The 114,794-nt window shown below is 54.5% G+C and carries 108 protein-coding genes, 1 other RNA gene and 3 pseudogenes (1 of these 112 running past the window's edge); 71 read left to right on the top strand and 41 right to left on the bottom strand.

What is annotated here, in order from left to right:
- Together OOJ60_RS16020 and hemB are read right to left on the bottom strand one after the other, a co-directional pair.
- Positions 1-463 carry the start of a lysophospholipid acyltransferase family protein gene (locus OOJ60_RS16020; RefSeq protein ID WP_205612882.1) on the bottom strand. The gene continues 1,238 nt to the left of window position 1, outside the view, so 463 of the gene's 1,701 nt are visible here — the first part of the coding sequence; the start codon lies at positions 461-463; its stop codon lies off the left edge, out of view.
- A 120-nt stretch (positions 464-583) separates the two neighbouring features.
- A complete protein-coding gene (gene hemB, locus OOJ60_RS16015) occupies positions 584-1,558 on the bottom strand; it encodes a porphobilinogen synthase (RefSeq protein ID WP_060569091.1) in 975 nt (324 codons plus the stop codon).
- A gap of 512 nt (positions 1,559-2,070) precedes the next feature.
- Between hemB and ehaB the strand changes: the two genes are divergently transcribed.
- A complete protein-coding gene (gene ehaB, locus OOJ60_RS16010) occupies positions 2,071-4,992 on the top strand; it encodes an autotransporter adhesin EhaB (RefSeq protein ID WP_205612881.1) in 2,922 nt (973 codons plus the stop codon).
- Between the two features lie 91 nt (positions 4,993-5,083).
- Positions 5,084-5,710, top strand: a complete 627-nt coding sequence (gene iprA, locus OOJ60_RS16005) for a hydrogen peroxide resistance inhibitor IprA (RefSeq protein WP_060569088.1) — start codon at positions 5,084-5,086, stop codon at positions 5,708-5,710.
- Here the strand turns inward: iprA and ampH are convergent, their stop codons facing one another.
- On the bottom strand, positions 5,711-6,868 hold the full coding sequence (ampH, locus tag OOJ60_RS16000) for a D-alanyl-D-alanine-carboxypeptidase/endopeptidase AmpH (RefSeq protein WP_205612880.1): 1,158 nt from the start codon (positions 6,866-6,868) through the stop codon (positions 5,711-5,713). It abuts the gene before it with no gap.
- Between the two features lie 342 nt (positions 6,869-7,210).
- On the opposite strand from ampH, the gene sbmA reads away from it, so the two are divergent.
- Positions 7,211-8,431: a peptide antibiotic transporter SbmA gene (gene sbmA / locus OOJ60_RS15995; protein ID WP_042286065.1), complete on the top strand. Its 1,221-nt coding sequence runs from the start codon at positions 7,211-7,213 to the stop codon at positions 8,429-8,431.
- Positions 8,432-8,445: 14 nt separating this feature from the next.
- Positions 8,446-9,540: a DUF1615 domain-containing protein gene (locus OOJ60_RS15990; protein WP_181821889.1), complete on the top strand. Its 1,095-nt coding sequence runs from the start codon at positions 8,446-8,448 to the stop codon at positions 9,538-9,540.
- Between the two features lie 36 nt (positions 9,541-9,576).
- Here OOJ60_RS15990 and OOJ60_RS15985 read toward each other — a convergent pair whose 3' ends face one another.
- Positions 9,577-9,885 carry a YaiY family protein gene (locus OOJ60_RS15985; RefSeq protein ID WP_012904778.1) on the bottom strand — a complete coding sequence of 103 codons (309 nt, stop codon included), beginning with the start codon at positions 9,883-9,885 and terminating at the stop codon, positions 9,577-9,579.
- A 258-nt stretch (positions 9,886-10,143) separates the two neighbouring features.
- On the opposite strand from OOJ60_RS15985, the gene OOJ60_RS15980 reads away from it, so the two are divergent.
- Positions 10,144-10,362, top strand: a complete 219-nt coding sequence (locus OOJ60_RS15980) for a DUF2754 family protein (RefSeq protein ID WP_205612879.1) — start codon at positions 10,144-10,146, stop codon at positions 10,360-10,362.
- Positions 10,363-10,416: 54 nt separating this feature from the next.
- On the opposite strand, the gene ddlA is transcribed toward OOJ60_RS15980, so the two are convergent.
- Positions 10,417-11,511 (bottom strand): D-alanine--D-alanine ligase, encoded by a 1,095-nt coding sequence (gene ddlA, locus OOJ60_RS15975; RefSeq protein WP_205612878.1) that lies wholly within the window; start codon positions 11,509-11,511, stop codon positions 10,417-10,419.
- Between the two features lie 105 nt (positions 11,512-11,616).
- Between ddlA and OOJ60_RS15970 the strand changes: the two genes are divergently transcribed.
- The 5 genes from OOJ60_RS15970 (at position 11,617) to adrA (ending at position 16,361) form a co-directional block, all read left to right on the top strand.
- Positions 11,617-12,300 carry an extensin-like domain-containing protein gene (locus tag OOJ60_RS15970; RefSeq protein WP_205612877.1) on the top strand — a complete coding sequence of 228 codons (684 nt, stop codon included), beginning with the start codon at positions 11,617-11,619 and terminating at the stop codon, positions 12,298-12,300.
- A gap of 167 nt (positions 12,301-12,467) precedes the next feature.
- Entirely contained in the window at positions 12,468-13,673 is a 1,206-nt protein-coding gene (locus OOJ60_RS15965) for a multidrug efflux MFS transporter (RefSeq protein WP_205612876.1), read from the top strand.
- A 254-nt stretch (positions 13,674-13,927) separates the two neighbouring features.
- Positions 13,928-14,188, top strand: a complete 261-nt coding sequence (iraP, locus tag OOJ60_RS15960; RefSeq protein WP_042286052.1) for an anti-adapter protein IraP — start codon at positions 13,928-13,930, stop codon at positions 14,186-14,188.
- A 637-nt stretch (positions 14,189-14,825) separates the two neighbouring features.
- A complete protein-coding gene (gene psiF / locus OOJ60_RS15955; protein WP_060569081.1) occupies positions 14,826-15,146 on the top strand; it encodes a phosphate starvation-inducible protein PsiF in 321 nt (106 codons plus the stop codon).
- Positions 15,147-15,260: 114 nt separating this feature from the next.
- Complete coding sequence (gene adrA, locus OOJ60_RS15950) at positions 15,261-16,361, top strand: diguanylate cyclase AdrA (RefSeq protein ID WP_200033511.1); 1,101 nt, start codon at positions 15,261-15,263, stop codon at positions 16,359-16,361.
- Positions 16,362-16,376: 15 nt separating this feature from the next.
- Here adrA and proC read toward each other — a convergent pair whose 3' ends face one another.
- The gene (gene proC / locus OOJ60_RS15945; protein WP_042286044.1) at positions 16,377-17,186 is read right to left on the bottom strand and encodes a pyrroline-5-carboxylate reductase; all 810 of its coding nucleotides are present in this window, start codon (positions 17,184-17,186) and stop codon (positions 16,377-16,379) included.
- A gap of 147 nt (positions 17,187-17,333) precedes the next feature.
- Here proC and OOJ60_RS15940 point away from each other — a divergent pair, with 147 nt between their 5' ends.
- The 5 genes from OOJ60_RS15940 to ppnP all read left to right on the top strand — a co-directional run bounded on the left by OOJ60_RS15940 (position 17,334) and on the right by ppnP (position 20,032).
- Positions 17,334-17,783: a YaiI/YqxD family protein gene (locus OOJ60_RS15940; protein ID WP_042286041.1), complete on the top strand. Its 450-nt coding sequence runs from the start codon at positions 17,334-17,336 to the stop codon at positions 17,781-17,783.
- 192 nt (positions 17,784-17,975) lie between these two features.
- Positions 17,976-18,521, top strand: coding sequence for a shikimate kinase AroL (aroL, locus tag OOJ60_RS15935; protein WP_181821885.1), 546 nt, complete (start codon positions 17,976-17,978; stop codon positions 18,519-18,521).
- Positions 18,522-18,548: 27 nt separating this feature from the next.
- A complete protein-coding gene (yaiA, locus tag OOJ60_RS15930; protein ID WP_042286035.1) occupies positions 18,549-18,740 on the top strand; it encodes a protein YaiA in 192 nt (63 codons plus the stop codon).
- Positions 18,741-18,999: 259 nt separating this feature from the next.
- Positions 19,000-19,677 carry an AroM family protein gene (locus OOJ60_RS15925; protein WP_205612875.1) on the top strand — a complete coding sequence of 226 codons (678 nt, stop codon included), beginning with the start codon at positions 19,000-19,002 and terminating at the stop codon, positions 19,675-19,677.
- 70 nt (positions 19,678-19,747) lie between these two features.
- The gene (gene ppnP / locus OOJ60_RS15920; protein ID WP_042286027.1) at positions 19,748-20,032 is read left to right on the top strand and encodes a pyrimidine/purine nucleoside phosphorylase; all 285 of its coding nucleotides are present in this window, start codon (positions 19,748-19,750) and stop codon (positions 20,030-20,032) included.
- Between the two features lie 66 nt (positions 20,033-20,098).
- On the opposite strand, the gene rdgC is transcribed toward ppnP, so the two are convergent.
- Positions 20,099-21,010 (bottom strand): recombination-associated protein RdgC, encoded by a 912-nt coding sequence (gene rdgC, locus OOJ60_RS15915; RefSeq protein WP_042286024.1) that lies wholly within the window; start codon positions 21,008-21,010, stop codon positions 20,099-20,101.
- Positions 21,011-21,137: 127 nt separating this feature from the next.
- Between rdgC and mak the strand changes: the two genes are divergently transcribed.
- Positions 21,138-22,046: a fructokinase gene (mak, locus tag OOJ60_RS15910; RefSeq protein ID WP_205612874.1), complete on the top strand. Its 909-nt coding sequence runs from the start codon at positions 21,138-21,140 to the stop codon at positions 22,044-22,046.
- A gap of 36 nt (positions 22,047-22,082) precedes the next feature.
- Here mak and araJ read toward each other — a convergent pair whose 3' ends face one another.
- The 3 genes from araJ to sbcD form a co-directional block, all read right to left on the bottom strand.
- On the bottom strand, positions 22,083-23,261 hold the full coding sequence (araJ, locus tag OOJ60_RS15905) for an MFS transporter AraJ (protein ID WP_205612873.1): 1,179 nt from the start codon (positions 23,259-23,261) through the stop codon (positions 22,083-22,085).
- 207 nt (positions 23,262-23,468) lie between these two features.
- Positions 23,469-26,615, bottom strand: a complete 3,147-nt coding sequence (gene sbcC, locus OOJ60_RS15900; RefSeq protein WP_205612872.1) for an exonuclease subunit SbcC — start codon at positions 26,613-26,615, stop codon at positions 23,469-23,471.
- Positions 26,612-27,814: an exonuclease subunit SbcD gene (sbcD, locus tag OOJ60_RS15895; RefSeq protein WP_042286014.1), complete on the bottom strand. Its 1,203-nt coding sequence runs from the start codon at positions 27,812-27,814 to the stop codon at positions 26,612-26,614. Before sbcD ends, sbcC begins: the two co-directional genes overlap by 4 nt.
- A gap of 189 nt (positions 27,815-28,003) precedes the next feature.
- Between sbcD and phoB the strand changes: the two genes are divergently transcribed.
- The 10 genes from phoB (at position 28,004) to OOJ60_RS15845 (ending at position 42,725) form a co-directional block, all read left to right on the top strand.
- Positions 28,004-28,693, top strand: coding sequence for a phosphate response regulator transcription factor PhoB (gene phoB / locus OOJ60_RS15890; protein ID WP_042286011.1), 690 nt, complete (start codon positions 28,004-28,006; stop codon positions 28,691-28,693).
- Positions 28,694-28,744: 51 nt separating this feature from the next.
- Entirely contained in the window at positions 28,745-30,040 is a 1,296-nt protein-coding gene (phoR, locus tag OOJ60_RS15885; RefSeq protein WP_060569073.1) for a phosphate regulon sensor histidine kinase PhoR, read from the top strand.
- 408 nt (positions 30,041-30,448) lie between these two features.
- Positions 30,449-31,768 carry a branched-chain amino acid transporter carrier protein BrnQ gene (brnQ, locus tag OOJ60_RS15880; RefSeq protein WP_060569072.1) on the top strand — a complete coding sequence of 440 codons (1,320 nt, stop codon included), beginning with the start codon at positions 30,449-30,451 and terminating at the stop codon, positions 31,766-31,768.
- A gap of 81 nt (positions 31,769-31,849) precedes the next feature.
- On the top strand, positions 31,850-33,217 hold the full coding sequence (gene proY / locus OOJ60_RS15875; RefSeq protein ID WP_060569071.1) for a proline-specific permease ProY: 1,368 nt from the start codon (positions 31,850-31,852) through the stop codon (positions 33,215-33,217).
- 178 nt (positions 33,218-33,395) lie between these two features.
- Positions 33,396-35,213, top strand: a complete 1,818-nt coding sequence (malZ, locus tag OOJ60_RS15870; RefSeq protein WP_205612871.1) for a maltodextrin glucosidase — start codon at positions 33,396-33,398, stop codon at positions 35,211-35,213.
- Between the two features lie 190 nt (positions 35,214-35,403).
- Positions 35,404-36,045 (top strand): hydrolase, encoded by a 642-nt coding sequence (locus OOJ60_RS15865; RefSeq protein ID WP_042285998.1) that lies wholly within the window; start codon positions 35,404-35,406, stop codon positions 36,043-36,045.
- A gap of 48 nt (positions 36,046-36,093) precedes the next feature.
- The gene (locus tag OOJ60_RS15860; protein WP_205612870.1) at positions 36,094-36,639 is read left to right on the top strand and encodes an antibiotic biosynthesis monooxygenase; all 546 of its coding nucleotides are present in this window, start codon (positions 36,094-36,096) and stop codon (positions 36,637-36,639) included.
- Between the two features lie 21 nt (positions 36,640-36,660).
- Entirely contained in the window at positions 36,661-38,529 is a 1,869-nt protein-coding gene (locus tag OOJ60_RS15855; RefSeq protein WP_205612869.1) for an amidohydrolase, read from the top strand.
- A 159-nt stretch (positions 38,530-38,688) separates the two neighbouring features.
- Positions 38,689-41,334 carry a DUF2339 domain-containing protein gene (locus OOJ60_RS15850; protein ID WP_205612868.1) on the top strand — a complete coding sequence of 882 codons (2,646 nt, stop codon included), beginning with the start codon at positions 38,689-38,691 and terminating at the stop codon, positions 41,332-41,334.
- Positions 41,331-42,725: a DUF3999 family protein gene (locus OOJ60_RS15845; protein WP_205612867.1), complete on the top strand. Its 1,395-nt coding sequence runs from the start codon at positions 41,331-41,333 to the stop codon at positions 42,723-42,725. Before OOJ60_RS15850 ends, OOJ60_RS15845 begins: the two co-directional genes overlap by 4 nt.
- 50 nt (positions 42,726-42,775) lie before the next feature.
- On the opposite strand, the gene OOJ60_RS15840 is transcribed toward OOJ60_RS15845, so the two are convergent.
- Both OOJ60_RS15840 and acpH read right to left on the bottom strand, forming a co-directional pair.
- The gene (locus tag OOJ60_RS15840; protein WP_042285985.1) at positions 42,776-43,378 is read right to left on the bottom strand and encodes a peroxiredoxin; all 603 of its coding nucleotides are present in this window, start codon (positions 43,376-43,378) and stop codon (positions 42,776-42,778) included.
- A 126-nt stretch (positions 43,379-43,504) separates the two neighbouring features.
- A complete protein-coding gene (acpH, locus tag OOJ60_RS15835) occupies positions 43,505-44,086 on the bottom strand; it encodes an ACP phosphodiesterase (RefSeq protein WP_042285982.1) in 582 nt (193 codons plus the stop codon).
- Between the two features lie 92 nt (positions 44,087-44,178).
- Between acpH and queA the strand changes: the two genes are divergently transcribed.
- The 7 genes from queA (at position 44,179) to OOJ60_RS15800 (ending at position 50,911) form a co-directional block, all read left to right on the top strand.
- Positions 44,179-45,249: a tRNA preQ1(34) S-adenosylmethionine ribosyltransferase-isomerase QueA gene (gene queA, locus OOJ60_RS15830; RefSeq protein ID WP_042285980.1), complete on the top strand. Its 1,071-nt coding sequence runs from the start codon at positions 44,179-44,181 to the stop codon at positions 45,247-45,249.
- A gap of 52 nt (positions 45,250-45,301) precedes the next feature.
- Positions 45,302-46,429 (top strand): tRNA guanosine(34) transglycosylase Tgt, encoded by a 1,128-nt coding sequence (gene tgt / locus OOJ60_RS15825; RefSeq protein ID WP_042285978.1) that lies wholly within the window; start codon positions 45,302-45,304, stop codon positions 46,427-46,429.
- A gap of 22 nt (positions 46,430-46,451) precedes the next feature.
- Positions 46,452-46,784, top strand: coding sequence for a preprotein translocase subunit YajC (yajC, locus tag OOJ60_RS15820; protein ID WP_012904809.1), 333 nt, complete (start codon positions 46,452-46,454; stop codon positions 46,782-46,784).
- A 26-nt stretch (positions 46,785-46,810) separates the two neighbouring features.
- The gene (gene secD, locus OOJ60_RS15815) at positions 46,811-48,658 is read left to right on the top strand and encodes a protein translocase subunit SecD (protein WP_072197058.1); all 1,848 of its coding nucleotides are present in this window, start codon (positions 46,811-46,813) and stop codon (positions 48,656-48,658) included.
- A 10-nt stretch (positions 48,659-48,668) separates the two neighbouring features.
- Positions 48,669-49,640 (top strand): protein translocase subunit SecF, encoded by a 972-nt coding sequence (secF, locus tag OOJ60_RS15810; RefSeq protein ID WP_042285973.1) that lies wholly within the window; start codon positions 48,669-48,671, stop codon positions 49,638-49,640.
- Between the two features lie 152 nt (positions 49,641-49,792).
- On the top strand, positions 49,793-50,164 hold the full coding sequence (locus OOJ60_RS15805) for a VOC family protein (RefSeq protein ID WP_181821876.1): 372 nt from the start codon (positions 49,793-49,795) through the stop codon (positions 50,162-50,164).
- Between the two features lie 15 nt (positions 50,165-50,179).
- Positions 50,180-50,911, top strand: coding sequence for a helix-turn-helix transcriptional regulator (locus OOJ60_RS15800; protein WP_042285971.1), 732 nt, complete (start codon positions 50,180-50,182; stop codon positions 50,909-50,911).
- A 25-nt stretch (positions 50,912-50,936) separates the two neighbouring features.
- On the opposite strand, the gene OOJ60_RS15795 is transcribed toward OOJ60_RS15800, so the two are convergent.
- Positions 50,937-51,791: a nucleoside-specific channel-forming protein Tsx gene (locus OOJ60_RS15795; protein ID WP_042285970.1), complete on the bottom strand. Its 855-nt coding sequence runs from the start codon at positions 51,789-51,791 to the stop codon at positions 50,937-50,939.
- Between the two features lie 299 nt (positions 51,792-52,090).
- On the bottom strand, positions 52,091-52,630 hold the full coding sequence (locus OOJ60_RS15790; protein WP_205612866.1) for a DUF3251 domain-containing protein: 540 nt from the start codon (positions 52,628-52,630) through the stop codon (positions 52,091-52,093).
- A gap of 152 nt (positions 52,631-52,782) precedes the next feature.
- Between OOJ60_RS15790 and nrdR the strand changes: the two genes are divergently transcribed.
- From nrdR to pgpA, 6 genes are all read left to right on the top strand, one after another.
- A complete protein-coding gene (gene nrdR / locus OOJ60_RS15785) occupies positions 52,783-53,232 on the top strand; it encodes a transcriptional regulator NrdR (RefSeq protein ID WP_012904816.1) in 450 nt (149 codons plus the stop codon).
- Positions 53,233-53,235: 3 nt separating this feature from the next.
- Positions 53,236-54,339 (top strand): bifunctional diaminohydroxyphosphoribosylaminopyrimidine deaminase/5-amino-6-(5-phosphoribosylamino)uracil reductase RibD, encoded by a 1,104-nt coding sequence (gene ribD / locus OOJ60_RS15780; RefSeq protein WP_205612865.1) that lies wholly within the window; start codon positions 53,236-53,238, stop codon positions 54,337-54,339.
- An 89-nt stretch (positions 54,340-54,428) separates the two neighbouring features.
- A complete protein-coding gene (gene ribH / locus OOJ60_RS15775; protein WP_042285964.1) occupies positions 54,429-54,899 on the top strand; it encodes a 6,7-dimethyl-8-ribityllumazine synthase in 471 nt (156 codons plus the stop codon).
- A gap of 19 nt (positions 54,900-54,918) precedes the next feature.
- Positions 54,919-55,338 (top strand): transcription antitermination factor NusB, encoded by a 420-nt coding sequence (gene nusB / locus OOJ60_RS15770; protein ID WP_042285962.1) that lies wholly within the window; start codon positions 54,919-54,921, stop codon positions 55,336-55,338.
- Positions 55,339-55,415: 77 nt separating this feature from the next.
- The gene (thiL, locus tag OOJ60_RS15765; protein WP_205612864.1) at positions 55,416-56,393 is read left to right on the top strand and encodes a thiamine-phosphate kinase; all 978 of its coding nucleotides are present in this window, start codon (positions 55,416-55,418) and stop codon (positions 56,391-56,393) included.
- Positions 56,371-56,886, top strand: a complete 516-nt coding sequence (gene pgpA / locus OOJ60_RS15760; RefSeq protein WP_042285958.1) for a phosphatidylglycerophosphatase A — start codon at positions 56,371-56,373, stop codon at positions 56,884-56,886. The genes thiL and pgpA overlap by 23 nt, the downstream gene beginning before the upstream one ends.
- A gap of 56 nt (positions 56,887-56,942) precedes the next feature.
- Here the strand turns inward: pgpA and OOJ60_RS15755 are convergent, their stop codons facing one another.
- From OOJ60_RS15755 to xseB, 4 genes are read right to left on the bottom strand one after another with little or no spacing between them, the layout of a single operon-like run.
- Positions 56,943-57,917: an aldo/keto reductase gene (locus OOJ60_RS15755; protein ID WP_205612863.1), complete on the bottom strand. Its 975-nt coding sequence runs from the start codon at positions 57,915-57,917 to the stop codon at positions 56,943-56,945.
- Positions 57,918-57,973: 56 nt separating this feature from the next.
- Positions 57,974-59,836, bottom strand: a complete 1,863-nt coding sequence (dxs, locus tag OOJ60_RS15750) for a 1-deoxy-D-xylulose-5-phosphate synthase (RefSeq protein ID WP_205612862.1) — start codon at positions 59,834-59,836, stop codon at positions 57,974-57,976.
- Between the two features lie 23 nt (positions 59,837-59,859).
- On the bottom strand, positions 59,860-60,759 hold the full coding sequence (gene ispA, locus OOJ60_RS15745; RefSeq protein ID WP_042285951.1) for a (2E,6E)-farnesyl diphosphate synthase: 900 nt from the start codon (positions 60,757-60,759) through the stop codon (positions 59,860-59,862).
- Entirely contained in the window at positions 60,760-61,002 is a 243-nt protein-coding gene (gene xseB, locus OOJ60_RS15740; RefSeq protein WP_042285949.1) for an exodeoxyribonuclease VII small subunit, read from the bottom strand.
- 208 nt (positions 61,003-61,210) lie between these two features.
- On the opposite strand from xseB, the gene thiI reads away from it, so the two are divergent.
- A complete protein-coding gene (thiI, locus tag OOJ60_RS15735) occupies positions 61,211-62,659 on the top strand; it encodes a tRNA uracil 4-sulfurtransferase ThiI (protein WP_042285947.1) in 1,449 nt (482 codons plus the stop codon).
- 92 nt (positions 62,660-62,751) lie between these two features.
- Here the strand turns inward: thiI and yajL are convergent, their stop codons facing one another.
- Both yajL and panE read right to left on the bottom strand, forming a co-directional pair.
- The gene (gene yajL, locus OOJ60_RS15730; RefSeq protein WP_205612861.1) at positions 62,752-63,342 is read right to left on the bottom strand and encodes a protein deglycase YajL; all 591 of its coding nucleotides are present in this window, start codon (positions 63,340-63,342) and stop codon (positions 62,752-62,754) included.
- Entirely contained in the window at positions 63,305-64,216 is a 912-nt protein-coding gene (gene panE, locus OOJ60_RS15725) for a 2-dehydropantoate 2-reductase (protein WP_205612860.1), read from the bottom strand. The genes yajL and panE overlap by 38 nt, the downstream gene beginning before the upstream one ends.
- 124 nt (positions 64,217-64,340) lie before the next feature.
- Here panE and OOJ60_RS15720 point away from each other — a divergent pair, with 124 nt between their 5' ends.
- On the top strand, positions 64,341-64,832 hold the full coding sequence (locus OOJ60_RS15720) for a YajQ family cyclic di-GMP-binding protein (RefSeq protein ID WP_042285941.1): 492 nt from the start codon (positions 64,341-64,343) through the stop codon (positions 64,830-64,832).
- 46 nt (positions 64,833-64,878) lie between these two features.
- Here the strand turns inward: OOJ60_RS15720 and OOJ60_RS15715 are convergent, their stop codons facing one another.
- Positions 64,879-66,243, bottom strand: a complete 1,365-nt coding sequence (locus tag OOJ60_RS15715; RefSeq protein WP_205612859.1) for an MFS transporter — start codon at positions 66,241-66,243, stop codon at positions 64,879-64,881.
- Positions 66,244-66,421: 178 nt separating this feature from the next.
- Here OOJ60_RS15715 and OOJ60_RS15710 point away from each other — a divergent pair.
- The 3 genes and pseudogenes from OOJ60_RS15710 to OOJ60_RS15705 form a co-directional block, all read left to right on the top strand.
- A pseudogene (locus tag OOJ60_RS15710) lies at positions 66,422-66,714 on the top strand (Hcp family type VI secretion system effector); the annotation flags it as partial.
- A pseudogene (locus tag OOJ60_RS24865) lies at positions 66,705-66,878 on the top strand (STM2901 family protein); the annotation flags it as partial. The pseudogenes OOJ60_RS15710 and OOJ60_RS24865, both read left to right, overlap by 10 nt.
- Complete coding sequence (locus OOJ60_RS15705) at positions 66,878-67,201, top strand: DUF1493 family protein (protein ID WP_205612858.1); 324 nt, start codon at positions 66,878-66,880, stop codon at positions 67,199-67,201. The pseudogene OOJ60_RS24865 and the gene OOJ60_RS15705, both read left to right, overlap by 1 nt.
- Positions 67,202-67,295: 94 nt before the next feature.
- Here the strand turns inward: OOJ60_RS15705 and cyoE are convergent, their stop codons facing one another.
- From cyoE to OOJ60_RS15670, 7 genes are all read right to left on the bottom strand, one after another.
- Entirely contained in the window at positions 67,296-68,186 is an 891-nt protein-coding gene (gene cyoE, locus OOJ60_RS15700; RefSeq protein ID WP_082636756.1) for a heme o synthase, read from the bottom strand.
- Between the two features lie 11 nt (positions 68,187-68,197).
- Positions 68,198-68,527, bottom strand: a complete 330-nt coding sequence (locus OOJ60_RS15695; protein WP_012904838.1) for a cytochrome o ubiquinol oxidase subunit IV — start codon at positions 68,525-68,527, stop codon at positions 68,198-68,200.
- Positions 68,527-69,141 (bottom strand): cytochrome o ubiquinol oxidase subunit III, encoded by a 615-nt coding sequence (locus OOJ60_RS15690; protein WP_042285929.1) that lies wholly within the window; start codon positions 69,139-69,141, stop codon positions 68,527-68,529. Before OOJ60_RS15690 ends, OOJ60_RS15695 begins: the two co-directional genes overlap by 1 nt.
- Positions 69,131-71,122: a cytochrome o ubiquinol oxidase subunit I gene (gene cyoB / locus OOJ60_RS15685; RefSeq protein ID WP_042285926.1), complete on the bottom strand. Its 1,992-nt coding sequence runs from the start codon at positions 71,120-71,122 to the stop codon at positions 69,131-69,133. The genes OOJ60_RS15690 and cyoB overlap by 11 nt, the downstream gene beginning before the upstream one ends.
- Before the next feature lie 19 nt (positions 71,123-71,141).
- Entirely contained in the window at positions 71,142-72,089 is a 948-nt protein-coding gene (cyoA, locus tag OOJ60_RS15680; RefSeq protein ID WP_042285924.1) for a cytochrome o ubiquinol oxidase subunit II, read from the bottom strand.
- Positions 72,090-72,548: 459 nt separating this feature from the next.
- Positions 72,549-74,024, bottom strand: a complete 1,476-nt coding sequence (gene ampG, locus OOJ60_RS15675) for a muropeptide MFS transporter AmpG (RefSeq protein WP_181821868.1) — start codon at positions 74,022-74,024, stop codon at positions 72,549-72,551.
- Between the two features lie 47 nt (positions 74,025-74,071).
- Positions 74,072-74,650 carry a lipoprotein gene (locus tag OOJ60_RS15670; RefSeq protein WP_042285918.1) on the bottom strand — a complete coding sequence of 193 codons (579 nt, stop codon included), beginning with the start codon at positions 74,648-74,650 and terminating at the stop codon, positions 74,072-74,074.
- A gap of 305 nt (positions 74,651-74,955) precedes the next feature.
- Here OOJ60_RS15670 and bolA point away from each other — a divergent pair, with 305 nt between their 5' ends.
- The 9 genes from bolA (at position 74,956) to fadM (ending at position 85,360) form a co-directional block, all read left to right on the top strand.
- Positions 74,956-75,273 (top strand): transcriptional regulator BolA, encoded by a 318-nt coding sequence (bolA, locus tag OOJ60_RS15665; protein ID WP_042285914.1) that lies wholly within the window; start codon positions 74,956-74,958, stop codon positions 75,271-75,273.
- Between the two features lie 340 nt (positions 75,274-75,613).
- A complete protein-coding gene (gene tig / locus OOJ60_RS15660) occupies positions 75,614-76,912 on the top strand; it encodes a trigger factor (protein ID WP_042285910.1) in 1,299 nt (432 codons plus the stop codon).
- 245 nt (positions 76,913-77,157) lie between these two features.
- On the top strand, positions 77,158-77,781 hold the full coding sequence (gene clpP / locus OOJ60_RS15655; protein WP_003021624.1) for an ATP-dependent Clp endopeptidase proteolytic subunit ClpP: 624 nt from the start codon (positions 77,158-77,160) through the stop codon (positions 77,779-77,781).
- A 182-nt stretch (positions 77,782-77,963) separates the two neighbouring features.
- Positions 77,964-79,238 (top strand): ATP-dependent protease ATP-binding subunit ClpX, encoded by a 1,275-nt coding sequence (gene clpX / locus OOJ60_RS15650; protein WP_042285907.1) that lies wholly within the window; start codon positions 77,964-77,966, stop codon positions 79,236-79,238.
- 183 nt (positions 79,239-79,421) lie between these two features.
- Positions 79,422-81,776 carry an endopeptidase La gene (gene lon / locus OOJ60_RS15645; protein WP_205612857.1) on the top strand — a complete coding sequence of 785 codons (2,355 nt, stop codon included), beginning with the start codon at positions 79,422-79,424 and terminating at the stop codon, positions 81,774-81,776.
- A gap of 193 nt (positions 81,777-81,969) precedes the next feature.
- Positions 81,970-82,257 carry a nucleoid-associated protein HU-beta gene (hupB, locus tag OOJ60_RS15640; RefSeq protein ID WP_233459101.1) on the top strand — a complete coding sequence of 96 codons (288 nt, stop codon included), beginning with the start codon at positions 81,970-81,972 and terminating at the stop codon, positions 82,255-82,257.
- Positions 82,258-82,458: 201 nt separating this feature from the next.
- Entirely contained in the window at positions 82,459-84,333 is a 1,875-nt protein-coding gene (gene ppiD / locus OOJ60_RS15635; protein ID WP_205612856.1) for a peptidylprolyl isomerase, read from the top strand.
- A 149-nt stretch (positions 84,334-84,482) separates the two neighbouring features.
- On the top strand, positions 84,483-84,857 hold the full coding sequence (locus tag OOJ60_RS15630) for a helix-hairpin-helix domain-containing protein (protein WP_042285900.1): 375 nt from the start codon (positions 84,483-84,485) through the stop codon (positions 84,855-84,857).
- Between the two features lie 104 nt (positions 84,858-84,961).
- Complete coding sequence (gene fadM / locus OOJ60_RS15625; protein ID WP_042285898.1) at positions 84,962-85,360, top strand: long-chain acyl-CoA thioesterase FadM; 399 nt, start codon at positions 84,962-84,964, stop codon at positions 85,358-85,360.
- A 106-nt stretch (positions 85,361-85,466) separates the two neighbouring features.
- On the opposite strand, the gene queC is transcribed toward fadM, so the two are convergent.
- Positions 85,467-86,162: a 7-cyano-7-deazaguanine synthase QueC gene (gene queC / locus OOJ60_RS15620; protein ID WP_042285896.1), complete on the bottom strand. Its 696-nt coding sequence runs from the start codon at positions 86,160-86,162 to the stop codon at positions 85,467-85,469.
- A 64-nt stretch (positions 86,163-86,226) separates the two neighbouring features.
- Positions 86,227-87,927, bottom strand: a complete 1,701-nt coding sequence (locus OOJ60_RS15615) for an SgrR family transcriptional regulator (RefSeq protein WP_205612855.1) — start codon at positions 87,925-87,927, stop codon at positions 86,227-86,229.
- Positions 87,928-88,027: 100 nt separating this feature from the next.
- On the opposite strand from OOJ60_RS15615, the gene cof reads away from it, so the two are divergent.
- On the top strand, positions 88,028-88,846 hold the full coding sequence (gene cof / locus OOJ60_RS15610) for an HMP-PP phosphatase (RefSeq protein WP_205612854.1): 819 nt from the start codon (positions 88,028-88,030) through the stop codon (positions 88,844-88,846).
- Positions 88,847-88,889: 43 nt separating this feature from the next.
- Here cof and OOJ60_RS15605 read toward each other — a convergent pair whose 3' ends face one another.
- Positions 88,890-89,945 carry a PLP-dependent cysteine synthase family protein gene (locus tag OOJ60_RS15605; protein ID WP_084588982.1) on the bottom strand — a complete coding sequence of 352 codons (1,056 nt, stop codon included), beginning with the start codon at positions 89,943-89,945 and terminating at the stop codon, positions 88,890-88,892.
- Positions 89,946-90,057: 112 nt separating this feature from the next.
- Here OOJ60_RS15605 and decR point away from each other — a divergent pair, with 112 nt between their 5' ends.
- The 5 genes from decR to amtB all read left to right on the top strand — a co-directional run bounded on the left by decR (position 90,058) and on the right by amtB (position 95,982).
- Entirely contained in the window at positions 90,058-90,516 is a 459-nt protein-coding gene (gene decR, locus OOJ60_RS15600) for a DNA-binding transcriptional regulator DecR (RefSeq protein ID WP_042285884.1), read from the top strand.
- Between the two features lie 44 nt (positions 90,517-90,560).
- Positions 90,561-92,333 (top strand): SmdA family multidrug ABC transporter permease/ATP-binding protein, encoded by a 1,773-nt coding sequence (locus OOJ60_RS15595; protein WP_042285882.1) that lies wholly within the window; start codon positions 90,561-90,563, stop codon positions 92,331-92,333.
- A complete protein-coding gene (locus OOJ60_RS15590; protein WP_042285880.1) occupies positions 92,326-94,104 on the top strand; it encodes a SmdB family multidrug efflux ABC transporter permease/ATP-binding protein in 1,779 nt (592 codons plus the stop codon). The genes OOJ60_RS15595 and OOJ60_RS15590 overlap by 8 nt, the downstream gene beginning before the upstream one ends.
- Positions 94,105-94,325: 221 nt before the next feature.
- Positions 94,326-94,664 carry a P-II family nitrogen regulator gene (gene glnK / locus OOJ60_RS15585; protein WP_002891893.1) on the top strand — a complete coding sequence of 113 codons (339 nt, stop codon included), beginning with the start codon at positions 94,326-94,328 and terminating at the stop codon, positions 94,662-94,664.
- Between the two features lie 31 nt (positions 94,665-94,695).
- The gene (amtB, locus tag OOJ60_RS15580; RefSeq protein ID WP_205612853.1) at positions 94,696-95,982 is read left to right on the top strand and encodes an ammonium transporter AmtB; all 1,287 of its coding nucleotides are present in this window, start codon (positions 94,696-94,698) and stop codon (positions 95,980-95,982) included.
- A gap of 70 nt (positions 95,983-96,052) precedes the next feature.
- On the opposite strand, the gene tesB is transcribed toward amtB, so the two are convergent.
- A complete protein-coding gene (gene tesB / locus OOJ60_RS15575; protein WP_181821862.1) occupies positions 96,053-96,913 on the bottom strand; it encodes an acyl-CoA thioesterase II in 861 nt (286 codons plus the stop codon).
- A gap of 213 nt (positions 96,914-97,126) precedes the next feature.
- Between tesB and OOJ60_RS15570 the strand changes: the two genes are divergently transcribed.
- On the top strand, positions 97,127-97,696 hold the full coding sequence (locus tag OOJ60_RS15570; protein ID WP_042285875.1) for a YbaY family lipoprotein: 570 nt from the start codon (positions 97,127-97,129) through the stop codon (positions 97,694-97,696).
- Between the two features lie 31 nt (positions 97,697-97,727).
- Here OOJ60_RS15570 and OOJ60_RS15565 read toward each other — a convergent pair whose 3' ends face one another.
- Positions 97,728-98,039 carry an MGMT family protein gene (locus OOJ60_RS15565; protein WP_200033566.1) on the bottom strand — a complete coding sequence of 104 codons (312 nt, stop codon included), beginning with the start codon at positions 98,037-98,039 and terminating at the stop codon, positions 97,728-97,730.
- Between the two features lie 162 nt (positions 98,040-98,201).
- On the opposite strand from OOJ60_RS15565, the gene ffs reads away from it, so the two are divergent.
- The 3 genes from ffs to OOJ60_RS15550 all read left to right on the top strand — a co-directional run bounded on the left by ffs (position 98,202) and on the right by OOJ60_RS15550 (position 98,963).
- Positions 98,202-98,298, top strand: an RNA gene (gene ffs / locus OOJ60_RS15560) — signal recognition particle sRNA small type.
- A 198-nt stretch (positions 98,299-98,496) separates the two neighbouring features.
- Complete coding sequence (locus OOJ60_RS15555; RefSeq protein ID WP_042285870.1) at positions 98,497-98,748, top strand: hypothetical protein; 252 nt, start codon at positions 98,497-98,499, stop codon at positions 98,746-98,748.
- Complete coding sequence (locus OOJ60_RS15550) at positions 98,745-98,963, top strand: hypothetical protein (RefSeq protein ID WP_205612852.1); 219 nt, start codon at positions 98,745-98,747, stop codon at positions 98,961-98,963. Before OOJ60_RS15555 ends, OOJ60_RS15550 begins: the two co-directional genes overlap by 4 nt.
- On the opposite strand, the gene yczR is transcribed toward OOJ60_RS15550, so the two are convergent.
- A complete protein-coding gene (gene yczR / locus OOJ60_RS15545) occupies positions 98,960-100,387 on the bottom strand; it encodes a MocR-like transcription factor YczR (protein WP_042285864.1) in 1,428 nt (475 codons plus the stop codon). The genes OOJ60_RS15550 and yczR overlap by 4 nt on opposite strands.
- A gap of 83 nt (positions 100,388-100,470) precedes the next feature.
- On the opposite strand from yczR, the gene yczE reads away from it, so the two are divergent.
- The gene (gene yczE / locus OOJ60_RS15540) at positions 100,471-101,067 is read left to right on the top strand and encodes a membrane protein YczE (protein WP_199956500.1); all 597 of its coding nucleotides are present in this window, start codon (positions 100,471-100,473) and stop codon (positions 101,065-101,067) included.
- Positions 101,068-101,147: 80 nt separating this feature from the next.
- Positions 101,148-101,501 (top strand): DUF1428 domain-containing protein, encoded by a 354-nt coding sequence (locus OOJ60_RS15535; RefSeq protein WP_060569050.1) that lies wholly within the window; start codon positions 101,148-101,150, stop codon positions 101,499-101,501.
- Between the two features lie 39 nt (positions 101,502-101,540).
- Here the strand turns inward: OOJ60_RS15535 and OOJ60_RS15530 are convergent, their stop codons facing one another.
- Entirely contained in the window at positions 101,541-103,091 is a 1,551-nt protein-coding gene (locus tag OOJ60_RS15530) for an EAL domain-containing protein (protein WP_205612851.1), read from the bottom strand.
- Positions 103,092-103,269: 178 nt separating this feature from the next.
- Here OOJ60_RS15530 and OOJ60_RS15525 point away from each other — a divergent pair, with 178 nt between their 5' ends.
- Complete coding sequence (locus OOJ60_RS15525) at positions 103,270-103,530, top strand: type B 50S ribosomal protein L31 (RefSeq protein WP_042285853.1); 261 nt, start codon at positions 103,270-103,272, stop codon at positions 103,528-103,530.
- A gap of 2 nt (positions 103,531-103,532) precedes the next feature.
- The gene (gene ykgO, locus OOJ60_RS15520; RefSeq protein WP_016537667.1) at positions 103,533-103,673 is read left to right on the top strand and encodes a type B 50S ribosomal protein L36; all 141 of its coding nucleotides are present in this window, start codon (positions 103,533-103,535) and stop codon (positions 103,671-103,673) included.
- Positions 103,674-103,720: 47 nt separating this feature from the next.
- Here ykgO and OOJ60_RS15515 read toward each other — a convergent pair whose 3' ends face one another.
- The 6 genes from OOJ60_RS15515 to acrA form a co-directional block, all read right to left on the bottom strand.
- Positions 103,721-104,191, bottom strand: a complete 471-nt coding sequence (locus OOJ60_RS15515; RefSeq protein ID WP_042285848.1) for a YlaC family protein — start codon at positions 104,189-104,191, stop codon at positions 103,721-103,723.
- Between the two features lie 107 nt (positions 104,192-104,298).
- The gene (maa, locus tag OOJ60_RS15510; protein WP_042285845.1) at positions 104,299-104,856 is read right to left on the bottom strand and encodes a maltose O-acetyltransferase; all 558 of its coding nucleotides are present in this window, start codon (positions 104,854-104,856) and stop codon (positions 104,299-104,301) included.
- Between the two features lie 177 nt (positions 104,857-105,033).
- Entirely contained in the window at positions 105,034-105,252 is a 219-nt protein-coding gene (locus tag OOJ60_RS15505) for an HHA domain-containing protein (protein WP_001280991.1), read from the bottom strand.
- A gap of 27 nt (positions 105,253-105,279) precedes the next feature.
- A complete protein-coding gene (gene tomB / locus OOJ60_RS15500) occupies positions 105,280-105,654 on the bottom strand; it encodes an Hha toxicity modulator TomB (RefSeq protein WP_042285841.1) in 375 nt (124 codons plus the stop codon).
- Positions 105,655-106,148: 494 nt separating this feature from the next.
- Positions 106,149-109,298, bottom strand: coding sequence for an efflux RND transporter permease AcrB (gene acrB / locus OOJ60_RS15495; RefSeq protein ID WP_042285838.1), 3,150 nt, complete (start codon positions 109,296-109,298; stop codon positions 106,149-106,151).
- A 22-nt stretch (positions 109,299-109,320) separates the two neighbouring features.
- Positions 109,321-110,514, bottom strand: coding sequence for a multidrug efflux RND transporter periplasmic adaptor subunit AcrA (gene acrA, locus OOJ60_RS15490; protein WP_042285835.1), 1,194 nt, complete (start codon positions 110,512-110,514; stop codon positions 109,321-109,323).
- A gap of 141 nt (positions 110,515-110,655) precedes the next feature.
- Here acrA and acrR point away from each other — a divergent pair, with 141 nt between their 5' ends.
- The 4 genes and pseudogenes from acrR to OOJ60_RS15470 all read left to right on the top strand — a co-directional run.
- On the top strand, positions 110,656-111,309 hold the full coding sequence (gene acrR, locus OOJ60_RS15485) for a multidrug efflux transporter transcriptional repressor AcrR (protein WP_042285832.1): 654 nt from the start codon (positions 110,656-110,658) through the stop codon (positions 111,307-111,309).
- A gap of 119 nt (positions 111,310-111,428) precedes the next feature.
- Positions 111,429-112,469: pseudogene (locus OOJ60_RS15480) on the top strand (mechanosensitive channel MscK); the annotation flags it as partial.
- A 138-nt stretch (positions 112,470-112,607) separates the two neighbouring features.
- The gene (locus OOJ60_RS15475) at positions 112,608-113,870 is read left to right on the top strand and encodes an IS1380-like element ISEcp1 family transposase (RefSeq protein WP_000608644.1); all 1,263 of its coding nucleotides are present in this window, start codon (positions 112,608-112,610) and stop codon (positions 113,868-113,870) included.
- A 134-nt stretch (positions 113,871-114,004) separates the two neighbouring features.
- Positions 114,005-114,794: IS4-like element ISVsa5 family transposase (locus OOJ60_RS15470; RefSeq protein ID WP_205613295.1), on the top strand; the 790-nt coding region annotated here is incomplete at its 3' end.

The raw sequence follows: 114,794 nt of genomic DNA, 5'->3' as shown, positions 1-114,794 counted from the left end.
CGGGAAAGAACACCAGTGCGCCACCCGCCTGCAGATGCGCATCCATTTGCTGCAACGAGGATTTCGGCGTACGGCCATGAATATTGTCTACCGGGATGAACAACGAGCGGAGCGGGGTAAGGTGCGAAAGCAGTCGATTCGTCACGACTTTGATATCACGTCGGGCGCGGGAGAGGGCATAGATCAGCGCCAGTCCGTCCAGCGTGCCGGTGGGATGGTTGGCAATCACCACCAGGGGACCCGATTCGGGAATATTTTCAATGTGATGTTCGGGGATCTCGCAGCGAATCTCCAGATGTTCAAGGACCTGTTCGACCATATCCACCCCTTTGAGATGGGGATGGCGTGTCGCAAACTGCTGAAACTCTTTTTCATAGAGCAGACGCTGTAATAATGACTTCTGCCACGGCGTGGTCCTCGCCTCGGGCCAAAGGTCGTTGAGTACGTTCTCGAGACTAAACATAGCATCCCCTCCATCTGTCCTGAGCAGACAGTAGAAGGCGTAAGTGTCGCTTGTATGACGATCGGGTGACGTTTTGGGGAAAGGCCGGATGGGCACGCCATCCGGCAAAAAGCAGGAACCTTAGCGGAGGATGTTTTTCTCCGCCAGGTCCAGCGCGAAGTAGCTGAAGATCAGGTCCGCGCCCGCGCGTTTGATCGCGCCTAAGCTTTCCAGCACCACTTTTTCTTCATCGATCGCGCCCGCCATGGCGGCAAATTTGATCATCGCGTACTCGCCGCTGACCTGATACGCGCCGAGCGGTAATTCGGTGCGTTCACGGATATCGCGCAATACGTCAAGGTACGCGCCAGCGGGTTTCACCATCAGGCAGTCCGCGCCCTGGGCTTCGTCGAGCAGGGATTCACGGATCGCTTCTCGGCGGTTCATCGGGTTCATCTGATACGTTTTACGATCGCCTTTAAGCGCGGTACCTGCCGCTTCACGGAACGGGCCGTAGAACGATGACGCGAACTTGGTGGAGTAGGACATGATCGCGGTGTCCGTAAAACCCGCGGCGTCCAGCGCCTGGCGAATGGCCTGTACTTGTCCATCCATTGCCGCGGACGGCGCGATGAAGTCAGCGCCCGCGGCTGCGGCAACAACCGCCTGCTTGCCGAGGTTCGCCAGCGTCGCGTCGTTATCCACGCCGTGCTCACACAGTACGCCGCAGTGGCCGTGGGAGGTGTACTCGCAGAAGCAGGTGTCTGACATCACGATCATGTCAGGCACAGTCTGCTTGCAGATGCGTGACATGCGCGCCACCAGACCGTCTTCTTTCCATGCATCGCTGCCGGTGTCATCGGTATGGTGAGAGATACCAAAGGTCATGATGGAACGGATGCCCGCGTTCGCGATGCGTTCGATCTCGCGCGCCAGATGCTTTTCCGGAATGCGCATAACGCCGGGCATGGCCTCAATAGCCTTGTAGTCGTCGAGTTCTTCTTCAACAAAGATCGGCAACACCAGGTCGTTTAAGCTCAGTGTTGTCTCTTCAAACATGGCGCGCAGCGCAGCGGATTTGCGCAGGCGGCGAGGGCGGTGGATTAAGTCTGTCATGGGATGCCTGATGTTTGTGAAAACGAAGTCGCTAGTATACATGAATCTGGTCATCCGTGTTTTACGAAAGTTGGCGCTATGCGCGGCTTGTACGTCAATTTAAAGAAATATCTGAACAATAAATTGTTATGCATAGCTCATTATTCATATACGAGAATGAAATTAATTCTTGTGGCTGTATTTTGAATACTAATTGATTTTATTTTTTAGCGGTCTGAGGTGACTGCAGGATTATTCATTCAGTATCGTATTGATAATGCTGTATTGCATTTATTTTCTGTATGCCTTTAGAGTTGCTCATATTGTAATTGATTGTTTTTGTGATTCTTTTTATTTGGTGCTGTTAATGCATTTTTAATGTTATTATTAATGTCCGATTCCGGACGGAAAACAAAGTTTAATTGAACCTTTCCGTAAAGGCATCGCATAATCCTCCTCGCAAAACAAAATTGTTTTCTATGCATTAATAATTGATGGATCAACACTATTACGTCCCTGAGGAGGGATGACAAATGCACTCCTGGAAAAAGAAACTTGTAGTCTCACAATTAGCATTGGCTTGCACTCTGGCAATCACTTCTCAGGCGAATGCTTCAACGGATATCTCCGGCACAACGTATAATACGTTTGTGCATTATGATAATTCCTCTTACGCTGACGGCGTCTATTTTGAAGGTTATGTCGGCTGGAATAACTACGCTACGGACAGCGTATACAACGGAGATATTTACCCGGTAATCAAGAATGCAACCGTTAATGGCGTCATTTCAACGTATTACCTGGATGATGGTCTGAGCACCAACACCAATGACAACAGCCTGACGATCAAAAACAGTACCGTTCACGGTATGATCACCTCGGAATGCATGACCACCGATTGTGTGGGCCGTGACACCACGGGGTATGTTTACGACCGCCTGACGCTCACCGTTGATAACTCGACCATCGACGATAACTACGAACACTATACCTACAACGGCACCTATACCGACGGCACAGCGGATACCCATGTTGTCGACGTGTATAATATGGGCACCGCGATTACCCTGGATCAGGAAGTTGATCTGACTATCGCCAATAATTCTCACGTAGCGGGTATTACGCTGACTCAGGGATACGAGTGGCAAGATGTTGACGACAATACGGTCAGCACTGGCGTTAACAGCGGCGAAATTTTCAACAACACAATTACCGTTACCGATTCTACTGTGACCTCAGGGTCTCTCTCCGACGAAGGCACGTCAGGTTGGTTTGGCAACAATAACAATGCCAGCGATTACAGTGGCGAATACAGTGCGGATGACGTCGCCTTAGCCGTGGTTGCCACGCCGGCAGCCGATAATGCAATGCAAACCACTGCGTATCTGAGCAATTCCTCGCTGATGGGGGATGTGGTCTTCTCCAGCAACTTTGACGAGAACTTCTTCCCGAACGGTGCGGACAGCTATCGCGATACTGACGACCACGTGGACACTAACGGCTGGGATGGCACCGATCGCCTGGACCTGACGCTGGACAACGGCACTAAGTGGGTTGGCGCGGCGATGTCTGTTCATCAGACGGATACCGATGGCGACGGTATTTACGACAGCGTTGCTGCAGGTACTGACAAAACCTCTACGCTGATTGATATCGCCGCTAACAGCCTGTGGCCGTGGTCAACCTATGGCGTGGATAACAGCGACACTGCCTACGGTGAAGATGGTCACGTCATTGGCAACAACGTATATCAAAGCGGTTTATTCAACGTCACGCTGAATAATGGTTCTCAGTGGGATACGACGAAGTCCTCTCTGATCGATACCCTGAACATCAACAGCGGTTCTGTCGTGAATGTTGCAGATTCTTCACTGGTTTCTGACACCATCGCACTGACCGGCGGCGCGGCGCTGAATATCAATGAAGATGGTCATGTTGCGACCGATGCGCTGACCATCGACAACAGTACCGTGACCATTGCTGATGATGTTTCTGCGGGCTGGGGCACTAATGATGCGGCACTGTATGCCAACTCGATCACGGTGACCAACGACGGCGTACTGGACGTGGGCAATAGCACCGCGTATGCACTGCAAGCGGATACCCTGAACCTGACCAGTTATACCGACGCCAACGGCAACGTACACGCCGGTGTCTTTGATGTTCACAGCAACAGTTTTGTGCTGGACGCCGATCTGACTAACGATCGTACCTGGGACAACAGCCAGTCTAACTACGGCTACGGCGTTATCGCCATGAACTCTGATGGTCACCTGACCATTAACGGTAACGGCGATGCGTATAGCGCGGACCTGGCTGAAGTTGATAATGCGGGTGATGGCGTTGCGGCTGCAACCGGCAACTACAAAGTGCGTATCGACAACGCGACGGGCGAAGGCGCTGTTGCGGATTATCAGGGCAAAGAGCTGATCTACGTAAACGATAAGAACAGCACTGCCACCTTCTCCGCCGCTAACAAAGCGGATCTGGGTGCCTACACCTATCAGGCTCAGCAGGAAGGCAATACCGTTGTTCTGCGGCAGATGGAGCTGACAGACTATGCGAACATGGCGCTGAGCATCCCGTCTGCTAACAATAATATCTGGAATCTGGAGCAGGACACCGTAGGGACTCGCCTGACCAACGCGCGTCACGGTCTGGCCGATAACGGCGGCGCATGGGTGAGCTACTTCGGCGGCAGCTTCAGCGGCGACAACGGCACCATTAACTACGATCAGGATGTTAACGGCATCATGGTCGGTGTTGATACCAAAATTGATGGTAACAACGCGAAATGGATCGTCGGTGCCGCGGCAGGCTTCGGCAAAGGCGACATGAGCGACCATACCGGTCAGGTGGATCAGGACAGCCAGTCCGCGTACATCTACTCTTCCGCGCGTTTTGCAAACAACATCTTTGTTGATGGCAACATGAGCTACTCGCACTTCAACAACGATCTGTCCGCCAACATGAGTAATGGACAGTATGTTGATGGCAGCGCGTCTACGGATGCCTGGGGCTTCGGTCTGAAACTGGGTTATGACTGGAAACTGGGCGATGCGGGTTACCTGACGCCGTACGGCAGCGTGTCTGGCCTGTTCCAGTCTGGCGACGACTACCAGCTGAGCAACAATCTGCAGGTTGACGGTCAGTCTTACGACAGCATGCGTTATGAACTGGGTGTTGACGCAGGTTATACCTTCGCTTACAGCGAAGATCAGGCGCTGACGCCATACTTCAAACTGGTCTATGTCTATGACGATGCCAATAACGATGCTGACGTAAACGGTGACTCCATCGATAACGGCACTGAAGGTTCCGCCGTTCGCGTGGGCCTGGGTACACAGTTCAGCTTCACCAAAAACTTCAGCGCATACACCGATGCTAACTACCTCGGTGGCGGCGATGTCGACCAGGACTGGTCTGCTAACGTCGGCGTTAAATACACCTGGTAATCGTTCCCGAGTGGAACAGATGTAAGCGTATTTAAATTGGTAAACAATGCCCGTCAAGGATTTGTCGGGCATTAATGCAAGGAACGCTAATATGTTGCCTGTCAGTAAACCATTAACCGAATTCGCTCGGCTCGACGCATGTTTATCAAAATATGGAACGCGTTTTGAGTTTTCCCGTAATGAGAAACAGACTCTTTATTCCAGTGATGTGAATCGTGATAACACCGTAGTTATCCTTGATGGCATCATTTCATTAAGACGGCAGGAACACATTTTGGTCGGCATAGGGCAGGCGCCTTTTATCATGGGCCTTGCTAACGGCGTGATGGAAAACAACGTGCCGTATGAGCTGATCTCTGATGGAACCTGTTCCGGTTATTTTCTGCCTTCATCGCAAACCGTGACTCTTATCGAAGAGTGCCAGCTGTGGCGTGATGCATTTTGCTGGCTGGCGTGGCTGAACCGCATTCTTGAACTGCGCGATCTGCAACTGATCGGCAACAACTCCTATGAACAAATTCGTTCGACCCTGTTTTCAATGAATGAATGGGAGGAAGGATTACGCGCACGGGTGGGCGTCATGAATTATATACACCAGCGCACGCGTATATCCCGCTCGGTGGTAGCGGAAGTGTTGGCGGCATTACGTAAGGGCGGCTATATCGAAATGAATAAAGGCAAACTGGTGGGAATTAACCGTCTGCCTTCAGAATACTGATCAGGATGCCGGAACCACTAACGGTTTATTTTCGCTCAGTTCGACGACCAGATCGTTAATACCGTCACTCATATTTTTGAAACGCGTCAGCGGTGAGCGCGTCACGACCACAAACGCCCCGACGTTTTGCTGAGGAATCATCGCCATATAGGTAATGAATCCACCACCGCCGCCGGTTTTTTGAATAATGCCCGGACGGCCCTCTTTCGGCGCCATATATACCCAGCCTAAGCCAAGCGCATCTGCTTTACCCGGCACATCCATGCCCGTCACGCGGGTGAGTTGCGCACGCTGATAGATCAGCGTCTGCATCCTGTCGGCCTGACGACTGCGATGGTAAAAGTCAGAGGACAGATACTGCTGCATCCAGCGCATGATATCGCCCGGCGTTGAATAGACGCCGCCGCTGCCAATCGCTGCAAGGGTGTTATTGCAAGGACTGGCGCCTTTTTCCGCCACCATCAGACGCTTGCACTGGTCGGGGGACGGCGTATAGGTCGTGTCTTTCATGCCCAAAGGCCGGGTGATCTTTTCTTCAAAGAGTTGGGAGTAAGGCTTACCGGCGGCGGTAGCCAACGCATCCGCCAGCAGGTCATACGCCAGGTTGGAATATGACGCCTGCGAACCCGGCGCGGCTTTTAGCGTGGCGTTAGAAAGATAGTGCCAGCGCTGCTCACGCGTCGGCCAGACAAAAACCGGACGTTTCGCCGCGCCGCCAGGCTGTTCGCGAGGCAGGGCGCTGGTGTGCGTCGCCAGGTTCACCAGGGTGATCGGTTTGCCCTGATACGACGGAACATATGCGCCTGGAGGAGCGTATTTACTCAGCGGATCGTCCAGCCTGACTGTGCCCTGGTCGAGCAGCTTCACCAGCATTTCACTGGTCATTAGCTTGGTTATCGAGGCAATACGGATAACCGAGTCCAGCTGTGGGCGCACATTATTACCTGGGCGGGTTTCGCCGAAGCTGCGAAAGACCCGCTGGTTGCCGTCGATCACAACCAGCGCCATCCCCGTTGCGCCGCTGCCATAAAAAATATGATTGGCGTAACGTTCAACGATATCAGATGCGAAAACCGGTTCAGCGATAGGCTGCGCCGCCTGGACTGAGGTCAATGACGCCGCACACAGCGCGGCAGAAAAAAGCAGACTACGTTTCAACGGTGGTGTCCATGCATGAATAAAAGGAAGAAGACAGTTCGTATTTATACTACGGCGCGTTCTTTTTCAAAGCGCTAATTAAAGCAAGGATAGTTATAAAAACGTAACGACGAGTAAATCCACGTTTTTTGCGGCGAAAGAAAGTTCGCTTTTGTGATCCTGAGCGTATAGTAGCCGTCGTTTTTGTGCGGGAGGCTGTAATCCGTCGAAACAATATTTCAGCAATGGCAGGCGAACTAAGCGCCGCCGTTCTGGTCACAATGGCGGTTTCGCTGGTGTGACGTTTTTACTTTCTTCAGCACAGCCGTTGTCATAACGATAAGAAGTTAGCAGGAGAGCATTATGTTCAAGTCATTTTTCCCGAAGCCGGGACCCTTTTTTCTCTCGGCGTTTATTTGGGCAGTCGCTGCCGTCATTTTCTGGCAGGCGGGTGGGGGAGACTGGGTTGCGCATTTCACCGGCGCAACGGACGACGTGCCCATTAGCGCCGCGCGTTTCTGGTCTTTGAACTACCTGATCTTTTATGCTTATTACGTGCTTTGCGTGGGGGTATTTGCCCTGTTCTGGTTTATCTACAGCCCGCACCGCTGGCAGTACTGGTCGATTCTCGGCACGTCGCTGATTGTCTTTGTGACCTGGTTTCTGGTTGAAGTTGGGGTGGCCGTCAATGCCTGGTATGCGCCCTTTTACGATCTGATTCAGAAAGCGCTTAGCGCTCCTCATACTGTCACAATGGCGCAATTCTACAATGAGTTAGGTATCTTTCTGGGGATTGCGCTGATTGCCGTGGTGATAAGCGTGTTGAACAATTTTTTCGTCAGCCACTATGTGTTCCGTTGGCGTACGGCGATGAATGAATACTACATGGCGCAGTGGCAGCATTTGCGTCATATCGAAGGCGCCGCCCAGCGTGTGCAGGAAGATACCATGCGTTTTGCCTCCACGCTGGAAAGCATGGGCGTGAGCTTTATTAAGGCGATTATGACCTTAATCGCTTTTCTGCCGGTGCTGATTGCGCTTTCTCCACACGTACCGGAACTGCCGATTGTCGGCCATGTGCCTTACGGTCTGGTGATTGCCGCGATTATCTGGTCGCTGATGGGCACCGGTTTGCTGGCGGTGGTTGGGATCAAGCTGCCGGGGCTGGAGTTCAAAAATCAGCGCGTCGAAGCGGCTTATCGTAAAGAGCTGGTGTATGGCGAAGACGACGCCAACCGCGCCACGCCGCCAACGGTTCGTGAATTGTTCAACGCGGTGCGCCAGAACTATTTCCGTCTCTATTTCCACTACATGTATTTTAATATCGCCCGCATTTTGTACCTGCAGGTGGATAACGTTTTCGGCTTGTTCCTGCTGTTTCCGTCGATCGTTGCCGGTACGATTACGCTCGGCCTGATGACGCAAATCACCAATGTGTTTAGCCAGGTACGTGGGGCTTTTCAGTATCTGATAAACTCATGGACCACGCTGGTGGAGCTGATGTCTATCTACAAACGTCTGCGTAGCTTTGAGCGCGAACTGGACGACAACGATATTCAGGCTGTCACCCACACTCTTGGTTAATATAAGGAAGCATTATGTCGGCGGCGTCTCGTTTTTCCCCTTTGTCATTACTGGCCGGGCTGGTCCTTGTTGGATGCAGTACCCAGACGGCGCAGCCGCTAAAAAAAGGTGAGAAAGCCGTCGACGTCGCGAGCGTGGTGCGCCAGAAAATGCCAGCCAGCGTCAAAGACCGCGATAGCTGGGCCAAAGACCTGGCGAAAACCTTTGAGAGCCAGAAGATCGCCCCGACGGAGGAAAACGTCTGTTCGGTGCTGGCGGTCGCACAGCAGGAGTCTAACTATACAGCCGATCCCACCGTGCCGGGGCTGAGCAAAATCGCCTGGCAGGAGATTGACCGCCGCGCCGGGCGCATGCATATTCCGCTTTTTCTGGTGCATACCGCGCTTAAAATCAACTCCCCGAATGGCAAGAGCTACAGCGATCGCCTTGATACGGTAAAAACCGAAAAACAACTTAGCGCGATTTTTGATGATTTCATCAATATGGTGCCGATGGGGCAGACGCTGTTTGGCTCGCTGAATCCGGTTCATACGGGCGGTCCGATGCAGGTCAGCATCGCTTTCGCCGAGCAGCACGCCAACGGTTACCCGTGGACGATGGACGGAACGGTGCGTCAGGAAGTCTTCACCCGTCGCGGCGGACTGTGGTTTGGGACCTACCATCTGCTCAATTATCCGGCGAACTACAGCGCGCCAATTTTCCGCTTTGCCGACTTTAATGCCGGATGGTATGCCAGCCGCAATGCCGCTTTCCAGAATGCCGTCAGCAAAGCCAGCGGCGTAAAACTGGCGCTGGACGGCGATTTGATCGCGTATGGCAGCAAGGCGGCGGGCAAAACCGAGCTGGCGGTGCGTAAGCTGGCGAACAAACTGGATCTCAGTGAAAGCGCTATCCGTCGACAGCTGGAAAAAGGCGACAGCCTGGCGTTCGAAGAGACGGATCTGTACAAAGGGGTCTACGCTCTCGCCGAGAAGAAAACGGGTAAAGCATTACCGCGAGAGATGCTGCCGGGTATTCAACTGGAAAGTCCCAAGATTACCCGTAATCTGACGACGGCGTGGTTCGCAAAACGGGTAGACGATCGACGGGCGAGATGTATGAAGCTGTAGCGGGTCGGGTGAGGGAATCCCACCCGACAGGAAAGATCAGTGATGGCGATGCCGCCAGTGCAGGAAGGCGGCAATCACGCCGAAAATCAGACTGCCGACCAGAAACGGCACCAGGCCAAATATTGTACCGACGCCCAGCCCGATTTCGACGCGCGGACGTCCCGTCTCTTGAACCTGCATCAGATGCTCATATACACCCGGCGCGTGAACCAACAGGTTCAGGATCTGCGCGCCAGCCCAGAAACAAAACAGCACAAACACCGCATACGCGATGTTGCCAGGGGTAGAGGAGGTTTCTCGATGTTTCCCATTAAACAGGGATTTTGAGAGAGTGAAATCAGCCATAAATGACCTCCGCGGGAATTTCTGCTTTCTGCCTGACATCTGCCAGGAACGTAGTGTGAGTCTGACAGGTCATCGCGTTTGTCAATATCAGAATGATGGTAAATTAAGCCTGGGATGAGTCCTGGAATGCAGATTTTTGCCGCTTGTCACAAATACATTACCTTAATTTAAATTTTGCAACATTTAAGAAATTCCGCATACGGCACAGACGGGTTTCCAGTACTATGCCACTATGTTTTTTTTCGTGCGGGAGACGCTATGAATTTGCCTGTAAAAATCCGCCGCGACTGGCATTACTATGCCTTCGCCATCGGGCTTATTTTTATTCTTAACGGTGTCGTCGGGTTGCTGGGATTTGAAGCTAAAGGCTGGCAAACCTATGCCGTGGGCACAGTCACCTGGGTGATGAGCTTCTGGCTGGCGGGGCTGATCATTCGTCGTCGGGTGGAAGATGACGACGCTGCGTCAGTCAAATAATGCGCATTTGAGCGCCCGGTAAGCCTGACGCTACCGGGCAATCAAAAGTGCAGATTACATGGTCGTTTTCAGGGCATTATCCGCCACGTGACGCTCCAGCGCCAGCTCGATTAACCGGGTGATCAGGTCGGTGTAGCCTAACCCACTGGCCTGCCACAGTTTCGGATACATACTGATATTGGTGAATCCCGGCAGGGTGTTGATCTCATTGATCACCACCTCGTTATCCGCCGTTAAAAAGACATCCACCCGCGCCATACCGGCGCAGCCCAGCGTCTGGTAAGCCTGGATCGCGATATCACGGATCTTGTCGTTAACCTCAGGCGCGATCGCCGCAGGCACCACAACCTTCGCGCCGTTGTCGTCAATGTATTTGGTGTCGTAGGCATAGAAATCGCTGTTCAGCACGATCTCGCCGCAGGTGCTCGCTTGCGGATGATCGTTGCCGAGGACCGCGCATTCGATCTCGCGACCCTTGATCCCCTGTTCCACCACCACTTTGTGATCGAATCCAAACGCCAGTTCGATCGCCTGCGCATACTGCGCTTCACTGGTGACTTTACTGACGCCCACGGATGAGCCCTGGTTGGCAGGCTTCACGAAAAGCGGCAGACCAAGACGCGCTTCTACGTCGGCAAAGCTGATAGCGTGACGGTTGGCACGGGTGAGGGTGATAAAGGGCGCGATATTCAGCCCGGCATCACGCAGCAGACGCTTGGTGACGTCTTTATCCATACATGCCGCGGAGCCCAGCACGTCGGAACCGACAAACGGCAAATTCGCCACCCGCAGCATGCCCTGCAATGAGCCGTCTTCGCCCAGCGTGCCGTGAACGATCGGGAAAATTACGTCAACTGTCGGCAACGGCTGCGCGGTTTGCGCGTCAATCAGCTGCTGCTCATGTTTACCCGGCACCTGCGCGAGGCTGGTAGTGGAAGGGCGCAGCGCAATGCGCGCCGGATTGTCGGCGTTGAGCAGGTAATTTTCGGCATCGCTGACGTGCCACTGCCCTTGTTTATCAATGCCTAAAAGCACAACGTCAAAGTGGGTCTTGTCGATGGCATCGACAATATTTTTTGCCGATTGCAATGACACTTCATGTTCCGCTGATTTCCCACCAAATACGATTCCTACCCGCAATTTTGCCATCTTAAAACCCATTCCATCGAACGCAAAGCGTATACATTACCACGACAAAACGAGGGATTCGCGGGCTTCTGCCATAATGTTAAGCAGAAACGCAAAGGAGGGGGCGTGAAAGGTAAAGGCTGGCTGTTTATTATTCTCTTGGGCGTGGCGGGGGGCGTGGGGTACCGGTATCTGCCGCCATATTACAATCCCTTTACGCCGCTCGGGCTGACCGATCCGCCCAACTGGCTGACCAAATTCAAGCTTCAGCGGCTGACGAAAGATCAATGTCAGGCTTTGCTGCAACAGGCGAACCAGCGAAAGCTGATCTCCTCGCAGCCGGTGGCCGACAGTGCGGGCGACTGTCCGTTAACCGACGTGGTGCGCGTCAGGGATTTCGGCGCGGTCAAACTGAGCAGCAGCTTTCTCGCTTCCTGCCCGCTGGCGCTCAGCGCAGCGCTGTTTGTTGAACAGCAGGCGCGGCCGTTAACCGAGCAGTTTATGGCCAGCAGGCTGACGCGTATCGATCACCTGGGCAGCTTCGCCTGCCGCAATATCTACCACCGTCCCGACGCGCGCCGAAGCGAACACGCCAGCGCGCAGGCGCTGGATATCAGCGGCTTTCGCCTTGCCGACGGGCGAAACATAAGCGTGCTGCGCGGCTGGAAGCAGGATGAAAGCGCCCCCTGGCTGCGCGCGATGCTCAGCGCGAGCTGTCAGTACTTTGGTAACGGGTTGGGTCCGGAGTATAACGCCGCGCACGCTAACCATTTTCACCTCGGCATGCGCGGATACGGCCTTTGTCGTTAAGCATAACGCGCTGCATGTGGGGGGCATTTATGTGATTTGTTTCACAAATCTGATGAACGGGAAGATAAAATAGCAAACTCAAACCCATCGCATCTCTTGAACCATTCCGCGGCTGCATTATTGCTAAACTGTGCCGCGTTTTCAGTACGTTATCACAACGAGTATTTATGGAATCCTGGAAAGTTAACCTCATTTCCGTCTGGTTCGGCTGCTTTTTCACCGGTCTGGCAATCAGTCAAATCCTGCCGTTCTTGCCGTTATATATTTCACAGTTAGGGGTTTCCTCCCACAAAGCGCTCTCGATGTGGTCTGGTCTGACTTTCAGTATCACCTTTCTTATCTCCGCCATTGTCTCGCCCCTCTGGGGCAGTCTCGCCGATCGCAAGGGCCGTAAGCTGATGCTGCTGCGCGCCTCCTTAGGCATGGCGATAGCGATTCTGCTACAGGCATTTGCCACAAACGTCTGGCAGCTGTTTTTGCTGCGCGGCATTATGGGTCTCACCTCCGGCTATATTCCTAATGCGATGGCGCTGGTCGCGTCGCAGGTTCCGCGCGAACGAAGCGGATGGGCGCTCAGTACGCTGGCGACCGCACAAATCAGCGGCGTGATTGGCGGCCCGCTGATGGGCGGCTTTATTGCCGACCATGTCGGGCTACGACCCGTCTTTTTTATTACCGCAATGCTGTTGATGGTGAGCTTTCTGGTGACCTTCTTTTTGATCAAAGAAGGCGTGCGTCCGACACTGAAAAAGAGTGAACGTCTGAGCGGCAGGGCGGTTTTTGCTTCGCTCCCGTACCCGGCGTTAGTTATTAGCCTGTTTTTCACCACGCTGGTCATTCAACTGTGCAATGGCTCCATTAGTCCGATTCTGGCGTTGTTTATTAAGTCGATGGCGCCGGACAGCAATAACATCGCTTTTCTGAGCGGATTCATTGCCTCGGTGCCAGGTATTTCCGCACTCATCTCTGCGCCGCGACTGGGAAAGCTGGGCGATCGGATCGGCACGGAGCGCATTTTAATGGCGACGCTTATCTGTGCGGTGGTGTTGTTTTTCGCTATGTCATGGGTCACTACGCCTTTTCAGCTTGGCGTACTGCGTTTTCTGCTCGGGTTTGCCGATGGCGCGATGCTGCCTGCGGTGCAAACGCTGCTGGTGAAATACTCCAGTGAGCAAATTACTGGACGTATTTTTGGTTATAATCAGTCGTTTATGTATCTTGGCAACGTTGCGGGGCCGTTAATGGGCGCGACGGTCTCGGCAATGGCCGGTTTCCGCTGGGTATTTATTGCCACCGCGGTCATTGTGCTAATCAACATTGTTCAGTTAATGCTGACGTTACGCCAGCGGGAAAAAGGTCGTACAACGGGTTGAATTAATAAAAGAAAGTGACTTAAGTTAAATCCATGCATTTTTATCATAACTTTAGATTATGGCTGGAGGTGATTATTTATTTGCTTTCTTTAATTTCAGTCTTCCTCACTGCTGGCGAGAAACGTTTCGCTATCGTTAATTTGTGATTATTTACGCAAAGTCATTTCTTTCTTTTAAAAATACTACGCTTCACCTCTAGGCAGCATGAGTTCACAATGATAACGTCAGGCTTCTTTAGTTAAGGGAATACAGTCATGAAAAATCTCATTGCTGAGTTGTTGCTTAAGCTTGCCCAGAAAGAAGAAGAATCGAAGGAACTGGTTGCTCAGGTAGAGGCGTTAGAGATTATCGTCACGGCGATGCTGCGTAATATGGCGAAAAAAGAGCAGGATATCCTGATTCAACAGGTGGAAGGGGCTCTTGACGGGGTAAAGCCGGATGCCAGCATTTCTGATGACGATAAAGAACTGCTGCGCCAGTATGTCCAAAAACTCCTGAAACACCCTCGTTACTAACGTTATTCTTCGTGACAGACGCGTTGGCGGAAATTGACCAGGGCGCTTTTGTCCTGTCCGGCAACGCGAATGTGTTTTGGCTATAAGCAAGAACACATTGTCATAAACCTGTCACGACATAACGTTATAGTCGCTTTGTTTTTATTATTTTACCCTGAAGACATCCGTTAAAAGAGTGTTGTAGCGTTGGCGCATATAACTCAATGCGTTTTCTACGCTCAGCGGGATTCATTCATTTGTCGCTTTCCTGCAAGGTCTGTTATTTAGGGTAAGTGAGTATTTTACATGGAGAATATTAAATGAAGCGAAGCGGTAAAACCCTTGCTTGTTACCGCTGATGTTCATTCCAGCCGGACGCGTAGAAATTCCCGTCATGACGCTATGGCGTCATTTCGAAATAACTGCTGCCGGGGATGTTCTCTGAGGGAAATATGCCGGTGCGCTGGAAAGCGGCGCCGGGTCTGACGTCGTCCATCACCCGGCAGGATTACTTTTGCTGTCGGGTGGCTTTTTTGAGGTTAGCGACCAGACTTAATGACATCAGTACGAAATCAGGTTCGCGGATCGTCGCCATCCGGCATGGCAACGCATTTCGCGAAACGCTCGACTGTGTCCTGGTTCAAAAAAGGATGGTGCTATGAAAATAACATTACTGGTAACGCTATTATTTGGTCTGGTCTTTTTAACGACAGTCGGTGCTGCCGAGAAAACACTCACCCCACAACAACAGCGTATGACCACCTGTAATCAGCAGGCGACAGCGCAGGCGCTAAAAGGGGATGCCCGCAAGACGTACATGAGTAATTGCCTTAAAAACAGTCAATCCGATCCTAATGAGAAAAGCCTGACGCCGCAGCAGCAGAAAATGCGTGAGTGCAATTCTCAGGCGACACAGCAGTCGCTGAAAGGTGACGATCGCAGTAAGTTTATGAGCGCCTGCCTGAAGAAAGCGGCCTAAGCGCGTAGTGCTAACGGGTGAGCCGAGGGCATCGCTCACCCGAAATCTCATACTTTCCCCGCCACGCTCGTCTCTATAATTTGGGAAATTATTTCTAAATGTTCCCAAAAAATAATGAATGACGATAATTTTTACAAAAATCACATCGCGCCGGATGAGGGTGGTTACATCTCTTTGCAGCACGATCTTCAGCGCTCCGGACTGCGATTCGCCCGGCGCGTCAGGCTGCCGCGCGCGGTGGCGCTGGGCGGAATGTTCTTCCCCCTTGCGGCAACCCTGGTCAGCCAGCCGGTAGCAGGGGGCTGGTGGTTAGCGCTGGTTGGCTGGGCGTTCGTCTGGCCGCATCTGGCCTGGCAGATTGCCAGCAGGGCAAGCGATCCGCTGCATCGCGAGTTCAGCAATTTCAAAATAGATGCGATCTTCGCTGGCGTGTGGATTGGGCTGACTGGCGTTAACGCGCTGCCTTCCTGCGCGCTGTTGATGATGATGGGGATGAATCTGATGGGCGCGGGCGGTTCGCGGTTGTTTTTCGCCGGAACGGTGCTGATGACATTAGCCACCTTGCTGACACTGCAACTGACCGGCGGCGTGGTGTCGTTTTCCAGCACGCCGCTTGAAGGGGGACTGACGCTGCCCATTATCATCCTCTATCCGCTTTTATTTGCCTGGGTAAGTTACCAGACCGCGACAACGCTGGCGGAGCATAAGCGAAGACTAAAGATCATGAGCACCCATGACGGGATGACAGGGGTCTTTAACCGGCGCCACTGGGAGATGCTACTGCGCGCGGAGTTTGAACGCTGTCGCCGGCAGCATTGCGACTGCACGCTCCTGATCATTGATATCGACCATTTCAAGGGAATTAATGACACCTGGGGACACGACGTCGGCGATGAGGCCATTCAGGCGCTGACCCGACAGCTACGGATGACCCTGCGTAGCAGCGACCTGATAGGCCGCTTTGGCGGCGATGAGTTTGCGGTCATTATGCATGGGACGCCAGCCGGCAATGCCATTGCGGCGATGTCGCGGGTTCACGAAGGACTTCGCGCATTACGTCTGCCCTGCGCTCCGCAGGTGATAGTGCATATCAGCGTTGGCGTTGCTCCGCTGACACCGCAGTTTAGCCATTATCGCGAATGGCTGAAGTCCGCCGATCTGGCGCTCTATAAAGCAAAGCACGCCGGACGTAACCGCACCGAAGTGGCGGCGTAACGTCCGGTTGTCTGCTCAGGACTTGCTGAGCTTCTCTGATTTTTCCATACACTTCGCCATCGCTTCGATCACCGCAGCCCGGAACCCGCGCTCTTCGAGGACGCGTACCGCTTCGATGGTGGTACCGCCCGGCGAGCAGACCATATCTTTCAACGCCCCCGGATGCTCACCGGTTTCCAGTACCATCTTTGCGGAGCCCATCACCGCCTGGGCGGCAAATTTATAGGCCTGGGCGCGCGGCATTCCACCCAGCACGGCGGCATCGGCCATCGCTTCGATAAACATAAAGACATAGGCAGGCGCGGATCCGCTGACCCCGACAACCGGATGAATCATCGACTCAGCAATGACCTCCGCTTCGCCAAAGCAGCGGAAAATGTTCAGTACGTCAGCAGTATCTTCAGGCGTCACCAGCGCATTTGGCGTAATGGAGGTCATCCCGGCATTGACCAGCGACGGCGTGTTTGGCATCGCACGAACGATTTTACGGTCATGCCCCAGCGCGCGAGCCAACTGGTCCAGCGTAACGCCCGCGGCAATCGACACCACCAGCGATTCTTTATTCAGGCTGGAGGTGATATCGCTCAGCACTTTGATCATGATGCCGGGCTTCACGGCGCCAAAAACAATATCAGCGATCTGCGCCACTTCCTGGGCGGATTGCGCAGCGTTAATGCCGTACTGGTCGCGCAGCGCGGCGACTTTTTCAGGGGACGGCGTGTAAACCCAAATTTGGCCGGGGAGCACCTGACCGCTGGCAATCAGGCCGCCGAGGATCGCTTTACCCATATTACCGCAGCCGATAAAACCGATTTTCTTATCCATCTCGTCACTCCCTATGCGTGATAATTGTTGTTTTGACTGATAAAGCCTAGCTTAACGCGTTATGAAAGAGCCATGAAGGGCAAACAGCACTTTGCCGCAGGGCAAAAGCACGCGACAATAGAAAATTGCCTCTTAACGGGAAACAGTATGACGATTTGGGTTGATGCGGATGCGTGTCCGAACGTAATTAAAGAGATCCTTTTTCGCGCCGCCGGGCGAATGCAACAGACGTTGATCCTGGTGGCGAACCAGACCCTGCGCGTTCCACCGTCGCCGTTTATCCGCACGCTGCGCGTGCCCGCCGGTTTTGATGTGGCGGATAACGAAATCGTGCGCCAGTGCGCAGCAGGCGATCTGGTGATCACCGCGGATATTCCGCTGGCATCGGAAGTGCTGGCGAAAGGCGCCGCAGCGCTCAACCCGCGCGGGGAGCGTTACACCGAGTCGACGATCCGCGAGCGTCTGACCATGCGCGACTTTATGGATACCCTCCGCGCCAGCGGCATCCAGACCGGCGGGCCGGACAGCCTCTCGCCGCGTGACCGCCAGCACTTCGCGGCTGAGCTGGAGAAGTGGTGGCGGGAAGCTCAGCGCTGAAAAGGATGATGTAATTTATTTTTTACAGTTTTCTCAGCACTGTTTCTTGTTATAGTAGGGATATATTGTTACTTTTAGTCTGAAGTGGAAATTAATGTTTACACTTTGGGTTATCTATGCATTGGGTGGTATGATTATTACTTTCACGACATTTTATTCCGCAACGTCGCGGCTTTTTGGGGAATTCCCGGTATGACGCAACCGCTTTATCTTGTGGGTCCGCGTGGATGTGGAAAGACAACGGTTGGCATGGCGCTGGCGTCGGCAATTAACTGCCGCTTTGTCGATACCGACCAATGGCTACAGTCGCAGATGCAAATGACAGTGGCGGAGATCGTTGAACGGGAAGGCTGGCCTGGGTTTCGCGCCCGGGAAACCGCCGCGCTGGAAGCGGTCACTGCCCCTGCGACGGTCGTGGCTACGGGCGGCGGCATTATTCTGACGGAATACAATCGTCACTTCATGCGCGAAAACGGCATTGTCGTTTATTTAAGCGCGCCGGTGTCCACGCTGGTGGGACGCCTGGAAGCGTCGCCTGAAGAAGAACTGCGCCCGGCGCTAACCGGCAAACCGCTCAGTGAAGAGGTGCGAGAGGTGCTTGCCCAGCGCGACATATTGTATCGCCAGGCGGCCCATTTCATCATTGATGCGTCAAACGCGCCCGACCAGGTGATTTCTGAAATTCGGGGCGCGCTGGCGCAGGTTACGCAGCGTAAACAAGGCGGCGTCTATACTTAAGGTTCATTCTGACAAAAAGGAAGAGCCATGCCGACCAGACCTCCTTATCCACGGGAAGCGTATATTGTCACCATTGAGAAAGGCGCACCGGGTCAGACCGTGACCTGGTATCAGTTGCGTGCCGATCACCCGAAACCCGACTCGTTAATCAGCGAGCATCCGACGGCGCAAGAAGCGATGGATGCGAAAAAGCGTTACGAAGATCCTGAAAAAAGCTGACGCCACAAGCGACTCGGAATGGATTCTGAGTTATCCCTAAACCGAAGCTGCATCACATATTTCGCAGATGACATTTTGTTTCAAAAAAAGAACATTAAACGATAACAATATTTTACTGGAATCATCTGGAATCTTTACATAATACTTTGCCCATCTCCTGCTACGCTTTTTTGCATTTAAATTTGCATCAGGCAAATGTCGGCAGTGGCGTAGAGCATTTGTTCGCAAATAAACGACGAAATATAAAAAGGTGGCAAAAATGAGCGCGTCGTTGGCAATTCTCACTATCGGCGTTGTACCCACGAGCGAAATCCTGCCGCTCCTGACGGAGTACATCGACGAACAGCACATTACCCATCACAGCCTGCTTGGAAAAATGAACCGTGAAGATGTGCTCACGGAATATAAAATTGACGCAGGAGAAGCACCGCTCTTAACCCTGCTTAGCGATAATCAACCGGCCCATGTCTCTAAACAAAAAGTCGAACGCGATCTGCAAAGCGTTATTGAGGTGCTGGATAACCAGGGTTACGACATTATTCTTTTGATGAGCACCGCGAGCATCAGAAGTATGACCGCCCGTAACAGTATTCTGCTGGAGCCGCGACGTATTATCCCGCCGCTGGTGGCCTCTATCGTTGACGGACATCAGGTGGGCGGTATCGTGCCGGTCGAGGAGCTTATGTCTGCCCAGGCGGAAAAGTGGCAGGTGCTGGCGTCGCCGCCGGTTTATTCACTGGCGAATCCGGTGCATGGCAGCGTCCAGCAGTTGATCGACGCCGGCAAAGCGCTGCTTGAGCAGGGCGCGGATGTGATTATGCTGGACTGCCTGGGATTTCATCAGCGTCACCGCGATGTGCTGCAAAAGTCGTTGGATGTGCCGGTTTTGCTCTCTAATGTATTGATTGCACGGCTGGCTTCTGAATTGCTGGTTTAATTTTGCGTGACAGGCGAAAGGTCAGGACCCTATATTGGGAGTGAATTTAATCACCAGACAGGGTCAGTTTATGCTTCAAAGTAACGAATACTTTTCCGGCAAAGTGAAATCGATCGGCTTTACCAGCAGCAGCACTGGCCGCGCCAGCGTTGGCGTGATGCTGGAAGGGGAATACACGTTTGGTACCGCAGAGCCGGAAGAAATGACGGTAGTGAGCGGCGCGTTGAATGTCCTTTTGCCGGGCGCAACCGAATGGAAAGTGTATGCCGCCGGCGAGGTATTTAACGTCCCTGGCCACAGTGAGTTCCATTTGCAGGTGGCGGAGCCGACCTCCTACCTTTGCCGCTATCTGTAAACGAGAAAGGCCGGATAGCGACACAAAAGCGTCTTGTCCGGCCTTTCCTTGCGCAGCAACCGCGCTTTAGCGCTGGGCTTCTCCACCCAGGCCTTCCACCAGATTCTGGATCAACGCCGCCAGCTCTCCGGTCATCAGGATAAAGTCAGCGTCGAAACGCTGGGCGAAATCTTCCCGATCGATATCTTCGTTTTGATCGCGCAGTTCGTCGCTGAATTTCAGACGCTTAATCGAACCGTCATCGCAAACCATAAACTGAATGCGCTGCTGCCAGTCGAGGGCCAGCTTGGTCACCACTTTACCGGCTTCAATGTGCACCGCGATTTCGTCGCTCACCAGATCCTGTTTTTTCGCCCGGATCACGCCGCCATCTTCCAGCATCGCTTTCAGTTCGGCTTCGTCCAGCAACTGGAAGCCCTGAGCCACGGTGCCGGAACGCACCCATTCAGTGAGCGTCAATTCGATCGGATTTTCCAGCGCCAGCGGAACCACCGGCAGCGAACCGAGGCATTTACGCAGCAGCGCCAGCGTATCTTCCGCTTTTTTGGCGCTGGCGCAGTCCACCATGATCAGCCCGTTAACCGTGTCGATCCACATCATTGTCTGGCTGAAGCGACTGAAGGCGCGCGGCAACAGAGAATGCAGCACTTCATCCTTCAGCGAATCTTTTTCCGTTTTTTTCAGCTTACGCGCTTGCTCGGCTTCCAGCTTGGCGATCTTCGCTTCCAGCGCCTGTTTGATGACCGGCGAAGGCAGGATCTTCTCTTCTTTACGCGCGCAAATCAGGATCTGGCCGTTGTGGGCATGCGTCAGTGCATCGCTGTGCGATCCCATTGGCGGCACCCAGCCCATTTTGGCCATATCCTGGCTACCGCAAGGGGTAAACGTCATTGAGGCTAGCTGTTTTTCCATCTCTTCAGCGCGCAACGAAATATCGCGGCTAAGACGGTAAACCATTAAATTTTTGAACCACAGCATGATAATTTCCACGGCCTTGTCGTTAAATCCAGCGCGTATAGTAGCGAATTGTCGGCGGCCTTGCATTGCTTAAGCGAAAGCCCGACTCTACGCTATTGATATTGCCGAAAAAAATAAGGAGTGGCCTGTGCGTATAGGTATTGACCTTGGCGGTACCAAAACGGAAGTGATTGCGCTCGGCGAGGCGGGGGAGCAATTGTTCCGCCATCGCCTGCCGACGCCGCGTGAGGATTATCAGCAAACTATTGAGACTATTGCGACGTTGGTCGCCATGGCCGAACGCGCTACCGGGCAGACGGGAACGGTCGGAATAGGCATTCCCGGTTCCCTGTCGCCCTACACCGGCGTGGTGAAAAACGCCAATTCGACCTGGCTTAACGGACAGCCATTCGACCGCGATCTGTGCGCGCGTTTGCAGCGTGAGGTGCGCCTGGCGAATGACGCAAACTGTCTGGCGGTTTCTGAAGCGGTCGACGGCGCGGCTGCCGGAGCGCAAACGGTGTTTGCGGTGATTATTGGTACCGGCTGCGGCGCAGGCGTTGCGCTGAACGGACGGGCGCACATCGGAGGGAACGGTACGGCGGGCGAGTGGGGGCATAATCCATTGCCGTGGATGGATGAAGATGAGCTTCGCTATCGCGAGGAGGTGCCCTGCTATTGTGGCAAACAGGGGTGTATTGAAACGTTTATCTCCGGCACCGGCTTCGCGACCGATTACCACCGCCTGAGCGGGCATCCGCTGCAGGGCAGCGACATCATGCAGCGTGTGGCGGCGCAGGATCCGGTGGCCGAGCTGGCGTTAAGCCGCTACGAGCTGCGGCTGGCGAAATCGCTTGCCCATATAGTGAACATACTCGATCCGGATGCGATCGTGCTGGGCGGCGGGATGAGCAATGTCGATCGTTTGTATAAAACCGTTCCGACGCTTATCAAACAGTTTGTCTTTGGCGGTGAGTGTGAAACGCCAATCCGTAAAGCGCTACACGGCGACTCCAGCGGCGTGCGCGGCGCCGCGTGGCTGTGGCCGCAAGGGTAATATTCCTGCGGGCAGTACGTATAGGCCGGACGCGCGTCAGCGCCCTCCGGCCACCGGTGACACCGGGTGCTGTCGGCGCTTAACGCGTCCATACATCAACAATGACGCCATTGCCGTAAACGACAGCAGGGCGGCGGGCAGCGCCACATAGTGATAGGCAAAACCCAGCGTCAGCATCATTCCGCCGCAGTATGCGCCAATAGCGCTCCCGAGATTAAAGGCGATTTGCCCCCCTGCCGCGCCCAGCAGTTCGCCGCCTTTGGCATTTTCCAGCAGCAGGATCTGCAGCGGCGCGGAAAGGGCAAACAGTCCGGCGCAGCAGATAAACGCAAACGTCAGCGACGCGACTTTTATCCCGCCCACATAAAAGAGCAGCAGCAGACACAGGACGATGACAAAGTCGGTTGTCGCCGCGATCCGAAGCGGAGAAAAGCGACCCGATAACCGTCCGCTAAGCAGGTTGCCCAGTACCATCCCCAGCCCGACCAGCATCATGATGAAAGTCATGACCGTCTCGCTGAAGCCGGAAACGTAAATCATGTACGGTTTGATATAGCTGAACCAGGCGAAAACCCCGGCATTGCCGAACAGGGTGGCGGAAAATATCAGCCATGGCGCGGGGCTTTTCAGGAAATGAAACTGTTCACGCAGCTTTCCTTTCGCTTCATCATGCAGATCAGGCACCCAGAAACCGATCGAGACCATCACCGCAACGTTAAACACGGCGATCAGCAAAAAGGTATAGCGCCAGCTGAATTCATGGCTGAGAAACGTCCCGAGCGGGATGCCAACCAGATTTGCGACGGTCATTCCGGCCACCATCCCCGCCACGGCGGCGGTGACTTTTCCCGGCCGGACGAGTTTAGACAGAATTATCGCGCCCACGCCAAAGAAAGCGCCGTGCGGAAAGCCGGAGACCAGCCTGCCGACCGCCAGCATGGCGTAAGAAGAGGAGAGGGTAAATATCGCGTTGCCGATGACGCACAGGGTCACCAGAAACAGCAGAATATGCTTGAGCGAAAAGCGACTGGAAAAAAGGGCGATAATGGGGGCGCCCAGCACCACGCCAAACGCGTAGTACGAGATCATATGTCCGGCGGCGGGAATCGAAATGCCAACGTCGCGGGCTAATTCCGTTAATACCCCCATGATGCCGAATTCGGCCATGCCCAGCCCAAACGTCCCGAGCGCTAAAGAAAAAATAACCTTGTTCATACCACCTGCCATTATTGTGCGCGGGTTAAGCGCAGCGGCTGCGCATTGCCGCAGCCAATCGCGTCATAGCTTGCGGCTAAGTCGGGCGGAATGCCATTCCTTATTCGTCTCTGAGTATTGACGATCGTGCTAACGCATCGGTCTTTGCCGAATGGCGGCGTGTCTGTTGAGCAGGCCGGATAAGCGAAACGCCACCCGGCATGCCATTCACTTCGTCACCGCAAACAGGGGGGCAAGTTTGCTATAACCGAGCCCGTTGATTTTCTTCACCTTAATTTGCACCGGGATCCGCTCTTTCATCGCCTCCACATGGCTAATCACGCCGATGGTCTTGCCGCTGGCGTTCAGCGCATCCAGCGCATCCAGCGCGGTGTCCAGCGTTTCGCTATCAAGGGTGCCGAAACCTTCATCGAGAAACAGCGAATCAATGCGCGTTTTGTGGCTCACTAGATCCGAAAGCGCCAGTGCCAGCGCGAGGCTGACGAGGAAACTCTCGCCGCCGGAAAGGGTGCGGGTATCCCGCACGGCGTCCGCCTGCCAGGTATCCACCACCTCCAGCTCCAGCGCGTCGCTGGCTTTTCGCGTAAGCAAATAGCGACCATGCAAACGCGTGAGCTGGTTATTCGCCAGCGAGACCAGATTATCCAGCGTCAGGCCCTGAGCGAATTTACGGAACTTATCACCCTCTTTTGAGCCAATAAGCGCGTTCAGATAGCCCCAGTCCTCAACCTGCTGGCTGGCGCTGGCGATCGCCTGCATCAGGCTTTGCTGTTGTTGTCGATTGTCGGCGTCCTGCTTCAGCTGCTGGCGAATCTCTCCCTGCCGGGTGGCGTTTTCACGTAGCTGGCCGTTGAGCTGCGCGGCATCCGCCTGGATCTGCGCAATCGATAAGGTGGGATCCAGACCGGCAGGCGGCTGTTGCTGATGCGTCGCCAGTGCCTGCGTGGACTGTGCCGCTAACGTGCGGGCCTGCTGCAACTGGTTTTCCAGCGACTGCCTGAGTTGCTCAAGGCGCGCAAGGGTCTCCTCATCCAGCAACGCGGCGAGAAACGCCGCCTGGTCGGCAAACATGCTGCTTTCCAGCGCCGCCGTAAACTGCGTTTGGGCTTCGCTGGCGCGCTGATTCTCGTTCACCGCCTGTTGCTCTAATGTTTGCAACTGGCTTTGCAGCGACAGACAGTCGTCGTGCACCTGACGCCAGTGGTCCAGCGAAACCGGCGCAGGATCTTCTGAATCCGCCTCGGCTGGGGGCAGGGTCTCGAGTAGTGGGGTCAACTGCGCGATACGCGCCTGCAGTTCGTTAAGCTCGGTCTGCTTTTGTTGCCACGTCTGCGCCTCCGCGGCGCGTGCGTGTAGCCACGCCTCTTCGTGCCCCTCGTCCGGCAGGGAGAGTGCGTAGCGACTGAGCTGCGCGGTCAGCATCGCCTGACGCTGGTTAATCTGCTGACTAAACTGCGTGATCTGCTGTTGATGCGCGACGAGTTGCGCGTCCAGATCATGGCGTTGGCTGAGCTGGTAAAGCTGTTTTTCATGATCGTCCTGCGCCGTTAGCCAGGGTTGAATATCATCCTGTGGCTGCAGCGTGATATTGAGATCGCGAATTAATGCCTGCCATTCAACAGTGAGCGCTTGCTCATCTTTCGCCAGCGCCTGCGCTTCGTTCTCGTCGCGCTGCACCTGTTGCTTCAGGGCGTCGCACTGCCCGCGCAGCGTGGCGCCTTGTTCCGCCAGCGCGTTGACCTCTTTTTCCAGCGCGTCACGTCGCGCCTGATTGACGCTGAGTTCGAGCGCCTGATAGGCCGCTACCGCCGGATGCGTGGTCGAGCCGCAAAGCGGACAGGGCTGTCCGGACTGCAACAGCGCGCGCTGGCTTTCGAGATCTTTAATTCGCGATTCCTGTTCACAGAGGGTTTTGACGTCGAGGTAATGCTGGTTTTTCTCTTTATACTGCTGGCGCCTGGCGTCCAGTTGCGCGGTTTGCTCCGCCAGCGTGCGCGTATTCTGCGCAATCAGCGTTTTAAGCTGCTCCAGACGCTTAATGTTGGGGGCGAGCTGGCCATGCAGCGCCAGCAGGCGCTGGCGAGTCGGGCGCTGTCGCGCATGTTGGGCCAGCGCTGCGGTAACCTCATCTGGCGTGAGGGAGAGGGTCAGCGTCGGCAATGCTTCCCGCTTGCGGGTATCTGACGCCAGCTGTTGCCGCCATTTCTCCCGCTGGACGGCGTCGCTGGCCTGCTGGGCAAACAGCGCCCGCCAGCCGCCCAGCTCGTTGCTCCACATGCGGAAGCGATCGTGTTCGCTAAGCCAGGCCGTCAGCGTTTGCTGAGCGTTTACCAGCGTCGCGGACTGCTGTTGCGCATAGCGGCGAATACGGCTGCGCAGCCTAAGCGTACTTTGTAAGCGAGCATTTACTTCTTGAATCTGCTGGCGGGTGCGGGAAAGGATAGCGGATTGTTCCTGAATACGTTCCCAGTGTGGGCGTAACGCTCTGGCCGGCTGCGCCAGGTTCAGCGGCGCAAGCTGCGGCTGGGCCTGCTGTAATGCCGCTTGCGCTGTTTCCAGCGCCTGCTGCCGACGCTGTGTTTCCGCGTGCAGTTCGTGCTGCCGCGTCAGCCAGTTCAGGTGCTGTTGCAGGGTTGACTGCCGCGCGGCAAGCTGTTGTTCTTCGTCAGTGAGCGCCTGCAAACGTTCATTCAGCGCCTGTCGCGCCTCAGGCGCTAACAGCGCGACGCCGCTGGCCTGCGCCTGAAGTTTCTCCAGATCGGCCCGCGCGGTTTTGTGTTGATCAAATACCTTCGCCGAAATTTGTCCGTAGATTTCCGTCCCGGTCAGCTCCTCCAGCAGTTCTGCGCGCTCCTTCGGTTTAGCATTGAGGAAGGCGGCGAATTGTCCCTGAGAGAGCAGCATTGAGCGGGTAAAGCGTCCGTAGTCCAGACCGGTCAGTTCGGCGGTCATCTCAAGCTTATCTTTCACCTTATCGGCAAGAATTTTCCCGTCGGCGCAGCGCGCCAGCTCCACGCGCGGCGCTTGTAAATTGCCGTCAGGCTGGTTGCGGGCGCGATTCTGGCTCCAGAATGCGCGGTAGGCTTCGCCTTTTACCTCAAATTCCACTTCCGCCAGACATTCAGCGGTGTCGCGGGTCATCAGATCGTTTTGCGACTGTGAAACAGTATTCAGACGCGGCGTCTCGTGGTAGAGCGCCAGACAGACGGCGTCCAGCAGCGTCGTTTTTCCGGCGCCCGTGGGGCCGGTGATGGCGAACAAACCGTTACTGGCGAAGGGTTCAGCAGTAAAATCTACCTTCCATTCCCCTTTCAGCGAGTTGAGATTTTTCAGGCGCAGGCTGAGAATCTTCATGCGTCATCCTCCCCGGACAGCGTCTGTAAGGTGGTGTGAAACAGCGAGATCAGGCGCTGGCGCTGAGGATCGTCGAGTGCCTCAAGGGCCAGACGGCGGGTAAACACCTCGTCAACGCTCAGCTCGCTCAGCGTCTCCCGTCGTTCGTTGCTTAGCATACGTTCGCGCTGTTCGCGACTGCGGCGCACCAGCAGCACTTCCACGGGCAACGTTTCGGTCAGCGCCTGGATCTTGCGCTGCATATCATGCAGGTATTCGTCGGTGGTGATCTCAATATCCAGCCAGACCGGCGGCGTTTGCGGCGCGTCACGCCACTGTTCAAGCTGCTCAGTGATAGCGGCGAAATCGCCTTTCAGTACCGCCAGCGGCTGTGTGACCGGCACAGTAAGGTTGTCGACGCTCGCCAGTTTGCCGTTTTCAAAGCTCACCAGATGGACGCATTTATGTTTACCGCACTCGTCAAAGCTCAGGGCGATGGGGGAGCCGCAGTAACGGATGTGCCCGGTACCGCCAATCTGCTGCGCACGGTGGATATGACCCAGCGCGATATAATCGGCGGGAGGGAAATTTTGCGCGGGAAACGCATCGAGGGTGCCAATATAAATGTCACGCACCGCGTCACTTTTACTCGCGCCGACGGTAGTCAGGTGACCGGTGGCGATAATCGGCAGCGTGTGTTCGCCGCGCAGGGCGCAGGCGGCCTGATACTGTTGCTGATAGTAGTCGGTGATGGCGCTCAGCAGGTGCTGCTGTTTTTCCAGACCACTCAATCCGGCCTGGCTGGTAACGATGTCGCGCGGGCGTAAAAAGGGAATTGGGCACAGTACCGCGCCGGGCGTTCCGTCGCGGCGATGCAGAAGCTGTGGACCGTGTCCGGCGCTGGCGACAACGGTGGTATTCAGAAAGGCGAGGATTTCGCGGGACTCGTTGAGCGTGGCGACGGAGTCATGGTTGCCCGCCAGCACCACCAGATGACAGCCAGTTTGCTGTAAATTGACGACAAAACGGTTGTACAGTTCGCGGGCGTAGCTTGGCGGCGAGCCGGTATCAAAAATGTCACCTGCGACAATAATGGCATCCACCTGCTGCTCGGTCGCCGTTGCCAGCAGCCAGTCGAGAAAGGCCTGGTGCTCAGCGGCGCGGCTTTTGCTGTAAAAATTCTGTCCCAGATGCCAGTCAGAGGTGTGTAAGATGCGCATAACGGTTCCATGGCAAAAAAGCGTGGCGGGGATTATACCTTTTCACGGACGGTAATATCTCCTGTATGGCTTGTAATAAATCAACAACCTGTCATCAGCCTGCGCTATCTTTTTCATAAATCTGTCATAAAAGTGACGCATAATGACGCCGCATTGATGATTAGCAATTTATCTAAAACAGGGCAAATCATGGCGAGACGTATTCTGGTCGTAGAAGATGAAGCTCCAATTCGCGAAATGGTCTGCTTCGTGCTCGAGCAAAATGGCTTTCAGCCTGTCGAAGCCGAAGATTATGACAGTGCGGTGAACCAACTTAACGAACCCTGGCCGGATCTGATCCTCCTTGACTGGATGTTGCCTGGCGGTTCTGGTCTCCAGTTTATTAAACACCTCAAACGCGAAGCGATGACCCGGGATATTCCGGTGATGATGCTCACCGCCAGAGGCGAAGAAGAAGACCGCGTGCGCGGCCTGGAAACCGGCGCAGACGACTACATAACCAAGCCGTTTTCCCCGAAAGAACTGGTGGCGCGTATCAAAGCCGTTATGCGCCGCATTTCGCCTATGGCAGTGGAAGAGGTGATCGAGATGCAGGGGCTGAGCCTGGACCCGACCTCCCACCGCGTCATGACCGGCGAAAACCCTCTCGATATGGGGCCGACGGAATTCAAGTTACTGCACTTCTTTATGACTCACCCGGAACGCGTTTACAGCCGTGAACAGTTGTTGAACCACGTCTGGGGCACTAACGTTTACGTTGAGGATCGCACGGTCGATGTGCATATTCGACGTCTGCGCAAGGCGCTGGAAACCAGCGGTCATGACCGGATGGTTCAGACGGTACGTGGGACAGGGTATCGTTTTTCAACCCGCTTCTGAAGGGTAAAACAAGCGCCAGGCGCAGGCCTGGCTCAGAACGGAGTATGACGCGTGCTGGAAAGACTGTCATGGAAAAGGCTGGTGCTGGAACTGATACTTTGCTGTATCCCGGCCTTTATCCTCAGCGCTATTTTTGGTTACCTGCCGTGGTTTTTGTTGGCGTCGGTAACGGGACTGCTCATCTGGCATTTCTGGAATTTGTTACGCCTGTCATGGTGGCTGTGGGTTGACCGCAGCATGACGCCGCCGCCGGGCAGCGGAAGCTGGGAGCCGCTGCTGTACGGGCTGCATCAGATGCAGCTGCGTAACAAAAAACGTCGGCGTGAACTGGGAAACCTGATCAAACGCTTTCGCAGCGGGGCGGAGTCGCTACCGGATGCGGTGGTATTAACCACCGAAGAGGGCGGAATTTTTTGGTGTAACGGCCTGGCGCAACAGGTGCTGGGGCTACGCTGGCCCGACGATAACGGGCAGAATATCCTGAACTTGCTGCGTTATCCTGAGTTCACTCACTATCTCAAAACGCGTGATTTCACCCGGCCGCTGAATCTGGTGCTCAATACCGGACGGCATCTGGAGATTCGCGTGATGCCTTATACCGACAAGCAGTTGCTGATGGTCGCCCGGGACGTGACCCAGATGCACCAGCTTGAAGGGGCGCGACGCAACTTCTTTGCCAACGTCAGCCACGAGCTACGCACGCCGCTCACTGTGCTGCAGGGGTATCTGGAAATGATGCACGAACAGCCGCTGGAAGGGGCCACGCGCGAGAAAGCGTTGCTGACGATGCGCGAACAGACTTTCCGGATGGAAGGACTGGTGAAACAATTGCTGACGCTGTCGAAGATTGAAGCCTCGCCGACGCTGTTGCTCAATGAGCAGGTCGATGTGCCGATGATGCTGCGCATGGTGGAACGCGAAGCGCAAACGCTGAGCCAGAATAAGCACACCTTCAGCTTTGAGGTCGATAATCAGCTTAAGGTGCTGGGGAATGAAGAACAGTTGCGTAGCGCGATTTCTAACCTGGTGTATAACGCGGTAAACCATACGCCGGAAGGAACCCACATCACTGTACGTTGGCACGCTGTGCCGCACGGTGCGGCGTTCAGCGTGGAGGATAATGGTCCGGGGATCGCGCCGGAACACTTGCCGCGTCTGACCGAGCGTTTTTACCGCGTCGACAAGGCCCGTTCGCGGCAAACCGGCGGCAGTGGGCTCGGGCTGGCCATCGTTAAACATGCGGTGAATCATCATGAAAGCCGCTTATCGATTGACAGTGAACTGGGCAAAGGCACGCGCTTTAGTTTTGTGCTGCCGGAACGTTTAATTGCCAAAAAATCGGCTTAATGCCCGATCGTAAGGCTATCTTTCCATAAGCCAGCGAATGCTGGCTTATTTTGTTTGCGGTTAAGAACAGTCCACTAAATTTCGCAACGTCTGGTCGTTTTTTGTTCGCATGATAAGCCATGACTTTTTCTTAAGAATGGTGTTTTATGCCAACTCTGAATTCGATATCGCGATAATGTTCCGGTTTTTAGATCCCTCCTTGCTTTAAAACGTTATAAGCGTTTAAATTGCGCCCCAGATGCTGGCGGTCTGACTGCATTCAGGCGGTAATTCGAAAAACTATTCTTCACCGCGCCAGCCCAGGAGCATATCCCGCTGGAATTGCTTAAAAAATCCGCTGTATCTTCCCGTAGGGAAAGGTAAAAAATTTTAATTTAATCAACACCACATCCACAGGCCGTAAGCTTTATGACCCATCAGTTAAAATCGCGCGATATTATCGCCCTTGGCTTTATGACTTTTGCGCTGTTCGTCGGCGCAGGAAATATTATCTTTCCACCAATGGTTGGTCTGCAGGCGGGCGAGCACGTCTGGACTGCGGCTTTCGGCTTTCTGATTACCGCCGTGGGTCTGCCGGTGTTGACCGTGATCGCGCTGGCGAAAGTGGGTGGCGGCGTGGACAGCCTGAGCACCCCAATCGGTAAAGTGGCGGGCGTCCTGCTGGCAACCGTCTGTTACCTGGCGGTTGGACCACTGTTTGCGACCCCGCGCACCGCGACCGTGTCGTTTGAAGTGGGCATCGCGCCGCTGACCGGCGACTCGGCGATGCCGCTGTTTATCTATAGCGTGGTCTATTTCGCCCTCGTTATTCTGGTGTCGCTCTATCCTGGCAAACTGCTGGATACGGTAGGGAATTTCCTGGCGCCGCTGAAAATTATCGCGCTGATCGTCCTGTCCGTTGCGGCAATTATCTGGCCGGCTGGCCCTATCAGCACTGCCATGGACGCTTATGAAAACGCGGCGTTCTCTAACGGTTTTGTGAACGGCTATCTGACCATGGATACGCTGGGCGCGATGGTATTTGGTATCGTGATTGTGAACGCGGCGCGCTCGCGCGGCGTGACCGAAGCGCGTCTGCTGACCCGCTATACCGTTTGGGCTGGCCTGATGGCGGGCATTGGTCTGACGCTGTTGTATCTGGCGCTGTTCCGTCTGGGGTCAGACAGCGCGACGCTGGTCGATCAGTCCGTTAACGGCGCGGCGATCCTGCATGCATACGTTCAGCATACCTTCGGCGGCGCGGGGAGCTTGCTGCTGGCGGCCCTGATCTTCATCGCCTGTCTGGTCACCGCGGTTGGCCTGACTTGCGCCTGCGCGGAGTTCTTCGCGCAGTACGTCCCGCTTTCGTATCGCACGCTGGTGTTTATCCTCGGCGGCTTCTCGATGGTGGTCTCCAACCTGGGGCTGAGCCACCTGATTCAGATCTCCATTCCGGTGCTGACGGCGATCTATCCGCCGTGTATCGCACTGGTTGTATTAAGTTTTACCCGCTCATGGTGGCATAATTCGTCCCGCGTTATTGCACCGGCGATGTTTATCAGCCTGCTTTTTGGTATCCTTGACGGGATTAAAGCATCGGCAATCGGCGACGTGTTACCGGCCTGGACCCAGCGTTTACCGCTGGCGGAACAGGGACTGGCGTGGTTAATGCCCACCGTCGTGATAGTGGTCCTGGCAATTATCTGGGATCGCGCAGCGGGTCGGCAGGTGACCTCCAGCGCCCACTAAGATTGCTGACAGTATGTTTTGACCACGGGGTTATCTTGCTTAACCCCGTGGTTTTTTATTGTGTAGATGGGTCAGGAATTGATGGAAAGTAATAACAAGCTAAAGCGTGGGCTAAGCACCCGGCACATTCGCTTTATGGCACTGGGTTCAGCAATTGGCACCGGGCTATTCTACGGCTCGGCGGACGCCATCAAAATGGCGGGGCCAAGCGTACTGCTGGCGTACATTATTGGCGGGGTTGCCGCGTATATCATTATGCGCGCATTGGGCGAAATGTCCGTTCACAACCCCGCAGCCAGTTCCTTTTCGCGCTATGCGCAAGAAAACCTCGGCCCGCTGGCGGGCTACATCACCGGCTGGACCTACTGTTTTGAAATACTGATCGTCGCCATCGCCGACGTGACCGCGTTCGGTATCTATATGGGCGTCTGGTTCCCGGCGGTGCCGCATTGGATCTGGGTGCTTAGCGTGGTGCTGCTGATTTGCGCCATCAACCTGATGAGCGTGAAGGTTTTCGGCGAACTGGAGTTCTGGTTCTCCTTCTTTAAAGTCGCCACCATTATCATCATGATTGCCGCCGGTTTCGGCATTATCATCTGGGGGATTGGCAACGGCGGTCAGCCGACCGGTATTCATAACCTGTGGAGCAATGGCGGCTTTTTCAGCAACGGCTGGCTGGGCATGGTGATGTCTCTCCAGATGGTGATGTTCGCCTACGGCGGGATTGAGATCATCGGTATCACCGCCGGGGAGGCGAAAGACCCGGAGAAATCGATCCCGCGCGCGATTAACTCAGTGCCGATGCGTATTCTGGTGTTCTACGTGGGAACGCTGTTTGTCATTATGTCGATCTACCCGTGGAACCAGGTGGGAACCAATGGTAGCCCGTTTGTACTGACCTTCCAGCATTTGGGAATAACGTTTGCCGCCAGCATTTTGAACTTCGTGGTGCTTACCGCCTCGCTGTCGGCGATTAACTCTGACGTCTTTGGCGTGGGTCGTATGCTGCACGGCATGGCGGAGCAGGGCAGCGCGCCGAAAGTGTTTGCCAGGACTTCGCGCCGCGGCATTCCGTGGGTGACCGTGATGGTGATGACCGTTGCGCTGCTGTTTGCGGTTTATCTGAACTATATCATGCCGGAAAACGTCTTCCTGGTTATCGCTTCGCTGGCGACCTTCGCCACGGTGTGGGTGTGGATTATGATCCTGCTGTCGCAGATTGCCTTCCGTCGCCGTCTGCCGCCCGACGAGGTCAACGCGCTGAAATTTAAAGTGCCAGGCGGTGTGGCGACCACTATCGCCGGGCTGATCTTTCTCGTCTTTATCATTGGGCTGATTGGCTATCACCCGGATACCCGCATCTCGCTGTACGTTGGTTTTGCGTGGATTGTCCTGCTGCTGATTGGCTGGATGTTCAAACGCCGTCGCGATCGTCTGATGGCGCAGTAACGGTGTGTGTCCGGTCTGCGAATGCTCGCAGGCCGGATAAGACGCGTCAGCGTCGCCACCCGGCAATGCCGCCAAAATATCCTCCCCCACACTCCTCCCCCAATAAACCTGCAGATGATGAGTTATCCTGTAAATTGCTGTGGCAAGGTGAGCGCATTTTCATCAAAGGGGATACGTGATGTTGAACGCCTGGCACCTTCCGGTTGCCCCATTTGTTAAGCAAAACAAAGCGCAACTGAGCATTACGCTTTGGCTGGCGGGGGAAAACCTGCCTCAACGCGTGACGCTGCGCGCGGAAAATGACAACGAAGAAACGTCGCTGGCAATGCACAAACTACGCAGCCAGCCACATCCCGGCGTCACCGCATGGCGCGCGGTCATCGACCTGAGTCGCGGCCAGCCGCGTCGCCGCTACAGCTTTAAGCTGCTCTGGCACGATCGCCAACGCTGGTTTACGCCACAGGGATTCAGCCGCTTCCCGCCGGCCCGCCTTGAGCAGTTTGCCGTTGACGTGCCGGATAACGGCCCGCAGTGGGTGGCCGATCAAATTTTTTATCAGATCTTCCCCGATCGTTTTGCGCGTAGCCAGCCGCGCGAGGCGCAGCAGGATAACGTCTATTTCCATCATGCGGCTGGTCAGGACATTGTTTTGCGCGACTGGGACGATCCCCTGACCGCGCAGGCCGGGGGATCGACCTTTTATGGCGGCGATCTGGATGGGATCAGCGAGAAGCTGCCGTATCTGAAAAAGCTCGGCGTGACCGCGCTGTATCTGAATCCGGTCTTCATCGCGCCAAGCGTGCATAAATATGACACGGAAGATTATCGTCACGTGGATCCGCAGTTTGGCGGCGATCCGGCGCTGATGCGTTTGCGGCAGAAGACGCAGCAGCAGGGGATACGGCTGGTGCTGGACGGCGTGTTTAACCACAGCGGTGATTCCCATGCATGGTTTGACCGGCATAACCGGGGGACGGGCGGCGCGTGCCATAATCCGGCGTCTCCCTGGCACGACTGGTACAGCTTTTCAGAGGATGGCGTCGCGCTGGACTGGCTGGGCTACCCCAGTTTGCCAAAACTGGACTACCGATCGGAAAGTCTGGTTAATGAAATTTACCGCGGTGAAGACAGCATTGTGCGGCACTGGCTGAAAGCGCCCTGGAATATGGACGGCTGGCGGCTCGATGTGGTGCATATGCTTGGCGAAGACGGCGGAGCGCGGCATAACCTCCGGCACGTCGCGGGCATTACGCAGGCGGCGAAAGAGACGCAGCCGGGCGCCTATATTGTCGGCGAGCACTTTGGCGATGCGCGGCAGTGGCTGCAGGCGGACGTCGAAGACGCGGCGATGAACTACCGCGGTTTTACTTTCCCGCTGTGGGGGTTTCTCGCGAACACGGATATTTCTTACGATCCGCAACAGATTGACGCGCAGACCTGTATGGCGTGGATGGAGAATTACCGCGCGGGGCTCTCGCACCAGCAGCAGTTGCGGATGTTCAACCAGCTCGACAGCCACGATACGGCGCGGTTTAAATCGCTGCTTGGAAAAGATGTCGCGCGTCTGCCGCTGGCGGTTGTCTGGCTGTTTAGCTGGCCGGGCGTCCCCTGCATTTACTACGGCGATGAGGTGGGACTGGATGGCAACAACGACCCGTTCTGCCGCAAACCCTTCCCCTGGCTGGCGGAGAAGCAGGATGCCGCGCTGCTGGCGCTGTACCAGCGTCTGGCGAAGCTGCGCCAGCGCAGCCAGGCGCTGCGCTATGGCGGCTGTCAGGTGATATATGCGCAAGACAATGTGGTGGTGTTTTTACGCGTTTATAACCAACAGCGCGTGCTGGTCGCGATCAACCGCGGCGAAGCCTGCGAGGTGGTTTTACCGGCGTCGCCGCTGCTAAATGTTAACGCCTGGCAGATCAAAGAAGGTAAGGCCGATTTGCAGGACTGCGTACTGTCATTACCGGCGATATCCGCTGCCATTTGGTTAGGTCATTAATCCTTATTAAAGGCAGGTATTAAAACCTGCCTTTTTATCTTGTTCGGTTAAATTAAACAGAGCGGACAAATTTCTTTAATATCCTCACAATCAATTCTCGCTATACTCAATTTGCTTTATCAATCCGGGCCCGAACGTATATAGCACACACAGAAGTTTACCAATAACTTATTGATTGTAAGGTGTATTTATGTCTATCCGTGAATTGATTGATCCGTCTAATTCCGCCCTGATTTTTATTGATCATCAGCCGCAGATGTCATTCGGTGTAGCTAATATAGACAGACAGCTTTTAAAGAATAATACGGTTGCGTTGGCGAAAGCAGGCAAAATATTTAATGTGCCGGTTATCTATACTTCAGTTGAAACGAAAAGTTTCAGCGGCTATATCTGGCCGGAATTGCTCGCTGTTCATCCGGATGTCAAACCCATCGAACGCACGTCCATGAATTCCTGGGAAGATGCGGCGTTTGTCAAAGCCGTTGAGGCTACCGGGCGTAAAAAACTGATTATTTCTGCGCTGTGGACTGAAGTGTGCCTGACCTTCCCGGCGCTGATGGCGCTGGAAGCCGGTTACGAAGTTTATGTGGTTACCGACACTTCCGGCGGGACGTCGGTTGATGCGCACGAACGCGCTATCGATCGTATGGTGCAGGCTGGGGCGGTGCCGGTGACATGGCAGCAGGTTCTGCTTGAGTACCAGCGCGACTGGTCGCGCAAAGAGACCTATGACGCGGTTATGGATCTGGTGCGTGAACACAGCGGCGCCTACGGTATGGGGGTGGATTACGCTTACACCCTGGTACATGGCGCGCCTGAACGTAAAGCCTGATTCCCATGGCGGGGCAACCCGCCATTGACCTTCGGTAAGGAATTTGTCATGGCGCAGAATAAATCTGTGACGTTGGTGATTACCCACACTCTCCGGCCTGAACAGGCGGCGCGGTATGAATTATGGCTTGGAAAAATTATGCCGGTCGCGGCGGAGTTCCCCGGTCATTTGGGGGCAAACGTCATTCGCCCCACCGATGGGCAAAATCACTGGAATATTATCATCCGCTTCGACACGCTCGAGCATCTCTACAACTGGACGCAGTCGGACACCCGGCGGATTCTGGTCGACGAAATCGCTCCGCTGCTGGCGGATGGTGATAAAACGGAAATTCATACGGAAGCCGCGTTCTGGTTCACCCCACCCGCGCCGCATGTCCGGCAGCCACGCCGCTGGAAGCAATTTCTTATCACCCTGCTGGTCATTTTTCCCAGCACCAATCTGGTGCCCTGGCTGACCGGGATGATCCTGCCCACCCTGAAGGGATCGTTAGCGTTGCATCTGATCAACGATGCGTGCGTGGTTGCGCTGGTTGTCTGGTTCTGGATGCCCATCGTCACCCGTCTGTTTGCCGGCTGGCTGAAAAAAGCCTGACCGACTCATCAGGAGAATATTATGTCTCACACTGCCTCATTAATTTTGACTCACGGAAAAATACACACCCTCGATAGCCAATGCCCGCAGGCGGAAGCGGTTGCCATTAAAGACGGTAAAATCCTCGCCACGGGAAGCCACGACCAGATGATGGGTCTGGCCGCTGACGGTACGCAGGTTGTCGACCTGAAAGGCCATACCGTAATCCCCGGTCTTAACGACTCGCACCTGCACCTGATTCGCGGAGGGCTGAACTACAATCTTGAGCTACGCTGGGAAGGCGTGCCGTCACTGGCGGACGCGCTGCGTATGCTGAAGGAGCAGGCAGACCGAACGCCGTCGCCGCAGTGGGTTCGCGTGGTGGGCGGCTGGAGTGAATTCCAGTTTGCCGAACGCCGAATGCCGACGCTGGAGGAGCTTAACGAGGCTGCGCCGGATACGCCGGTGTTTGTGCTTCATTTGTACGACCGCGCGCTGCTCAACCGTGCGGCGCTGAACGCGGTCGGTTACACCAAAGCAACGCCAGACCCGGTAGGCGGCGAAATTGTTCGCGACGGTAACGGTAATCCAACCGGAATGCTGATCGCCAAACCAAACGCCATGATCCTCTATTCGACGCTGGCGAAGGGACCGAAGCTGCCGCTGGACATGCAGGTCAACTCGACCCGCCAGTTTATGCGCGAGCTGAATCGTCTTGGGCTGACCAGCGCCATCGACGCGGGCGGCGGCTTCCAGAATTACCCGGAAGATTATCAGATTATTGAGCAGTTACATGCAAACGATCAGATGACCGTGCGCATTGCCTACAACCTGTTTACTCAGCGTCCGCAGCAGGAGCTTGAAGATTTTGAGCGCTGGACCGATATGCTCAAACCGGGGCAGGGGACCGACTTTTATCGCGCGAACGGGGCGGGGGAAATGCTGGTCTTTTCGGCGGCGGATTTTGAGGATTTCCTTCAGCCGCGCCCGGACCTGCCGGAAGGCATGGAGGATGAACTGGAGCGCGTGGTGCGCCATCTGGTCGAACACCGCTGGCCGTTCCGCCTGCACGCCACTTACGACGAATCGATAGGCCGGATGCTGGATGTGTTTGAGAAGGTGAATCGCGATATCCCGTTTAACGGCCTGCACTGGTTCTTCGACCATGCCGAGACCATCAGCGAACGCAACATCGACCGTGTGAAGGCGCTCGGCGGCGGGATAGCGGTACAGCACCGCATGGCGTTTCAGGGCGAATATTTTATTGACCGCTACGGCAAAGAGGCGGTGAAGCATACGCCGCCGGTCGCGAAAATGTTGACGGCCGACGTTCCGGTCGGGCTGGGGACGGATGCGACCCGCGTTGCCAGTTATAACCCGTGGACAGCGCTTTACTGGCTGGTGTCCGGGCGTACGGTGGGCGGGACGGCGATGTATGACGAGAACAACCGTTTGCCGCGCGACGTGGCGCTTGAGCTGTGGACGGCGGGTAGCGCGTGGTTCTCCAGCGAACAGGGCAAAAAAGGCCGCATTGTGAAAGATCAACTGGCGGATTTGGTGGTGCTGTCGAAAGACTATTTCAGCGTTGCGGAGGAGGAGATCAAAGGCATTGAGTCAGTGATGACGGTTGTGGATGGTAAAGTGGTCTATGCCGCCGGGCCTTTCACGCCGTTGGCGCCGCCTGCTATCCCGGTGGTGCCGGACTGGTCGCCGGTGGTGAATGTGCCTGGGCATTACCGCGCCGCGCCGCCAGCGTCGGCGAAGGTGGGGGCGGTAGCGCAAATGCATCAGTGCTGCGGCAGTTGCGGCGTTCACGGTCATCAGCACGACATTGCCCGAAAATCCGGAATTGCGGTTTCCGACGATCGCGCATTCTGGGGAGCGCTGGGCTGTTCCTGCTTCGCTTTTTAACCTGACGGGCGGGGGCGCTGGCGCCTGCCCGATACGGTAAAGTCCCGTTGTTGCCGGATGAGATGCTGACGCGCCATCCGGCATTTTCATCTTCAGAGATAGCGCAAATGCAACAATTTGTGTCAATCTTAGACGATCCCGTACAGTGAAGGTGACAACATGGACGACCTTTTAATCCTTGGCTGCATCATCGTGTTTTTCGCGCTGGTGGTGGTGCCGATCCTGGCGATTGTCGCGTTTAACCGAAGCGCGACCACCCGCGATGAGCTTGCCAGACTGCGCCGCCGGGTGGAAGAACTCGAGCAGCGCGCTGTCGCAGCGCCGACGGTTGCGCAGACAACGCCGACGCCAGCGCAGCCGGTTGAAACGGTCATCCCGACCGAATCTGTGCCCGACGTTGCGTCTGAACCGGCGAGCCCGTGGCGAGCGCAGCGTCCTCAGCGCGCGGCAAACAACGATGTTGTCCCGCCGCGCGACCCGGCCCCTGCGGTGGCAAAGCCGCCTTCCGCCTTTGGCGGCATGATTACTTCGCTGGCGCGCTGGTTTATGCAGGGCAACCCGCTGGCGAAACTCGGTATTCTGCTGCTGTTTCTTGGACTGTCTTTTCTGCTGCGCTATACGGTTGAGCACGCCCTGTTCCCGCTTGAACTGCGCCTGGTGGCGGCTGCGCTGTTTGCCATTGTCCTGCTCGCCGTCGGCTGGCGGCTGCGGCATAGACAGCCCGTCTATGCGTTGATTTTGCAGGGGGGCGCAACGGGCGCACTCTATCTCACGGTCTTTGGCGCCTTTCGTCTCTGGCAGATGCTGCCGATGACGCTGGCCTTTGCGCTGCTGGTGGTGATCTGTGCGGCGAGCGTCGGGCTGGCGATATTACAAAAGGCGCTCAGCCTGGCGATGCTGGCGAGTCTCGGCGGCTATCTCGCTCCGCTGCTGCTGTCTACCGGCAGCGGCAACTATGTCGCGCTGTTCTCCTTCTATTTACTGCTTTCAGTTGGCATTCTCGCGATCAGCATCTGGCAGCACTGGCGCGAACTTAACCTGCTCGGCCTGCTCTTTACCTTTGGCGTCGGCGGACTGTGGGGGCTGAGCGACTATCAGCCAGCGTATTACCTTCCCTGCCAACTTTTCCTGGCGGCGAATATCCTGATTTTTGGTGTGCTGAGCGTGGCGCTGTCGCTGCGGGCGCAGGAGAAAGGCCGACAGATTGTCGACGGCGTGCTGCTGTTTGCGCCGCCGTTAATAGGTTTTGGGATGCAGTACGCGATGACCCGTCACTGGGAGTACGGTCCGGCGCTCAGCGCGCTGGGCTATGGCGGAGTCTACTTATGTCTCGCCTGGCTGGCGCTGCGTCGCTATCCGTCTCTGGGACGTCCTCTGGTGCTGGCGGCGCTGGCGTTGGGCGGCGCATTTGCGACGCTGGCTATCCCGTTGGCGCTGTCGGCGCGCTGGACGGCGATGGCCTGGGCGCTGGAAGGCCTGGGTATTTTATGGCTGGGCGTTCAACAGCAGCAACGTCGTATGAGCTACAGCGGCACAGCGCTGCTGGTGCTGGCGCTCGGCAGCGCGTTGTGGGCGTTGACGGATGCAAGCGATGCGCTGAGCCTGATGCTGATTTTCGCGGTGCTCAGCCTGTGCTGGCTGGCAGCAGCGTGGTTATGGCGGCAGATCGCGATACGGGGAAGCTGGGGACTGCTGGCGGGCGGGGTGCTGTTCTGGCTTATCGCGCTGGCCGGCGCTTCGCAATTGATCTTCAACAAAGATGCCTGGGTGGTGTCCGGCGTGCTGGCGCTGATGGCGGTGTCGGTCTGGGGTTGGCGGAGCGTCGGAAAACGCCTGGCGTGGCACGCGCTGGAGGCCAGTAAGTGGCTGCTGTGGCCGGTGATGTTGATGGCGCTTTTGCTGCAAATTTCCCGCCAGTCACTGTTTGCCGCGGGTTGGCAGAATCTGGCATGGTGTCTGGCGCTGCCTGCCGCGCTGATGTTGCTGCGCCGCGACGAGCGCGCGTTACCGCCGCGAATCTCCCAGGGGCTGCATCTTTCACTCCTGTGGATGTTTTTACTGGCGCTGGCCGCGGAATTGTTCTGGTTTGCTCGCGATTTGCCGTGGGGCATGGCGGCCTGGGGAAGCGGCGTGATGATGGCGACAGGCGGGCTGCTGATTATTTTCATCGGCGCGGCGGTGCGCCGTCGGTTCTGGCCGTTTAAGGTCTGGCCGGCGCTATATGCTGTGCAGGCGATGGTGCCGGTAGCGGTTGCGCTGGCAGGCTTGCTGGCGCTGGCAAACTTACAGGATGGCGTAGTGTACCGCCAGGCATACCTGCCGCTGGTTAACCCGCTGGAGGAAGGCGCCGCCTTCGCGTTGCTGGGGCTGGTCGCGTTGTACCGCGCCGCGCGGCGCTATTTTCCTGCGACACTCTCTTTATGCCAGCCCTGGCCCGTGGTCGCGCTGATGGCGCTTGCATTCTGGTGGCTGAACGGTGTCCTGCTTCGTGCGCTCGCCTGGTATGGCGAAGTGGCCTGGGAGCTTGAATCACTATGGCATTCGCGGCTTATTCAGACCTGTTTCGCCCTGTTCTGGATGCTCAGCGCGTTGGTGATGATGCTGCATGCGACCCGTCGGGCCTCGCGGCGGGAATGGCTCTGCGGCGCGGTGCTGCTGGGGCTGGTGATTGTTAAACTGATGCTGGTGGACAGCGCTGGCGGGGGCGGTCTGGCGCGCGCGGTAGCCTTTATCGGCGTGGCGATTCTGGTGCTGATCGTTGGCTATTTCTCACCGTTACCGCCCAAAGCAGGAGAAGAAAAATGAAATGGATTAACGCCGTGGTCTGTACCACGCTGCTAACGCTGGCTGGCCCGGTATTGGGTAACGAGACGCCAGTGGCATCGCCGCAGGACTACGCCTTTGGCGTGACGCTTGGCACATCCACCCCTTCGCAGTGGTACCGAATCGCGCTGCCTCAGGACGTCTATCAGCAAAGCGCCTCACCGGAACTGCAGGATGTGCGCGTATTTAACCAGAGGGGAGAAGCGGTGCCGTTTAGCCTGGTAAAGGCGGCGCGCCAGCAGGCGGCGTCTGAGCCGACGGCGCTGCGGCTCTTCCCGCTGGACTCTTCGCCGGTAACGTCACGCCAGACAACGGAAGATGACACCGATAAAATCCTGCTGCGTTCCAAAAGCGGCGTAGAGATCGTGCTGGAAGGGGAGAAAGCGAAACCCGTCGGTCAGCACTATTTGCTGACGTTGCCGGAAAAGGCGAGCGAAGCGGTTTCGCTGTCCCAACTTCAGCTCGCCTGGGATACACCGCAGACGCCGTGGCAGGGGAAAGCATCGGTCTATTACAGCGTCAATCTCAAGCGTTGGCATTCGCTGCGCGAGGAGATGCCATTGATGGATATCGCCAGCGGCAACGATCGTCTGAAACTCGACAGGATTGACGTCGATATCACGTTATCCCCGCATGCCATTCGTTATCTGCTGCTTGTGCTGGAAGCGCCCCGCGCCACCGTCGCGCTAACGGGCGTTAAGGCTGTCAGCGCCCCCGCGCACGTCGTGGCGGAGCAAATGGCGATGCAGGGCGAGGGACGGCGGTTGTCGGCAACGGAGGCGCAATGGCAGTGGACGCGTCCTCAGCCGCTCAGTTCGCTGGATATCACTCTGAACAGCGATGGCGTTCTTCCCGTCGAGATTGCCTGGCGCAGTACGGCGAAGAGTGACTGGCAGGTGCTGAAAAAAGAGGTGCTCTATCAGCTGGAGGGGAGGGCATCGGCGCCCGTCCCGCTGCCCGGAACCTTGGTGGAGGCGATAAAAATCACCACGCTTAACGCGCGCTTACCGGAAACGCTGCCGCAGGTGACAGGCTACCGCGATCGTTATGATCTGGTGTTCAACGCGCAAGGGAAAGCCCCTTATCTGCTGGCCTGGGGGAATGGCGCTGCGGAACCGGCAAGCGTTGGCGTGGATATGCTTATTCCGGCCGATTTGCGAACAACCTATGATGTGGCGACGCTACCCTCGGCCTCCGTCAATGAAGCGGTCAAACTGGGCGGGGAATCACGGTTAACTGCGACCTCAGCGACGGAACGTGAAAGCCAGGCAAAACGGTTGCTGGTCTGGGGCGTGCTGATTGTCGGCGTCGCGCTGTTGGCGCTGCTGGCCTTTCGTCTCTGGCGTGAAGTAAAAAAAGACGGCGCGGCGTAACGCAATAAAAAAGGCTCGCTATGCGAGCCTTTTTACGTGATTCGTGCCGGTTACAGGCTGGAAACGTTTTCGGTCAGGTATTTCGCCACGCCGTCCGGAGACGCGTTCATACCTTCTTTACCTTTTTCCCACTGTGCCGGGCAGACTTCGCCGTGCTCTTCGTGGAACTGCAGCGCGTCAACCATACGCAGCATTTCGTCGATGTTACGGCCCAGCGGCAGGTCGTTAACCACCTGGTGGCGAACAATGCCGTTTGCGTCGATCAGGAAGGAACCACGCAGCGCAACGCCCGCTTCCGGGTGCTCGATGCCGTAGGCTTTCTGAATTTCACGCTTAACGTCAGCAACCATTGCGTATTTCACCGCACCGATGCCGCCTTTGTCGACAGGGGTGTTACGCCATGCGTTGTGGACGAATTCGGAGTCAAAGGAAACGCCAACCACTTCAACGCCGCGCTTCTGGAATTCTTCATAACGTTTGTCGAACGCGATCAGTTCGGACGGGCAAACGAAGGTGAAATCCATTGGCCAGAAGAACAGAACGGTCGCTTTACCGTTGGTGTGCTGTTTGAAATTGAAGTTTTCAACGATTTCACCGCTACCGAGTACCGCAGCTGCTGTAAAATCCGGAGCCGGACGAGTCACCAGTACCATATTATTCTCCTGCAAAGTTAAGGGTTTTTGGAACGCAACGCGGGCCAGTATAGAGAGTGTTCGCGAATAAGACAAAGAGGTGGCGACAATCGTTCAGCAAGCTTTTGCCTATCATTGATCATGCTGTCAGAGCTGCTTATTTCTCGCCTGCGCCATCATGCGCGGGTAGAACTGCCAGAAACGCGTTTCCAGTGCGTCGTAATGTTCGTCCAGGTCGTACCAGGAGTCGCGCAGCGCATCCAGACGCGGGCGACGGCTGGCCATGCCGTTGAGTACGTTCTGAATGAAATTCATCTCGCGATAACGCTCCAGCCAGCGTTCCGACCACAGGTAATTATTGAGATTAACGAAACGCGGCGGCGAGTCTGGCAGAATGATCGACACCTGCTGATGGGCATAGCGCACAAACTCCGGCAACGGCATCTCCGGCGAAAGCCGTTCCCAGTGGCGCGACAAAAAGTGATCCCACATCACGTCAAGGGTAATCGGCGCAACACGGCGCGTTTCGGGACGGAACCAGGCTTTGGCTTCCGTTACTTCCGGCAGGTTATCGGTAAGCACGTCGATACGGCGGTGCATAAAAATCCCGTCGACAACCTCTGACGAGTAGATATCGGCAGGGTTGCCGCGCACGAAATCGGCCAGCAAATTGCCGGAAAGGGAGCTGTCCGCGAGGTGCGCGAGATGCAGGTGAGCGAGAAAATTCATGCGTTTTATTTGTCCGGTGGCGGCTAGTTGTTGCAGCAAAAGGGTGTGAGCACTAGACTATGCCGCCTGTTTTTAAGTCACGAGTATACGTCATGCGCGTCGCCGATTTCTCCTTTGAACTACCTGAATCCCTGATTGCTCACTATCCCATGCCTGAGCGCAGCAGCTGTCGCTTGCTGTCACTGGACGGGCCAACGGGCGCGCTGACGCACGGTACTTTCACCGATCTGCTCGACAAGCTCAACCCTGGCGATCTGCTGGTCTTTAACAATACCCGCGTGATCCCGGCGCGCCTGTTTGGCCGTAAAGCCAGCGGCGGCAAGATTGAAGTGCTGGTCGAACGTATGCTTGATGATAAACGTATTCTGGCACATATTCGCGCATCCAAAGCGCCGAAGCCGGGCGCAGAACTGCTGCTGGGCGATGACGAGAGCATTAAAGCAACCATGACCGCGCGCCACGATGCGCTGTTTGAAGTGGCGTTCCATGACGAACGCTCGGTGCTTGATATCCTCAACGCCATTGGCCATATGCCGCTGCCGCCGTATATTGAGCGCCCGGACGAAGAGGCCGACCGCGAGCTGTACCAGACGGTTTACAGCGAAAAGCCTGGCGCGGTCGCGGCGCCAACCGCCGGTTTGCACTTTGACGAACCGCTGTTGGAAAAACTGCGCGCCAAAGGTATTGAGATGGCGTTTGTCACGCTGCATGTCGGCGCGGGGACGTTCCAGCCGGTACGCGTGGACACCATCGAAGATCACATCATGCACTCTGAGTATGCCGAAGTGCCGCAAGAGGTGGTCGATGCGGTGCTGGCGGCGAAAGCGCGCGGCAACCGTGTGGTGGCGGTCGGCACCACCTCGGTGCGTTCTCTTGAAAGCGCGGCGCAGGCGGCGAAAAACGACATCATCGAACCGTTTTTTGGCGATACGCAGATCTTCATCTATCCCGGCTATCAGTACAAAGTCATTGATGCGCTGGTGACCAATTTCCATCTGCCGGAATCTACGCTTATCATGCTGGTCTCCGCGTTTGCCGGTTATCAGCATACAATGAACGCCTACAAGGCTGCGGTAGAACAAAAATATCGCTTTTTTAGCTACGGGGACGCGATGTTTATCACGTACAATCCGCAGGCTTTGAATGAGCGTGTCGGGGACTAAGGCCGCGGCACTGTAATCACCATCAGACTGTCTCTCTGATGCAGGAGAAATAATGAAGTTCGAACTTGATACCACCGACGGTCGTGCGCGTCGCGGTCGCCTGGTGTTTGATCGTGGCGTAGTGGAAACGCCTGCTTTTATGCCTGTGGGCACCTACGGCACCGTAAAAGGGATGACGCCGGAAGAGGTGGAAGCCACCGGCGCGCAAATTATCCTCGGCAATACTTTCCATCTCTGGCTGCGTCCGGGCCAGGAGATCATGAAACTCCACGGCGATCTGCATGACTTCATGCAGTGGAAAGGCCCGATCCTCACCGACTCCGGGGGATTCCAGGTGTTCAGCCTGGGCGACATTCGGAAGATCACCGAGCAGGGTGTCCATTTCCGTAACCCAATCAACGGCGATCCGATTTTCCTCGATCCGGAAAAATCGATGGAGATTCAGTACGATCTCGGTTCCGATATTGTGATGATCTTTGACGAATGCACGCCGTATCCAGCGGACTGGGACTATGCTAAACGTTCGATGGAGATGTCATTGCGTTGGGCGAAGCGTAGCCGCGACCGTTTCGATAGCCTCGGCAACAAAAATGCGCTTTTTGGCATCATTCAGGGCAGTGTTTACGAAGATTTACGCGATATCTCCGTGAAAGGTCTGGTAGAGATTGGCTTTGATGGCTACGCTGTCGGCGGCTTGGCTGTGGGTGAACCGAAAGAGGACATGCACCGCATTCTGGAGCACGTCTGCCCACAAATTCCGGCAGATAAACCGCGTTACCTGATGGGTGTCGGTAAACCGGAAGATCTGGTTGAAGGCGTACGTCGCGGTATTGACATGTTTGACTGCGTGATGCCAACCCGCAACGCCCGTAACGGTCACCTGTTCGTGACCGACGGCGTGGTGAAAATTCGTAACGCGAAGCATAAAAGCGACACCAGCCCACTCGACGCTGAGTGTGATTGCTATACCTGTCGCAATTATTCACGCGCCTACTTGCATCATCTCGATCGTTGCAACGAAATATTGGGCGCGCGACTCAATACCATTCATAACCTGCGTTACTACCAGCGTTTGATGGCGGGTTTACGCAAGGCTATTGAAGAAGGTAAATTAGAGAGCTTCGTGACCGATTTTTACCAACGTCAGGGTCGACCTGTTCCACCTTTAAACGTTGATTAATTTTAATAATGAGGGAATTTGAATGAGCTTTTTTATTTCTGATGCGGTAGCGGCAACAGGTGCTCCGGCGCAGGGCAGCCCGATGTCTCTGATTCTGATGCTGGTTGTGTTTGGCCTGATCTTCTATTTCATGATCCTGCGCCCACAACAGAAGCGCACCAAAGAGCACAAAAAGCTGATGGATTCTATCGCGAAAGGTGATGAAGTCCTGACGAATGGCGGCCTGGTGGGTCGTGTGACCAAAGTAGCAGAAACTGGCTACATCGCTATCGCGCTGAATGACACCACGGAAGTGGTTATCAAACGTGACTTCGTAGCTGCCGTTCTGCCGAAAGGCACCATGAAGGCGCTGTAATAGTAACTTTCCCGAAGGGAACTGCCGTGTTAAACCGTTATCCTTTGTGGAAGTATGTCATGCTGATCGTCGTCATTGTCGTCGGTCTGCTGTATGCGCTTCCCAACCTGTATGGTGAGGATCCGGCCGTTCAAATCACTGGCGCGCGCGGTGTCGCCGCCAGTGAGCAAACGCTGATCCAGGTCCAGAATACGTTACAAAAAGAAAAAATTACCGCGAAGTCTGTGGCACTGGAAGAGGGCGCTATTCTTGCGCGCTTCGACACCACCGACACTCAACTGCGTGCACGTGAAGCGCTGGTGGGCGTGCTGGGTGATAAATACGTCGTGGCGCTTAACCTTGCTCCGGCTACCCCGCGCTGGCTGGCTGCCATCAAAGCAGAACCGATGAAACTCGGTCTTGACCTGCGTGGCGGCGTTCACTTCCTGATGGAAGTGGATATGGACACCGCGCTGGGTAAATTGCAGGAACAAAATATCGATAGCCTGCGCAGCGATCTGCGTGAAAAAGGCATCCCGTATACTACCGTTCGTAAAGAAGACAACTACGGTCTGAGCATCAATTTCCGTGATGCCAGCGCGCGTGACGACGCGATTGCGTATCTCAGCAAACGCCACCCGGATCTGGTGATCTCCAGCCAGGGAAGCAACGCGCTGCGTGCGGTAATGACCGATGCGCGCTTAAGCGAAGCGCGTGAATACGCGGTTCAGCAGAACATCAATATTCTGCGTAACCGTGTGAATCAGCTGGGCGTCGCCGAGCCGGTGGTGCAACGCCAGGGCGCTGACCGCATTGTGGTTGAACTGCCTGGTATTCAGGACACGGCGCGTGCGAAAGAGATCCTTGGCGCGACCGCGACGCTGGAATTCCGTCTGGTTAACACCAACGTAGACCAGGCTGCGGCAGCGTCCGGACGCGTACCGGGCGACTCCGAAGTGAAGCAGATGCGTGAAGGCCAGCCGGTTGTGCTGTACAAACGCGTCATCCTGACCGGTGACCATATCACCGACTCTACGTCCAGCCAGGACGAGTATAACCAGCCGCAGGTGAACATTTCGCTCGATAGCGCAGGCGGCAACATCATGTCTAACTTCACCAAGGACAATATCGGCAAGCCGATGGCGACCCTGTTTGTGGAGTATAAGGACAGCGGTAAGAAAGACGCCAACGGTCGTGCCGTGCTGGTGAAACAGGAAGAGGTGATTAACATCGCCAACATCCAGTCTCGTCTCGGTAACAGCTTCCGTATTACCGGCATCAACAACCCGAACGAAGCGCGTCAGCTCTCTCTGCTGCTGCGTGCCGGCGCGCTGATTGCGCCGATTCAGATTGTTGAAGAGCGGACCATCGGTCCAACCCTGGGTATGCAGAACATTAAGCAGGGTCTGGAAGCGTGTCTGGCGGGTCTGGCGGTCTCCATCCTGTTCATGATCTTGTTCTATAAGAAGTTTGGTCTGATTGCGACCAGCGCGCTGATCGCAAACCTGGTGCTGATTGTCGGCGTGATGTCGCTGCTGCCGGGGGCCACGCTGAGTATGCCTGGGATTGCGGGGATCGTCTTAACCCTTGCCGTTGCCGTCGATGCGAACGTGCTTATCAACGAACGTATCAAAGAAGAGTTAAGCAACGGGCGTTCGGTGCAGCAGGCGATTAACGAAGGTTATGCGGGGGCGTTCAGCTCTATTTTCGATGCGAACATCACCACGCTGATCAAAGTTATCATTCTGTACGCGGTCGGCACCGGGGCGATTAAAGGGTTCGCGATTACGACCGGTATCGGTGTAGCGACGTCAATGTTTACCGCAATTGTCGGTACACGTGCCATCGTAAACCTGCTGTATGGCGGCAAGCGCGTCAAAAAGCTGTCAATCTGAGGAGTGCGAAGTGGCACAGGAATATACTGTTGAACAATTGAACCATGGCCGTAAAGTCTGGGACTTTATGCGCTGGGACTACTGGGCTTTCGGCATCTCAGGCGCTCTGCTGATTGCGGCCATTGTGATTATGGGCGTACGCGGCTTTAACTGGGGGCTCGATTTTACCGGTGGTACGGTTATCGAAATCACGCTGGAAAAACCTGCGGAGATGGATGTGATGCGCGATGCGCTGGAAAAAGCGGGCTTTGTTGATCCGCTTTTACAGAACTTCGGCAGCAGTCACGACATCATGGTTCGTATGCCGCCGACCGAAGGGGCGAACGGCGGCCAGGTGCTGGGCAGCAAAGTGTTGAGTGTGATTAACGAGTCCACCAACCAGAACGCGGCGGTGAAGCGAATTGAATTCGTCGGACCGAGCGTGGGGGCTGACCTTGCGCAAACCGGCGCGATGGCGCTGTTAGCCGCGCTGATTTCTATCCTCGTTTACGTCGGTTTCCGCTTCGAGTGGCGACTGGCGGCCGGGGTGGTGATCGCGCTGGCGCATGACGTGATCATCACGCTTGGGATCCTGTCGCTGTTCCATATTGAGATCGACCTGACAATCGTGGCGTCGCTGATGTCCGTTATCGGTTACTCACTTAACGACAGCATTGTGGTATCTGACCGTATCCGTGAGAACTTCCGCAAGATTCGTCGCGGTACGCCGTACGAAATCTTTAACGTGTCGTTGACCCAGACGCTGCACCGTACGTTGATCACCTCCGGTACCACGTTGATGGTGATTCTGATGCTGTTCCTGTTCGGCGGCCCGGTGCTGGAAGGCTTCTCGCTGACCATGCTGATCGGTGTCTCTATCGGTACCGCGTCTTCCATCTACGTTGCGTCGGCGCTGGCGCTGAAGCTGGGTATGAAACGCGAGCACATGCTGCAGCAGAAAGTCGAAAAAGAAGGGGCGGATCAGCCGTCAATTCTGCCGTAATCTGGTGTTCAGCTCCCTGATGAAATCCCGGTCGTAAGATCGGGATTTTTCTTTTTCCTTTCTGGCTTGTTCCGCAATCATTACTGACAGTATGCTGTCAGGAGCCCTGTTTTATTCTTCTTCTGAACTCAACCACACAGGCAGGAGGAAGGATGAAAAGTAAAAGCATCATTAACTGGTTTGAAATTCCCGTCACCGATATGGCGCGCGCTATCGCGTTTTATGAGCCGGTGCTGGGGCTGTCGCTGCGCCGCGAAAAAATGGACTGTGCCGATCTGGCGGTCTTTCCCTATGACGATCCGGCTACCGGCGGCGCGTTGGCGAAAATCGACGGCGTCTTGCCTTCGCCGCAGGGCGCAATCGTTTATCTGCACACCGACGATCTTGCGGCAACGCTGGATCGCGTCGCCAGCGCCGGTGGTGAATGCGTGTTCGGCCCAATCGATTTGGGCAAAGAGATTGGCACCGTGGCGCTGTTTACTGACAGCGAAGGTAACCGTGTCGGATTACATCAACCCGCTTAACGTAAGAGAGTCACTATGACGCGTCGCGCCGACCGTTTGTTTCAGATTGTGCAGATCCTGCGCGGCAGGCGACTGACGACGGCGGCGCTACTTGCCGAGCGGCTGGAGGTGTCAGAACGGACGATCTACCGTGATATCCGCGACCTGTCGCTGTCCGGAGTACCGGTGGAAGGAGAGGCGGGCAGCGGGTATCGCCTGATGGCGGGATTTGATTTGCCGCCGCTGATGTTGACTCACCGGGAATCCGAAGCGCTGATTGCGGCTATTCGTCTGTTAACGACCTGGGGCGGAGATTCCCTGTCGCGCGAACTGGCGTCAGCACAAGAGAAAGTGCTGGCGATCCTGCCGGAAGAAAGCCGCCGTAAAGCCGAGCAGGCGCGGATATTCGCCCCGGACTTTGGGACACAGCCGCATTCACGCAGCGCATTCGACCTTATTCATCGCGCCATTTCCGGCCAACAGGTGCTGGCGCTGCATTATCGCGACGAGGCCGGACAGCTCTCCTGGCGGGAGGTGCAGCCGCTGGGGATGTATTTCTGGGGCGAATACTGGCTTTTGGTCGCCTGGTGCGAACGGCGGGATGATTATCGCTGCTTTCGGCTCGACAGATGTTTGCAGATCACGATGACGGAGCGGCGCTTTTGCGAGAGTGCAGAGCGCTCGTTGGCGGATTTTTTGCGCAAGGTAAGCGATAAAAAGCCCGCTTGCGGAACAGCGGGCGACGCGCGGAGGCCGGGTCAGGCATAAGTTGCCACCCGGCTATTTGCGCTACTTAGAAGTTGTAACCTACCACCAGGTACCAGCCGAAGCCGTTAGACTTGATCGGTTCCGCCTGCCATACCGGCTCATCGCCATCTTTCCACTGACCACCGTTATGGAAGTAACGGGCGACCACCGAGTAGTGCCAGTGATCGTAGTTCAGCGCCAGAATGTGGCTGGACGCGATAGAGTTGCTGGTGCGGTACTGATCGTCGCCCAGATCAGAGCCCCAGTCGAAGTTGGTGAAGCCAATGTAGCTCAGGTTACCGCCCCACAGATCGGTAATCGGCACAAAGTATTTCACTTTGAAACGGTAGCCATCCCATTCGTTTTCATTGGACGCACCGTAGTTCTGCCACTGATATTTCGCATAGACGTTCAGGGACAGGCTCATCGGCAACCCTGTGTCGATGTCGGTACCGAGACCCATATACCAGGTGCTCTGGCGGCCTTCGCTGTTACGACCCATATCGTAGATATAGTTATTCGCGAAATACCACTCTTTGAACGGACCAAAGCTCAGGTCGCTGTTGGTCAGCTTATCGATCGAGAAGCGTGGTTCGATTTCCATAAACAGCGGAGAACCGTGGTTCCAGATCCCGCGGGAGTTGCTGTCGCCGCCGAAGAAGCGAGGCGCATCAACGTAGCCATAGAAATCAAACCAGTCTTTTTTGGCGAAAGCTTCGTATTCCAGATAGGTGTCGTTGCGCAGTGTCGGTCCGAAGCGGGTATGGTAGGAACCCACAACGTTGACGCTCTGGTGCCACCAGTCGGAAAGATACTGCGGTTTGTCGTTGTCGGCGGCGTTCACGGTGAAAGACGTAGAAAGCGCGAGCACTGCACCGGCTGCAAGTAATGTTTTTTTCATATTTATGCCACTGATTGAAAATCCCTAACGGGAGTGAAAAAGGCGCGAATTAGGTTTCTAAATATTTCGTGTTTCTGCGGAGCCTATTATAAAAATCATTGCTCACAAAAATCTGTCATGTTTCACATTTCTATCATTCACGTAATCGATTGCGTTCACGTTTGCGTGTTTTAGCGCGGCGATTGTACTGACTTTGATGAATGTTGCAAAGGATTAGCAAAAATTTCGGTGATGTCAGTAGAGTCACAAAAAGGGCGGGTGAGATGTTGCGGAACGCACAAAACGTTCCGCAGAGGCGTTTAGCGCGTCACAGGCTGGATATCATGAATACGGATAAAGCCTAACTGCTCGGGTGTAACACCATTAAGTTGAAGCGGAATGTCCACATCGGCTGGCGCCAGGAGACTGGCAGGGGCGTTAATCAACATATTCTGCACATTGACTTCCTGATAATTGTCAGTTGTTCCCTGAATTTGCCCATATTCAACGGTGCCGCTGAAAGCCGGTAACGGATCGTTGGACTCACCCTGAATCCGTAGCGTCACGCGTGTGCCGTCAGCATTCGGCGCGATATTTTTTAGCGACATGCGCAGCGTGCCAATCTGGCTGTTCAGACGCGCCGGCGTATTTGAGCCCGGCAACAGGTACACGCCGCGGGTGGATTTCACGTTCAGGCTGTTCTGCTGCGTAATTTTTACCGTTTGCTGATTAAGCTGATTCATCTCTTTATTTAACGTACTGATGCTTTGATGCATCTGACGAACCTCGCTTTGCTGGGCGCAGGCGGTAAGGCTAAACAGGCTTCCCGCCAGGAGAATTCTTAGGTAACGTTTTGTCATATCGCGGTTTTCCTGGAATATTGCACTGACCTAATGGTAGTGCGTAAACGGCGCAAAAACACCGATCCTTTGTCTCAAAAGCGTTGCGCCTTTGTTGTCACGTCAGTTCAGGGTAAAATAGATTTCTGTTAACCACCTGGTCAGGACGCCGTATGCATTGCCCATTTTGTTTCGCCGTAGACACGAAAGTAATTGACTCTCGTCTTGTGGGCGAGGGATCGTCAGTACGCCGCCGTCGGCAGTGTCTGGTTTGTAACGAACGCTTCACCACTTTCGAAGTCGCGGAACTTGTGATGCCACGGGTTGTGAAAAGCAACGACGTGCGCGAACCTTTTAATGAAGAAAAACTACGTAGCGGCATGTTACGTGCGCTGGAAAAGCGTCCGGTCAGTTCAGATGACGTCGAAATGGCGCTGAACCACATCAAGTCGCAGCTGCGCGCCACCGGTGAGCGTGAAGTGCCGAGTAAAATGATCGGCAATCTGGTGATGGAACAACTGAAAAAACTCGACAAAGTCGCCTATATCCGTTTTGCCTCCGTCTACCGTAGCTTCGAAGATATCAAAGAATTCGGCGAAGAGATCGCTCGCCTACAGGACTAAGCCATGCAGGATGAGATATACATGGCGCGCGCGCTGAAGCTTGCTGCGCGCGGGCGGTTCACCACTCACCCCAATCCCAACGTCGGTTGCGTGATTGTGAAAGAGGGCGAAATTGTCGGCGAGGGTTACCATCACCGCGCCGGGGAACCCCACGCCGAAGTCCATGCGCTGCGGATGGCCGGCGAAAAAGCCAAAGGCGCGACGGCTTACGTTACCCTTGAACCCTGTAGCCACCATGGCCGCACCCCGCCGTGCTGCGATGCGCTGATTGCTGCCGGAGTATCACGCGTGGTCGCGGCGATGCAGGATCCGAATCCACAGGTGGCCGGACGTGGGCTGTACCGTCTGCAACAGGCAGGGATCGACGTCAGCCACGGTCTGATGATGCGCGAAGTGGAAGCGTTAAATAAAGGCTTTCTCAAGCGAATGCGCACCGGTTTTCCGTATGTTCAGCTTAAGCTCGGCGCCTCGCTGGACGGGCGTACGGCGATGGCGAGCGGTGAAAGCAAGTGGATCACCTCGCCGCAGGCGCGACGCGACGTTCAGCGTCTGCGTGCGCAAAGCCACGCCATCCTGACCAGTAGCGCAACGGTACTGGCGGACGATCCGCAACTGACCGTACGCTGGACTGAACTGGACGACGCGACGCAGGCGGTATACCCGCAGGACACGCTGCGCCAACCGGTGCGGATTGTGATCGACAGTCAGAATCGCGTGACGCCGGAACACCGCATTGTTCAGCAGCCGGGAGAAACCTGGTTTGCGCGTACCAAAGATGATTCCCGCCAGTGGCCGGAAACGGTGCGTACGCTTCTGGTGCCGGAACACAATGGCCATCTTGATCTGGTGGTGCTGATGATGTTGTTAGGCAAACAGCAGATCAACAGCCTCTGGGTGGAGGCGGGGCCGACCCTTGCGGGCGCGCTGCTGCAGGCTGGCGTGGTGGACGAGCTAATCGTTTATGTTGCGCCTACACTGTTAGGCAATGACGCCCGCGGATTATGCGTCCTGCCAGGGCTTGAACAACTTAGCCAGGCGCCGAAGTTTACATTCAATGAGATACGTCGTGTAGGTCCGGACGTTTGCCTGCATTTGATTCCCGCGTAATGGCTGCCTGAATTTAGGAAGCAGCGCGACGATATTTATGATAAAATCCGCCCCCCTGCGGGGGCTTATACCGAACCCGAAGGAAGAATATGAACATTATTGAAGCTAACGTTGCTACTCCGGACGCTCGCGTCGCCATCACCATTGCGCGTTTCAACAACTTTATCAATGACAGCCTGCTGGACGGCGCGGTTGACGCACTGAAACGCATTGGCCAGGTTAAAGATGAAAATATTACCGTCGTTTGGGTTCCAGGCGCATACGAGCTGCCGCTGGCGGCTGGCGCATTGGCGAAAACCGGTAAATATGACGCGGTGATTGCGCTTGGCACCGTGATCCGTGGTGGCACCGCACACTTTGAATATGTTGCTGGTGGGGCAAGCAATGGCCTGGCGCATGTCGCTCAGGACAGCGAAATTCCTGTCGCCTTTGGCGTACTGACCACCGAAAGCATTGAACAAGCGATTGAACGTGCTGGCACCAAAGCCGGTAACAAAGGCGCGGAAGCTGCACTGACCGCGCTTGAAATGATTAATGTATTGAAAGCCATCAAGGCCTGATTTTTGTAAGGGGAAATCCGTGAAACCTGCTGCTCGTCGCCGCGCTCGTGAGTGTGCCGTTCAGGCGCTCTACTCCTGGCAGTTGTCCCAGAACGACATCGCTGATGTTGAATACCAGTTCCTGGCAGAACAGGACGTAAAAGATGTTGACGTCATGTACTTCCGCGAACTGCTGTCCGGGGTGGCGACTAACAGCGCGTACCTGGATGGTTTGATGAAGCCTTACCTGTCCCGCCTGTTGGAAGAACTGGGTCAGGTGGAAAAAGCGGTCCTGCGCATTGCGCTGTTTGAGCTGTCTAAGCGTAGCGATGTGCCGTATAAAGTGGCCATCAACGAAGCGATCGAACTGGCGAAAACCTTCGGCGCAGAAGACAGCCACAAGTTCGTCAATGGCGTACTGGATAAAGCAGCGCCTGCGATTCGCCCCAACAAAAAGTAATCACCAGGCCGTCAGTGACGCGGGGACGCCTCCGCTCCGCTGGCGGCTTTTTCTTTATTTCTGCTGAGGCATAACGTATGGCATGCGGCGAGTTCTCCCTGATTGCCCGTTATTTTGACCGTGTTAGAAGCTCTCGTCTCGATGTCGAAACCGGTATTGGCGACGATTGCGCACTCCTGAATATTCCTGAAAAACAGACCCTGGCGATCAGTACCGATACGCTGGTGGCGGGCAATCACTTCCTGGCCGATATCGATCCGGCGGACCTGGCGTATAAAGCGCTGGCGGTCAATTTAAGCGATCTGGCGGCAATGGGCGCCGATCCGGCGTGGCTGACGCTGGCGATAACGCTGCCGGAGGTCGATGAACGCTGGCTGGAAATATTCAGCGACAGCCTGTTTGAACTACTCAATTATTACGATATGCAGCTGATTGGCGGCGATACCACGCGTGGGCCGCTCTCCATGACGCTGGGTATCCACGGCTACGTCCCTGCGGGCCGCGCCCTGAAACGCTCAGGGGCGAAGCCGGGCGACTGGATTTACGTTACCGGTACGCCAGGCGACAGCGCGGCAGGGCTGGCGATTTTACAGCGCCGTTTACAGGTTGCGGATGAGGTTGACCGGGAATATCTGCTAAAACGCCACCTGCGACCGACGCCGCGTATTCTTCAAGGGCAGGCGCTGCGCGACAAGGCGAGCGCGGCGATCGATCTGTCGGATGGGCTGATTTCCGATCTTGGGCATATCGTCAAAGCCAGCGCCTGCGGCGCACGCATAGACATTGAAACGCTGCCTTTCTCCGACGCGGTCAAACGTCATGTCGAAAGCGAACAGGCGCTGCGCTGGGCGCTCTCCGGCGGCGAAGACTATGAATTATGCTTTACGGTACCGGAACTGAATCGCGGGGCGCTGGATGTCGCGCTCGGCCATCTCGGCGTGCCGTTTACCTGCATCGGGCAGATGAGCGCGGATGTGGAAGGGATCTGTTTTACGCGTGACGGCGAGCCTGTCACCTTCGACTGGAAAGGATATGACCATTTTGCCACGTCATAAAGATACGGCGAAAAGCCGCCTGAAACTGACTAACCCGTGGCATTTGTTGGCTACCGGTTTTGGCAGTGGTCTGAGTCCGGTGGTTCCGGGCACGATGGGATCACTGGCGGCGATCCCGTTCTGGTATGTGATGACCTTTCTGCCCTGGCAGCTCTATTCACTGGTGGTGATGCTGGGCATCTGTATCGGGGTCTATCTCTGCCATCAGACGGCGAAAGACATGGGCGTCCATGACCACGGCAGTATTGTCTGGGATGAATTCATCGGGATGTGGATCACCCTGATGGCGCTGCCGACCCGCGACTGGCAGTGGGTGGCAGCCGGGTTCGTTATTTTCCGCATTCTTGATATGTGGAAGCCATGGCCGATCCGTTGGTTTGACCGCAACGTCCACGGTGGGATGGGAATCATGGTTGACGATATCGTTGCAGGGGTGATTTCTGCCGGTATTTTGTATTTTATCGGCCACCACTGGCCGATCGGTATGTTTTAACCGATTCCTGAAATGCGGGAGAGGCCCGATAAGCGTCGTGCTATCGGGCGCTGTCTTCACTTGAATCCCACCACCGGATGCGGTTTGTACGGTGTTTCCAGTTCGGCTATCTGCTCCGGCTTCAGCGTTAAATCCACCGCGTTCAGCAGTTCATCCAGTTGTTCTTCCCGAGATGCGCCGACAATCGGCGCGGCGACACCGGGTTTGCTGAGCAGCCACGCCAGCGCCACCTGAGCGCGCGTCGCGCCAAGCTCTTCACTAACGCCTGCCAGGCGGGCGGCGATCTGCGCATCGTTTTCGTCGCTTTCGCGGTACAGATTTTTACCCACCTCATCGGAGACGACGCGCGCGGTGGTTTCCCCCCACGGACGGGTCAGACGACCCCGCGCCAGCGGACTCCACGGGATCACCGCGATGCCCTCCTGATAGCACAGCGGCAGCATCTCGCGCTCTTCCTCACGATAGATCAGATTGTAATGGTCCTGCATACTGATGAACGGCGCCCAACCGTACTGTTTTTGCAGAGCCAGCGCCTGGGCAAATTGCGAGGCGTGCATTGAGGATGCGCCGATGTAACGTGCTTTCCCGGCTTTCACGACATCATTCAGCGCTTCCAGCGTTTCTTCTATCGGCGTGTTGTAGTCCCAGCGGTGAATTTGCAGGATATCAACGTAATCCATACCCAGACGCCGCAGACTGTCGTCGATAGAGCGCAGAATCTGCGCGCGGGATAAACCTTCCGGCAGGTCGTCAACCTGATGAAAGACCTTGGTCGCCACCACCACCTCGTCACGACGGGCGAAATCGCGCAGGGCGCGACCGACAATCTCTTCGCTGCTGCCTGCGGAATAACTGTTGGCGGTGTCGAAAAAGTTGATGCCGCCCTCAAGGGCGTGTTTGATGATCGGACGACTGCTTTCTTCGGGAAGCGTCCAGGCGTGATTGCCGCGGCTCGGTTCGCCAAACGTCATACAGCCCAGACACAGGCGGGAGACCCGAAGGTCGGTTTTTCCTAAGACGTTGTATTGCATTGTTTCGCTCCTGTTATGCTGATTATGAGATAAGCATAGCAGGAGCAAATAGACGATTATGCCAGCCAGGCCTTGATTTTGGCTTCAATGCCAGCGGCATCAAGCCCCAGTTCGGCGCGCGCCTCATCCTGAGTGCCCTGCGGGATAAAGAAGTCCGGCAGGCCGATGTTCAGTACTGGCACCGGCTTACGATGCGCCATCAGCACCTCGTTCACGCCGCTGCCCGCGCCGCCCATAATGGCGTTTTCCTCCAGCGTCACCAACACGTCGTGCTGGGCAGCCATTTCCAGAATCAGCGCGTCGTCCAGCGGCTTCACAAAACGCATATCCACCAGGGTTGCGTTAAGCGATTCCGCGGCCTTTTCCGCTTCCGGCATCAGCGTACCGAAGTTCAGGATGGCCAGTTTTTTACCGTGACGTTTCACCACGCCTTTGCCGATCGGCAGCTTCTCCAGCGGCGTCAGCTCAACGCCCAGCGCGTTGCCGCGCGGATAGCGGACCGCGGTCGGACCTTCGCTGTAGTGATAGCCAGTAAACAGCATCTGGCGGCATTCGTTTTCATCGCTGGGGGTCATGATAATCATATCCGGCAGGCAGCGCAGATACGAGAGATCGAACGCCCCCTGGTGGGTCTGCCCGTCGGCGCCGACAATCCCGGCGCGGTCAATGGCAAACATCACCGGCAACTTCTGGATCGCCACGTCATGAATAACCTGATCGTAGGCGCGTTGCAGGAAGGTGGAGTAAATCGCCACCACCGGCTTGTAGCCGCCAATCGCCAGACCGGCGGCAAAGGTTACCGCATGTTGTTCGGCGATCGCGACGTCAAAATAGCGATCCGGGAATTTACGCGAAAATTCGACCATGCCGGAACCTTCGCGCATGGCCGGGGTGATCGCCATGAGCTTGCTGTCTTTCGCTGCGGTTTCGCACAGCCAGTCGCCAAAGATTTTCGAATAGCTCGGCAGGCCGCCGCTGCTTTTCGGCAGGCAGCCGCTGGAGGGATCGAATTTCGGCACTGCATGGAACGTGATCGGATCTTTTTCGGCAGGCTCATAGCCACGCCCTTTTTTGGTCATGATGTGCAGAAACTGCGGACCTTTCAGATCGCGCATATTCTTGAGCGTCGTGATAAGTCCCAGTACGTCGTGACCATCCACAGGGCCGATATAGTTAAAGCCCAGCTCTTCAAACAGCGTGCCCGGCACCACCATGCCTTTGATATGTTCTTCTGTGCGCTTCAGGAGTTCTTTAATCGGCGGTACGCCAGAAAAGACCTTCTTGCCGCCTTCACGCAACGAGGAGTAGAGCTTGCCGGAAAGCAGCTGCGCCAGGTGATTATTGAGCGCGCCGACGTTTTCGGAAATCGACATTTCGTTGTCGTTGAGGATCACCAGCATGTCCGGCTTGATATCGCCCGCGTGGTTCATTGCTTCAAACGCCATACCGGCGGTGATCGCACCGTCGCCAATCACGCACACGGTGCGGCGATCTTTTCCCTCTTTTTCGGCGGCGACGGCAATGCCAATTCCTGCGCTGATAGATGTCGAAGAGTGACCGACGCTCAGGACGTCGTATTCGCTCTCACCGCGCCATGGGAATGGGTGCAAGCCGCCTTTCTGGCGGATGGTGCCGATTTTATCGCGGCGACCCGTGAGAATTTTGTGCGGATAAGCCTGATGGCCCACGTCCCAGATAAGCTGGTCAAACGGCGTGTTATAGACATAATGCAGCGCCACGGTGAGTTCCACCGTGCCCAGCCCGGAGGCGAAGTGTCCGCTGGAACGACTGACGCTGTCGAGAAGATAGCGGCGCAGTTCGTCGCAGAGTTTCGGCAGACTCTCTTTGGGTAAAAGGCGTAACTCCTGGGTGGAGTCGACCAGTGCCAGGGTAGGGTATTTGGCTATATCAAAACTCATCGCAAGCCCATAGGATTGGTTGTTTATTTATCACGCTGGATTATGTAGTCCGCTAGCGCTTCCAGTGCCGAGGTATCGAGAGACTGAACGGCCAGCTGGTTTAATGACTGACGGGCCTCTTCGATTAAATCCCGGGCTTTATTCCGGGCTTGCTCAAGACCCAGAAGTGCAGGATAGGTACTTTTGCCAAGCTGCTGGTCGGCACCCTGGCGTTTACCCAACGTTGCAGTATCGCCCACCACATCCAGAATGTCATCCTGAACCTGGAAGGCCAGGCCGATACTTTCTGCGTATTTGTCGAGTATCGGCAGGGCGTTTCGCCCTTTTTCGCCCGCGCTTAACGCGCCCAGGCGCACTGCGGCGCGGATCAATGCGCCGGTTTTATGGCGGTGGATTTTCTCCAGCGCGTCCAGCGGCACCTGCTTACCTTCAGCGTCCAGATCGAGCGCCTGACCGCCGCACATCCCCGCAATCCCACTGGCGTTCGCCAGTTCGGAAATCATCGCGATGCGATCGCGGTCGCTCACTTCCGGCATCGGCGCGTCGCTGATGATGGAAAACGCCAGCGTTTGCAGGGCGTCGCCAGCGAGAATGGCGTTCGCTTCGCCAAATTTGACGTGGCAGGTCGGCAGGCCGCGGCGCAAATCGTCGTCATCCATCGCCGGTAAATCGTCGTGAATGAGCGAATAGGCGTGAATGCACTCAACGGCGGCGGCCGGGGCGTCCAGCGTACCCTTGCTGACGCCAAACATCTGGCCGGTGGCGTAAACCAAAAACGGGCGCAGGCGTTTACCCCCTAATAATGCGCCATACAACATGGTTTCGACCACGGGAGTGTTCTGAAAGGGCAGTGGAGCGATAAAACGGTTTAGCGCCTGATTGGCCTGCTCCACGCAAGCCTGTAGCTGCTGGGTAAAATCCATTTACGCGTTATCCGGTGTAAAAGGCGTCGTCTCTGCGTCTTCGTTGTCAGACAGCAGGATCTGCACGCGCTGTTCAGCCTGCTGCAGCTTAACCTGGCCCTGACGCGCCAGTTGCACGCCACGTTCAAATTCGTTCAGCGCCTCGTCAAGCGGCAGATCGCCGCTTTCCAGACGGGTTACAATTTGCTCCAGCTCGTTCAGCGATGTTTCAAAGCTGACGGGCGCCTCGTTTTTCTTCGGCATAATGAATGTCTGACTCTCAGTAATGGCAGCACAAGACTATGGTAACGGACTCGCACTGATAAGCAAATAACGCACAATGGTAAGGGGATGTGCACAGGACGGGCCGGTTGATGGTATACTCCCGCGCCTGGATGCAGCTTCATGTTTGGGCTGCTGTACTATTCTCCAATACAAGCCTTTGATGGCTTGCTTAAGAACCATTGCCGCCATGAAGTTTATCATTAAATTGTTCCCGGAAATCACTATCAAAAGCCAATCTGTGCGTTTGCGCTTTATAAAAATTCTGACCGGGAACATTCGTAACGTTTTAAAGCACTATGATGAGACCCTCGCTGTCGTTCGCCACTGGGATAACATCGAAGTTCGCGCTAAGGATGAAAGCCAGCGCCTGATGATTCGCGATGCGCTGACCCGCATTCCGGGTATCCACCATATCCTTGAAGTGGAAGATGTGCCGTTCACCGACCTGCACGATATCTTCGAGAAAGCGCTGGTGGAGTACCGCGACCGTCTGGAAGGTAAAACCTTCTGCGTACGTGTGAAGCGTCGCGGTAAGCATGCGTTTAGCTCCATCGAAGTGGAACGTTACGTGGGCGGCGGATTAAATCAGCATATTGAATCTGCGCGCGTGAAGCTGACCAACCCGGATGTAACGGTGCATCTTGAAGTTGAAGATGACCGTCTGCTGATCATCAAAGGTCGCTATGAAGGGATTGGCGGTTTCCCGATCGGTACCCAGGAAGACGTGCTGTCGCTGATTTCAGGCGGTTTTGACTCTGGCGTTTCCAGTTACATGTTGATGCGTCGCGGCTGCCGCGTACATTACTGCTTCTTTAATCTTGGCGGCGCGGCGCATGAAATCGGTGTTCGCCAGGTGGCGCATTACCTGTGGAACCGTTACGGCAGTTCGCACCGCGTCCGCTTTGTCGCCATTAACTTTGAGCCGGTGGTCGGTGAGATCCTCGAAAAGGTCGACGATGGCCAGATGGGCGTCGTGCTTAAGCGCATGATGGTGCGCGCAGCGTCAAAAGTGGCGGAGCGGTATGGTGTGCAGGCGCTGGTGACGGGCGAAGCGCTGGGGCAGGTTTCCAGTCAGACGCTGACCAACCTGCGTTTGATTGATAATGTCTCTGATACCCTGATTCTTCGTCCGTTGATCGCATACGACAAAGAGCACATCATCAATATCGCCCGCGAAATTGGTACCGAAGATTTCGCCCGCACGATGCCGGAATACTGCGGCGTGATCTCAAAAAGTCCGACGGTGAAAGCCATCAAGGCGAAAATTGAAGCGGAAGAAGAGAACTTCGATTTCAGCATTCTTGATAACGTGGTGGCGGAAGCCAGCAACGTTGATATCCGCGAGATCGCCCAACAGACCGAGCAGGAGGTGGTTGAAGTGGAGACCGTCAGCGGCTTCGGCCCGAACGACGCGATCCTCGATATCCGCTCCATCGATGAGCAGGACGACAAACCGCTGAAGGTGGAAGGCGTGGATGTGGTTTCCCTGCCGTTCTACAAGCTGAGCACCAAATTCGGCGATCTCGATCAGAGCAAAACCTGGCTGCTGTGGTGCGAGCGCGGCGTGATGAGCCGCCTGCAGGCGCTTTATCTGCGCGAGCAGGGCTTTGAGAACGTGAAGGTTTACCGTCCGTAATTGATTGCCCGGTGGCGCAGCGCTTACCGGGTCGATAATACAGATCACTTATTAGGCCGGGAAGGCACAACTGCCACCCGGCTTTTACCCGCTTACTCGTAATAGTTGTAAATGCCCGCCGCCAGCACCAGTTGTGACGCCACTTCGTGGGCTTTTTCACGTCCAACCAGCAGATCAATAATTTTCAACCCAAAGTCGATGGCGGTCCCCGGCCCCTGGCTGGTTAACAGCTTCACACGTGCGTCCCATACGACGCGCTTGTCCTGCCACTGTTCGGCGGGGATGTTATCTTTCAGTGCCGGAAAGCCGGTCATATTGCCGATGGGGAAAATATCATGTGGAACCAGCACGGTCGCAGCGGCCGCGCAAATAGCGGCGACAATGCGCCCGGAGCGGTGGAACTGTTTGACCGTTTCCACCAGCAGCGGACTGTCGCGAAAGCATTCCGCACCCTTAATGCCGCCGGGTAAAACGATCGCATCATAATCGCCGTCGGCGACTTCAACCAGCGGCGCGTCTGCCAGCAGTTTAACGCCACGGGAACCCACAATCGTGAGATTGCCATCGCTGGCGACGCTCGCCGTGGTGACGTTAATACCGCCACGCACTAACAGGTCGATGGTAGTGACCGCTTCGGTCTCTTCACTACCAGGGGCGAGGCAGACCAGTGCCGATGCGCTCATACTCACTCTCCTTTCGTTTCACTAATTCAAACAGGCGGCTATTTTCCGGCACAGTGATGCCGTGCGCCCGGGCGCGTTTCAGCAGATAACCGGTGATGTAATCAATTTCGGTATGCCGCATCGCCCGTATATCCTGCAACATGGAAGATATGTTTTCTGCCGTACTCTCAATGACTTGTTCGACATAATAGCGTAAATCGTCCTCTGACGTATGATGACCTTCCCGTTCAATCACCGCCGCGACTTCCCGACAAATCAACGCGACCTCGTCGGAATGATGGCGAAGCTCGCCGTTTGGGCAGTTCCACAACGCGGTGAGCGGATTGATCACGCAATTTACCGCCAGCTTCCGCCACAGCTCCGCGCGAATCGTGTTGTGCCAGGCGACGTCAGGCAGCGCGCATTGCAATGTATCCGCAAGATAACTGTAGTCGCCATCCTGCTCCCGGGCTGGACCAATATGCGTGGTGCCGCTGGAAACGTGGATGATGACGTTGCCATCGCGACGCGCCGCGTGGGTGGTGGTGCCCATCAGCAGCGGCTGGCGGAGCGATTTCAGCTCCTCAATGGTACCCATACCGTTGTGAATCAACAGAACAGGCGTACTGACGGGTAACATGGCTGCCAACGCTTTTACGGCGTCGGAAACCTGCCAGGCTTTCAGGGTAACCAGCAGCAGATCGCTATCGGCAAGAAACTCCGGGTCGTTCGCCGTCAGAGATTCGTTAAAAATCGAACCGTCGGTCTCGATCACATTCACACTGCAATAGGGCTGGGGAATACGCAGCCAACCCTGAACGTCATGTCCCTGTTTGCACAACGCTGTAAGCCAGAGTTGACCCAGGGCGCCGCATCCAAGCACTGTTACTTTCATTGTTCCTCCTCACCTGCAACTGCGCCAGGTGTTATGGCCTAAGTATAGCGCCATCAGCTAAGCTTCTCGTTAAGCCTCGTTGCAGGTATTATGCAACGCAACGAAAATGAAGGGAGAAGAAAAGATGCCATCTTTCGATATTGTTTCCGAGGTTGATCTGCAGGAAGCGCGTAACGGCGTAGATAACGCGGTTCGTGAAGTCGAGTCGCGTTTCGATTTTCGCGGCGTAGAGGCCAGTATTGAGCTGAACGACGCGAATAAAACCATCAAAGTGCTGAGTGAGTCCGACTTCCAGGTGAACCAGTTGCTGGACATTTTGCGTGCCAAACTGCTGAAACGCGGCATTGAAGGGGCTTCGCTGGATGTACCGGAAGAGTTTGTGCACAGCGGCAAAACCTGGTTTGTGGAAGCGAAGCTGAAGCAGGGCATTGAAAGCGCGGTGCAGAAAAAAATCGTTAAGCTGATCAAAGACAGCAAGCTGAAGGTGCAGGCGCAGATTCAGGGTGATGAAATTCGCGTAACCGGTAAATCCCGCGACGATCTTCAGTCCGTTATGGCGCTGGTGCGTGGCGGGGATTTAGGTCAGCCGTTCCAGTTCAAAAACTTCCGCGATTAAGCGTTTATGCCGGATGGGATCGGCGATAACCCCCATCCGGCAACCATCACGCTAGCCTGATAGCCTGCTCAACCTCAAAACGGTTCGTCACTTTACTGTCGATCTTAACATACGCAGAATGCTCATTTTCCGCGATCAGCACCTCGCTCACGCCATCAGTTGCCAACAGACGCTGCTTTAATGTGTCATCGGCGGCGATATCGGACGGGATTTCTACCCGCAGGCTGCTGACATAAGGCGGTTCTTTCATTGTGCTGGCGACCGCCAGCCAGACAACGGCTAACAGCGCGCCGACGAGGAAAACGGTTTGTCCATCGAACATGCCGTCGACCCAACCGCCCAGCGAGCCGCCAATCGCCACGCCGAGGAACTGGCTGGTGGAATAGACACCCATCGCTGTGCCTTTATAGCCCGCTGGTGACTCTTTACTGATGAGCGAAGGCAGAAGGGCTTCCATCAGATTAAAGGCAAGGAAGAAAATCTGGACGCCAATAATCAGCTCCCAGAAATGATTTCCCGCGCCCCACAGCACGATCTCCGCAATCACAATCAACGCCACGCAGAGCAGGAATACCCGCTTCATTTTGCGCTTCACTTCGGCGTAAATAATAAAGGGCACCACGGAGGCAAAAGAGATCAGCATCGTGACCAGATAGACTTTCCAGTGCTCGGCGGCAGGCAACCCGGCGTCTGCGAGTTGACCGGGTAAGGCGACAAAAGTCGACATCAGCAGAATGTGCAGACACATAATACCGAAGTTAAGTTTCAACAGCTTAGGTTCAGCCAGCACTTTCCGGAAGCTGCCTTTCACCATACCGGACTCGCGGTTTAGCACATGGGTAGTGCTGTTTGGCACGACCCAGATTGTCAACACAATACCGGTAGTGGCGAGAACAGCGATCATCCAGAACAGGGCGTTCAGCCCCAGCGCGTGGGTGATTATCGGGCCAAGCACCATGGCGATAGCGAAGGTGATGCCAAAGCTGACGCCGATAAACGCCATCGCCTTGGTGCGGTTTTGTTCGCGGGTGAGATCGGACAGCAACGCCATCACGGCGGCGGCGATCGCTCCGGAGCCCTGAAGCGCCCGCCCTAAAATAATCCCCCAGATGGAGTGGGAGAGGGCGGCGATAATGCTGCCTAAAACAAAGATGGCCAACCCGCCGACAATGAGTGGTTTACGGCCAACACGGTCGGAAAGCAGTCCAAACGGAATTTGAAATATCGCCTGCGCGAGGCCGTAAATACCAATCGCGATACCAATCAACGCTTCACTGGCACCCTGAAATGCCATGCCGTATGTGGTCAGAACCGGCAGGACCATAAACATGCCAAGCATGCGCAATGAAAAAACGGTCCCTAAACCCCAGGTGGCGCGCAACTCGCCCGGCGTCATTTTATAATCGTTCATTCCCACCTCTGTCTTAATGTCGCGCCTAGTGTAAAGCGGCGAGGTAACAGGGTAAACCACTACGATATGTAGAATTGTGAAGAGACATAAAAGGGTTTGTTACTTGTGTAACTAATTTACTTTTCATAATTGCAAAAGTATTCTTTTTCCCGAATCTCATCATGGAGATGAAAGAGAGAAAGAAAATGGCTATTCCAGCCCGTATTTATACAAGGCCGTCGCGACAGGGCAGAGTTTAAAATCTGCCGAGATACGCTGGTATAAGTCTAATGATGCCGGGATGGAGGTGGAGTATTTCAACATGCTGCTTGAAGGTGTGCGCATGTTTCAGTTTATCCCACGATGGCGGCGCCTGAAGACCAGAACAGCAATCACCTTGAGACAATAGAGTTGCGCTACGAGAAAATCACCTGGAAGCACTGTGATGGAAATATTATCTACAGTGATGCCTGGAATGATCGGCAAATTTGAAAATGGTTCCCACAAATCAAATCGCGACCTTCATTGGCCGGTGGATTCCTTTTGTCGGTCATGCGCAACTTCTGGTGATGTTGTTTGTTGTGACAAGAAATACCCGTAGTCAATACAACCTCATAGCGAGACCTAAAGATCGTATACAGTGGACATCCTTCTAATGAGAAACTTCGAGGCTGAAGTTATTGAATACATTATGGAGAAGTATCCTGTCAGGGAGCATTGGTTTAGGCCTGGTCTGAAGCAAGTGACGAAAGAATGGAATTTAACGGATGATTTTGAGTTTTTACCAGAGGATGCCTATGATTTTATAGCTGATTTATTTGAACATTTTGGTATCGAGTGTTCAAACTTTGATGGAAGTAATTATATTGTCACAGAATATCCCTTCTGGAAACAGGAGCCTCCAGAGAGAGAGCTGAAACCACTTACCGTAGAGATGATTATTGAGTCAGCAAAAATGGGAAAATGGCTTTATGATTGACCTTTGATAAGCGAAGCGCCATCAGGAATACAAGCCGACCATTAAAAAAGGGTGCCGAAGCACCCTTTTCAACGTGAGTTAGCGCAAGGCTGTCTTACCAGACGTAAGTCAGCAGGCTGTGCGAATCCGGCACCATAAAGTCGACGGACATCATTACGCTAAGCGCGGTAATGGCGATGATTGAAAAGCCGAACAGCTTGCGCGCCCAGACGCGATCGTCTTCCACTTTATAGCCGCGCAGCGCCATTCCTAACCACCAGACGCTCACCGCCGCCGCGACCACCAGGTATTTATACCCGGCGTAACCGCCCAGCGAGAGCATCAGCGTGGCGATCGCAAAGGCGATGATGTACAGCGTAATGTGGTTTTTCGCCACCGAAATACCTTTCACCACCGGCAGAACCGGGATGTTTGCCGCCTGATAATCCTTAAAGCGGAAAATGGCGATGGCATACGAGTGCGGCATCTGCCACAGGCTAAAAATCGCCAGCAGAATCAGCGCGCCGCTGTCGAAGTCGCCGGTCACGGCGCAGTAGCCAATCACCGGCGGCGCAGCGCCGGAGAGAGAACCAATCAGCGTACCGTAAACAGAATGGCGCTTCATATACAGGCTGTAGACGCCTACATAGACCACAAAGCCCATCACGCCCAGCCAGCAGGCCAGAGGATTCGCGCCAAACCACAGCAGCATGAAGCCAGCAATACCCAGCAGGGTGGCGTACACCAGCGAGACAGCAGGAGAAATCAGGCCCTTAACCAGCACCCGGTTTTTGGTCCTTTCCATCTTCCTGTCGATATCCCTGTCGATGTAGTTGTTAAATACACAACCCGACGCCACAACCAGTGACACCCCAACCAACGTGTAGATAAACAGGGGATAATCAATGCTGCCCTTGGAGGCCAGCAGGAACCCCCCAATCACCGAGATCAGGTTGCCAAAGATGATGCCTGGTTTCGTTACTTGCAGGTATTGCTTAAACATCATAACCGCCGCTCTTAGTGCATCATCATGTTGTAGTTGAGGTTCCACATGATCCAGATGGAACCGACAACCAGGATGGCGATGATCAGCACGGTAAAGACAAAAGCCGTCATGTTCCAGCCTTCATCAGACTTCGTGTTCATGTGCAGGAAGCACACCAGATGCACTAAAATCTGCACCACTGCCATTGCCAGGATTGTCCCCAGAATAACGCCTGGAGAAGCCGCCCCCGTCATCACCATCCAGAACGGGATCACCGTCAGGATGATCGACAGGATAAAGCCTGTCATGTAGGTCTTTACGCTGCCATGGGACGCGCCGCCGTGATCGTTAGAATGACTCATTACATCGCCCCCATCAGATAAACAACAGTGAACACGCAGATCCACACCACATCCAGGAAGTGCCAGAACAGGCTCAGGCACATAATGCGGGTACGGTTAGTACTGGTCAGGCCGCGACGGGCGATTTGCACCATCAGTACCGCCATCCAGATCAGTCCAGAGGTTACGTGCAGGCCGTGGGTACCGACCAGCGCAAAGAACGCCGACAGGAAACCGCTGCGATCCGGACCCATACCGTTAACAATCAGGTGATGGAATTCATAGATTTCCATCCCGATGAACCCGGCGCCAAACAAGAAGGTCAACGCCAGCCAGGAAACCACCTGGCTCTTGTTGTTCTTGTGCATGGCGATCGCCGCCATGCCGTAGGTGATGGAGCTGAATAACAGCAGGAAAGTTTCAACCAGAACGAACGGCAGTTCGAAAATGTCCTTACCCGTCGGGCCACCCGCGGTGCCGTTCACCAGAACGGCATAGGTTGCGAACAGAATCGAGAACAGAATGCAGTCGCTCATCAGGTAGATCCAGAATCCGAAGATTTTGTTCTGACCTGCGTCGTGGTGCCCGTGATCGTGCGCGTGGGCAGTCGCGTGCGTTAAAGTATCAGTTGCCATTTTTCAGCCCTGCCTTAGAAATCTCATCGAAATGCTGGTTTTCCAGTTTTTCGACTTCACGGACTGGTACGTAGTAATCCACGTCCTCGTCAAAGCTCTTCACAATCCAGCTGATGATCATGCCTGCGAAGCTTGCGATTGCCAGCCACCAGATATGCCAGATCATGGCGAAACCGAAGAGGGTTGCGAAGGCGGCAATCACAATGCCCGCGCCGCTGTTTTTCGGCATATGAATTTCTTCATACTGCGCAGGCTGTTTGTACGCTTCGCCTTTTTCTTTCATTTCCCAGAAGGCGTCACGCTCGTGAACGTGCGGCACAACGGCAAAGTTATAGAACGGAGGCGGAGAAGAGGTTGCCCACTCCAGCGTACGGCCACCCCACGGGTCACCGGTCAGGTCACGGTTCTGCTCGCGGTCGCGGATAGAAACGTAAATCTGAATAACGAGGCACAGAATACCAATCGCAATCAGCGCCGCACCGACAGCCGCAACCATCAGCATCGGGTGGAACTGCGGATCGATCTGCTGGCTGAGACGACGGGTCATCCCCATGAAGCCCAGCACGTACAGCGGCATGAACGCCACGAAGAAACCGATGATCCAGAACCAGAACGCGCGTTTACCCCAGGTTTCGTTCAGCTTGAAGCCAAACGCTTTCGGCCACCAGTAGGTCATACCGGCGAAGCACCCGAAGACCACGCCGCCGATGATGACGTTATGGAAGTGCGCAATCAGGAACAGACTGTTATGCAGAACGAAGTCCGCGCCCGGTACCGCCAGCAGAACACCGGTCATACCGCCGACCGAGAAGGTCACGATAAAGCCAATCGTCCACAGCATCGCTGAATGGAAGACGATACGGCCCTGATACATGGTGAACAGCCAGTTGAAGATCTTCACCCCGGTCGGGATGGCGATAATCATGGTGGTAATACCGAAGAAGGCGTTGACGTTCGCGCCTGCACCCATAGTAAAGAAGTGGTGCAGCCAAACGATGAACGACAGAACGGTAATACACACTGTCGCCCACACCAGCGAGGTGTAACCAAACAGACGCTTACGGGAGAATGTCGCGGCGATCTCGGAGAACACCCCAAACACCGGCAGGATCAAAATGTACACTTCCGGATGGCCCCAGGCCCAAATCAGGTTGATGTACATCATCATGTTGCCGCCCATATCATTGGTGAAGAAATGGGTGCCCAGATAGCGATCCAGGGTCAGCAGCGCGATGGTCACTGTCAGAATAGGGAACGAGGCGATAATCAGCACGTTGGCGCACAGCGAAGCCCAGGTAAATACCGGCATCTTGAACATCGTCATGCCCGGCGCACGCATCTTCAGAATGGTCACGAAGAAGTTGATACCGGTTAACGTTGTCCCAATACCGGAGAGCTGCAGAGCCCATATCCAGTAATCGACACCGACGCTTGGACTGTACTCTATTCCCGAAAGCGGCGGATAGGCCAGCCAACCGGTCTGTGCGAATTCACCAACCCCCAGAGAAAGGTTAACCAGGATTACGCCAACAACGGTGAACCAGAAGCTCAGGTTGTTGAGGAACGGGAACGCAACGTCACGCGCGCCGATCTGCAGGGGAACCACCAGGTTCATCAGACCGATAACGAATGGCATGGCCACGAAGAAGATCATGATCACGCCGTGAGCCGTAAAGATCTGGTCGTAGTGGTGCGGCGGCAGGAAACCCGCTTCGCCCGCCGAGGCCAGCGCCTGTTGGCTACGCATCATGATGGCGTCGGCAAAGCCACGCAGTAACATTACGATAGCGACGATGACATACATGATGCCAAGACGTTTGTGGTCAACTGACGTTAGCCACTCTTTCCACAGGTAGGTCCACTTACCGAAGTAAGTGATTAAGCCCAGTAAGGCCAGACCACCGATGATAATGCCAGCAATCGTGACCATGATAATGGGTTCATGGTACGGGACTGCATCCAGTGATAATTTTCCGAACATCGTTTTCTTCCTCGGCCCCTTAGTGAGCGGCTTCCGCGTGGCTCATGTCCATGCCTTCCATCCCTTCATGCGAGCTGTGCTCACCTTCCGGTTGGGTCATGTCCATGCTCTTGCCGTGAGCCATAAATTTGTTAATGACGTCTTTAAACAAATCCGGTTTCACGTTGGAGAAATATTCCACCTGGTTGTATTCGCTTGGCGCAGCCACTTTCTCGAACGCAGCCATGTCGCTCATGGTGTTCGGAGATTGTTTCGCTTTAGCAACCCATTGGTCGAATGCGGCGCGGTCTGGTGTGGCGATAGCTTTAAACTTCATACCGGAGAAGCCTGGACCGCTATAGCTGGCGGAGATACCGTCATAGGTACCGGCTTCGTTGGCGATCAGGTGCAGACGAGTCTGCATACCGGCCATGGCATAAATCTGGCTACCCAGACGCGGAATAAAGAAGGAGTTCATCACGGAGTTGGAGGTCACTTTGAAGTAAACCGGAGTGTTCGCCGGGAAGGCGATTTCATTCACGGTAGCAATGCCCTGTTCCGGGTAGATGAAGAACCATTTCCAGTCCATGGAAACCACTTCGATGGTAATAGGCTTCTCGTCATGCACCAGCGGTTTGCTTGGCTCAAGAGAGTGAGTGGTTTTCCAGGTAAGTACCGCAAGGAAAATGATGATCAGAATCGGCACCGTCCAGACCACAGCTTCCACTTTATTGGAGTGTGACCAGTTCGGGCTGTACTTCGCATCTTTATTGCTCGCACGATACTTCCAGGCGAAACCAATTGCCATCAAGATTGCAGGGATAACGACAATCAACATCAGGCCAAAGGCCGTCAGTATCAGTGAACGTTGCTCCAGTCCAATCTGTCCTTTGGGATCTAACAGCGCAGAATTACAGCCACTGAGTAATGCAGTGCCTGCAATTAATGACAACCATCCCAAACTTTTATTGTATTTCCTGAGTCTCATTTAACGACCTCAATTCCACGGGACCTGGTGGCGTTTAAAGTGTGTGGGCATTTTACGGGAAGGTTACATTACTGTAAACATCAATGGATCTGTGTTACCGGGTTCTGCCGCACGTGTCACATATGTTGCAAGATATGTCAGTATAGCATTAAGAACCTGTTGCAACATCGCGTTATAACGAAAGGGGACTAAGAGGAAGGGGCGGGAGGGCAATTGGTATAACCAATGCAAAAATAAAACAATTGGTTAACAATTAATTATCAAAAAAGAGACAAACAAAATACAAAAAATAAATGCGCTCTGGCTGAATCGAGTAAGGAAAATAAAATACATTAAAGGCGTCAATAATTTCCAGTTTCTATTGCGCACAAAACAACAAATATTATTTTTCTCAAGTGTTGATTATTTAACCGTTATAATCGCGCAGGGTGATTACAACGGCTAAATAATGTCTGCCACTTACACCAGACGGGTTTTGCGCAGCGCCAGATAATCCAGCACGCCGCCCACGACAACGCCAATGATTGCCACGATCACCGCCACTTCCAGTAGCCCGGCGAGGAAGGTGAAGTTGGACAAGTTCAGCGCATTCATCGTCAGCAGTAACAGCCAGACGCCCAACATCGCGCAGCCCGCCATCAGTATTTTCAGCGCCAGACGGTAAGCAGAACGGAATTCCGTACGCGGCAGGAAGCTTTCGCTCTCTCGCGTGTACTCCAGCGTTTGTTTGCATATCAGCAGCAGAAGCAGACCGGGTAGCGCAGCGACAACGGAGAAGAGATAAAAAGTCGACCAGCCGTGCGCTTCAACAAACCAACCTGCAACCGGGCCGACATACACGCGACCCACAGCAGAAAGCGCGGAAAGAAGCGCAAATTGGGTAGCGGAAAAGGACTTATTGCACAGCGTCATCAACAAGGCGACAAACGCGGATGTCCCCATCCCCCCGCACAGGTTTTCGAAGAATACTGCCGTTGCCATGCTGAACATGTGCTTATCAGTGACCGACAGCAGCCAGTATCCCGCGTTAGAAACCCCTTGCAGGATGCCGAAGATCAGCAACGCGCGGAACAGGGTCAGTCGCTGCATTAATATGCCGCCGTACAGCGCGCCGACGATGGTCGCCAGTAACCCCAGCGTTTTGTTCACCACGCCCACTTCACCGGCGTCAAATCCGACGCCGCGAATCAAAAAGGTCGTCGTCAGGCTCATGGCAAACGCGTCGCCGAGTTTATAAAGGATGATGAGCAGCAAAATCAGCCAGGCGTTGTTACGGCCAAAAAAGTCGCGCAGTGGGGCGGCGACGGCCTGTTCAAGGGTTTTGGGCACCGGAATGGCGTCGGTTGGCTCCGGCGCCAGCAGCGTTGAGATAATGCAGGGAATAAGCAGCGCCGCCATCAGCCAGTACATACCCTGCCAGCCAAGCCAGCGGTCGGCCATCCACAGCGCAAGTCCGCCCGAAACTAACATCCCCAACCGATACCCCAACACGCTGATCGCCGCACCCGCGCCGCGTTCTTCCGCGGCTAAGACGTCTGTTTTCCACGCGTCGAAAACAATGTCCTGCGAGGCGGAACAGAAGGCGATGACGACCGCGAGGGCCGCCATCCAGCGCAACTGGCTGCCAGGCTCAAGGAAACCCATCGCCGCGATGGAGATCAAAAGCAGGATCTGGGTGGTCAGCAGCCAACCGCGACGGCGGCCCAAAAAAGGCGGCGTGTAGCGGTCCATGACCGGCGACCAGAGAAATTTAAAGACGTAAGCCTGACCGACAAGCGAGAAAAAACCGATGGTTTTAAGATCGATATTCTCGACAGTCATCCACGCCTGAAGCGTGCCGGACGTCAGCGCGAGCGGTAAGCCGGAGGCGAACCCTAGCATCAGCAAAATCGCTGATTTTGGTTGCTGAAAAATACGTAAGTAGTGACTGGACATGGGCTCAGAAAACTGACCCGGCGTGAGGCCGGGTCAGGATGCAGATATTAACGTGCGTTTTGCTTGATGAAGTCGTGGACGCTGGTGTCCTGAGACATATCCGCGATGGTGTCGGTCAGCACGCTGTTAACCGCGTTAGCGATATTTTTGTTGGTCGCCGTGAAGGCGCCTTCAACGGAGTAGCTGGCACGATAGTTTTTCGTCATCTTGTTGCCGTTTGCCGCGGTGGCGATGATGGCGATATCGGCTTTGGTGGCGATGTTATAGCGGACGTTGCCCTGGGAGACGTCGGCATACAGCTGATTAACAATGATTTGCAGGTTAACCGCACCGTTCGGACCCACCATATATCCGCGCGCGGTCATCTGTTTTTCCAGCACTTCTTGTAACAGGAAGCGCAGATCGCGGGAGGCGGTCAGGGTGACGAGCTGGTTGTCGCGGGTGACTTTCGCCAGCGCCTGATCCGTACGCTGGTCGGCGCCGTTAATACTGACGGTCACACCCATCAGGCTTGGATCCTGCTGAGGCAGGGTCATTTTCGGGGACACGTCGATGGTGGTCGGCGGCGTCGCGCAGCCTGCCAGCATAAAGATAGCGACTAACGGAAAGAGGATTTTTTTTAACATGTTCGGACTCTCAGTAAATCTTCAGCAGAGAAAGTGAAAAATTCCCGCCATCATAACACCGCTAACGGCGAGGGGAAGTGGGTAACGCATGTAAATTCATCGCGTTGTCCGTTTTATGACTGCATGGAGAACAAACTTCGGCTTTTTGCAATCTCCGGAATGTATAAATCAGTAAACTTCACGAGTTTGACGCTGAAAATCAGACGAAGGCTAAATATTTGTTGTAATGGTGTAATGGAACCGGTAAAAGCGGCTAATATTTAAAGGGATGGGTGACATCTCAGCGTGGTTTGAGGAGATCTTTCATGATGATACGTGAGCAAATAGAAGAAAAATTAAGGGCAGCGTTCCAACCCGTGTTCCTCGAAGTTGTGGATGAGAGTTATCGTCACAATGTCCCGGCAGGTTCCGAAAGCCACTTTAAAGTGGTTCTGGTTAGCGATCGCTTCGCAGGCGAACGGTTTTTAAATCGTCATCGGATGATCTACGGCACATTAACGGCTGAACTGTCCACGACGGTCCACGCGCTGGCGCTGCACACCTACACCATTAAGGAATGGGAAGGCTTGCAGGATACGATTTTTGCGTCACCGCCATGCCGTGGAGCAGGAAGCATCGCCTGAAAACCTATTTGCAACCGCTGGCGCTTTTCCAGTATGTTGCTAATGATTGTGTGAAAACGGCCTGCGGGCCGTTTTATTTTGTCTGAATTTTGTTCTGGTTTGACGGTTTTCAGACCAAAATTAGCCGGGAATTGTGAAAAAAGCCGCAGCAACGCGCAATCACCGTTCTCGACTCATAAAAGTGATGCCGCTATAATGCCGCGTCTATTTGAATGTCTTCGGGATGATTCTGACGACAGGGAATGTGATTGATTATGAGAACATCCCGGTTCCGCGAAGCCAATAATCTGTGCTTGCGGAGTAGAGTTGACCGAGCACTGTGATTTTTTGAGGTAACAAGATGCAAGTTTCAGTTGAAACCACTCAAGGCCTTGGCCGCCGTGTAACGATTACTATCGCTGCTGACAGCATCGAGACCGCTGTGAAAAGCGAGCTGGTCAACGTAGCGAAGAAAGTACGTATTGACGGCTTCCGTAAAGGCAAAGTACCTATGAATGTTGTTGCTCAGCGTTATGGCGCGTCTGTTCGCCAGGATGTTCTGGGCGACCTGATGAGCCGCAACTTCGTTGATGCGATCATCAAAGAAAAAATCAATCCGGCTGGCGCGCCGAACTACGTTCCGGGCGAATACAAGCTGGGTGAAGACTTCACCTATTCTGTAGAATTTGAAGTCTATCCGGAAGTTGAACTGACGGGTCTGGACGCTATCGAAGTTGAAAAACCGGTGGTTGAAGTGACCGACGCTGACGTTGACGTCATGCTGGACACCCTGCGCAAGCAGCAGGCGACCTGGAAAGACAAAGACGGCGCTGCTGATGCAGAAGATCGCGTGACCATCGACTTCACCGGTTCTGTAGACGGCGAAGAATTCGAAGGCGGAAAAGCGTCTGACTTCGTCCTGGCAATGGGCCAGGGACGTATGATCCCGGGCTTTGAAGACGGTATCAAAGGTCACAAAGCCGGTGAAGAATTCACCATTGACGTCACCTTCCCGGAAGAATACCACGCTGAAAACCTGAAAGGTAAAGCCGCGAAGTTCGCGATCAACCTGAAGAAAGTGGAAGAGCGCGAGCTGCCGGAACTGACTGAAGAATTCATCAAGCGTTTCGGTGTTGAAGATGGTTCCGTTGCTGGTCTGCGTACCGAAGTGCGCAAGAACATGGAGCGCGAACTGAAAGGCGCTGTACGTAACCGTGTTAAATCTCAGGCCATCGAAGGTCTGGTGAAAGCGAACGACATTGACGTTCCTTCCGCTCTGATCGACAGCGAAATCGACGTACTGCGTCGCCAGGCTGCTCAGCGTTTCGGCGGCAACGAGAAACAAGCGCTGGAACTGCCGCGCGAACTGTTCGAAGAACAAGCTAAACGCCGCGTCGTTGTTGGCCTGCTGCTGGGCGAAGTGATTCGCACTAACGAGCTGAAAGCTGACGAAGAGCGCGTAAAAGGTCTGATCGAAGAGATGGCTTCTGCGTACGAAGATCCGAAAGAAGTGATCGAGTTCTACAGCAAAAACAAAGAGCTGATGGACAACATGCGTAACGTTGCGCTGGAAGAGCAGGCTGTTGAAGCCGTTCTGGCGAAAGCGAAAGTGACTGAAAAAGCCACAACGTTCAATGAGCTGATGAACCAGCAGGCGTAATTTCGCGCTATCGCGTGACATTCGCACAAGGACCCGTCACCCTCTGGTGGCGGGTCTTTTTTTTTGCCGGACCTTTTGCAGCGAGAGGGCGAAAAAGCGTTTTTCGGTGTTAGCGTTAAAGCAAAAGATTGTTATGCTTGAATTATAGCGATGCCGTACCCATAACAGAGGGACTAGCTGATAATCCGTCCATAAGGTTACAATCGGTACAGCAGGTTTTTTCAAATTTTATCCAGGAGACGGAAATGTCATACAGCGGCGAACGAGATAACTTTGCACCCCATATGGCGCTGGTGCCGATGGTCATTGAACAGACCTCACGCGGTGAGCGCTCATTTGATATCTATTCTCGTCTACTTAAGGAACGCGTCATTTTTCTGACCGGCCAGGTCGAAGACCATATGGCTAACCTGATTGTGGCGCAGATGCTGTTCCTGGAAGCGGAAAACCCGGAAAAAGATATCTACCTGTATATTAACTCCCCAGGCGGCGTGATTACCGCAGGGATGTCTATTTACGACACTATGCAGTTTATCAAGCCGGACGTCAGCACCATTTGTATGGGGCAGGCGGCATCTATGGGCGCGTTCCTGCTGACCGCAGGGGCGAAAGGTAAACGCTTCTGTCTGCCGAATTCTCGCGTCATGATCCACCAGCCGCTGGGCGGCTATCAGGGCCAGGCGACGGACATCGAAATTCATGCTCGTGAAATTTTAAAAGTGAAAGGGCGCATGAATGAACTTATGGCGCACCATACGGGTCAATCTCTTGAGCAGATTGAACGCGATACAGAGCGTGACCGCTTCCTCTCTGCTTCCGAAGCGGTAGAGTACGGCTTAGTCGACTCGATTTTGACCCATCGTAATTGATGCCCCGGGCGCAAGCGTGCCGCGACACTCATCATTCTACGGGCGTTTGCCTCATGTAGCGTGGATGATTTTGTGTATATACTAATGAAAGGCGGCACAACGCGACTAAGCGACTTGCGCCTGAGAATGGCATTTTGCGTCGTCGTGTGCGGCACAAAGAACAAAGAAAGAGGTTTTAACTCATGACAGATAAACGCAAAGATGGCTCGGGCAAACTGTTGTACTGCTCTTTTTGCGGCAAAAGCCAGCATGAAGTGCGTAAGCTTATAGCCGGTCCATCGGTGTATATCTGCGACGAATGCGTCGATTTATGTAACGACATCATTCGCGAAGAAATTAAAGAAGTGGCGCCGCACCGCGAACGCAGCGCATTGCCGACGCCGCATGAAATTCGCAACCATCTTGACGATTATGTTATCGGCCAGGAACAGGCGAAAAAAGTGCTGGCGGTTGCGGTCTACAACCACTACAAACGTCTGCGCAACGGCGACACCAGTAACGGCGTCGAGTTGGGTAAAAGTAACATTCTGCTGATCGGTCCCACCGGTTCCGGTAAAACGCTGCTGGCCGAAACGCTGGCGCGCCTGCTGGATGTTCCGTTCACCATGGCGGATGCCACCACCCTGACCGAAGCCGGTTATGTGGGTGAAGACGTTGAGAACATTATTCAGAAGCTGCTGCAGAAATGTGATTACGACGTGCAGAAAGCTCAACGGGGTATCGTCTATATCGATGAAATCGACAAGATTTCCCGTAAATCTGACAACCCGTCCATCACCCGTGACGTTTCCGGCGAAGGCGTGCAGCAGGCGCTGCTGAAGCTGATCGAAGGGACCGTCGCCGCGGTTCCGCCGCAGGGCGGACGCAAACATCCTCAGCAGGAGTTTCTGCAGGTTGATACCTCGAAAATCCTTTTTATCTGCGGCGGCGCGTTCGCGGGTCTGGATAAAGTGATCGCGAACCGTGTTGAAACCGGCTCAGGTATTGGTTTTGGCGCGACGGTGAAAGGCAAATCCGACAAAGCCAGCGAAGGTGAGCTGCTTTCTCAGGTCGAACCGGAAGATTTGATTAAGTTCGGGTTGATCCCGGAGTTCATCGGTCGTCTGCCGGTCGTGGCAACGCTGAGCGAACTGAGCGAAGAAGCGCTGATTCAGATCCTCAAAGAGCCGAAAAATGCCCTGACCAAACAGTATCAGGCGCTGTTTAACCTGGAAGGCGTGGATCTGGAATTCCGTGACGAAGCGCTGGATGCTATCGCCAGGAAAGCGATGGCGCGTAAAACAGGCGCCCGTGGTCTGCGTTCCATCGTTGAAGCCGCGCTGCTCGACACCATGTACGATCTGCCTTCTATGGAAGACGTCGAGAAAGTGGTGATTGACGAGTCGGTCATCGGCGGTCAAAGCAAGCCGTTACTGATCTACGGCAAGCCGGAAGCGCAGCAGGCATCTGGCGAATAATTAGCCAAAATATACAACTGGTTAATCAAAAAGGGGGGATTTTATCTCCCCTTTTATTTTTCCTGAATCCTGCCGTTGAATGTCTGGGAAACATCCCCATATACTGACATACATGTTAAAGGTGAGATGAAGCACAGCGTGTCACCTGATTACCTGGCGGACACTAAACTAAGAGAGAGCTCTATGAATCCTGAGCGTTCTGAACGCATTGAAATCCCCGTATTGCCGTTGCGCGATGTGGTGGTTTATCCGCACATGGTCATACCCTTGTTTGTAGGGCGGGAAAAATCTATCCGTTGTCTGGAAGCGGCTATGGACCATGATAAAAAAATCATGCTGGTCGCCCAGAAAGAAGCATCAACGGATGAGCCGGGTGTAAACGATCTTTTCACCGTCGGGACCGTGGCCTCTATTCTGCAAATGCTGAAACTGCCTGACGGCACGGTAAAAGTGCTGGTCGAGGGGTTACAGCGTGCACGTATTTCTGCGCTGTCTGATAACGGCGAACACTTCTCTGCGAAAGCGGAATACCTTGATGCCCCCGCCATCGACGAGCGTGAACAGGAAGTGCTGGTGCGCACGGCAATCAGCCAGTTCGAAGGCTATATCAAGCTGAACAAGAAAATCCCACCGGAAGTGCTGACGTCGCTCAATAGCATCGACGACCCGGCGCGTCTGGCGGATACCATCGCGGCGCATATGCCGTTGAAGCTGGCGGACAAACAGTCCGTGCTGGAAATGTCCGACGTGAACGAGCGTCTGGAATATCTGATGGCGATGATGGAGTCCGAAATCGATCTGCTGCAGGTTGAGAAGCGTATCCGCAACCGCGTTAAGAAGCAGATGGAGAAATCTCAGCGTGAGTACTATCTGAATGAGCAAATGAAAGCTATTCAGAAAGAACTTGGCGAAATGGATGATGCCCCGGACGAAAACGAAGCGCTGAAGCGCAAGATCGACGCGGCGAAAATGCCGAAAGAGGCGAAAGAGAAAGCGGAAGCGGAGCTGCAGAAGCTGAAAATGATGTCTCCGATGTCGGCAGAAGCGACCGTTGTGCGCGGCTATATCGACTGGATGGTGCAGGTTCCGTGGAATGCGCGGAGCAAAGTCAAAAAAGACCTGCGTCAGGCGCAGGAAATTCTTGATACCGATCATTACGGCCTTGAGCGCGTGAAAGACCGTATCCTTGAGTATCTCGCGGTGCAGAGCCGTGTGAACAAAATTAAAGGACCGATCCTGTGTCTGGTTGGGCCGCCGGGGGTAGGTAAAACCTCTCTGGGCCAGTCCATCGCGAAAGCGACCGGGCGTAAATACATCCGTATGGCGCTCGGCGGCGTGCGCGATGAAGCGGAAATTCGCGGTCACCGCCGGACTTACATCGGTTCTATGCCGGGTAAACTGATCCAGAAAATGGCCAAAGTGGGCGTTAAAAACCCGCTGTTCCTGCTTGACGAGATCGACAAGATGTCTTCGGATATGCGTGGCGATCCGGCGTCCGCCCTGCTTGAAGTGCTGGATCCCGAGCAGAACGTGGCGTTCAGCGATCACTACCTGGAAGTGGACTACGACCTCAGCGACGTCATGTTTGTCGCGACGTCTAACTCGATGAACATTCCGGCGCCGCTGCTGGATCGTATGGAAGTGATCCGTCTGTCTGGCTACACCGAAGACGAGAAACTGAATATCGCGAAGCAGCATTTGCTGCCGAAGCAGATCGAGCGTAACGCGCTGAAAAAAGGTGAACTGACGGTCGACGATAGCGCCATTATCGGCATTATTCGTTACTACACCCGTGAAGCGGGCGTACGTAGCCTGGAGCGTGAAATCTCTAAACTGTGCCGGAAAGCCGTGAAGCAACTGCTGCTGGACAAGTCCCTGAAGCATATCGTGATCAACGGCGATAACCTGCACGATTACCTGGGCGTTCAGCGCTTTGACTATGGCCGTGCGGACAACGAAAACCGTGTGGGCCAGGTCACGGGTCTGGCGTGGACGGAAGTGGGCGGCGATCTGCTGACCATTGAAACCGCCTGCGTGCCGGGCAAAGGCAAGCTCACCTATACCGGTTCGCTGGGCGAGGTGATGCAGGAGTCCATTCAGGCAGCGTTGACGGTGGTACGCGCGCGCGCGGAAAAACTGGGTATTAATCCGGACTTTTACGAAAAACGCGATATCCACGTTCACGTACCGGAAGGCGCGACGCCGAAAGACGGCCCGAGCGCCGGTATCGCAATGTGTACTGCGCTGGTCTCCTGTCTGACCGGTAACCCGGTACGCGCCGATGTCGCGATGACCGGTGAGATCACCCTGCGCGGCCAGGTGTTGCCTATCGGCGGGTTGAAAGAAAAACTGCTGGCGGCACACCGTGGCGGCATTAAAACGGTCTTAATTCCTGACGAGAACAAACGTGACCTGGAAGAGATTCCGGATAACGTGATTGCGGATCTGGACATTCATCCGGTGAAACGTATCGAGGAAGTTTTGACCCTTGCGCTGCAAAATGAGCCGTCTGGCATGCAGGTTGTAACCGCAAAATAGTGACCTCGCGCAAAGAGCACTAATAAAAACAGGGCTGGCAGGCCATTTCGGGCTTGCCAGCCTTTTTTTGTATAGCTAATTTAGATGACGGATTAGGCTTGCCATCATTAACGGGTGTTGTAAGGGCATGGCAGGCCTGATATAACTGCTGCGCGGTCGCACTTTGAAGGACTCAGGTGCGATATAAATTATAATGAGGAAGAGAAGAGTGAATAAATCTCAACTGATCGACAAAATTGCTGCAGGGGCTGATATCTCTAAGGCTGCGGCTGGACGTGCGTTAGATGCAATTATTGCATCTGTTACCGAATCTCTGAAAGAAGGGGATGACGTTGCGCTGGTAGGTTTTGGTACTTTTGCCGTTAAAGAGCGTGCTGCCCGTACTGGTCGCAACCCGCAAACCGGTAAAGAGATCACCATTGCTGCGGCGAAAGTTCCTGGCTTCCGTGCAGGTAAAGCACTGAAAGACGCTGTAAACTAAGCGTATTCCCTTCAGGGGAACAGGATCCAGTACAAGGGCGCATCATCTGATGTGCCTTTTTTATTATTGAACCGATTTTCTATACGTTGTGGGCTGACAATCGCCCCTGTTTCTTGTCACAATAGGCCTTTATGCGCAGCGTTCAGGAAACACTATGCTGCGTGCAGTGTATAGTCACCTACAGCGGAGTGTGGTTACACCATGATGGACAGCTTACGCACGGCTGCTAACAGTCTCGTGCTCAAGATTATTTTCGGAATCATTATCGTGTCGTTCATTCTGACCGGCGTGAGTGGTTACCTGATTGGCGGAGGCAACAACTACGCCGCTAAAGTGAATGGCCAGGAAATCAGCCGTGGGCAGTTTGAGAATGCGTTCAACAGCGAACGTAATCGCATGCAGCAACAGCTTGGCGATCGGTATTCAGAACTGGCCGCCAATGAAGGCTATATGAAAACCCTGCGCCAGCAGACGCTGAATCGCCTGATCGACGAAGCGCTGCTCGACCAGTACGCGCGCGAACTCAAACTTGGCATCAGCGACGAACAGGTTAAACAAGCGATTTTCACTACGCCCGCTTTCCAGGTTGACGGTAAATTTGATAACAATCGCTACAACGCGATTATTAATCAGATGGGCATGACCGCGGACCAGTATGCCCAGGCGCTGCGTAATCAACTGACCACCCAGCAGCTGATCAGCGGCGTTGCAGGTACCGACTTTATGCTCAAAGGCGAAACAGACGAACTGGCGGCGCTGGTGGCTCAGCAGCGCGTGGTGCGTGAAGCCACTATCAACGTCAATGCGCTGGCGGCGAAGCAGCAGGTGACCGAACAGGATGTCAGCAGCTATTACGAGCAGCACAAAAACAGCTTCATGACCCCGGAACAGTTCCGCGTCAGCTATATCAAGCTCGACGCTGCGGCGATGCAAAAACCGGTGAGCGATGAAGACATCCAGTCTTATTACGATCAGCATCAGGATGAATTCACTCAGCCGCAGCGCACCCGTTACAGCATCATCCAGACCAAAACGGAAGATGAAGCCAAAGCGGTGCTGGACGCGCTGAATAAAGGCGGTGATTTTGCAGCGCTGGCGAAAGAAAAATCGGCTGATATCATCTCTGCCCGTAACGGCGGCGACATGGGTTGGCTGGAAGAATCAACCACCCCTGACGAACTGAAAAATGCCGGTCTGAAAGAAAAAGGCCAGCTTTCCGGCGTAATCAAATCTTCCGTCGGTTTCCTGGTGGCGCGTCTTGACGACGTCCAGCCAGCGAAGGTCAAACCGTTGAGCGAAGCACGTGACGACATTGCCGCGAAAGTGAAACAGGAAAAAGCGATCGACGCCTTTTTCGCCTTGCAGCAGAAAGTTAGCGACGCGGCGAACAATGACACCGAATCGCTGGTGGGCGCTGAGCAAGTCGCCGGTGTGAAAGCGGTGGAAACGGGCTGGTTTAGCCGCGACAGTCTGCCTGAAGAACTCAATTTTAAACCGGTGTCAGACGCGATCTTTGACGGCTCGCTGGTAGGTGAAAACGGCACGCCGGGCAGAAACTCCGATATCATCACCGTTGATGGCGATCGTGCGTTTGTACTGCGCATTAGCGAGCATAAAGCGGAAGCGGTGAAACCTCTGGCTGAGGTAAAAGATCAGGTCACTGAAATAGTGAAACATGAAAAAGCCACGCAGCAGGCCAAACTGAGCGCGGAAAAACTGCTGGTTGATCTGAAAGCAGGAAAAGGCGCAGAAGCGATGAAAGCGGCGGGCCTGCGCTTTGGCGATTCGAAAACCCTGAGCCGTACTGGACAGGATCCGATTAGCCAGGCGGCGTTTGGCCTGAGCCTGCCAGCCAAAGATAAACCAAGCTATGGCATTGCTGACGACATGCAGGGTAACGTCGTGATCCTGGCGCTGGACGAAGTGAAAGCAGGCTCCATGCCGGAAGATCAGAAAAAGGCGATGGTTCAGGGTATCACCCAGAACAATGCGCAGATTGTGTTTGAAGCGCTGATGAGCAATCTGCGTAAAGAAGCGAAGATCAAAATCGGTGATGCGATGGAGCAACAGCCTTAATCATCGAGACGTCTCGCAAAAAATAGCTCAACAGTTGTAACACCAAAAGGCCGCTTTCGCGGCCTTTTCCATTTCTGAACTTTGCCGTTTGTTCGCTTTCTGCCGTCCCGCTATTGTGCTTTCACTGTTAACAAACAAGGAGAAACAGTATGAAACACGGATTCAAAGCGCTACTCATTACCCTTTCTTTAGCCTGCGCGGGCATGACGCACAGCGCGCTGGCCGCCGCGCCAGCAACAAAGGGCGCGGTGGCGGAAAACAAAGCGGAAGCCCATACCGCTGCGCAAAACAAAGCGGCGGCGCCAGTGAAAGCCAGCGACGAAGACGGTACCCGGGTCAGCATTAACACCGCAACGGCAGAGGAGCTGGCGCGCGCGATGAACGGCGTCGGGCTAAAGAAAGCACAGGCGATCGTCAGCTATCGCGAAGAGTACGGTCCTTTTAAAACGGTAGACGATCTCAAGCAGGTGCCGGGCATGGGTAGCGCGTTAGTTGAACGTAATCTGTCAGCGTTGACGCTTTAAGCACTTGCGTAGTGGCTAAAATTTGCCAGGATTACGGAGGTCATACCAGTTATGACCTCTTTACTTCTGTCATACCTATAACGATAAATTAAGGTTTCAGCGCTATGCAAACACAAATCAAAGTCCGTGGTTATCATCTCGATGTTTACCAACATGTGAATAACGCCCGCTATCTGGAATTCCTTGAAGAAGCCCGCTGGGACGGGCTGGAAAACAGCGACAGCTTTCAGTGGATGACGGCGCACAACATCGCCTTCGTGGTGGTAAATATCAATATTAATTATCGCCGTCCGGCGGTGCTGAGCGATCTGTTGACCGTCACCAGTCAGGTCCAACAGTTAAACGGTAAAAGCGGTATTCTGAGCCAGGTCATCACGCTTGAACCAGAAGGGCAGGTGGTGGCCGATGCGCTGATCACCTTCGTTTGCATCGATCTGAAAACACAGAAAGCGTTACCGCTGGAAGGGGAATTGCGGGATAAGCTGGAGCAAATGGTCCAGTAGAAAACCGCGAAGCGTGCCTGATGGCGCTTCGCGTATCCGGCCTGCGCATCAGACGGCGTAGGCCGGACACGACACGTCGTTTTGCCATCCGGCCATGCTACAGGCGCTATTGTAAACCGGTTTTGTGTTTCATCGCCGCCATTACCGCAGGCTTATTAGCCAGATAATGGTGCAGACCGTTGGCGCGAAGATGACAGGCCGCGCACTGGCCGCAACCGTCGCCTTTAATGCCGTTATAACAGGTCAGTGTTTCATGACGCACAAGATCCAGCTTGCCCCAGTAGTCTGCCAGCGCCCAGGTTTCAGCTTTATCAATCCACATTAACGGCGTCTCAAATCGAATGTCCTTCGCCATGCCAAGATTAACCGCGTGATTGAGTGCTTTCACAAATTCGTCGCGGCAGTCCGGGTAGCCGGAAAAATCGGTTTCACACACGCCAGTGATCACCGCTTCTGCTTTCACCTGGTAGGCGTAAATGGCCGTTAGCGTCAAAAACAGAATATTGCGTCCGGGAACAAAAGTATTGGGGATGCCGTTTGCTTCCGGTTCGTAATCCGGTACCGGGATATTGTCGCGCGTCAGGCTGCTGACGGCGAGTTCGCTGAGCAACGTCACATCCAGCACTTTGTGCGCACGGGCGCCCAGTTTCAGGGCCAGTTCACGGGCCACATCGATCTCAGCGCGATGGCGCTGACCATAGTCAAAGGTCACGCAATGCACTTCATCATACTGATGCAGCGCCTGCGCCAGACAGGTGGTGGAGTCTTGTCCTCCACTGAACACAACGACGGCACGTTTCATGGTATTTTCCGTAAATCTACAAAACCATTATGTTAACGCCTGAAATGCGCGCCGACCAGCGACTTCACGGCCCCGGCGGCGGCAGCCAGGCTTCCGTAAAGGCAAACCAGCCGCGCGGATTCAGGCGCACGCCGTTCACGCCTGGGGGAGCGCTGATGCGGTAATGATAGTTAAACAGCGGCGTCAGCGTCGCCTCATTCATCAGAGTGGTGAAAACCTGCCGGAGCGCGGCGTGCCGATGCGCTTCTTCGGGACGAATTTGCAGCGCATCCAGCGTCGCCTGTAGGTGCGAAAACCCAGGCGCGTCGAGCACATGTGGCCAGAGCGCGTCGCAGCGCAGCCATTGTTCGAGGGTATATTCTGGCGCTTCGCCAATCAGCCTGTCCCCCATCATCAGGTCCGCTTCGGCAAGCAGATGACAGCCCTCCCAGGTTTTCGCATTGTGGAAAATTAACGTCAGCTCGCAGCCCAGATCCGCCAGAGTCAGGCGCAAGCGTTCGGCCATGGTGTGCAGTTCCACTGGCAGATGGTAGACCAGAGTCAAGGTTTTTGGCAGCGCAACCTCCTCAAGCCCTTGCCAGCGTGGAATCGACCAGCCTGGCAGCAGCGCGCGGCTGGGCGTGATTAAATTCTCGCCGACATCGAGCGTCTCAAGCAGCGAAGAACGATGGATGAGTTCGACCAGCCAACGCGCCTGGTGCAGGGATAATCTTGCGCTCTTTTTCAACGTTAAGTAGCAAAAGCCCAGGCTGATTCCGGTACTGACCGGGCTTACCGTGGCGAGTTCCTCTGGTTTTCCAATGGTGATCTGCACCGGGTGACGGCAACTGGTGCCCAGATCCTGCGCGAACAATTGTGGTGTGATCCAGTATTCAATGGCTTTAAGCAGAGGATGCGTAAGATGGTAATGGTCGTGGCTTTCCAGACGCACCAGTTCCGGAGTAAAAAGCGTCAGGCGAAACGGCCCGGTGCCGACGAGTGGCTGTTCCGGATGCGCCAGATGGCTACAGTAGCTTGCCAGACGGTGCGCCAGCCAGAAGTCCGGGCGGTGAAGGGTAAACGTCAGGCATTGCGGATGGGTCACATCTATCGACTTGACGCTGATAAACAGCCTGTGCAGCGCCGGAAGCGCCAGCAGCATCAACAACCGCTGGTGTAACTGCGTGGTTGCCACCGGGTCGCCGTTGTGCCAGTACAGCGTGGATCGGATATAAAAATCCCAGCGTAAGCCGTCGCGGGAAATCTCCCAGTGGTGCGCTAGATCGCCGCAGGGTTGCTGCGTCTCACTGTCGAAGCGGGTCAGACCCGAGAAAATCTGGCTTGCCAGATGCTGTTCGGCGCGGCCAGGCAGGAAACCAGGGTGCAACGGATCCAGCGGGCGATAATAGGGAATTCGCAACGTTGGCATCGCATTCTGCCACTGACCCCCCATAAAAGGCTGGAGCATGGCGCGCAAATCGCCCGGCGCCAGTTGCGCCAGCTCCAGTACGCTAAGCTGTTGCCCTTTTTCCAGCGCCTGCTCCATCATCGTGGTGCGCAGCGATTCCGGCGTCACCAAAAAACGCAGCAATCCGCGCTTACCCCGCCCGGACTGCGACGTCCAGACAAGCCACCCCGCCGCCTGCGCCTGACGTAGCAGGGTGCGGATGTGACGCTCGCTGCAAAAGCAGCGCTCCGCCAGTTCGCCCACGGTTACGCTTTGCGGTTCGCCGCCAGAAGGTTGCCACAGCCGCTGGTATTGATTAAGACGATTAAGAAGTCGCATAAAAACCCGGAACAATTCAGATTATCTATTCACTATTACTTCCGTATATATCAGGTGATACTCATCCACAAGTTAACCCCGTCACAGAGTGGAGAAAGAGATGGCTCGTCTGGCTGCATTTGATATGGATGGCACCTTGCTGATGCCAAACCACCTGCTGGGTGAGGAAACGATTTCCACGTTGTCCCGTCTGCGTGAACGTGACATCACGCTGGCTTTTGCGACCGGGCGTCACGTGCTGGAAATGCGCCATATTCTCGGCGCCGTTTCGCTGGAGGCGTTTTTAATTACCGGCAACGGTACGCGCATTCATTCGCTGGAAGGGGAGGTGCTGCATCGACAGGATCTGGATCCGGCGGTCGCGCAAATTGTCCTGCAGCATAAGTGGGACACCCGGGCAAGTATGCATGTTTTTAACGACAATGGCTGGTTTACCGGCGAGGACATTCCGGCGATCCTGCAGGCCCACGTCTACAGCGGCTTTCGCTACCAGATCGTCGATATCAAACGTCTCCCGGCGGATCAAGTCACCAAGGTTTGCTTCTGCGGCGATCATGACGATCTGTCGCGACTGAAAACGCAGTTGCATGAAACGTTAGGCCCACGGGCGCATCTGTGCTTCTCTGCCGTTGATTGCCTGGAAGTATTGCCGGTGAACTGTAATAAAGGTTCCGCATTGACAGTGTTGAGTCAGCACCTTGGACTGACGATGGCGGAATGCATGGCGTTCGGCGACGCGATGAACGACCGTGAAATGCTCGGTAGCGTTGGTCATGGCCTGATTATGGGCAATGCGATGCCGCAGTTGATTGCCGAGCTGCCGCATCTGCCGGTTATTGGCCACTGCCGTAATCAGGCGGTATCACACTTTTTGACACATTGGCTGGACAATCCGCATCTACCTTATTCCCCCGAATGAGAGATCCTTTCCGGCAACGGGCAGCATCACGTTGCCCGTTTTTTTATTTAAGGCGTAGCAACTGAGCAAGGGCATCCTGCCACGGCGTCAAATCGCCCATGTTCGCCTTTACCCACTCGGGGTGGTAGTAGGTGTCCAGATACCGCTCCCCGCTGTCGCATAACAGCGTCACCAGTGAACCGGTTTCACCCGCGTCGCGCATTCTGGCGGCAAGGTGCAGCATTCCCCACATATTGGTTCCCGTGGAAGCCCCAACCTTACGACCGAGCTGGGTTTCCAGCCAGTGCGCGGTTGCCACGCTGGCGGCATCGGGCACGCGCAGCATTTCGTCCACCACGTCCGGAATAAAAGAAGGCTCCACGCGCGGACGGCCTATGCCTTCGATTTTACTGCCCGTCGGGCTGCGAAGCGTGGCGTCACGGTTTTGCCAGTAGGGGAGGAATACCGAGTTTTCCGGGTCAACCACCATCAGACGGGTCGCATAGCCCTGACAGCGAATATAGCGTCCAATAGTGGCGGAGGTGCCGCCTGTGCCCGCACTCATAACGATGTGCGCGGGAACCGGGTTCGGCTCGCACTGCATCTGGCGGAAAATACTGTCGGCGATGTTATTGTTGCCGCGCCAGTCGGTGGCGCGTTCAGCGTAGGTGAACTGATCCATGTAATGACCGTTCAGCTCGCGCGCCAGTTGCTCCGAGGCGGCGTAAATTTCACACGCGCTTTCGACGAAATGACAGCGACCGCCGTAAAATTCAATCTGCTCAATCTTACGCTTTGCCGTACAGGATGGCATGACGGCGATAAACGGCAACCCCAGCAGGCGAGCGAAATAGGCTTCAGAAACCGCGGTCGATCCCGAAGAGGATTCTATAATAGTAGTGCCTTCTTTGATCCAGCCGTTGCACAGCCCGTAGAGAAACAGCGAGCGCGCCAGCCGGTGTTTCAGGCTGCCGGTCGGGTGCGTGCTTTCATCTTTAAGATACAGCTGGATACCCGGAAAGGCAGGCAGCGGCAAGCGAATAAGGTGAGTATCGGCGGAGCGATGGTAATCCGCGTTGATTTCATTGATGGCATTTTTAACCCATGCACTATTCATCATTAATATCCATTTGTCATTTTGTGCCAAGCGTAGCGAAAAGCACGGAAAAAATTGTTGCTATTTGACCTTTAAAATAGAATGAATGGAGAAAATTGTTCTCTGAGACGTCGATATGTTAGATAAAATTGACCGCAAGCTACTGGCGCTGTTGCAGCAAGACTGCACCCTCTCTTTGCAGGCGCTGGCGGATGCCGTTAATCTGACCACCACGCCCTGCTGGAAGCGCCTCAAACGGTTGGAAGACGACGGTATTTTGCTGGGCAAAGTCGCGTTGCTGGACCCGGAAAAACTGGGGCTGGGATTAACCGCCTTCGTGCTGATCAAAACCCAGCACCACAGCAGTGAATGGTACTGCCGTTTCGTAACGGTGGTCAGCGAGATGCCCGAAGTGCTTGGCTTCTGGCGCATGGCCGGGGAGTACGACTACCTGATGCGGGTACAGGTGGCCGACATGAAACGCTACGATGATTTCTATAAGCGCCTGGTGAACAGCGTGCCGGGCCTCTCCGATGTGACATCCAGTTTCGCGATGGAACAGATTAAATACACTACCGCTTTACCCATTGAATAACCCTCCCGGACGATGAGCCGGAAAATCAGGTCAGGACATAACGCGTGCGATTATTTGCTCAATTAAGCTGGTATTTTCGCCGGGAGTGGCGTCGCTACCTCGGCGCTGTTGCCTTGCTTATTATCATCGCCATTCTTCAGCTCATTCCGCCAAAGGTGGTGGGCATTGTCGTGGATGGCGTCACCGCGCAGCACTTTACGACGCAGCGGGTGCTGATGTGGATTGGCACCATCGCCCTGATTGCCGTAGTGGTGTATCTGCTGCGCTACGTCTGGCGCGTGCTGCTGTTTGGCGCGTCTTACCAGCTTGCGGTGGAACTGCGGGAAGATTACTACCGTCAGCTGAGCCGTCAGCATCCTGAATTTTATCTGCGCCACCGTACCGGCGATCTGATGGCGCGCGCCACCAACGATGTGGATCGCGTAGTGTTCGCCGCAGGCGAAGGCGTCCTGACGCTGGTGGATTCGCTGGTGATGGGCTGTGCGGTGCTGATCGTGATGTCCACGCAGATCAGCTGGCAACTGACCCTGTTAGCGCTGTTGCCCATGCCGGTTATGGCGTTGATGATTAAGCGCTACGGCGATAAGTTGCACGATCGCTTTCGCCTGGCGCAGGCTGCTTTCTCCAGCCTGAATGACCGTACCCAGGAGAGCCTCACCAGCATCCGCATGATCAAAGCCTTTGGTCTGGAGGATCGCCAGTCGGCGCTGTTTGCGGCCGATGCGGACGACACCGGTAAGAAAAACATGCGCGTGGCGCGCATTGACGCGCGCTTTGATCCCACGATTTACATCGCCATCGGGATGGCGAACCTGCTGGCGATTGGCGGCGGCAGCTGGATGGTTGTCCAGGGCGCTCTGACGCTGGGACAATTAACCAGCTTTATGATGTATCTCGGGCTGATGATATGGCCAATGCTGGCTCTGGCGTGGATGTTCAACATCGTCGAGCGCGGCAGCGCGGCATACAGCCGCATTCGCGCGATGCTGGCCGAAGCGCCGGTAGTTAACGACGGTACGGAACCGGTGCCGGAAGGGCGGGGAGAACTGGCGGTCGCGATACGTGAGTTCAGCTATCCCCACACCTCGCATCCGGCGCTGGAAAACGTGGCTTTTCGCCTTCAACCGGGGCAGATGCTTGGCATTTGCGGGCCCACCGGCGCGGGCAAAAGTACGGTGCTGTCGTTGATTCAGCGTCATTTCGACATTACCCAGGGGGACGTGCGTTTTCACGACATTCCGTTGCCGCGTTTGCAACTGGACAGCTGGCGCAGCCGCCTGGCGGTGGTTAGCCAGACGCCTTTTCTGTTTTCCGATACCGTGGCCAATAACATTGCGCTGGGCTGCCCGAACGCCACGCAGCAGGACATTGAGCATGTGGCGCGGCTTGCCAGCGTTCATGAGGATATTTTGCGTCTGCCGCAGGGCTATGACACCGAGGTGGGCGAGCGCGGCGTCATGCTGTCTGGCGGGCAAAAACAGCGCATCTCCATTGCGCGAGCGCTGCTGCTGAATGCCGAAATTCTGATCCTTGATGACGCGCTGTCGGCAGTGGATGGCCGCACCGAGCATCAGATCCTGCATAACCTGCGCCAGTGGGGAGAAGGGCGCACGGTGATTATCAGCGCGCACCGACTGTCGGCGCTGACCGAAGCGAGCGAAATCATCGTTATGCAGCATGGTCATATCGTGCAGCGTGGCGACCATGAGACGCTGGTTCAGCAGGCGGGCTGGTATCGCGACATGTACCGTTACCAGCAACTGGAAGCCGCGCTGGACGATGCGCCGCAAAACGATGAGGAGACGGCGAATGCGTAGTTTCGGGCAGTTATGGCCGACCCTCAAGCGCCTGCTGGCTTACGGATCTCCGTGGCGTAAACCGCTGGGTATCGCGGTCGTGATGCTGTGGATTGCGGCGGCGGCGGAAGTCAGCGGCCCGTTGTTGATCAGTTATTTTATCGACAATATGGTGGCGAAAAACACGCTGCCGCTCGGCATTGTCGCCGGGCTGATAGCCGCTTATCTCGGCTTGCAAATCCTGGCCGCCAGTTTGCATTACGCGCAGTCGCTGCTGTTTAACCGCGCCGCAGTCGGGGTGGTTCAGCAACTGCGTACCGACGTGATGGACGCCGCGCTGCGACAGCCGCTAAGCGAGTTTGACACCCAACCCGTCGGCCAACTGATTTCACGCGTCACCAATGACACCGAAGTCATTCGCGATCTGTACGTCACGGTGGTGGCGACCGTGCTGCGCAGCGCGGCGCTGATTGGCGCGATGCTGGTGGCGATGTTCAGTCTTGACTGGCGTATGGCGCTGGTGGCGATCCTGATTTTCCCGGCCGTGTTGGTGGTGATGGTGATCTACCAGCGCTACAGCACGCCGATAGTGCGCCGGGTACGCGCTTATCTCGCCGATATTAACGACGGTTTTAACGAAGTCATCAACGGCATGAGTGTCATTCAGCAATTCCGCCAGCAGGCGCGTTTTGGTGAAAGAATGGGGGAGGCCAGCCGATCGCATTATATGGCGCGGATGCAGACACTGCGTCTGGACGGCTTTTTATTGCGTCCTCTGTTGAGCCTGTTTTCAGCGTTGATTCTCTGTGGGCTGCTGATGCTGTTCAGCTTTACCTCTGTCGGCACTATTGAAGTCGGCGTACTGTACGCCTTCATCAGTTATCTGGGGCGCCTGAACGAACCGCTAATTGAACTCACTACGCAGCAGTCGATGCTGCAACAGGCGGTAGTGGCGGGTGAACGCGTGTTTGAACTGATGGACGGCCCGCGTCAGCGTTACGGTCAGGACGCTCGTCCGCTGGCATCCGGGCAGATCGAAATCGACGATGTTTCGTTTGCTTATCGCGATGATAATCTGGTGCTGCAAAACATCAGCCTCTCAGTGCCGTCGCGCAGTTTTGTGGCGCTGGTGGGGCACACCGGCAGCGGCAAGAGCACGCTTGCCAGCCTGCTGATGGGCTATTATCCCCTTCGCCACGGCGAAATTCGTCTTGATGGCCGTCCGCTGAGTACGCTCAGTCACGGTGCGTTACGCCAGGGCGTGGCGATGGTGCAACAGGATCCGGTGGTGATGGCGGATACGTTCCTTGCCAACGTTACCCTGGGACGGGATATTTCTGAGGAGCAGGTCTGGCAGGCGCTCGAAACCGTGCAGCTCGCGGAGCTGGCGCGCGGCATGAGCGAAGGTATCCATACCCGTCTTGGCGAGCAGGGAAATAACCTCTCCGTCGGGCAAAAACAGCTGCTTGCGTTGGCGCGGGTTCTGGTCGCGACGCCGCAAATCTTAATTCTCGATGAAGCGACCGCCAGCATTGACTCGGGCACTGAGCAGGCAATTCAGCGGGCGCTGGCGGCGGTGCGCGAACATACCACGCTGGTGGTGATCGCTCATCGACTGTCAACTATCGTGGAAGCGGATACCATTCTGGTGCTGCATCGCGGACAAGCGGTGGAGCGCGGGACCCATCATCAACTGCTCGCCGCGCAGGGACGCTACTGGCAGATGTATCAGCTCCAGCTCGCCGGAGAGGAACTGGCGGCCAGCGTGCGGGAAGAGTCGCAACCCGCCTGATGCACCGACGCCGTTAGCCCCGACGGCGGTGGTGCAAAAATGTAACGCATCATGCACTGCCATGGTGCGTTTTTCTTTTCTCGCTTCGCCTCGCCCTTTCTCACGTCAATTCTTTCGCCAGCCGCAGGCCGCTCTTCGGGGAATTTTCATTTCTGGCATAACCCTTGCAATCACGTATACGTGTAGCAGCGCCATTACCGAATTCTGACTGGAGGGGATCTATGAAGCTGGTTACCGTGGTAATCAAACCGTTCAAACTGGAAGACGTTCGCGAAGCGCTCTCTTCTATAGGTATTCAGGGACTGACCGTCACCGAAGTGAAAGGCTTTGGGCGGCAGAAAGGTCATGCTGAGCTTTATCGCGGGGCGGAATACAGCGTCAATTTCCTGCCCAAAGTGAAAATTGATGTGGCGATTGCCGACGACCAGCTTGATGAAGTGATTGATGTCATCAGTAAAGCGGCATACACCGGAAAAATTGGCGACGGCAAAATTTTCGTCGCTGAGCTGCAGCGTGTGATTCGTATTCGTACCGGCGAAGCCGACGAAGCGGCGCTGTAACGCCTGGCACACAGTAACGGGAAACGACAAAATGAAGATAGCAACGATGAAAACGGGCCTTGCTTCACTGGCGATGCTGCCTGGGCTGGCAGCGGCTGCTCCGGCAGTTGCCGAAAAAGCGGACAACGGTTTTATGATGATTTGCACCGCGCTGGTGCTGTTTATGACCATTCCCGGCATTGCCCTGTTCTATGGCGGTCTGATCCGCGGTAAGAACGTGTTGTCGATGCTGACGCAGGTGACGGTCACCTTCGCGTTGGTGTGTATTATATGGGTGGTATTTGGCTATTCACTGGCGTTTGGCGAAGGGAACAACTTCTTCGGTAATGTTAACTGGGTGATGCTCAAGAACATTGAGCTGACCGCCGTGATGGGCAGTATCTACCAGTATATTCACGTTGCTTTTCAGGGCTCGTTTGCCTGTATCACCGTCGGGTTGATCGTCGGGGCGCTGGCGGAACGTATCCGTTTCTCTGCCGTGCTGATCTTTGTGGTGGTCTGGTTGACGCTCTCCTATATTCCGATCGCCCATATGGTGTGGGGCGGCGGCCTGCTGGCGTCACATGGCGCGCTGGACTTCGCCGGCGGTACCGTGGTGCATATTAACGCGGCGATTGCCGGGCTGGTGGGCGCATACCTGATTGGCAAACGCGTCGGTTTTGGCAAAGAGGCGTTTAAACCGCACAACCTGCCGATGGTGTTTACCGGCACGGCGATCCTTTATATCGGCTGGTTTGGTTTTAACGCCGGCTCTGCCGGGGCGGCGAATGAAATTGCGGCATTGGCCTTCGTCAATACCGTTGTCGCAACGGCGGCGGCAATCCTCGGCTGGATTTTCGGGGAGTGGGCGCTGCGCGGTAAACCGTCTCTGCTGGGCGCCTGTTCCGGTGCGATTGCCGGTCTGGTTGGCGTAACGCCTGCCTGCGGCTATATCGGCGTAGGCGGTGCGTTAATCATCGGCGTGGTCGCCGGGCTAGCCGGGCTGTGGGGCGTAACCATGCTGAAGCGTCTGCTGCGAGTTGACGACCCGTGCGATGTGTTTGGCGTTCACGGCGTCTGCGGGATCGTCGGCTGTATTCTGACGGGCGTATTCGCCTCCAGCGCGCTGGGCGGGGTGGGGTTCGCCGAGGGCGTAACGATGGGGCATCAGGTGCTGGTACAACTGGAAAGTATTGCCATCACCCTCGTCTGGTCCGGCGTGGTGGCGTTCATCGGTTACAAGCTGGCGGATATGACCGTAGGGCTGCGCGTGCCGGAAGAGCAAGAGCGCGAAGGGCTGGATGTCAACAGCCATGGCGAGAACGCGTATAACGCGTAACGTCAGGGCCCGGCAGCGTATTGCTGACCGGGCCTGCGTGCGTTATCAACCGCATACGGCGACTGCCGGTTTAGTTGTGATTGCGCATCACCCCTTCCTGCACAGTTGAGGCGACCAATATGCCGTCCTGAGTATAAAACTCGCCGCGTACAAAGCCCCGGGCGCTGGACGCCGAGGTGCTTTCCACGCTGTACAACAGCCACTGATTCAAATCAAAGGGACGGTGGAACCACATGGAGTGATCGATGGTGGCGATCTGAATCCCTTTTTCCAGAAAACCAATACCGTGCGGCTGTAGCGCAACCGGCAGAAAATTAAGATCCGACGCGTAGCCCAGCAGATACTGATGCACGCGGATATCATCCGGCAGCGTGCCGTTAGCGCGGATCCACACCTGACGGGTGGGTTCGGCCACATGGCCTTTCAACGGATTGTGGAACTCAACCGGTCGCACCTCCAGTGGGCGGTCGCAGAGAAATTTATCCTTCAGTACCGGTGGCAGCAGATGCGCCAGCGACTGGGCGATTTCGGTTTCTGATTTCAGGCCGTCTGGCGCGGGGGCGTGCGGCATGGTTTTTTGATGTTCAAAACCGTTTTCTGGCGCCTGAAACGACGCGGTCATGTAAAAAATAGGCTTGCCGTTCTGGACAGCGGCAACGCGGCGGGCGCTGAAACTGTTGCCGTCGCGCAGCACTTCCACATCATAAATAATCGGTTTCTGGCTGTCGCCGGGGCGTAAAAAATAGCTGTGGAAAGAGTGAACCAGGCGTTCTTCCGGTACGGTCTCTTTAGCGGCATACAGCGCCTGACCGACAACCTGCCCGCCAAAGACCTGGCGCAGTCCTAAGTCTTCACTCTGGCCCCGAAAGAGTCCTTCCTCAATTTTTTCCAGATTCAATAATGTCAGCAAATTACTCAGTGCCTGACTCATACATGCTCTCCAGGTAACAACGGCGCCGAAGCGAGATAGGCAGAGTATAACGCAATTTATTAAGTGGTCCGATGGGTGCAATAGTCTGAATAAAAGGCTTAATCCAGGCAAAAATCAGTGATATGTGCCACACTTATTGACGTTATGTATTTGTTAACCACTCTTCCGGCGGGGGGAAAGGCCTGCTGGTGCATTGATGATAAGGAGAATTGAATGAAACTCGTGCACATAGTAAGTGGTTTAGCGGTTGCGGTGTCCCTGGCTGCCTGCGCGGATAAAAGCGCGGACATTCAGACGCCTGCGCCAAACCCGAACACTTCCATTACTGCCACACAGTCCACTATTCAGCAACCTAATGTTTCAGGTACCGTATGGATCCGTCAGAAAGTGGCGTTGCCGCCTGATGCTGTTCTGACCGTTACCCTGTCAGACGCTTCGTTGGCCGATGCGCCGTCTAAGGTGCTGTCGCAAAAAGCGGTACGAACCGAAGGGAAGCAAGCGCCGTTCAGCTTCGTACTGCCGTTTAACCCGGCCGATATCAAGCCGAATGCCCGCATTCTGCTGAGCGCAGCCATCACTGTGAACGACAAACTGGTCTTTATTACCGATACCGTTCAGCCGGTTATCAACCAGGGCGGAACGAAAGCCGATCTGACGCTGGTCCCTGTCCAGCAGACGGCAGTGCCTGTTCAGGCCAGCGGCGGCGCAACCACAACGGTGCCGTCGACGTCGCCGACACAGGTGACGCCTTCTTCTGCCGTACCAGCACCTACGCAGTATTAAGACGTAAACGACCCTCTCCGCCCGGAGAGGGTCAGTAGTTCCAGCGATAACGCTGCAAATCGATTTGCCCGCTTCCGGACACCTGAACCCCTTCTGATAATAATGCCTGACGTTGACGCTGAAGATCCGGCCCGGTTAACGAGATCGCGCCGTGTCGGTTAACCACCCGATGCCAGGGAAGGGTGCTGCCTTCGGGTAAGCGTTTGAGGACGCCGCCTACCTGGCGTGCAGCCCGCGGCGAACCGGCAAGTTTTGCCACGTCACCGTAGGTGGTGACGAATCCTTCCGGTATTGAGGCAATGATTTGCCAGACTCGTTGGGGAAAAGTGTCTTCTCTGTCCATTATTTCTTCCTGCGGTAATCCTTCAGGATAATCCCGAAACGGCGGCGGGTGAAGCGCCATTGCGCAAGAAACCAGCATCCGACGCCCGACGGCTTGCAATTGGCCGGGGCAGCAGTGATAATGCGCCTGCGCGTTGGTTAACAACGCTCTCAATGGGGGCTCTGTTGGTTCTCCCGCAACGCTACTCTGTTTACCAGGTCAGGTCCGGAAGGAAGCAGCCAAGGCAGATGACGCGTGTGCCGGGATGTAGCTGGCAGGGCCCCCACCCATTTCTGCCGTCCGAAGTAGCCCGCCGTCTCACTTCTTCATTTTGTCATGAATTCGTCATTTTTTTGTAATGAACAACTGGCAGAGTGTTGTCGGGAAGTTAAAACATAATCCCCTCTTTCTTTCCACGTCGTACCGGCGCGTTTGCGGCTACGCCGTGTTTTGCCTGCTTGCACACAAGGATTTTACGATGGCTACAGCGGTACTAAATGTCAAAATCGATGAGGCGGTGAAAGAGAAACTTCGCCAGCACGCCGAAACGAACAACGAAAATTTGAGTATCACGACAGAAAAACTGCTGCTTAGCGCCTTTGGGGCGGCGGCAGAAGGCGACGTCTGCGCAGATGAGATCGACAGCCAGCACACGATCGAGTCGCAAGTCGAACCGCTGACGTCGAAAGAAATCAAAGCATTGCGCAGATTACTGAAGAAGAAAAAATGAAACAGCAAACGCTTTCCACCGCCATTAACTACAGTGAAGCCTGTGAATTATTGCGCTCAGGCTACGTGAAACATGTTCGCTTACACTGGAACGTCGGCAGCGACGAGTTTTTCCGTATTGCCTCAGACTGGTGCGACGCGGGCGCCAGAATCAAGAAAGAGGGTGAGGATTTTATCATCTCCCTGAAAGGCTTTCCGGTACCGCGTCAATACTAAATAATTTTGCGAACTTTACTGCCTGCTGACTGCATGCGCAGGCTCTCCCAGAGCGGCTGTAAGGTTCGAAAAGCTTCGCGCAAGCCTTCTTCCGGCAGCGCGAACGGCATCCGCAAAAAGCGATCAAACGCGCCTGCTAAACCGAAGCGGGTGCCTGTTCCTAATTGTATCCCGGCGCTCTCCGCGCGCGTGGCGAACTGCGTCGCCAGCGCGTCCGGCAGTTCCACCCAATACGAAAGTCCTCCCTGCGGCGTCTGAAAGCGCCATTCCGGAAAATGCGAGCGCATAAGCGTTTGACACAATGCGCGTCGTTCCGCCAGTTGCTGTCGGCGTTGGGGTAAAAAGGCGCTGGCATTATCGAGAAGCCACGTGGTGGCGAGCTGTTCCAGCACCGGCGAGCCGAGATCGAACGTGTCGCGCGTTTGCACCAGCGCAGCGATGGTTCTTGCGGGCGCGCGCACCCATCCCAGCCGCAAGCCGCCCCAAAAACTTTTTCCTGCCGAACCCAGCAGAATGACCGGCGCATGGCGATGATAAGCCGCCAGTGGAGGCGGCGGCGCGGCGTCGTACCACAGATTCACCATCGTTTCATCAATGACCAGCGTTGTGTGGGTTGTGGCCGCAATGTCGGCGACAATCTGGCGCGTCGGCTCATCCATGCACCGCCCGGTGGGGTTATGAAAATCCGGCATCAGATAAGCGAGCCTGGGAGAGGTCTGTGCGATAGTGGCTGCCAGTCCAGCGGTATCCCAGCCCTGCTCCGGTAACGAAACGCCTACCGGTCGACAGGAGGCGCCCTGAATCGCGGCAATGGCCAGTGGGTAAGTGGGATGATCGACAAGTACGCGGTCGCCAGGCCCGGTCATTAAACGCAGGATCAGCGCCAGACCGCTGACCGCACCGTTCACTACCATGATTTCATCAGCATGGGTCGGCAGTCCTCGTGACGCATAGTGCCGGGCGACAGACTCGCGCAGGGAGAGCAGCCCCTGCGGCTGATAGCCGGAGGTCAACAAGTGGGGCGGCATGGCGCGCAGCGCCTCCTGGTAAGCCTGATGGATTTCAGGTCCGGCATTCAGCGCCGCCGTGGAAAGATCAACCGCCAGGGGCGTCGCCGAGCGCGTGGGCACGTCGCGAATATGCGTTGGCAAAATCACCCGCGACCCGCTGCCGTGACGGATGTCCAGATATCCCTCTTCACGTAGTTGCGCCAGCGCGCTGGCAACGGTGGTGCGGCTCACATCCAGCACTGACGCCAGTTCGCGTTCGCCAGGCAAGCGGCTGTCTAGCGCCAGACGCCCGTCAAGGATCAGCAGACGCAGCGCTTCCGCCAACTGTCGCCACAGCGGCGTACGTGAAGATGTCTCTTGCCAGTGACCCAGCAGGCGATGTAACGACTGGCTTCCATTGCGACGTGATGACATAGCAGTCCACTTTCTCAAAACTGGTCATTAATCATAGTGCCAATTATGGCGAAGATAAAAGCCATCTTGACGGGGAGGGGAAAATGGGACGTCGACTGCTGCAACTCTATTTTGGACTGGCTCTGTATGGAGTCTCAACCGCCATGTTTGTGCGCGCGGACTTAGGCGCCGATCCGTGGAACGTTTTTCATCTTGGGTTGGCAAATCTGCTGTCAATGAAGATAGGCATCGTGATGATTATCGTCGGCGCGCTGGTCCTGTTGCTGTGGATCCCGCTGCGCCAGCGTCCCGGCTTAGGCACATTCAGCAACGTTATTGTCATTGGACTTGCCGCCGATGCTGCGCTGGCGCTGATGCCGGAACTCTCCTCGCTGGTCGTGCGCAGCGTGATGCTGGCGGCGGCGGTGGTGGTCAACGCGCTGGCGACGAGCATGTATATCGGCGCTGGCTTTGGCGCCGGGCCGCGGGACGGGCTGATGACCGGCATTCATGCCCGCACCGGTTGGTCGGTGCGTCTGATTCGAACGGCGATCGAGGTGTCGGTGCTCTTCAGCGGCTGGCTGCTGGGCGGCACGCTTGGCGTAGGAACGGTGCTGTACGCTCTGGCGATCGGGCCGTTAATTCAGCTCTGTTTGCCGTGGTTTCGCTACACTTCCCGGTCCCGGATCCAGACAGCGTAGTTGACGAGAGACGACTACACTTAATCCGACTGACGCGGCTGGAAAGGCTGGCCGCGCAGTAAACTTCGGAGGTTTTTCTCATGAAGTATGTTGATGGTTTTGTTGTAGCCGTCCCCGCCGAAAACAAGGAGGCTTATAAGGCGCTGGCGGCGAAAGCAGCACCGCTGTTTAAGGAGTTTGGCGCGCTTCGCATCGTCGAATGCTGGGCCGACGACGTGCCAGATGGCAGCGTCACCGATTTTCGCATGGCGGTTAAAGCCGGAGAAAACGAAGAAGTGGTGTTCAGTTGGATCGAATACCCGTCGAAAGAGGTACGGGATGCGGCGAATCAAAAGATGATGTCCGACCCGCGGATGAAAGAATTCGGCGATGAAATGCCGTTTGATGGTAAACGCATGATCTACGGTGGATTTGCCCCTATTCTCGACGAATAACGTGACTGGCTGTGCGGCGTGCCGCCAGCCATTTTCGCCTCAAAGGTGCTCTTCAGCCCAGAGGATAAACGCCGTTTTGGGCAGCGCTTTGCTGTACAGCCAGCCCTGGCCATAATCCACGCCATGCTGGCGTAACCATGCTTCCTGCCTCGCCGTTTCAATTCCCTCGGCCACCATCTTCAGATTCAGTGTCCGGGCCAATTCGATAATGTGCGGCGTCACGTTTTTGTATTCCAGCGCGCTGACAAAGGATTTATCAATTTTCATGATATCCACTTCCAGATTCTGCAGGTAACTGAGGCTGGAGAAACCGGTGCCGAAATCGTCAATATAGATGGCATGTCCCGCTTCACGATAGCGGGCAACGATGGGCGAGCTGGTTTTTGGATCGGCAAAAGCGCGTTCAGTCAGTTCCAGAGCTATCTGAGAAGGAGAAAGCTGGTACTGCTGGAGCAGTTTGTTGAGCAGCGCCGGGAGCTTCTCTGAGGCAAGATCCGCGGATTCAATATTGATGGAAATATGCTGTTCCGGATGCTGCTGAAGCCATTGCCCCATATCTTCAAACACCGACTCGATGATCAGCCGGGTAAGCGATTCGGTAAGCCCGGTCTGAGCGGCAAGCGGAATAAAAATGTCCGGCGAAAGAAAGCTGCCGTCAGTTTGCCGCCAACGCGCCAGCGCCTCTGCGCCAACGATCTTCCCCGTGGTCAGCGACATGATGGGTTGATAGTGAACGCTGATGTCCCGGTTATGGATAGCATCCTGTAGCCGATGACGAGGAGACTGAATACGCCGCAAAATGCGCAGGATAAACGCCGCTGCCAGAAGCCCAATCGCCGTACCGACGGGCACCCAGATAAACGCCTGTTGATACCAGATTTTATCCAGTGGACGCGTGGAAGCCCAACTGACAATGGCAATCCCCATTTCCGGGAAGGGGCGGATTTCATATACCACGCCGTGACGTTCCAGATGGCGCGGTGTTTTTTCGCGGGTATATTGCAGAACGGCGGGAGGAATGGTCCCGCTACTGGCGATAACAATATTACGTTGTGTGCCGATTATCGCCACATCGATTTGCCATGCGCCAAAGGGCACAACGTCAATAAATGAGGCGGGATCGATCATGACGATATAGCGGCCATTCCCCAGCGCGGTCATATAGCGCGCAATCCCCAAATCGTTATGCGTGGTAAACCAGGCCTGGTAACCGTCATCAGTCAGCTTCATTGCGGGCGGAAAAGGAGCGGTATGGCTTTCCTGTTCCAGCGACGAGCATCGCGGGATGTTGTTTTCCAGGTACAGCACTTCCTGTACATAGCGGTAGCTAAAAGAGATACGTCGCATCGCCAGCAAATGGTCATGCGAGCAGGGGAGGCTGGTCACTGCCTCAATGTCCTGTAGGGCATTTTTCGCCTGCTGGACCACACGCTGGGTGCGCTCAAACACCTGGGTGGAATAGTTATCCAGCTCCTCAATAAACTTCCTCTCGACCTGGCGATGGGCAAGCCAGATGCTCACCCCTACTGGCAGCAAAATAGCGAGGATCAGCACGCCCGTTACCAGGCTAACCAGATGTCGTGTGGTCACGAAGATATCCTTAATAACGCATCGTAAAGAAATTATATCCGATCGCGGAAAAAAACCGGTATTGGTGAGTGTGTTAAGTGCAATGTGCGTATTGAGCCTGGTTTTCATGGGGTTGATAAACGGCCAGGCTTGGCGTATTTTATTGTTATGTTATATTGTAACAATTAAAGGGGTAAAGATGAAACCGAATATCCATCCTGCTTACCGCACCGTGGTGTTTCACGACACCAGCGCTGATGAATATTTTAAAGTAGGGTCAACCATTAAAACGGATCGCGAAATTGAGCTGGACGGTGTGGTCTACCCGTACGTCACTATTGATGTTTCATCTAAGTCGCATCCGTATTACACCGGTAAGCAAAAAACGTTCGCTAACGAAGGCAGCGCGGCGCGCTTTGAGAAACGTTTTGGCCATTTTTTAAGCTCGAAGCGGGGGTGAAAATGCAGGTACTGAATTCCTTGCGCAGCGCAAAGCAGCGCCATCCGGACTGTCAGATTGTCAGAAGAAAAGGGCGGTTATATGTGATTTGTAAAACGAATCCGCGTTTTAAGGCAGTACAAGGGCGGAAAAAGCGTCGGTAAGATTACCCGAGGCCGGATGGCGGAGCGCGCCACCCGGCCTCGGCAGGTTATTGCTGCGCTTCAGCGCGTGCCAGAGTAAAAATGTCATAAAACGACAGCTCGCCCTTACGGGAAAGCATCTTCTGTAACTGTGTCTTCTGTTCGCGATTGACGCGCGGGGACTCAAGAATCGTCTCAACCAAAGCCGGGGGAACGAATCGCGTGTTGTACCACTCGCCGTTGTAACACACCCGGAAGTCCAGCACGTCGATATCTTCATAACGATAGCGCGGAGCGACGTCAAAAAAGAAAAAACCGTTCAGTAAGATGAAAAGCACGACCAGCAGCCAGACTGAGCCAACCAGCGTGTCGGACTGTAACATGACCGCGAGGGTGGCGAACCAGGCGATGTACATGCCAATAAACAGGCCCGGATGTTTGCGGATAAAGCTGATACTGAAGCGCGGCTTATTATCGCGCTTCTCACGCACGTTAAGATCGTCAATGGTTTCGGTAAGCAGGCGTTGTATTTCTGTCATTTTTAGCCTTTGTGATTGTGCTACTTGCAGATGAACACCCCATTTTAAAAGCGGCGTAACCCTGAAAAAAGTAACAGATTAACCACAATTTAGCATAACAGTTACAATCAGGCCGACAGATGTTTCAGGATCCGCGCTGGATTGCCGCCTACGACCACGTTTGCCGGCACATCTTTGGTCACCACCGCGCCGGAGGCCACAACGACATTGTCGCCAATCGTTACGCCCGGATTAATCACCGCGCGTCCGCCAATCCAGACATTATTGCCGATGGTGACCGGTTTGCCGAACTCCCGTCCGCTGTTGCGTTCAGTCGCGTCCAGAGGATGGGTGGCGGTATAAATATGAACGCCGGGCGCCAGCATACAGTTGTCGCCAATGCGGATGGGGCAAACGTCCAACAGTACACAGTCGAAATTGGCGTAAAAGTCTTTCCCGAGAAAGATATTGTAACCGTAGTCACAGCGAAAGGACGGTTCGATATAGGGCTTGTCACAGTGACCGAGAAGCGCGGTGAGGATCGCCAGGCGTTCGGCTTTTTCGTCCGGGGCGGTCTGATTGTAGCGGTGAACCCACTTGCGCGCCTGCATCCGGTCATCGCGCAGGGTGTCATCCGAGGGTCGGTACAGCTCGCCCGCGATCATTTTTTGCTTTTCTTCACTCATTCCATGCACTCTCTGCGTTAGCATTAAAAGCCATACAGTAGAGGGACAGAGGGTGTCAGGGAACGTTCCCTACGTTATTTTGTGACAGAATTCACAACAGCGTATCGACGCTTAAAGCAAATATTCAACATTGTTTCGCAAGAAAACATCCGTATTTTCTAATGAGTCTGCCACGAATTAACGGATGAATTTCCAGACGGAGGAGGGGATCTTGTCGTAAAGTTTATTCATGGTTAATTCTGCGAGACGGTGATCTGCTGCTGAGTAAAATACAGCCAATTCATTGTCAGACAATTCATATTTATTTTTTTCAATCACGCGTTCCAGCGTGTCAATAGTCTGGCAGCGTCGCAAACGCATCAAATAATCAGTTTTAGTTAATGGTTTATCGGACATGATTCTTACCTATGATTGTAATAATATTTAACAAGACAAACTAACAGGATTAGCCCTGGTGGCATTCACAAAGCAGCGGAACAAGCGATTCCCGGATTTCTGCCATTTTTGGAGGTCCTGCGCATTAATGCCATAACTGCTGAACAACATAAAAGTGTCGTCCAGATATTCATCAATCTGTTCGATCAGCTTATTGTCCTCGTTATACTTAATTTTATAATTAAGCGCGAAGGTTGCAATATGCTCGATCAGTTCGTTGAGTTGCAGGTTGATAGCCGAGGTTGGATCGTTAACCCAGCCATGATTGCTTTCTTCAAGGTTTGCAAGACAATCATGATAAAGCGTTTCACAAAGAAATTTCAGCTGAGCGATATCATGTCTTTTGGGTGAGTATTCATCCATAACGCATCCCCTTCTTAGTGGCTTTAACTAACCGAACACCTTTCGGGATGGGTACAACTAACAGACCTGGAACTTGCCCTCTGCTCCTGATGCTTTAACTATAATCTACTCTATAAAAGATTTCATCGTCCTATTACGAAAAATTACAATTAAGTGAATAGAAGAGTGGGGTGCAACATTATCATTATAGCACGTAATAGAGGCTGTCCGGAATAAGGTATTTTATCCTGAGTCGTAGACTCAATATATCTTATCTTTTCATTGACTTAGTTGTTGCGGGGGAGGTGTCGCTGTTTTCATCGCCAGGAATACTCTTAATAATGAATTAATAATCGACAAATAAGAATTAACTAAAACCGCTAAGAAAATCCTCCTCACTGTTGTGGATAAAGACGTTTATTCCTCAATCGTAAGTAAACGACGTTGCAATTAGCGCGGTGAACACTGTCACTCGAAAAAAAAGGCCGCTTGCGCGGCCTTTATTATAATGCGGATCAACGATGCTCTACGGTATGGCTGTGCTCGACATCTTCACTCTTGCGGCTGAAGCGACGGCGTACCACCACAAAGAACACAGGAACGAAGAAGATAGCCAGTACGGTCGCGGTGACCATACCGCCCATCACGCCTGTCCCCACGGCGTTCTGCGCGCCGGAGCCTGCGCCGGAGCTGATAACCAGCGGCATAACGCCCAGAATGAACGCCAGCGAGGTCATCAGGATCGGACGTAAACGCATACGTACCGCTTCAAGCGTGGCTTCAATCAGGCCTTTACCTTCTTTATCCATCAGGTCTTTGGCGAATTCGACGATCAAGATCGCGTTCTTCGCCGACAACCCAATGGTTGTGAGGAGGCCCACCTGGAAGTAAACGTCGTTGGTCAACCCGCGGAAGGTCGCCGCCAGCAGCGCGCCGATAACCCCAAGCGGAACCACCAGCATAACCGAGAACGGAATCGACCAGCTCTCATACAACGCCGCCAGACACAGGAAGACGACGATCAGCGAGATGGCGTACAGGGCAGGGGCCTGGTTGCCGGACAGACGTTCCTGATAGGACATCCCCGTCCAGTCATAGCCGATGCCGGAAGGCAGCTTGCTTGCCAGCTCTTCCATCATCGCCATCGCTTCACCGGTACTCTTGCCCGGCGCCGCCTGGCCCAGAATCTCCATGGAAGGCAGACCGTTATAGCGTTCCAGACGCGGTGAACCGTATTCCCAGCGTGACGACGAGAAGGCCGAGAACGGCACCATCTGGCCATCGCTGCCGCGGACGTACCAGTTACCAATATCTTCCGGCAACATGCGGTATTTCGCTTCAGACATTACGTAAACTTTCTTCACACGACCACGATCGATAAAGTCGTTTACGTAGCTGCCGCCCCAGGCTGCGCCCAGTGTGGTATTGATATCACTAATGGAAACGCCCAGCGCCTGTGCTTTTTCCTGGTCGATATCAATTTTGAACTGCGGCGTATCTTCCAGACCGTTAGGACGAACACCAACCAGCAGATCCGGGTGTTTTGCCACTTCGCCAAACAGCTGGTTACGTGCCTGTGTCAGTTTTTCATGGCCAAGACCCGCCTGGTCGATCAACTGGAAGTCGAAGCCGGTTGCAGTACCCAACTCAACAATCGCCGGCAGGTTAAAGGCGAAGACCATCGCGTCTTTAATCTGCGAGAAGGCCGCTGACGCACGTTGGGTAATCGCCTCAACTTTGTTCTCATCGCCCGGACGATCGGCCCAATCTTTCAGCGAGACGAACGCGATACCGGTGTTCTGACCGCGACCCGCAAAGCCGAAGCCGTTAACCGCAAACACCGACTCAACGTTGGCTTTTTCTTTGGTCAGGAAATAGTCGGTCATCTCATCGAGAACTTTCTGCGTCCGTTCCTGAGTCGCACCGGCAGGCAACTGGGCCATGCTCAGGAATACCCCCTGGTCTTCATCCGGCAGGAAGGAGCTTGGCAGACGAACGAACAGAAAGGCCATGCCGACCACAATGATCAGATACAGCAGCAGATAACGACCGGTACTGCGCAGAATGTTGCCTACGCTGTCGGTGTAGTGGTGCGTGCTCTTATCGAACATGCGGTTAAACCAGCCGAAAAAGCCTTTTTTGCCTTCACCGTGGTCGCCTTTGGCGATGGGCTTGAGCATGGTGGCGCACAGCGCCGGCGTCAGGATCAACGCTACCAGAACCGACAGCGCCATCGCGGAGACGATAGTGATGGAGAACTGACGATAGATAGCCCCGGTCGAGCCGCCAAAGAAGGCCATCGGGATAAACACCGCCGACAGAACCATCGCGATACCCACCAGTGCGCCCTGAATCTGGCCCATTGATTTACGCGTCGCTTCCTTCGGCGGCAGGCCCTCTTCGGACATAACACGTTCGACGTTCTCGACCACCACGATGGCGTCATCCACCAACAGACCGATGGCGAGCACCATCCCGAACATCGTCAGGGTGTTTATCGAGAAGCCGAAGGCCGCAAGGACCGCAAAGGTCCCCAACAGAACCACCGGAACGGCAATGGTTGGGATCAGCGTCGCGCGGAAGTTCTGCAGGAACAGATACATTACCAGGAACACGAGAATGATCGCTTCCACCAGCGTTTTCACCACTTCATGAATGGAGATTTTCACGAACGGGGTGGTGTCATACGGGTAAACAATTTTCAGGCCCGACGGGAAGAACGGCTCCATTTTCGCCAGTTCAGCACGGATCGCTGTCGCGGTGTCGAGCGCGTTGGCGCCCGTCGCCAGTTTAATCCCTAAACCGGACGCAGGCTGGCCGTTGAACTTCGCAATAACGTCGTAGTTCTCGCCGCCCAGTTCGATTTTGGAAACGTCACGCAGACGAACCTGCGAACCATCCTGATTCACTTTCAGCAGGATTTTGCCGAATTCTTCGGTTGAAGTCAGACGCGTCTGGGCAATGATCGAGGCGTTCAACTGCTGGCCTTTCACCGGCGGCGTACCGCCTAACTGACCCGCCGCAACCTGGGCGTTCTGCGCTTTGATTGCGTTGATCACATCGACCGGCGTCAGCTGAAATTTGTTGAGCGCTGTCGGGTCCATCCAGATACGCATCGCGTACTGCGAACCGAACAACTGCACGTCACCCACGCCGGAAGTACGGCTGATGGCGTCCTTCATGTTGGCGGCAACGTAGTCCGAAATATCTTCCTGGGTCATGGAACCGTCGGTGTTGATAACCCCGACAACCATCAGGAAGCTACTGGATGACTTCTCAACGCTCACGCCCTGCTGTTGAACTTCCTGCGGCAGCAACGGCATCGCCAGCTGCAGTTTGTTCTGCACCTGAACCTGCGCAATGTCCGCATCGGTACCGGATTCAAACGTCAGGGTGATCTGCACGGTACCCGTGGAGTCACTGTTTGAGGACATGTACATCAGGTTATCGATACCGTTCATGTTCTGTTCGATAACCTGTGTGACGGTGTCCTGCACGGTTTGCGCATCAGCGCCAGGGTAGGTTGCGGAGATCGTCACTGCTGGCGGCGCAATCGTTGGATATTGCGCGACCGGCAGTTTGAGGATCGCAAGCCCCCCTGCCAACATGATGATAATGGCGATCACCCATGCGAATATGGGGCGATCGATAAAGAAATTTGGCATGTCTTAACGGCTCCTGTTTAAGTTAAGACTTAGTTTGCTCAGGCTGGTTACCGCCAGCAGCTTGCTGTTTGTTATCTGCGGTAATCTCTTGTGCTTTCACCTGCGCACCAGGACGCACTTTCTGCAGCCCACTGACGACAACACGGTCACCCGCTTTCAGCCCATCGGTCACCAGCCACTTGTCACCAATCGCCTGACTGGCCACAATTTGACGGGTTTCGACTTTGTTATCTGCGCCGACGACCAACGCGGTAGCATCGCCACGCGGCGTACGGGTTACCCCCTGCTGCGGCACCAGCAGAGCGGATGGGTTAGTCCCTTCCTGCAAACGCGCGCGGACAAACATACCCGGCAGCAGCGTGTGGTCCGGGTTAGGGAAGATGGCGCGTAAAGTAATAGAACCGGTAGTCTGGTCGACGGTCACGTCTGAAAACTCAAGCGTGCCTGTCTGCGGGAATTTAATGCCGTCACTGGTCACCAGCTCAACTTTCGCCTTGCCGTTTTCCTGTTTCAGCGTTCCGTTAGCCAGTTCTTGTTTCAGGCGCAGGAAGTCGTTGCTCGACTGGGTAACATCAACGTAGATCGGATCAAGCTGTTGTACGGTCGCCAGCGCGGTCGCCTGACCGTTTTGCACCAGTGCGCCTTCGGTTACGGACGATTTACCAATACGGCCGCTAATCGGAGAGGTCACCTTGGTGTACGCCAGGTTAATACGCGCCGTTTCAACGGCGGCTTTAGCGGCAAGCACGGCAGCATTCGCCTGTTGCGCATCCGCCAGCGCCTGATCGTAGTCTTGTTTACTGATGTACTGCGTGCCGAGCAGTTTCTTATAACGGTTCACCGTGACCTGCGCGATGCTGGCTGCGGCCTGGGCTTTCGCCAGATCGCCTTTCGCACTTTCGTATGACGCTTGATAAGTCGCAGGATCAATCTGATAGAGAGACACACCTGCTTCGATATCGCTGCCTTCCTCGAAATTCCGCTTCAGGATAATGCCGCTTACCTGAGGGCGAACTTCGGCAATACGGAAAGCACTGGTGCGACCCGGAAGTTCAGTGGTGATCTGCAGAGGTTCAGTTTTGAGCGTCACAACCCCAACTTCTGGCATTTGCTGGCCCCCTTGTTGGGCCGGTTTGTCGTCACATCCTGTTAGCGCTAAGCTGCCTGAGAGCATCAGAACGACCGCCAGAGGCGTTAACCCTCTGTTTTTGTTCATATGTAAACCTCGAGTGTCCGATTTCAAATTGATCAATGGTCAAAAGTCCACAAACCCATTGCTGCGTTTATATTATCGTCGTGCTATGGTACATACATTCATAAATGTATGTAAATCTAACGCCTGTAAATTCACCGACATATGGCACGAAAAACCAAACAACAAGCGCAGGAAACACGACAACACATACTGGATGTAGCGCTACGTTTGTTCTCGCAACAAGGGGTATCTTCCACCTCGCTGGCGGAGATTGCAAAAGCCGCGGGCGTTACTCGTGGCGCAATCTATTGGCATTTCAGAAACAAGTCGGATTTATTCAGTGAAATCTGGGAGCTGTCAGAATCCAACATTGGTGAGCTTGAGACTGAGTATCAGGCAAAATTCCCCGACGATCCACTATCTGTATTAAGAGAAATATTAGTTCATCTTCTTGAATCTACCGTGACGGAAGAGCGGCGACGTTTATTGATGGAGATTATATTCCACAAATGCGAATTTGTGGGAGAAATGGCCGTAGTGCAGCAGGCGCAAAGAAACATCTGTCTGGAGAGCTACGACCGTATTGAGCAGACCCTCACGCACTGTATAAAAGCCAATATGCTTCCCGCGAATCTGCTCACGCGCCGCGCCGCGGTTATCATGCGCGGCTACGTCTCGGGCATCATGGAAAACTGGCTGTTTGCGCCGCATTCGTTCGATCTCAAAAAAGAAGCGCGCGATTACGTCGCTATCCTGCTGGAAATGTTTATGTTTTGCCCCACACTGCGCGCCGTCGCGCCTGACGCGCAGGCCTGAACCCGCGCCAGGAATTGTCCTGGTCGATTTCGCTGCCGCTATTCTGCCTAAGAGAGCCGTGATATTCTTGCGCGTTGACTATTTTCGGTCGTCTTTTCGGTTCAGAAACCTTCATTCACATGACTATGTTGCAGCTCTATAAACGTTCACAGCACCTTATTTTTGTCACGGTGGCTGTTTTCATTCTTATGTTGTCCTGCCCGTCATTGGCATTGGCCCGCGCCTCCACAAACGGTGACCTGCCTTCCCGGGCGGATGTGCAAAGCCAACTGGATACACTCAATAAACAAAAAGACCTTTCCGCCCAGGACAAACTGATTCAGCAGGATCTCACCGAGACCATTGCCACGCTGGAGAAAATCGAACGGGTGAAAGAGGAGACAGTTCAGTTACGCCAGAAAGTGTCACAGGCGCCGGAAAAAATGCGTCAAGCCGTGGAGTCCCTTAACGCGCTGAGCGATGTCGATAATGACGACGAGACGCGGAAAACCCTCGGCACTCTGTCACTGCGTCAGCTGGAGCTGCGCGTGGCCCAGGCGCTGGATGATCTGCAGAATTCGCAAAACGACCTGGCGACCTATAACAGTCAGTTAGTTTCCCTGCAAACGCAGCCAGAGCGCGTGCAGAACGCTATGTACACCGCTTCCCAACAGCTTCAGCAAATCCGTAACCAACTGGATGGCGTCGGCGAAACGGCGTTACGTCCAACCCAACAGGTGCTGCTACAAGCGCAGCAAGTGTTGCTGAATGCCCAGATTGAGCAACAGCGTAAAAGCCTGGAAGGCAATACAGTGCTCCAGGACACTTTGCAAAAGCAGCGCGATTTCGTCACCGCCAACAGCAACCGGATTGAGCATCAGCTGCAGCTGTTGCAGGAAGCGGTGAATAACAAGCGGCTAACGCTCACCGAAAAGACCGCGCAGGAGGCCATTTCGCCAGATGAGACCGCGCGCATTCAGGCCAATCCGCTGGTGAAGCAGGAACTGGATATCAACCATCAGCTCAGCCAGCGTCTGATTACCGCGACGGAAAACGGCAACGCGTTGATGCAGCAAAACATCAAAGTCAAAAACTGGCTGGATCGCGCCCTGCAGTCTGAGCGCAATATTAAACCTAGATTCTACGTCAGTACTTCAAAAAGCATAATCAAAGCCTTGATAAATATGCATTCCTTCGAAATTCAGCTTTCACCCATTGGGTGAAAGAAAAGTGCTCAAAAATATGTTAAATTATCAGCTTTTATGACTCGATATATGGTAAAATAATAGTAAGAAAAGTAGTAAAAAGGGGTTCTAATTATGATTAATAAAATTGATTTCAAAGCTAAGAATCTAACATCAAATGCAGGTCTTTTTCTGCTCCTTGAGAATGCAAAAAGCAATGGGATTTTTGATTTTATTGAAAATGACCTCGTATTTGATAATGACTCAACAAATAAAATCAAGATGAATCATATAAAGACCATGCTCTGCGGTCACTTCATTGGCATTGATAAGTTAGAACGTCTAAAGCTACTTCAAAATGATCCCCTCGTCAACGAGTTTGATATTTCCGTAAAAGAACCTGAAACAGTGTCACGGTTTCTAGGAAACTTCAACTTCAAGACAACCCAAATGTTTAGAGACATTAATTTTAAAGTCTTTAAAAAACTGCTCACTAAAAGTAAATTGACATCCATTACGATTGATATTGATAGTAGTGTAATTAACGTAGAAGGTCATCAAGAAGGTGCGTCAAAAGGATATAATCCTAAGAAACTGGGAAACCGATGCTACAATATCCAATTTGCATTTTGCGACGAATTAAAAGCATATGTTACCGGATTTGTAAGAAGTGGCAATACTTACACTGCAAACGGTGCTGCGGAAATGATCAAAGAAATTGTTGCTAACATCAAATCAGACGATTTAGAAATTTTATTTCGAATGGATAGTGGCTACTTTGATGAAAAAATTATCGAAACGATAGAATCTCTTGGATGCAAATATTTAATTAAAGCCAAAAGTTATTCTACACTCACCTCACAAGCAACGAATTCATCAATTGTATTCGTTAAAGGAGAAGAAGGTAGAGAAACTACAGAACTGTATACAAAATTAGTTAAATGGGAAAAAGACAGAAGATTTGTCGTATCTCGCGTACTGAAACCAGAAAAAGAAAGAGCACAATTATCACTTTTAGAAGGTTCCGAATACGACTACTTTTTCTTTGTAACAAATACTACCTTGCTTTCTGAAAAAGTAGTTATATACTATGAAAAGCGTGGTAATGCTGAAAACTATATCAAAGAAGCCAAATACGACATGGCGGTGGGTCATCTCTTGCTAAAGTCATTTTGGGCGAATGAAGCCGTGTTTCAAATGATGATGCTTTCATATAACCTATTTTTGTTGTTCAAGTTTGATTCCTTGGACTCTTCAGAATACAGACAGCAAATAAAGACCTTTCGTTTGAAGTATGTATTTCTTGCAGCAAAAATAATCAAAACCGCAAGATATGTAATCATGAAGTTGTCGGAAAACTATCCGTACAAGGGAGTGTATGAAAAATGTCTGGTATAATAAGAATATCATCAATAAAATTGAGTGCTGATGAATCCCCTAATGATTTTGGTAAAAATCATTAAGTTAAGGTGGATACACATCTTGTCATATGATCAAATGGTTTCGCGAAAAATCAATAATCAGACAACAAGATGTGCGAACTCGATATTTTACACGACTCTCTTTACCAATTCTGCCCCGAATTACACTTAAAACGACTCAACAGCTTAACGTTGGCTTGCCACGCATTACTTGACTGTAAAACTCTCACTCTTACCGAACTTGGCCGTAACCTGCCAACCAAAGCGAGAACAAAACATAACATCAAACGAATCGACCGATTGTTAGGTAATCGTCACCTCCACAAAGAGCGACTCGCTGTATACCGTTGGCATGCTAGCTTTATCTGTTCGGGCAATACGATGCCCATTGTACTTGTTGACTGGTCTGATATTCGTGAGCAAAAACGACTTATGGTATTGCGAGCTTCAGTCGCACTACACGGTCGTTCTGTTACTCTTTATGAGAAAGCGTTCCCGCTTTCAGAGCAATGTTCAAAGAAAGCTCATGACCAATTTCTAGCCGACCTTGCGAGCATTCTACCGAGTAACACCACACCGCTCATTGTCAGTGATGCTGGCTTTAAAGTGCCATGGTATAAATCCGTTGAGAAGCTGGGTTGGTACTGGTTAAGTCGAGTAAGAGGAAAAGTACAATATGCAGACCTAGGAGCGGAAAACTGGAAACCTATCAGCAACTTACATGATATGTCATCTAGTCACTCAAAGACTTTAGGCTATAAGAGGCTGACTAAAAGCAATCCAATCTCATGCCAAATTCTATTGTATAAATCTCGCTCTAAAGGCCGAAAAAATCAGCGCTCGACACGGACTCATTGTCACCACCCGTCACCTAAAATCTACTCAGCGTCGGCAAAGGAGC

This window comes from Citrobacter sp. R4 (assembly GCF_026719175.1).
Lineage (GTDB): Bacteria > Pseudomonadota > Gammaproteobacteria > Enterobacterales > Enterobacteriaceae > Citrobacter_A > Citrobacter_A sedlakii.
This window is presented reverse-complemented; position numbering and strand designations above follow the sequence as displayed.

Bases quoted from the DNA above. Each gene is read 5' to 3' on its own strand.
- hemB (WP_060569091.1), bottom strand. From the start codon at position 1,558: ATGACAGACTTAATCCACCGCCCTCGCCGCCTGCGCAAATCCGCTGCG.
- ehaB (WP_205612881.1), top strand. From the start codon at position 2,071: ATGCACTCCTGGAAAAAGAAACTTGTAGTCTCACAATTAGCATTGGCT.
- iprA (WP_060569088.1), top strand. From the start codon at position 5,084: ATGTTGCCTGTCAGTAAACCATTAACCGAATTCGCTCGGCTCGACGCA.
- sbmA (WP_042286065.1), top strand. From the start codon at position 7,211: ATGTTCAAGTCATTTTTCCCGAAGCCGGGACCCTTTTTTCTCTCGGCG.
- OOJ60_RS15990 (WP_181821889.1), top strand. From the start codon at position 8,446: ATGTCGGCGGCGTCTCGTTTTTCCCCTTTGTCATTACTGGCCGGGCTG.
- OOJ60_RS15985 (WP_012904778.1), bottom strand. From the start codon at position 9,885: ATGGCTGATTTCACTCTCTCAAAATCCCTGTTTAATGGGAAACATCGA.
- OOJ60_RS15980 (WP_205612879.1), top strand. From the start codon at position 10,144: ATGAATTTGCCTGTAAAAATCCGCCGCGACTGGCATTACTATGCCTTC.
- ddlA (WP_205612878.1), bottom strand. From the start codon at position 11,511: ATGGCAAAATTGCGGGTAGGAATCGTATTTGGTGGGAAATCAGCGGAA.
- OOJ60_RS15965 (WP_205612876.1), top strand. From the start codon at position 12,468: ATGGAATCCTGGAAAGTTAACCTCATTTCCGTCTGGTTCGGCTGCTTT.
- iraP (WP_042286052.1), top strand. From the start codon at position 13,928: ATGAAAAATCTCATTGCTGAGTTGTTGCTTAAGCTTGCCCAGAAAGAA.
- psiF (WP_060569081.1), top strand. From the start codon at position 14,826: ATGAAAATAACATTACTGGTAACGCTATTATTTGGTCTGGTCTTTTTA.
- adrA (WP_200033511.1), top strand. From the start codon at position 15,261: ATGAATGACGATAATTTTTACAAAAATCACATCGCGCCGGATGAGGGT.
- proC (WP_042286044.1), bottom strand. From the start codon at position 17,186: ATGGATAAGAAAATCGGTTTTATCGGCTGCGGTAATATGGGTAAAGCG.
- OOJ60_RS15940 (WP_042286041.1), top strand. From the start codon at position 17,334: ATGACGATTTGGGTTGATGCGGATGCGTGTCCGAACGTAATTAAAGAG.
- aroL (WP_181821885.1), top strand. From the start codon at position 17,976: ATGACGCAACCGCTTTATCTTGTGGGTCCGCGTGGATGTGGAAAGACA.
- yaiA (WP_042286035.1), top strand. From the start codon at position 18,549: ATGCCGACCAGACCTCCTTATCCACGGGAAGCGTATATTGTCACCATT.
- OOJ60_RS15925 (WP_205612875.1), top strand. From the start codon at position 19,000: ATGAGCGCGTCGTTGGCAATTCTCACTATCGGCGTTGTACCCACGAGC.
- ppnP (WP_042286027.1), top strand. From the start codon at position 19,748: ATGCTTCAAAGTAACGAATACTTTTCCGGCAAAGTGAAATCGATCGGC.
- rdgC (WP_042286024.1), bottom strand. From the start codon at position 21,010: ATGCTGTGGTTCAAAAATTTAATGGTTTACCGTCTTAGCCGCGATATT.
- araJ (WP_205612873.1), bottom strand. From the start codon at position 23,261: ATGAACAAGGTTATTTTTTCTTTAGCGCTCGGGACGTTTGGGCTGGGC.
- sbcC (WP_205612872.1), bottom strand. From the start codon at position 26,615: ATGAAGATTCTCAGCCTGCGCCTGAAAAATCTCAACTCGCTGAAAGGG.
- sbcD (WP_042286014.1), bottom strand. From the start codon at position 27,814: ATGCGCATCTTACACACCTCTGACTGGCATCTGGGACAGAATTTTTAC.
- phoB (WP_042286011.1), top strand. From the start codon at position 28,004: ATGGCGAGACGTATTCTGGTCGTAGAAGATGAAGCTCCAATTCGCGAA.
- brnQ (WP_060569072.1), top strand. From the start codon at position 30,449: ATGACCCATCAGTTAAAATCGCGCGATATTATCGCCCTTGGCTTTATG.
- proY (WP_060569071.1), top strand. From the start codon at position 31,850: ATGGAAAGTAATAACAAGCTAAAGCGTGGGCTAAGCACCCGGCACATT.
- malZ (WP_205612871.1), top strand. From the start codon at position 33,396: ATGTTGAACGCCTGGCACCTTCCGGTTGCCCCATTTGTTAAGCAAAAC.
- OOJ60_RS15865 (WP_042285998.1), top strand. From the start codon at position 35,404: ATGTCTATCCGTGAATTGATTGATCCGTCTAATTCCGCCCTGATTTTT.
- OOJ60_RS15860 (WP_205612870.1), top strand. From the start codon at position 36,094: ATGGCGCAGAATAAATCTGTGACGTTGGTGATTACCCACACTCTCCGG.
- OOJ60_RS15855 (WP_205612869.1), top strand. From the start codon at position 36,661: ATGTCTCACACTGCCTCATTAATTTTGACTCACGGAAAAATACACACC.
- OOJ60_RS15850 (WP_205612868.1), top strand. From the start codon at position 38,689: ATGGACGACCTTTTAATCCTTGGCTGCATCATCGTGTTTTTCGCGCTG.
- OOJ60_RS15845 (WP_205612867.1), top strand. From the start codon at position 41,331: ATGAAATGGATTAACGCCGTGGTCTGTACCACGCTGCTAACGCTGGCT.
- OOJ60_RS15840 (WP_042285985.1), bottom strand. From the start codon at position 43,378: ATGGTACTGGTGACTCGTCCGGCTCCGGATTTTACAGCAGCTGCGGTA.
- acpH (WP_042285982.1), bottom strand. From the start codon at position 44,086: ATGAATTTTCTCGCTCACCTGCATCTCGCGCACCTCGCGGACAGCTCC.
- queA (WP_042285980.1), top strand. From the start codon at position 44,179: ATGCGCGTCGCCGATTTCTCCTTTGAACTACCTGAATCCCTGATTGCT.
- tgt (WP_042285978.1), top strand. From the start codon at position 45,302: ATGAAGTTCGAACTTGATACCACCGACGGTCGTGCGCGTCGCGGTCGC.
- yajC (WP_012904809.1), top strand. From the start codon at position 46,452: ATGAGCTTTTTTATTTCTGATGCGGTAGCGGCAACAGGTGCTCCGGCG.
- OOJ60_RS15805 (WP_181821876.1), top strand. From the start codon at position 49,793: ATGAAAAGTAAAAGCATCATTAACTGGTTTGAAATTCCCGTCACCGAT.
- OOJ60_RS15800 (WP_042285971.1), top strand. From the start codon at position 50,180: ATGACGCGTCGCGCCGACCGTTTGTTTCAGATTGTGCAGATCCTGCGC.
- OOJ60_RS15795 (WP_042285970.1), bottom strand. From the start codon at position 51,791: ATGAAAAAAACATTACTTGCAGCCGGTGCAGTGCTCGCGCTTTCTACG.
- OOJ60_RS15790 (WP_205612866.1), bottom strand. From the start codon at position 52,630: ATGACAAAACGTTACCTAAGAATTCTCCTGGCGGGAAGCCTGTTTAGC.
- nrdR (WP_012904816.1), top strand. From the start codon at position 52,783: ATGCATTGCCCATTTTGTTTCGCCGTAGACACGAAAGTAATTGACTCT.
- ribD (WP_205612865.1), top strand. From the start codon at position 53,236: ATGCAGGATGAGATATACATGGCGCGCGCGCTGAAGCTTGCTGCGCGC.
- ribH (WP_042285964.1), top strand. From the start codon at position 54,429: ATGAACATTATTGAAGCTAACGTTGCTACTCCGGACGCTCGCGTCGCC.
- thiL (WP_205612864.1), top strand. From the start codon at position 55,416: ATGGCATGCGGCGAGTTCTCCCTGATTGCCCGTTATTTTGACCGTGTT.
- pgpA (WP_042285958.1), top strand. From the start codon at position 56,371: ATGACCATTTTGCCACGTCATAAAGATACGGCGAAAAGCCGCCTGAAA.
- OOJ60_RS15755 (WP_205612863.1), bottom strand. From the start codon at position 57,917: ATGCAATACAACGTCTTAGGAAAAACCGACCTTCGGGTCTCCCGCCTG.
- dxs (WP_205612862.1), bottom strand. From the start codon at position 59,836: ATGAGTTTTGATATAGCCAAATACCCTACCCTGGCACTGGTCGACTCC.
- ispA (WP_042285951.1), bottom strand. From the start codon at position 60,759: ATGGATTTTACCCAGCAGCTACAGGCTTGCGTGGAGCAGGCCAATCAG.
- xseB (WP_042285949.1), bottom strand. From the start codon at position 61,002: ATGCCGAAGAAAAACGAGGCGCCCGTCAGCTTTGAAACATCGCTGAAC.
- thiI (WP_042285947.1), top strand. From the start codon at position 61,211: ATGAAGTTTATCATTAAATTGTTCCCGGAAATCACTATCAAAAGCCAA.
- yajL (WP_205612861.1), bottom strand. From the start codon at position 63,342: ATGAGCGCATCGGCACTGGTCTGCCTCGCCCCTGGTAGTGAAGAGACC.
- panE (WP_205612860.1), bottom strand. From the start codon at position 64,216: ATGAAAGTAACAGTGCTTGGATGCGGCGCCCTGGGTCAACTCTGGCTT.
- OOJ60_RS15720 (WP_042285941.1), top strand. From the start codon at position 64,341: ATGCCATCTTTCGATATTGTTTCCGAGGTTGATCTGCAGGAAGCGCGT.
- OOJ60_RS15715 (WP_205612859.1), bottom strand. From the start codon at position 66,243: ATGAACGATTATAAAATGACGCCGGGCGAGTTGCGCGCCACCTGGGGT.
- OOJ60_RS15705 (WP_205612858.1), top strand. From the start codon at position 66,878: ATGAGAAACTTCGAGGCTGAAGTTATTGAATACATTATGGAGAAGTAT.
- cyoE (WP_082636756.1), bottom strand. From the start codon at position 68,186: ATGATGTTTAAGCAATACCTGCAAGTAACGAAACCAGGCATCATCTTT.
- OOJ60_RS15695 (WP_012904838.1), bottom strand. From the start codon at position 68,527: ATGAGTCATTCTAACGATCACGGCGGCGCGTCCCATGGCAGCGTAAAG.
- OOJ60_RS15690 (WP_042285929.1), bottom strand. From the start codon at position 69,141: ATGGCAACTGATACTTTAACGCACGCGACTGCCCACGCGCACGATCAC.
- cyoB (WP_042285926.1), bottom strand. From the start codon at position 71,122: ATGTTCGGAAAATTATCACTGGATGCAGTCCCGTACCATGAACCCATT.
- cyoA (WP_042285924.1), bottom strand. From the start codon at position 72,089: ATGAGACTCAGGAAATACAATAAAAGTTTGGGATGGTTGTCATTAATT.
- ampG (WP_181821868.1), bottom strand. From the start codon at position 74,024: ATGTCCAGTCACTACTTACGTATTTTTCAGCAACCAAAATCAGCGATT.
- OOJ60_RS15670 (WP_042285918.1), bottom strand. From the start codon at position 74,650: ATGTTAAAAAAAATCCTCTTTCCGTTAGTCGCTATCTTTATGCTGGCA.
- bolA (WP_042285914.1), top strand. From the start codon at position 74,956: ATGATGATACGTGAGCAAATAGAAGAAAAATTAAGGGCAGCGTTCCAA.
- tig (WP_042285910.1), top strand. From the start codon at position 75,614: ATGCAAGTTTCAGTTGAAACCACTCAAGGCCTTGGCCGCCGTGTAACG.
- clpP (WP_003021624.1), top strand. From the start codon at position 77,158: ATGTCATACAGCGGCGAACGAGATAACTTTGCACCCCATATGGCGCTG.
- clpX (WP_042285907.1), top strand. From the start codon at position 77,964: ATGACAGATAAACGCAAAGATGGCTCGGGCAAACTGTTGTACTGCTCT.
- lon (WP_205612857.1), top strand. From the start codon at position 79,422: ATGAATCCTGAGCGTTCTGAACGCATTGAAATCCCCGTATTGCCGTTG.
- hupB (WP_233459101.1), top strand. From the start codon at position 81,970: ATGAGGAAGAGAAGAGTGAATAAATCTCAACTGATCGACAAAATTGCT.
- ppiD (WP_205612856.1), top strand. From the start codon at position 82,459: ATGATGGACAGCTTACGCACGGCTGCTAACAGTCTCGTGCTCAAGATT.
- OOJ60_RS15630 (WP_042285900.1), top strand. From the start codon at position 84,483: ATGAAACACGGATTCAAAGCGCTACTCATTACCCTTTCTTTAGCCTGC.
- fadM (WP_042285898.1), top strand. From the start codon at position 84,962: ATGCAAACACAAATCAAAGTCCGTGGTTATCATCTCGATGTTTACCAA.
- queC (WP_042285896.1), bottom strand. From the start codon at position 86,162: ATGAAACGTGCCGTCGTTGTGTTCAGTGGAGGACAAGACTCCACCACC.
- OOJ60_RS15615 (WP_205612855.1), bottom strand. From the start codon at position 87,927: ATGCGACTTCTTAATCGTCTTAATCAATACCAGCGGCTGTGGCAACCT.
- cof (WP_205612854.1), top strand. From the start codon at position 88,028: ATGGCTCGTCTGGCTGCATTTGATATGGATGGCACCTTGCTGATGCCA.
- OOJ60_RS15605 (WP_084588982.1), bottom strand. From the start codon at position 89,945: ATGATGAATAGTGCATGGGTTAAAAATGCCATCAATGAAATCAACGCG.
- decR (WP_042285884.1), top strand. From the start codon at position 90,058: ATGTTAGATAAAATTGACCGCAAGCTACTGGCGCTGTTGCAGCAAGAC.
- OOJ60_RS15590 (WP_042285880.1), top strand. From the start codon at position 92,326: ATGCGTAGTTTCGGGCAGTTATGGCCGACCCTCAAGCGCCTGCTGGCT.
- glnK (WP_002891893.1), top strand. From the start codon at position 94,326: ATGAAGCTGGTTACCGTGGTAATCAAACCGTTCAAACTGGAAGACGTT.
- amtB (WP_205612853.1), top strand. From the start codon at position 94,696: ATGAAGATAGCAACGATGAAAACGGGCCTTGCTTCACTGGCGATGCTG.
- tesB (WP_181821862.1), bottom strand. From the start codon at position 96,913: ATGAGTCAGGCACTGAGTAATTTGCTGACATTATTGAATCTGGAAAAA.
- OOJ60_RS15570 (WP_042285875.1), top strand. From the start codon at position 97,127: ATGAAACTCGTGCACATAGTAAGTGGTTTAGCGGTTGCGGTGTCCCTG.
- OOJ60_RS15565 (WP_200033566.1), bottom strand. From the start codon at position 98,039: ATGGACAGAGAAGACACTTTTCCCCAACGAGTCTGGCAAATCATTGCC.
- OOJ60_RS15555 (WP_042285870.1), top strand. From the start codon at position 98,497: ATGGCTACAGCGGTACTAAATGTCAAAATCGATGAGGCGGTGAAAGAG.
- OOJ60_RS15550 (WP_205612852.1), top strand. From the start codon at position 98,745: ATGAAACAGCAAACGCTTTCCACCGCCATTAACTACAGTGAAGCCTGT.
- yczR (WP_042285864.1), bottom strand. From the start codon at position 100,387: ATGTCATCACGTCGCAATGGAAGCCAGTCGTTACATCGCCTGCTGGGT.
- yczE (WP_199956500.1), top strand. From the start codon at position 100,471: ATGGGACGTCGACTGCTGCAACTCTATTTTGGACTGGCTCTGTATGGA.
- OOJ60_RS15535 (WP_060569050.1), top strand. From the start codon at position 101,148: ATGAAGTATGTTGATGGTTTTGTTGTAGCCGTCCCCGCCGAAAACAAG.
- OOJ60_RS15525 (WP_042285853.1), top strand. From the start codon at position 103,270: ATGAAACCGAATATCCATCCTGCTTACCGCACCGTGGTGTTTCACGAC.
- ykgO (WP_016537667.1), top strand. From the start codon at position 103,533: ATGCAGGTACTGAATTCCTTGCGCAGCGCAAAGCAGCGCCATCCGGAC.
- OOJ60_RS15515 (WP_042285848.1), bottom strand. From the start codon at position 104,191: ATGACAGAAATACAACGCCTGCTTACCGAAACCATTGACGATCTTAAC.
- maa (WP_042285845.1), bottom strand. From the start codon at position 104,856: ATGAGTGAAGAAAAGCAAAAAATGATCGCGGGCGAGCTGTACCGACCC.
- OOJ60_RS15505 (WP_001280991.1), bottom strand. From the start codon at position 105,252: ATGTCCGATAAACCATTAACTAAAACTGATTATTTGATGCGTTTGCGA.
- tomB (WP_042285841.1), bottom strand. From the start codon at position 105,654: ATGGATGAATACTCACCCAAAAGACATGATATCGCTCAGCTGAAATTT.
- acrB (WP_042285838.1), bottom strand. From the start codon at position 109,298: ATGCCAAATTTCTTTATCGATCGCCCCATATTCGCATGGGTGATCGCC.
- acrA (WP_042285835.1), bottom strand. From the start codon at position 110,514: ATGAACAAAAACAGAGGGTTAACGCCTCTGGCGGTCGTTCTGATGCTC.
- acrR (WP_042285832.1), top strand. From the start codon at position 110,656: ATGGCACGAAAAACCAAACAACAAGCGCAGGAAACACGACAACACATA.
- OOJ60_RS15475 (WP_000608644.1), top strand. From the start codon at position 112,608: ATGATTAATAAAATTGATTTCAAAGCTAAGAATCTAACATCAAATGCA.